Raw genomic sequence first — 111,107 nt, forward strand, 5'->3', positions numbered from 1 at the left:
TGATGGGGCGCAACCAAAACCCCAACATGATTATCGGTCACAGCAACGTGCGTTCCACACAGATCGATATGGACAACATGGAAGCCATGGCCAAATCGGTGCCGGGCGTGGAAAACGCACGAATCACACTGAGCGGCGGAAATGCATATGTTACGTTGGATTTGATCCCCAACGTCACGGCAGCGCAGGCCCGGTCCATCGAACAGCAGGTGATCGCCGCCCTGCGTAAAAAAGTGCCGCGCTACGATTTTCACATCACCTCAAACGACGGGTACCATCGCTGATTCCCCGCCCGATGCTTTTGTCAGGCTGGACTGATGCCAGCCCTGCCTGCCAGCACCGGCTGCGGGGTACAGCCGCATGGCGATCCTCCTCCCCGTCACTCGCTGTTCGGCTCGGTCGGGCTTGTTTGCCGCACTGTTTGAAAACCAAGCTTCTTCGATGCAATCGCTTGTCTTAAGTCCAAAGGCTCGGCCATGCCGGGCCTGTTTGCCTGCTTGTGCCGTTTTGACTTTTTCCACATCTCCCTCTATAATTTATCTGTTATAGTCGACAGTATTTTAACGGTGGGGTGAAATGCAGTGTTCGAGCGCTTATCTGCGGTTGAAGAGCGTTATGAAGAAGTGACCAATCTCCTATGTGACCCCGACGTCATCAACGATACGAAACGACTGCGCGAACTGTCCAAGGAGCAGGCTTCTTTGGAAGAGACAGTGGTCGTCTACCGTGAATATAAATCGGTCGTAAGCCAGCTTGAGGATGCCAAGGCGATGCTGGAGGAAAAGCTGGACGACGAGATGCGCGAAATGGTAAAGATGGAAATTTCCGACCTGAGCAAGCGCAAGGAACAGCTTGAGGGCCGTTTGAAAATTCTGCTGCTGCCGAAAGATCCCAACGACGAGAAGAACGTCATCATGGAAATCCGCGGCGCGGCAGGTGGCGACGAAGCTGCGCTGTTTGCAGCCGATTTGTTCCGCATGTACACCCGCTACGCCGAGCGGCACGGCTTCAAGGTGGAAGTGCTGGAAGCCAACCCGACGGACATCGGCGGCTACAAGGAAATTGTCTTTTCCGTCAGCGGGCGCGGTGCGTACAGCAAGCTGAAATTTGAAAGCGGCGCACACCGTGTGCAGCGCATTCCGGCCACGGAGTCGGGCGGACGGATTCACACCTCCACGTCGACGGTCCTCGTGCTGCCGGAAGCGGAAGAAGTGGAAGTAGAGCTGAACGAAAAAGACATCCGCATCGATACGTTCTGTTCCAGCGGCGCCGGCGGGCAGAGCGTCAACACCACGAAGTCGGCCGTGCGGGTGACCCACATTCCGACCGGCATCGTGGTTTCCTGTCAGGATGAAAAGTCGCAGAACTCCAACAAGGAAAAGGCGCTGCGCGTACTGCGCGCCCGCCTGCTGGACTATTATCAGCAGCAGCAGATGGCGGAGCAGGACGCCACCCGCAAAAGCCTGGTGGGGACAGGCGACCGCAGCGAGCGGATTCGCACCTACAACTTTCCGCAGAGCCGCGTCACCGATCACCGCATCGGTCTGACGCTGCACCGTCTGGAAGCGATTCTGGAAGGCGAATTGGACGAAGTCATCGACAACCTGATCATGCACGAGCAGACGGAGCTGTTGAAGAGTCATGCAAGCACAGCGTGAATGGCCGGATGTGACGACAGTACGGGAAGCCCTGGCACGGGCTTCTTCCTTTTTACGCGAGGCGGGCGTGGCCGATCCGCCGTTTGAAGCGGAACTGCTGCTCCGTCACTGCCTTGGGTGGGACCGGACCCGCTATTTGATTTCCTTGGGCGAACCGATGCCCGCTGACGCCCTGGCGTGCCTGATCGACCTGTGTCAGCGCCGGGCACGTCGCGAACCGATCCAGTACATGATCGGCACTCAGGAGTTTTACGGCCGTCCCTTTCGCGTCCGTCCCGGCGTGCTGATTCCCCGGCCGGAGACGGAGATTCTGGTGGAACAGGTGCTGCGGCACGCAGCTGTCATCTGGCCGTCGGAGCAGCCGCTCGTCGTCGCAGACATCGGCACGGGCAGCGGAGCCATCTGTGTCACGCTGGCCTGCGAACGGCCGCATTGGCAGGTGAGCACGGTAGATCTCTCGCCGGACGCCACCGTGATCGCGCGCGAAAACGCGGAACAGTTGGGCGCACGCGTCCGCTTTTTGCGGGGAGACCTCACCCAACCGCTGGTGGAGGAAGGTCTGCAGGTGGACATTCTGGTCTCCAACCCGCCGTATATTCCGAGTGCCGTGGTCGACACGCTGGACGCAGAAGTGCGAGCGTACGAACCCCGGCTGGCGTTGGATGGAGGGGCGGACGGACTGGACTGCTACCGCCGCCTGTGCGAGGCGCTGCCTGCGGTGCTGAAACGGCCGGGGCTGGTCGCGTTTGAAGTGGGCATTCATCAGTCCCGTGACGTTGCCGGTCTGATGAAGGAAAGCGGCGTGATCGACGAGGTGGAGATCATCCCCGATCTGGCGGGGATCGAGCGGGTCGTCGTCGGGCGTGCGGGGACACCCTCCTCTCAGCGCTGAAGAAGCGTGGTCGTGTGCGCAGCACGATCGTTTGCCGTACGTCACGCAGACGTCTTGAACCGCTGTGTTTATCGCGGAAGCTCCGCATACGTTACGCTAGAGTCGGATCGTTTTGCCAGAGTCGCATACGTTTCGCTAGAATCGCGTAATGTTTTTGCGAGAGTGCGTATGTTTTCGCTGGATTCCGTCCATACTGGTTGCTAGAAAAAGAGATTCGCAGCAACTGTATGAGAAAGGGAGTAGGATAAACATGAAGCGGTTCTGGTTGGCGGCATTCTGTGTGTTGATGTTAATGATGAGCTGGGAGGGACAGCTTACGGCGGCCAATGTGCTTGACAACGGGCCGATCCCTCAAGAGTCGATCCGGCTGCGGATTATCGCCAACAGTGATTCCTTGCAGGATCAATGGCTGAAACGGGAAGTGCGTGACGCGATCGTCGCACGGATGAACGAGTGGGTCACGGAGATCCGCTCTTACGAGGAAGCCCGCCAGGTGGTGGCTGCCCGGCTGCCGGAATTGCAGCAGCTTGTGGACCAGACGATCCGGGAGCGGGGGTTTTCCTACCCGGCCGAGGTTGATTTCGGTCGTGTTCCGTTCCCGACCAAATTGTACGGGACGTATGTGTACCCCGCCGGGGACTATGAGGCGCTGCGCGTCCGCATTGGCGAAGCCAAGGGGCAAAATTGGTGGTGTGTCCTGTTTCCGCCGCTTTGCTTTATCGACATGTCCAACGGCGACGCGGTCCAGGCGGCGTCCGTCGAGCCCGATACCGAGTCTGAGCCGTCAGGCCAAGACGACGGACAAATGGAGGCGGCAGCGCAGCAGACGCTGCCGGCCGTGATGGCTGACGTTGATTCCGAATGGGAAGCATTCGCGGAACGGCGCCTGGCTCACCTGGAAGCCCGCTGGTTGGGCGACGTGGAAATGGCAGCAGATCAACCGCCTGCCGAGCGAGAGGGCAATCCGTACAAAGCTGCCGATCGCGACGCGAAGCAGGAGCAGCAGCCAGCCGGCAAAAACCCGCAGGGAACAGACGTCAAGGAGACGACGGCTGTTCAGCCGAATATGGAAGTACGCTTCTTCTTCTGGGAAAAACTGACCGCCTTCTTCTCCTGATTTTCAAGATAACGACACCCGGTTACGCCGTGGTGTCGTTTTGCATATCGCTTGGGAACGTTCTGAAAAAAGTGAAACTTATTCACAAGTTACCCACAGCCTGTTGAAAACTTGTATCATCACCTCTATACTAAAGGCACGAATTGTTGTGAAACGAGCATACGGAAAGGATATTCGCCAAGATGGAAGAGCATCGGGAAACAAAGCTATGGACTGTGAATAACACTGTGGATAACGCTGTGGAAAATTGGCAGGGTTGTCCACAGATTGTGGATGCCGCCCAACTGCTCCGCGACGGGGAGGTCGTCGCCTTTCCCACGGAAACCGTGTACGGGTTGGGGGCAAATGCATTGTCGGACGACGCTGTGGAAAAAATATTTTTGGCAAAAGGCAGACCTGCCGACAATCCACTGATTGTCCATGTAGCCGACGAAGCACAACTGCAAACGGTTGCCGAAGCGGTGTCGGATAAGGCCCGCCGGCTGATGGAGGCGTTTTGGCCCGGACCGTTGACGCTGATCCTTCCCAAGACGGACCGGGTGGCCTCGTTGGTGACGGCCGGGCTGAACACGGTCGGCGTGCGGATGCCGGACCATCCCGCTGCGCTGGCGCTCATCCGCCAGGCTGGTGTGCCGGTGGCCGCGCCCAGCGCCAATCGCTCGGGCCGCCCCAGCCCCACGACGGCTGCCCACGTCCTGACTGACCTGGACGGCCGCATCGCCGGCGTGCTGGACGGCGGTCCCACTGGTGTCGGGGTGGAATCGACGGTCATCGACGTGACGGTGGAGCCGCCGATCATCCTGCGGCCGGGAGGCGTCACCCGCGAGCAGTTGGAAGCAGTGATCGGCCCCGTGGAGCTGGACCCCGCCTTCTCCGCCGGTTCGGCGGAAACTCCGCGCTCGCCCGGCATGAAGTATGCCCACTACGCTCCAGAGGGCGAGATGTGGCTCGTCGAAGGTGAGGAGCCGCGCGTCCGGGAAAAAATGAACGGCATGCTTGCCGAGGCCAAACGCCGCGGACTGCGCACCGGGGTGCTGGCCAGTGCGGAGACGGCATCGTATTGGCAGGCACATCCCGAAGCCGATGTCGTGCTCTCCGTCGGGTCGCGGGCGGAACCGGGTGAAGTGGCGCAGCGCCTGTACGCGGTGCTGCGGCAGTTCGACGAGCGACAGGTGCAGTTTATCGTCGGGGAAACATTTCCCCGCTCCGGTCTGGGAATGGCGGTCATGAACCGTCTGGAAAAGGCAGCAGGCGGACGCATTCTGTCCGTGTGAATGTCTAAACGCCCTCTTGTCCGCATATGGTGAAGAGACAGGAGGGGGAGCGGTGTGGACCTGACCATATTTCATTGGGGACAATTTTTAACCCTGCTGGTGATTGCCTTTGCCCTGAGCATGGACGCGTTTTCACTGGGAGTGGGCGTGGGGATGGTGGGCATGCGCCTCAGAGAAATCATCAAAGTCAGCATCACCATCGGGTTGTTTCACGTAGCCATGCCCTTCGTGGGGATTGCCATCGGGGTGTACTTGTCCGGGCTGGTCGGGGATATTGCAGTGTTTATCGGCGGTGCGGTACTGATGGTCATCGGTGCGAATATGCTGTGGAACGGGTTCGTGCAGAGCGAGGAAAAGAGCATCCTGTGCACGAAAGGACTGGGACTGTTGCTGTTTGCCGTCAGCGTCAGCCTGGACGCGATGACGGTCGGCTTTTCCTTTGGCTTGATAGAGGTAAACAAACTGCTGGCGGTCACCCTGTTTGGCATCATGGGCGGTGTGATGGCCTACTGCGGCCTGATGATCGGACAAAGGGTGGGAGGATGGCTGGGCGAGTACAGCGAAGTATTAGGTGGACTGATTTTGCTGGGATTTGGTCTGAAATTCATGCTGTGACACTGCTGGCTGACGGCAGCGGCAAAACGGGCCCGAAATATTTGAAAGATCGCTTGCTTGGAAGATGGTTCTGACAGCAGCTTCGCCGGAAAGGGGGAGAGACACGTGAAGCGCATCTTGTTCGTCTGTACGGGAAACACCTGCCGCAGCCCGATGGCAGAGGCGCTGTTTAAAGCGAAGGCAACGGACGGCCAGTGGGAAGTCCGTTCGGCGGGAGTGGCCGCGTTCGACGGTCAGCCTGCTTCCCTGCACGCCATGCAGGTGCTGGCGGAACGGGGTATCGATCACGATCATCAGGCACGTCGGCTGAACGACGACTTGGTCGCCTGGGCCGATCTGATCCTGACCATGACGCAGGGCCACAAGACGATGATCCAGAGCATGTTTCCCGGTGCAGCAGAAAAAGTGTTCACACTGCGGGAATATGTCGGCGTGGAAGGGATGAGCGACATCGCCGACCCGTTTGGCGGTACGGTGGAGGACTACCGGCGCTGCGCAGAGGAAATCGAAGAGTCGCTGGACTACCTGATTAACAAATTCACAGGCTGACGTTGCGGCGCATATCGTGAAGAGATGAGGTGCTGGCAGTCGGCCAGGGCCTGCTTTTGTATAATATGGCGAACATTTTTTTGCAACTCACTTAAAAATGTTCACTTTTTACATTGCGGATTCTGATGTATAATGGCAGAAGATCACGACACAAGCGAGGGATGGCAGGATGAAAGTGGCGATTGGCGCCGATCACGGCGGGTACAACCTGAAGGAGGAGATCAAGAGGCTGTTGACCTCGATGAACATTTCCTTTGAAGACTTCGGCTGCACCTGCAATGATTCGGTCGATTATCCCGACTACGCATTGCCGGTGGCGGAAAAAGTGGCGGCAGGGGAGTTTGACCGCGGCATCCTGGTATGCGGGACAGGCATTGGCATGTCAATCGCAGCCAACAAGGTGCCCGGCATCCGCTGCGCACTGGTGCACGACACGTTTTCCGCGCGGGCGACCCGCGAACACAACGACTCCAACGTACTGGCCTTGGGCGAACGGGTGATTGGTCCGGGGCTGGCGCTGGACATCGTGAAAATCTGGCTGGAGACGGAGTTCCAGGGAGGGCGTCACGCGCGCCGCGTGGAAAAAATTGCAGCGATTGAAGCCAAACATGCGGGAGTGAAGTAAGGTGGACATGCTCGCAATCGAACGGCAGGTGAGCGCGCTCGTCTCTGAAGTGGCAGAGTTGGCCGAGCTGCGGCCGGGGCAGATTCTCGTCATCGGCTGCAGCACCAGTGAGGTGCTGGGCAAGCAGATCGGCAAAGCGGGCAGCCGGGAGGTGGCGGCCGCCATTTACCGGGGGATTGCCGCCGTTCAGGAACAACGCGGTTTTGCGCTGGCTTTTCAATGTTGTGAACATTTGAACAGGGCGCTGGTCGTGGAGCGAGAGACACAGGAACGTTACGGTCTGGATGAAGTGACGGTCGTCCCCGTGCCGCAGGCGGGCGGTTCAATGGCCGCACACGCATACGCCCACATGGCCGATCCCGTCGTGGTGGAGCACGTTCGCGCACATGCCGGCATCGACATTGGCGACACGCTCATCGGGATGCACCTAAGGCACGTCGCCGTCCCCATTCGCCCCTCCTGCCGGACAGTGGGGGACGCACATGTCACCGCAGCGCGGACGCGTCCCAAGCTGATCGGCGGAGCCCGGGCGGTCTACGACCGAACACCGTCGTCGGAGAGTTGTACCTAGGTCGGACAAGCGGTATTCCTACCAAGATCCCTGAGTGTAAAGAGGAGGAGACAAGCATGCTAGAGTTTTTGCGCAAGCAGGATCCGCAGGTGGCGGAAGCAATTCGACTGGAACTGGGCAGGCAGCGCGACAAGATTGAACTGATCGCGTCTGAAAACTTTGTCAGCCGCGCCGTTATGGAAGCGATGGGCACGGTTCTGACCAACAAGTACGCGGAAGGCTACCCGGGCCGCCGCTACTACGGCGGCTGCGAGTATGTGGACGTCGCCGAAAACATCGCCCGTGACCGCGTCAAGGAGCTGTTCGGGGCGGAGCACGCCAACGTGCAGCCTCACTCCGGGGCTCAGGCCAACATGGCGGTCTACTTTGCCGTACTGAAGCCTGGTGACACCGTGCTCGGCATGAACCTCTCCCACGGCGGACACCTGACGCACGGCAGCCCGGTCAACTTCTCCGGCACGCTGTACAACTTTGTGGAGTATGGTGTGGACAAGGATACCCACCGGATCAACTACGACGATGTGCGTGCAAAAGCTCTGGAGCACAAGCCGAAGCTGATCGTCGCTGGCGCCAGCGCGTACCCGCGCACGATCGACTTTGCCAAGTTCCGCGAAATTGCCGACGAAGTCGGTGCGTATTTCATGGTGGACATGGCCCATATCGCCGGTCTCGTGGCGGCGGGACTCCACCCCAATCCGGTGCCGCATGCGCACTTTGTCACCTCCACCACCCACAAAACCCTGCGCGGTCCCCGCGGCGGCCTGATTCTCTGCAAGGAAGAGTTCGCCAAGGCGATCGACAAGTCGGTTTTCCCGGGCGTGCAAGGCGGTCCGCTGATGCACGTGATCGCAGCCAAGGCGGTCGCGTTCGGCGAAGCGCTGCAGCCTGAATTCAAGACGTACGCGCAGCAGATCGTCAACAACGCTCAGGCATTTGCCGAAGCGCTGAAAGCTGAAGGGCTGACGCTGGTTTCCGGCGGCACCGACAACCACCTGGTGCTGGTAGACGTGCGCAACCTCGGCTTGACCGGAAAAGTGGCGGAGCACCTGCTGGACGAAGTGAACATCACCACCAACAAAAACACGATTCCGTACGATCCGGAAAGCCCGTTTGTCACCAGCGGCATCCGCATGGGTACCCCGGCAGTGACCAGCCGCGGCTTTGACGAAGAAGCGATGAAAGAAGTGGCAGCCATCATCGCCCTGACCTTGAAAAACCCGGAAGACGCAGCCAAACACGAAGAAGCTCGCCAACGCGTAGCGGCGCTGTGCCAACGCTTCCCGATGTATGAAGGCCTGACAATTTAATTTCAGAACGTGCATGCTGTGGCAAACAGACCCCGTGAATAACTCCGGGGTCTCAGCATGTAGACAAAGTCCGTGGCGCATGGGTGATCGGGCCCGCTCGCTCTCTTGACGCCCGGCAAAGAAGTGAATGATGTCCGCTCCAAAACGCGACGCGGGCAGGGGGCAAACATCTGGGTGTTTCGACGAAGTGAGACTTGTGCCCCCTGTTTTTCCCCGCGTCTTTCGTTTTTCCGCTGAGCAGGTCGTCAAAGGAGCTCGCTTGGCCCATCCCTCCATGCGATGTACGTTGTCTTCAGCTTCGGTTGATGAATGTGCAGGCCTTCCGGCCTGGAAATTATGGAAATCGATTTCTGAGGACGTTTACTAAATAAACAGTTTGTCTTCAATTTAAGACCCCGTGAATAACTCCGGGGTCTGTTTTTTGTTTGTAAAACACGATGTATGGTTTGATTTTTATGCATATTGTTCCGGACATAATCGAATTCGGCACTCGCCTTTGTTGGAAATCATGTGAAAAAATGTTAGGATATGCTTGTGTTTTTACAAATGAGGTTTGCTCGTAATCTAATCAACACGGGGGAATTCCCAATGAATAATCATCGGAAATTTGATATTGCTGAAAGCCATGTTAGTGAGCTGAGAGAATTTTTCTTGGAAAAATACAAGGAATAGACAAACGGTAAATGTGGTGCCCCGTGTAAGCAACAAGGAAGGGCCATCATATAAAAAAAGCCCCCACTCAGGCAGGGAAAGAGAAAAAAGTACGAAGATTGGGCAAATTGACGGCGCCTCTCTCCTTCGCTATGATGGAAAAGATGCATTGATACGGAAACGGAGGAACATGCATGAGCCGCGTATACGTATTTGACCACCCGCTGATCCAGCACAAGCTGACCTATATCCGTGACAAAAACACGGGAACCAAGGAATTTCGTGAACTGGTAGACGAAGTGGCAACCTTGATGGGGTACGAGATTACCCGCGACATGCCTTTGGAGGAGACGACCATCGAAACACCGGTGGCGACCTGTAAAGCGCGCGTCATTTCCGGCAAAAAGGTGGGACTGGTGCCGATTTTGCGGGCCGGTCTGGGCATGGTGGACGGTTTGCTGAAGCTGATTCCCGCTGCCAAGGTGGGCCACGTCGGCCTGTACCGCGACCCGGAGACGCTGCAGCCGGTGGAATACTACGTGAAACTTCCGTCCGACATTGCCGAACGTGAACTGATCGTCATCGACCCGATGCTCGCAACCGGGGGTTCTGCGGCAGCGGCCATTACCGCCTTGAAAAAGCGCGGGGCCAAAAACATGAAGCTGATGTGTCTGATCGCCGCGCCGGAAGGCATCAAGATGGTGCAGGACGAGCATCCGGACGTGGACATCTACGTCGCCGCCATCGACGAGTACCTGAACGACCACGGCTATATTGTGCCGGGCCTGGGCGACGCCGGCGACCGTCTGTTTGGGACGAAGTAGGAGAGGAAGTCCGATGAAAAAGCTGAAAGTGATGACTGTGTTTGGGACGCGGCCGGAAGCCATCAAGATGGCGCCGCTCGTGCACGAATTGAACAGGCACGAAGACCAGATCGAGTCGATTGTTTGCGTGACCGCCCAGCACCGTCAGATGCTGGACCAGGTATTGGACATCTTTGACATCCGACCGGACATTGATTTGAACATCATGAAAGACCGGCAGACGCTGGTGCAGATTACCACCCGCGCCCTGGACGAACTGGATGGCGTGATGAAGGAAGTAAAGCCGGACATCGTTCTGGTGCACGGCGACACGACCACCACCTTTGTCGCCAGCCTGGCGGCGTTTTACAACCAGGTGGCGATTGGACACGTGGAAGCGGGCCTGCGCACATGGGACAAGTACTCCCCCTTCCCGGAGGAGATGAACCGGCAGCTCACCGGCGTGATGGCCGACCTGCACTTTGCCCCGACCGAGGGTGCGGCAGAAAACCTGCGGCGTGAAAACAAGCCGGAAGAGGCGATCTACATCACCGGCAACACCGCCATTGACGCGCTGAAAACAACCGTCCGCAGCGATTACACCCATCCCGTGTTGGAACGCGTGGCCGGCCGGAAAATGGTGCTGATGACCGCTCACCGGCGGGAAAACCTGGGTGAGCCGATGCGGCGGATTTTCCGCGCGGTCCGACGGCTGGTCGACGAACATGACGACATCGCCGTCGTATATCCGGTGCACCTCAACCCGGCTGTGCAGGAAGTGGCGCAGGACGTGCTGGGCGGACACGAGCGCATTCACCTGATCGAACCGCTCGACGCCTTTGACTTCCACAACTTTGCCCGCCGTGCCCACCTGATTCTGACAGACTCCGGCGGCGTCCAGGAAGAAGCGCCGTCGCTGGGTGTGCCGGTGCTGGTGCTGCGCGACACCACGGAGCGGCCGGAAGGAATCGCAGCCGGCACGCTCAAGCTGGCCGGCACCGACGAGGATCAGGTGTTCTTCATGGCCGATCAGCTGCTGCGCGATGCCGACGCGTACGACGCCATGGCCCGCGCTGCCAATCCGTACGGAGACGGGGAGGCTTCCCGCCGGATCGTCGAGGCGATTTTGCACCATTTCGGACGCAGAGCGGAGCGGCCGGAACCGTTCCGTCCCGGCTTGTAATTCCGGGCTCTGTTCAACGAGGAGGCGTTGGTAAAACGCCTCCTTTTTGCTGCCCGTAAAACGGCGGTGCAAACGGTCCCCGATGGTCGGTATTTCCAGCAAAGAAAGTGCCTCAAACCATGAAACTATCACCTTGCTCGTGCGTCTATTATGTTGCTGAGACAGTATGAAACAAGAGATATAGGAGAGGAGTTACCAACATGAGAGGGCGGAAGGTTGTCTCGCTTCTCACGGCTGCTGCGGTAGCGTGGGGAGCTTTTGTTCCGTTTGCGCCGGTTGCGGTCCAAGTGGCGCAGGCGAGAGCGGAAACAAGCCCCTTGCAGATGATGTGGGAGACCCCGATCGGGGAAGGGACTATGTTGCAGAAATACACGAAGTCGTTCGGAGGTCAGCAGATCACCATCATGGTGACCAAGGTGGACCTGAACAATCCCTACGTGGAGGTCAAGCCGGTCTACGGCACCAACGGCAAGCTGACCGAGCGGCAGACGGTTACCCAGATGGCTCGGGAGACCGGTGCTGTTGCCGCCATCAACGCCGACTTTTTCAACATGACCAAACGGGGTGCGCCGTTTGGCATCGTCATGAAGGACAAGCAGTTGATCTCGTCGATGGGGCACATCTCCTACTGGTACAGTCTGGGGATTACCAGCGACAAAAACGCGGCTATCGAAAAGTTCGGTTTTACCGGAAAAGTGACGGCACAAAACGGCAATTCGTTTCCGCTGCAGGGACTCAACAAGGAAGAATACAATCCCAGCGAAGGACGGAAAAGTCACGAGAACCAGTTGAACCTGTATACGCCGGCGTTCGGCAAGACCAGTCTCGGAGCGATTGCCGGCTACAAGGACGTCGTCGAAGTGCTGTTTGTGGACAACGTGGCCAAGGAAGTGCGCATCAACCAACCCGGCTTTTACATACCGTACAACGGCTACGTGCTGTGGGGACACGGCGCGGCTGCCAACTTCCTGAAGCAAAACTTCCCGGTGGGGTCAAGGGCGACTGTCGAGTACCAGACGACGCCGCTCAATCAGGACTGGGTGCAGGCGGTGGGCGGAAACGTGCTGCTGGTCGATCAGGGCAAAGCGCTGTCCTCGTTCCCGGCCGACAAATCGATTCTCTCGATCAACGCCCGCACCGCTGTCGGCGTCTCCCGCGACGGCAAGACGCTGTACATGGTGACCGTGGACGCGAGCAAAGGCGTCTATCTGGATGAATTGGCCAAAATCATGGCCGAACTGGGGTCCTGGCGGGCGGTGAACTTCGATGGCGGCGGTTCGACCACGATGGCCGTGCGCATGTTGGGCGAAACGCACGCCAGCCTGGCCAACCAGCCAAAAGACGGCGCGGAACGGCGGGTTCCGACCGGACTGGCCGTGTACAACACGGCGCCGCCGGGAGAACTGGCAGGTTTCCGGATCTTCGGCCCGACAGAAATGCTGATCGGTCAAACGGCGGAGTTTACGACCAAGGCGTACGACTCGCACTACCAGCCGTACGCAGTCAACCCGTCCACCATCGTCTGGGAGGCCGGGGACGCGGGCACGTTTAACGGACAGTACTTCACCCCGACCCGTTCGGGACAGGTATCGGTTACGGCGCGTGTGGGCAGCGTGGCCTCGAGCAGTGCGGTGCACGTCATTTCCGGCAGCGAGGTGCAGCAGATCGTCGTCTCGCCCAATCCGATCACCATCGCGCCCGGACAGACGCTTACCCTGGACGTGAAGATCAAGACGAAAAAGGGACAGCTGATCCAGGCGACCCCGCTCAGCGTCCAGACCAGCGTCAATTCGGCAGCGGCGACGGTCAACGACAAGCTGCAGCTCGTCGCGGGACAGGAACCGGGCAGCGGGACGCTGACCGTAACCTACGATGGCGTCACCACCAGTGTGCCGTTCGTCGTCGGGCAGTTTGAACAGCCGTGGCTTACCTTTGACAATCAAACAGGCATGCACCATGCGGCCGTGCCGGCTTCGATCAACAACAGCGGATCGTTTACCGCGGTATCCGATCCGGTCTTCCGCACCCGCAAGGCAGCCAAGCTGCTCTACAACTTCTCCGGTGCGCCGGCGACCGACCTGCGCATCGCCTACGGCCGCGTTGCATCCCAGCCGGTGACCATACCGGGCAAACCGATCGGCCTGGGTCTGTGGGTGTATGGAGACAACAGCAAGCACTGGCTGCGTGCAGAGGTCATCGACGCCAACGGCAAGACCGTCTACGTCGATTTGGCCCAGTCAATCGACTGGAGCGGATGGAAGCAGGTCAAGGGGTACTTCCCGGCCAACGCAGCTTACCCGCTGAAGCTGAAGAGCATCTACGTCGTCGATCGCCCCGATGACGGCAACCGTCACGACCAAGGAACGCTGTACTTTGACGAGGTCTCCCTGCTCCTGCCGAGCACGGCCGGCAATCAGCCGACCGGCAGAGACATCGTGCCGGAGACGCCGGGCACCCTTTCCCTGGGCGCTGAACTGGACCTCGGCTATTCGTTCGTGCGCACGGCGTCTTTCCTGCAGTCGGCTTCGATCAAGGTCAATTCGATCGTGCAGCAGCAGCTCCCCGGTTACGTGCCGGCCGACTACTCGTTTACCATCAAGCCGGGCGCTCTGAAGGAAGGTCAAGAGGACCAAATCTCCACGTCGCCGGTGACGTTGACGCTGACGCCGAAACAGTGGCTGCCTGGCAAAGGCGTGGGCCTGCTGTACGTAAACGAGGCAAACAAGACGTTTGACCAGATCCCTGGCGCCGTCAATGCAAAGGGGCAGTGGGTGTACGAAGTGAACGCCTACGGCACGTACATCCCGTACTACATGGACGGCGGCGGCGTCGCCTTCACGGACATCGCCAACCACCCGGCCAAGGCGGAAATCACCTACATGGCACAAAGGGGCCTGGTGAAGGGATTGACGGAAACCACGTTTGGCCCCGAAGTCCCGCTGACCCGCGCCCAGTATGTCACACTGCTGGCTCGGACGTTCGAATGGGAGCTGCCGTCCTCGCCGAAGCTTGGCTTCAAGGACAAAATCCCGGCGTACGCACAAGGGGCGGTGCAGGTGGCGGTCTCCAAAGGGCTGGTCAAAGGGTATCCGGACAATACCTTCCGTCCTGATCAACCGGTGACCCGGGCGGAAGCGGCTGTGATCCTCGACCGCGTGCTGAAACAAAAGGGGACGACGTCCAAGGCGATCACCGACAAGCAGGCATGGCCCGCCTGGGCTGCCTCGTCGATTACCAACATCGTCGGGCTGGGGCTGATCGACCCGATCGGCAGCAGGTATGAGCCGAACAAGGCGACCACCCGTGCAGTTTGCGTCGTGGCGCTGTACCGGATTTTGCAGAAAAAATAATTGATCGGAATGTCGACGAAAGACCGAGTTCTTCCCGAGGGAAGACTCGGTCTTTTGTTCTGTTTTTGGCCGGGTCTTCAAAAATCCTTTGCAGAAATTTGTTAACTAAAATACAATTTTGGTTGACAAATTGCTTTCCAAATATTGTGCCGAAGGAGGGGACCCGGTTGTCACATCCACATACCTACGAAGAATTGGCACGAAAAAACAAACAGTACCTCTGGCATCCCTTCACGCAAATGAAGGACTACGTGGCGGAAGATCCGCTGATCATCGCGCGGGGCGAGGGGATCAAGCTGATTGACGTAAACGGCAAGGCCTATTACGACGGGTTTTCGTCCGTCTGGCTGAACGTTCACGGCCACAACGTGCCGGAGCTGAACCGGGCGATTGTCGAGCAGTTGGAGCAGGTGGCGCACTCCACCCTGCTGGGCATGGCCAATGTACCGTCCATTCTGCTGGCGGAGCAGCTTGTCGGCATTGCGCCCGACGGCTTGACCAAGGTGTTCTACTCCGACAGCGGAGCGACCGCCGTGGAGATCGCCTTGAAAATGGCGTTTCAGTACTGGCAGAACATTGGCGTCACCGGCAAGCGTTCCTTTATTACCATGAACAACGCCTACCACGGGGATACGATCGGCGCCGTCAGCGTCGGGGCGATTCCGCTGTACCACGAGGTGTACCGGCCGCTGCTCTTTTCCTCGTATACGATCCCGTACCCCTATCCATATCGTCACGAGGGAGAGCGGTCCGCCGTCGAAGAGACGCTTGCCAGTCTGGAGCGGCTGCTTATTGAGAAGGCGGACGAGATCGCCGCGCTGATCGTGGAGCCGATCGTCCAGGGGGCGGGCGGGATGATCATCATGCCCGACGGCTGCCTGAAGCAGATAGCCGATATGGCCCGGGCGTATGACGTGCTGCTGATCGCCGACGAAGTGGCTACCGGTTTTGGCCGCACCGGCAGGATGTTCGCCTGCGAGCACGAAGGCGTGACGCCGGACATCATGGCGGTGGCGAAAGGGATTACCGGCGGCTATTTGCCGGTAGCCGCGACGCTGACAACGGACCGGGTATACGACGCCTTTTACGCCGACTACGAGGAGCAGAAGACGTTTTTCCACGGTCATTCCTACACCGGCAATCCGCTCGGCTGCGCCGTCGCCCTGGCCAACTTGCGTCTGCTTAAAGAGCGGCGGATCGTCGAGGGAGTGGCGGAAAAATCGCGCCGTCTGGCGAAGCTGCTGGCGCCGCTGGCCGATTTTGACCACGTGGGAGAGGTGCGGCAAAAAGGCTTTATGGTCGGCATCGAACTGGTGCGGGACAAGCAGACCAAAGAGCCGTATCACTGGGATGAGCGGATCGGCGTCCGGGTCTGCCGACGGGCGCGGGAAAACGGGCTGCTGACCCGGCCGCTGGGCAACGTCGTCGTGCTGATTCCGCCGCTGGTCAGCACGGAGGACGAACTGGCGGAGATGGTGGGCATTCTGGCGGAAGCGATCGAGGACGTAACCGCGTCAGCCGCGGTCAAAGGAGCGTGACACGGATGGGAGACGAGTGCTTCGCCGGCTTGTTCGTCGCCGGCACCGACACCGGGGTGGGGAAAACAGTCGTGACGGGCGGACTGGCCGCTGCCCTGCGCGAGGACGGCCTGAATCTGGGGGTCTGGAAGCCGGTCCAATCGGGGGGAGAAACGGAAGAAGAGCGGGATTCGTACCGCCTGCGCACGCTTTCGGGTGTAGCCGACGCCTGCGAGGAGATCGCCCCGTTTTCCTTTGCCGCGCCGCTGACCCCGCTGCTTGCCGCCGAGGCGGAGGGCGTCAGCCTTTCCCTGGAGACGATCATCGCGTCCGGCCGGCCGCTCAAGCGCCGGCACGATGCGCTGCTGGTGGAAGGAGCGGGCGGATTGGCGGTTCCATTGACCGCAAGCGAGCTGATGATTGATCTGGCCGCCCGCCTCGGCATGCCGCTGCTGCTCGTGGGGCGCGCCGGTCTGGGGACGATCAACCACACCCTGCTGTCGGTGGAGTACGCCAGGCAGCGGGGCATCACGGTAGCGGGGGTCATCCTGAACGGCAGCCGTGCGGACAATGGCGACCAAAGCGTGGAAAGCAACGTGGTGATGATTGAACGGTTCGGCGATGTGCCCGTGCTCGGGCAAATACCCTGGTTGGAAGGGAACATGACCCGTGCCGGTGTGATCGAAGCGATACGCCGCCATGCCGATCTGGAGCGCATCCGCGGCTGGGTGGAAAAAAGCATGCTGCAAAAAGGAGAGGATTGCCGATGAATCGAGTGGAGACGGCCGTAAACTGGACGGAATACGCGGAAAAAGCGCTGGCCGGGGAGGGACTGACGCGGGAGGAGGCGCTGTCCGTGCTGCGGGCGGACGACGATGACATCCTGCCGCTCATGCACGCCGCTTTTCGCGTTCGAAAGCGCTACTACGGGAAAAAGGTAAAGCTGAACATGATCATCAACGCCAAGAGCGGGCTGTGTCCCGAAGACTGCGGCTACTGTTCGCAGTCGATCGTCTCCAGCGCGCCGATCCAAAAGTACACGCTGTTGAACAAGGAGACCCTCCTGGCAGGAGCGCGTGAGGCGCTGAACCGCAAGGCCGGCACCTACTGCATCGTCGCCTCCGGACGGGGCCCCACGGACAAGGAGCTGGAGCAGGTGATCGAGGCGGTCAGGGAGATTCGCGCCACCATGCCGCTGAAAATCTGTGCGTGTCTCGGCCTGTTGAGTGAGGAGCAAGCGGCCCGGCTGGCGGAGGCGGGCGTCCACCGCTACAACCACAACCTGAATACCAGCCGCGCCAACTACAGCAACATCACGTCGACCCATACCTACGATCAGCGCGTGGAAACGGTGGAAACCGTGAAGCAGTCGGGGATGTCCCCCTGCTCCGGGGTGATCATCGGCATGGGAGAAAGCGATGAGGAGGTCGTCGAGATGGCGTATGCGCTGCGCGAACTGGACGCCGATTCCATCCCGGTCAATTTCCTCAACGCGATTCCCGGCACACCGCTGGAAGGATACGGGCGGACGCCGGCCCTGCGTGCGCTCAAAGTGCTGGCGCTGTTCCGGTTTGTCTGTCCGACCAAGGAAATCCGCGTCGCAGGCGGGCGCGAGGTCAACCTGCGGACCCTGCAGCCGCTGGCCCTGTACGCGGCCAACTCCATTTTCGTCGGCGATTACCTGACCACGCCCGGCCAGGAGGTTGCGACCGACCATCAGATGATAGAAGATCTCGGCTTCGAGATTGAGCGCTGCGCGCTGCAGGAGTGAGGCGGATGAACGGAACCGTCTATTGCGACTGGATGGAAGCGGAGCTGGACGCGCTCCGGCAGCAGTCCCTGCACAGGTGCCTGCGCATTGTGGACGACCGCGGCGAGGAAGGGGGCAAATGGCTGACAGTTGGCGGCAGGAGGCTGTTTAACCTCTCCTCCAACGACTATCTGGGCCTGGCGGGCGATCCCCGGATCGCCGATGCTGCCCGTCAGGCGGCGGAACAATGGGGAGCGGGAGCAGCCGCCTCCCGGTTGATTTGCGGCAATCACCGCTGGTATGCCGATCTGGAAGAACGTCTGGCCGAATGGAAGCAGCGGGAAGCGGCGCTGGTCTTCGCCAATGGCTACATGGCCAATCTGGGGGTAATCGCCGCGCTGGTCGGGCGGGCGGACGCCGTGTTCAGCGACCGGCTGAACCACGCCAGCATTGTCGACGGCATCATTCTCAGCCGCGCCCGCCACTACCGCTACCGCCACAACGATCCGGAACACCTGGAGCACCTGTTGAAAAAGCACGCCGGACACCGCCGCGCCCTGATCGTCACCGATGCCGTCTTTTCCATGGACGGAGATGCGGCGCCGCTAAGTGAACTGGTGGAGCTCAAAGCGCGCTGCGGCGCGATGCTGATGGTGGACGAGGCGCATGCCGGCGGCGTGAGAGGCAGCAGGGGGCAGGGGCTGTGTCACGAACTGGGACTGCACGAGCAGGTGGATGTGATCATGGGCACCTTCAGCAAGGCGTTTGGCGTGTACGGCGCCTACGTCTGCGCCGACCGCGTGCTGATCGACTACCTGGTCACGAAGACGCGCCCGCTGATCTACTCCACCGCGCTGCCGCCGATGGTGGTGGCTGCCGTCCGCAAAGCGCTGGAAGTGGTGCAGGAGGAAGGCTGGCGCCGCACCCGGCTCAGGGAAAACAGCGCCTGGTTTCGCCGGCGGCTGCGGGCGTGCGGTTTTGCGATCGGAGAGGGCGACTCGCCGATCATCCCGTGGATCGTCGGCGACAACAGGCAGGCGCTCCGGTTGAGTCAACGTCTGGAGGAGCGGGGGATCGCCGCCGTCGCCATCCGCCCCCCGACCGTACCGGAAGGCACTGCCCGCATTCGTTTTTCTCTAATGGCGACGCATACGCGTGAGGAATTGGAGGAGGTTATTCGGCAGATGCAGTTGGCGGCGGGAGCAGGAGAGGTGGAGACGGGATGAAGGCGGCGATGCTGTGGTTGAACGGGTGGGGGATGTCCGACGAGGTGTGGTGCAGCATGCAGAGCCAGTTTCCGGAGTGTGCGCACACCGTCCCTGACCTGTCCGTGGCGGACCAGCCTGAAGCGTTTTACGAGATCGCCCGTCAGGCGGCATTATCGACTGCTTCCCTGCCGCTGATCGCGGTCGGCTGGTCGCTGGGCGGGATGCTGGCACAGCGGCTGGCAGCTGAGGGGTTGGCCGCAGGGCTGGTCTTGATCGGCACGACGGCCCGGTTTGTGCGTCCCCGCGAGGAGCGGCGGCTCGGCTGGCTGGACGCGCAGGTGCGGCGGATGGAGCGGGCGCTGTACGCGGATCGGACGGGCGTGATGCGGACGTTTTGGCAATCGATGTTTACGGCAGAGGAGCGGCAGCAGGCCGATTCGTCCGTCTCTGTATGCGACGCATGGCCCCTGTCGGCACTCGCGGCCGGATTGTCTTACATGCGGGAGGAAGACCTCCGTCCGCATCTCGGAAGCATCACCTGCCCTACGCTGGTGATTCACGGGACGGCCGACGGGATCTGCCCGTTTTCGGCAGGGGAGGAATTGGCCGCGAGCATACCGGCGGCCCGGCTGGAGGCAATCGTCGGGGGAGGTCACGCGCTGCCGCTCGTCCATTGTAATGCTGTAGCGGACGCAATCAAAAGGATGGTGGAACACAGTGTGGAAAGCAGCAGTCAGCAGACGGTTCAGTGAAAAGGCCGACACCTATGACCGGTACGCCCTGGTGCAGCGGGAGATGGCGGCGGAACTGGCGGCAGCGCTGGAGGCTGAGATGCCGCTGACGAACGAGGTTCGCCGGGTGGTGGAAGTAGGCTGCGGTACGGGCGGTTTGACCAGCCTGCTCCGCGATCGCTGCGGCAGTGCGGAGTACCTGGCGCTGGACATCGCGCCGGGCATGCTGGAAGCGGCGCGGCGGCGCCTTGGCCCGACCGGGCGGACGTGCCGGTTTGTGCTGGCCGACGTCGAGGAGTGGATCTGGAAGCAGGCGGAGCAGTGGGCCGATCTGATCGTCTCCAGCGCCTGTTTTCAATGGCTGCGGCAGCCGGAGAGGACGGCGGAGGGACTGTATCGGCTGCTGCGGCCGGGTGGCTCGCTGCTATTTGCCACCTTTGGGCCGCGGACGTTTTGGGAACTGCACGACTCGTTTTCATCGGCCTACCGCAACCTCCGGCGGGAGCCGCAGCGGCACGGGCTGTCATTTTGCACGCCGGACGAATGGCGGGCGATGCTGGATCGGGCCGGTTTTGCCGGCGTGCGGATACGTACCCGGGAGGTGCGGCTCCACTATCCGGACGTGCGTTCGTTTTTGCACGCGGTCAAGGGAATCGGCGCCAGCACCGGTCCGGCGTCGGACAGCGCCGGGTTGGGGCAGCGGCGGTTGCTGACGGAAATGATGGAGGCGTACCGGAGCCGTTTTGGCGGAGCGGAGGGCATTCCCGTCACGTACGAACTTGTCTATGTGGCGGCCGAACGGCAGGAGGGAAGGGAAAAATCGGTTGGTCCCAACCGGCAGGATATTTTGCGAAAAAAGGGAATTGTATGATGAAGACCTTCATGCTGTTTTCCAAGGAGTGATCCAGATGAGTCAGAAAGAGGTAGTGATTGTCAGCGCAGTGCGCACGGCCATCGGCAGTTTTCAGGGCTCGCTGTCCGGTGTCAGCGCGCCGCAGTTGGGAGCTGTCGTGCTGGAGGCGGCTTTGCAGCGGGCAGGCGTTGCGAAGGAAGCAGTGGACGAAGTAATCATGGGCAACGTGCTGCAGGCTGGACTGGGACAAAATCCGGCGCGCCAGGCGGCGATCCGCGCAGGACTGCCGCAGGAGACGCCGTCAATGACGATCAACAAGGTATGCGGCTCAGGATTGAAAGCGCTTCACCTGGCTACCCAGGCGATTCTCTGCGGCGATGCAGACGTGGTGCTGGCCGGTGGCATGGAGAACATGAGCCAGGCACCCTACCTGCTGGAAGGGGCCCGCAACGGCTACCGCATGGGCGACCAGAAAGTCGTCGACTCGATGATCCGCGACGGCTTGTGGTGTGCGTTCAACGATTATCACATGGGCATCACGGCGGAAAATCTTTGTGTCGAGTACGGGATTAGCCGGGAAGAGCAGGATGAGTTTGCCGCCTGGAGTCAGGAAAAGGCGCAGCGCGCCCTGGCAGAGGGGCGTTTTCGCGACGAGATCGTGCCCGTGCCGATTCCGCAGAAAAAGGGAGACCCGGTCCTGTTTGAGGTGGATGAATTTCCTCGCGCCGGCGTGACGGTGGAATCGCTCGGCAAGCTGCGGCCGGCATTCAAAAAGGACGGAACGGTGACCGCGGGCAACGCGTCGGGTATCAACGACGGAGCGGCCGCCCTGTTGGTCATGTCCGGCGAAAAGGCGGCCGAGCTGGGTGTCAAGCCGCTGGCCCGGATCGTCGCCAACGCCAGCGCCGGTGTCAACCCGGGCATCATGGGCATCGGACCAGTACCGGCGACGCAGCGGGTGCTGAAAAAGGCAGGTCTCTCACTGGACGAGATCGATTTGATCGAGGCCAACGAGGCGTTCGCCGTCCAGTCGCTGGCAGTCGGAAAGGCGCTGGGCATCCCGCGCGACAAACTGAACGTAAACGGCGGTGCAATCGCCCTCGGACACCCGATCGGCGCCAGCGGAGCGCGCGTGCTGGTCACGCTGATTCACGAATTGCACAAGCGTTCAGGGGTAAAATATGGATTGGCGACGCTGTGCATCGGAGGCGGACAAGGAGTGGCCACAGTCGTCGAGAAACTGTAAGCGGACAGGCTACAGTTTCATGCGCAAGGAGACGTACAACTTGTCGGTTTTTGTAAGAAATGGTTCGCCATTTTCAAATGTGAACGCTTTGTGTACAGAATAAACCGCACGTTGACAAAGGGAATAAATCTTCGTTAATATGGATGAGGGCAAAGGGGCACTTGACACCTGCCCTCTCCTTGTGTATGAAAGGGGGCGGTCCAGTGCCGAAAATTGATAATCCGTGGCGGGCCATCACGCTGGTCAGCCTGATCGGTGTCGATCTGGCCGTCTGCGTTATCGCAGGCGTCTATCTGGGCAGGTACGTCGACAACCTGCTCGCCACCAAACCGTGGTTTATGATGATCGGATTGCTCGCCGGATTGGGTATAGGCGTGTACAGTGTCTACCGCATAGTCCGCGGTTACCTGTAGGGAGATTGAACATGCATACGTTTACTTCGGCTATGCGAGCGGCTTTCCGCTATGCTTTTGTTTGTATGGCCCTGGTTGTGATACTCTGGGCCCTGTTGCCTCAGCATCGATTGTTTTTGCAAAGCCTCCTGCTCGGTATGGGCGGGAGTGTCCTCAGCGGCACGCTGCTGGTCAGCAAAACCTGGCGGATCGGCCAGATGGCTGTCGATCCGAATGTGCGGCCGAAAGGAACTGGCATGCTGCAGCGCCTTCTCGTGGCCGGATTTGCCGTCTTTATGACAATCCGCTTTCCCCATCTGTTTGTGCTTTCCGGCGTGCTGATCGGCCTTTTCCTCTTTCAAGTTCTAGGCTTCTTTTTTGTTTATCGCTCCTTCAAATAGATTGGATTGACAAGCATTTTTTCGTTCTGATTTGCTGGTGCAACAGATTCGCGCGGAAGAAAGGGGTGAAATACATGCATTACTCTCTGCGATTCGAATGGTTGGGCATGGTGTTTGACATCTCGACCATCATTGCGATTGTGGTAACAGCCTTGATTGTGCTGTTCTTCTGCATCGGGATGACCCGCAACCTCACCTCTGGCGTTCCCGGAGGCAGGCAAAACGTGATGGAGTGGATTGTCGACTTCGTCACCGGTATCACCAAAAGCTACATCGAGCCGAAAAAGGCAGCCGGTTTTGTCTCGCTGGCGCTGACGCTGTTCCTCTACATCTTCATCGGGAACCAGTTGGGCCTTCTGTTCAACGTGAACACGGCGATTCACAACAATCCTGAGAAGAACCAGTATGTGAGCGATACCGTCAAAGACATGCTGACGGTCGCTACGACGGAAGAAGCCAAAAAGGAAAAGCTGGCGAAGCTGGAAGAGGAGATCAACGATCCTCACGGCCACGGCGCCTCCATCGGCTGGTGGAAATCGCCGACCGCCACTCCGAGCGTAACCTTTGCGCTGGCATTGGTGGTTCTTCTGTACGCCCACTACCTGGGGATGAAGAAAAGCTTTGGCGGCTGGCTCAAGCACACGTTCCTGAACCCGATTCACATCCTCGAAGAGTTCATCATCAAGCCGCTGACGCTTCCGTTGCGTCTATTCGGTAACATCTTCGCGGGCGAGGTTCTCATTGCGTTCCTGCTTGGCGTGGGGATCTTCGGCAGCATTCCGCTGTTCCTGTGGCTGGGCTACTCCGTATTCGTCGGCTCGGTCCAAGCCTTTATCTTCACCACGCTGGCGATGGTATACATTTCCCAACAAGTGAATGACCAACATTAATTCGCAGTAGATGTTTATTTTTCACAACACTAAGGAGGTATTTTTACAATGGAAGGTTTGGCTCTTGCAATCGGTATCGTATTTGGTCTGGCTGCTCTGGGTGCAGCGATCGGCAACTCCCTGGTAATTTCTCGTACAATTGAAGGCGTCGCTCGCCAACCGGAAGCACGCGGTAGCCTGATGGGTCTGATGTTCCTCGGTCTCGGTCTCGTCGAGGCGGTTCCGATTATCGCGGTTGCGATTGGTTTCATCCTCTTCGGTCGTCTGTAAGCGAGCGAACAATCGAAACGATAGGCGGGGGCTTGACCTTCGCCTCTATTTTGGTCAGTGGACGGTGTACACGTTTCCATTGACACCGGTGTCGGCTGAGTGTGGCGTCCCGTACGGCGCACCGCCGACACTCGCACATCTTGTGCGTAACATAGTGGCTTGCCTCGCCTGGTGCGCGGCGATGCCACGTTATTCTTGCGGAAACAAACGGCTGTACCCGTAGAGATACATTCTCCTGTGTGCAAGGAAGGAGTGAAACGAATGCTCGACTTTGGTGCCGTAGCCCTCGAATGGGGCTCGCTTTTAACCCAAGCTATCGTATTCCTGCTGCTGCTGCTGGCGGTTCGCAAGTTTGCCATGGGCCCGATCGTGGCAGTGATGGAAAAGCGTCGTCAGCATATTGAAAACGAAATCACCACGGCTGAGCGCAGCCGCAAAGAAGCGGAAGCACTGCTGGCCGAACAGCGCCGCGTGCTGGACGAAGCTCGCCTCGAAGCCAAATCGATCATCGACCGCGCGACGAAGCAAGCGTCCGATGAAGCAGCCAAAATCGTGGCTGACGCCCAAGCTGCTGCTGAACGCATGAAAGCGGACGCAAGCGCGGAACTGGCGCGTGAAGTGGAGAAAGCGAAGGCAGAACTGCGCGACCAAATGACCGGTCTGTCCGTACTGCTCGCATCCAAGATCATTGAGAAAGAACTGGATGAAGCGACGCAAAAAGCGACGATTGACAAATTCCTCGCTCAAGTGGGAGATCGCCTATGAGCGGCGCGGTAAGCAAGCGCTACGCTCGCGCGTTGTTTGAAGTAGCCAGCGAGCGTGGGAAGCTCGACCAGATTGAAGCGGATCTGAAAGCGGTCGTGGAAGCGATTGAACAGAACGCCGATCTGAGCAAGATTCTGCTCCACCCGCACATCGCGCGTGCGGCGAAAAAATCCCTGGCCGACGACCTGTTCAAACGCCATGTGAGCGAAGAAACGCACAACTTCCTCAATGTCCTGATCGACAACGGACGCGAGGGACAACTGTTGGAGGTCTACCGCTCCTTTGTGCGGATGGCCAACGAAGCCCGCGGCATCGCCGAAGCGACCGTGACCAGTGCCAAGCCGCTCAGTGACGAAGAACAGGCGGAGCTGGCGGAAAAGCTCGGACAAAAGCTGAACAAGAAGCTGCGCGTGCAAACCGTCGTGGACCCGTCCATTCTGGGCGGCATCGTCATCAAGATCGGCGACCGTCTGTACGACGGCAGCATCAAGACAAAACTGGAACACTTCGCGCATCAGCAATAAGATCGTTTGGATGAATGGGGTGAATATATAGTGAGTGCAATCAGACCAGAAGAAATTAGCTCCCTCATCAAAGAGCGGATTGCTAATTTTACATCTGAAATCGAAGTTGTGGACGTAGGCACGGTCATTCAGATCGGTGACGGTATCGCTCGCGTTCACGGTTTGGAAAAAGCCATGGCGGGGGAACTGCTCGAGTTCCAAAACGGCGTCATGGGTATGGTACTCAACTTGGAAGAAGACAACGTGGGTGTCGTTATTCTCGGTCCGTTCCGCGACATTAAAGAAGGCGACACGGTAAAACGCACCGGCCGCATCATGGAGGTGCCGGTGGGCGAAGCGCTGCTCGGCCGTGTGGTAAACCCGCTCGGTCAACCGCTCGACGGACTGGGCCCGATCAACACGACGGAATTCCGTCCGGTTGAAAGCCCGGCTCCTGGTGTTATGGCGCGTAAATCCGTTCACGAGCCGCTGCAAACCGGTATCAAGGCAATCGACGCGATGATTCCGATCGGTCGCGGTCAGCGCGAGCTGATCATCGGTGACCGTCAAACCGGTAAAACGGCTGTGGCGCTGGACACCATCATCAACCAAAAAGGCCAAAACATGATTTGTATCTACGTGGCAATCGGCCAAAAGCAATCGACCGTTGCCAACATCGTGGAAACCCTGCGCAAGCACGGTGCCCTGGAGTACACCATCGTGGTGTCCGCGACGGCGTCCGACCCGGCTCCGCTCCTGTTCCTGGCTCCGTACGCAGGCGTGTCCATGGGTGAATACTTCATGTACAAAGGACAGCACGTCCTCTGCGTGTACGACGACCTGTCCAAGCAAGCAGCGGCATACCGCGAAATGTCCCTCCTGCTCCGTCGTCCTCCGGGCCGCGAAGCGTATCCGGGTGACGTCTTCTACCTGCACTCCCGTCTGCTGGAGCGTGCTGCGAAGCTCTCCGACGAAATGGGTGCCGGTTCCCTGACTGCACTGCCGTTCATCGAAACGCAAGCGGGTGACATTTCCGCGTACATTCCGACCAACGTAATCTCCATCACCGACGGTCAGATCTTCCTGGAGACCGACCTGTTCAACTCCGGTCAACGCCCTGCGGTTAACACGGGTCTTTCCGTATCCCGCGTAGGTGGTGCGGCGCAAATCAAGGCAATGAAAAAAGTTGCCGGTCCGCTCAAGCTGGAGCTGGCCCAATACCGCGAGCTGGCAGCGTTTGCGCAGTTCGGTTCCGACCTGGACAAGGCGACGCAAGCCCGTCTGACCCGCGGTCAGCGCCTGATGGAAGTCATGAAGCAAAACCAATTCGATCCGATGCCGGTGGAGAAGCAGGTTGCCATCATCTACGCCGCAACCAAAGGCTATCTCGACGATATTCCGGTAGAGGATGTGCGCCGTTTCGAGAAGGAATTCCTCTCCTACCTCGATTCCAACAAGCCGCAACTGCTCGAACACATTCGCACGACCAAAGAGCTTCCGGATGAAAAAGACCTGAACGCAGCGATCGAAGAGTTCAAAAAAGGCTTTTCGGTTAGCCGCTAAGCGGATATAGATTGACATCTGTTGCATGCCGGCCGACTGCGGTTCGGCATGCACCCCCAAGGTGGTGAAAAGAGAGTGGCTAAAGGAATTCGCGAAATTCGAAGCCGTATCAAGAGCTTTAAGAATACGCGCCAAATCACCAAGGCGATGAAGATGATGGCGGCAGCGAGACTTCGCCGCGCCCAGGAGAGAGCGGAAGCGGCACGTCCGTATGCTCACAAGATCCGGGAGGTTATTGCCAGCATCGCGAGCGGCACGACTGCGGTAAAACATCCGATGCTGGAATCCCGGCCGGTGAAAAAGACCGGGTACATCGTCATCACCTCGGACCGCGGCATGGCTGGCGGCTATAACGGAAACGTCATTCGGAAAGTGCTCCAGGCCATCAAGGAGAAGCACAAGTCGCAGGACGAATACGCCATCTTTGTGCTGGGGCGCAAAGGGCGCGATTTTTTCCGCAAGCGCAACTACCCGATTATTGATGAGGTCGTGGGACTGCCCGGCAACCCGACGTTTGCCGACATCAAGAAAATCGCCAGCGCGGCGGTTCAGATGTTTGCCGACGAAAAAATCGACGAGCTGTACCTTTGCTACAATGAATTCCGCAGTGCCATTTCGCAGGTGCCGACGATTACCCGTCTGCTCCCGCTGAACGCTGTGGAGAGCGGTGAACAGCGCCAGATGAACTACGAATACGAACCGTCCGCTGAAGAAGTGCTGTCGGTGCTGCTGCCGAAATATGCAGAAACGCTCGTGTACAGCGCGCTCCTGGATGCAAAGGCGTCTGAGGAAGGAGCCCGCATGACCGCGATGGGCAACGCAACGGACAATGCAACCGCCATGATCGACAAGCTGACACTGGAGTACAACCGTGCCCGTCAGGCAGCCATTACCCAAGAGATCTCCGAAATTGTCGCAGGTGCGAATGCGCAAGCGTAATGGCTAGGTAAACGCCCAAATCAGTTTCACAGGAGGGAAGAAGTAAGATGGCGAAAGGACGCGTGGTTCAGGTAATGGGTCCCGTTGTAGACATCGAGTTTGAACGCGGACACCTGCCTGCCATTTACAATGCGATCAAGATTCAACATAAAGCGCAAAACGCGGGGGAGCGCGACATTGATTTGACCGTTGAGGTTGCGGTTCACCTGGGCGACAATCGCGTACGTACCGTTGCGATGGCATCCACCGACGGTCTGGTGCGCGGCATGGAAGCGATTGACACAGGTGCTCCGATCTCCGTACCGGTTGGTCAGGTAACCCTGGGCCGTGTATTCAACGTGCTGGGTGAACCGATCGACCTGAAGGAACTGGGCGAAGTGGAGCGCCGCGACCCGATCCACCGCAAAGCGCCGGAGTTTGTAGAACAAGCAACGACCGTAGAAATTCTCGAAACCGGTATTAAGGTAATCGACCTGCTCGCGCCGTACATCAAGGGTGGTAAAATCGGTCTGTTCGGCGGTGCGGGCGTAGGAAAAACCGTTACCATCCAAGAGCTGATCAACAACATCGCACAAGAGCACGGCGGTATCTCCGTATTCGCCGGCGTAGGCGAGCGCACGCGTGAAGGTAACGACCTGTATCACGAGATGAAAGACGCAGGCGTTCTGCCGAAAACCGCGATGGTGTTCGGTCAGATGAACGAACCGCCGGGTGCGCGTCTGCGCGTGGCGCTGACCGGTCTGACCATGGCGGAGTACTTCCGTGACGAAGAGGGCCGCGACGTACTCTTGTTCATCGACAACATCTTCCGCTTTACCCAAGCGGGTTCCGAGGTATCCGCGCTGCTGGGACGCATGCCGTCTGCGGTAGGTTATCAGCCGACGCTGGCAACCGAGATGGGTCAGCTGCAAGAGCGCATTACCTCTACGAAAAAAGGTTCCGTAACGTCCATCCAAGCGATCTACGTACCGGCGGACGACTACACCGACCCGGCTCCGGCTACGACCTTCGCACACTTGGACGCTACCACCAACCTGGAGCGTTCTATCGCCGAGCTGGGTATCTTCCCTGCGGTTGACCCGCTCGCATCCACATCCCGTGCGCTGTCCCCGGACATCGTCGGACAAGAGCACTACGAAGTGGCGCGTGGCGTGCAAAAAATCCTGCAGCGCTACAAAGAGCTCCAGGACATCATCGCGATCCTGGGTATGGACGAGCTGAGCGACGAAGACAAGCTGATCGTAGCTCGTGCACGCCGCATTCAGCGCTTCCTGTCCCAACCGTTCCACGTGGCCGAGCAGTTTACCGGCTTCCCGGGCAAATACGTCCCGCTCAAGGAAACGGTCCGCAGCTTCAAAGAAATCCTGGAAGGCAAGCACGACGATCTGCCTGAGGCGGCATTCCTCTACGTAGGTACGATTGAGGAAGCGGTTGAGAAAGCGAAGACCATGGCGTAAGACACCCTGGAAAGGGGAGACCAGTAAGTGAGCAAGATGACAGTGGAAGTCGTAACTCCTGAACGGGTTGTCTACAGCGGCGAAGCCAGCATGGTCATTGCCCGAGGCGTGCAGGGGGATCTCGGTATTTTGCCGAACCACATGCCGCTGGTAACCCCGCTGAAAATAGCGCCTGTTCGGATCAAGACGGAAGGCGAGAAAGAGATTCGCATGGCCGTAAGCGGCGGGTTCATGGAAGTTCGCGGCGACAAGGTGACGATTCTGGCCGAGACGGCAGAACTTCCGGAGGACATTGACGTGGAACGCGCCAAGGCGGCAAAAGAACGCGCCGAAAAGCGTTTGATTGACAAGCATCCGGACCTCGACATTCGCCGTGCCGAACGCGCCCTGCAGCGCGCCATGGCTCGTCTCGATGTGACCAACAATCTGTAAGCAAATATCCCCGCGCCACCCGGTTGCGGGGATTTTTCCTGTAGCGGGACGATTTTTTTCCAGTTGGTACTGACCTGCTGTTTCCGTTATAATAAACCTAATGCTCTGTGCCGAGGCGTGCCGTGTGCCCTATAACAGCGAAGGGGGCTGGACGGCACCGGCGATCGGAAAGAAGGAGAGTGTAAGTCATGCAAACGATTCGCGATATTCGCAATAACCAGCAAGGTGTAGTCATTCCCAGCGGATATACGGCTAACGGCTGGTACAACGTGTTGTCTCATGACATGAACGTCCTGTTTCAGGCGTTGTGCTACGTGGTAACCAAATGCGAAAGCAAGGAAGAAATGAAGCAGCAATTGGACAGCTTCAAAGGATTGCAGCATGTGTTTTCCACACTGAATAAGGAAAAATTCAAGTCGGAACAGGACTACAATGCCTATGTGGAGCACGTGGAGAAACACAAGGAGTTCCTGGAGCGCTCCGGTTATCAGTACCCGACCTCCCGGGATGAGGCCATCGAACTGCTGACCAAGTGGGGGCTGGTACTGGACAAGGGCGACGTGTGGGACATCCCCGTACATCCGTTCCCGGACACGGTCGATCTGTTCCAACTGACCGATGCGGAGAAATTTGCCCTGACCCACATCAAGCTGGAGGTATTGGTTCATCCGATCTTCAGCCGTTTGGTGTTGAAACTGCATGAGCACGAGGAAAACACCTTTACCTACACCAAGGCTGAACTGAAAGAGATGCTGAACACCAACGATGCGATGCTGAACGAAGTGCTGATCAAGCTGACGCCGTATATGGAAGAGCCGATTGAAAACATGTTTGAGATTCCGGATGACCAACCGATGACCTTTACGGTTGTATGGGAGCGCATTTACGAGGATTTCCTCGGACAAGAGTTCTCCGCGAATGTTCAATAATAAAGGATATTTGTAATTGGAAAAACTTAGGGACTTTTCTCTAAGTTTTTCCTTTTATTGTCAGAGGAGGGGGCTTTGGTTAGACACTCGTTTGGCGATTTGCTATAATGATGTAGGTATTTTTTTCTAACAGTGTCAGGTTGGATCAGCAGCTTGTCCTGGGGCCGCATGATGCACGAAAAAATACCAGTGTCAATTGTATCGGGATTGCGTTCAAAATTTTTCATATTTTTCACAGAGCGGAGGGAACGTCGGTGAGTGAGGTTTACACCAACAATTACGTGATTGTGGCGATTTTCCTGATCCTTGGGATACTGCTGCCGGTGGCAACCGTGAGCATCATCGGACCACTGCTGCGTCCCAGGAAGCCGACGCCGGAAAAGCAAACCACCTATGAAAGCGGTAACATTCCTGTGGGGGACAGTTGGGTGCGCTTCAACGTCAAGTACTACATTTTCGCCCTGCTGTTTGTCATTTTTGATGTAGAAACCCTCTTTCTCTATCCATGGGCGGTCGCCTATAACCAGTTGGGCCTGTTTGCCCTGATAGAGATGGTGATTTTTATCACGTTGCTGGTGGTTGGTTTGATCTACGCTTGGAGAAAGAAGGTGCTGGAATGGAACTAGATCTCACGAGCATCGCGCCTGAACTGCAGGAAGAACTGAATCGCAACGTCATGTTTACGACGCTGGAAACGCTCAAGGGGTGGGTGAGGAGCAATTCCCTCTGGCCGCTGACGTTCGGGTTGGCCTGCTGTGCCATCGAGATGATGGGTACCGGCGGCTCCCGATTCGACCTTGACCGCTTTGGCGTCATTTTCCGTGCCTCCCCGCGGCAATCCGACGTGATGATCGTGGCTGGCACGGTCACGAAAAAAATGGCGCCGCTCTTGCGCAGATTGTACGACCAAATGCCGGAACCCAAATGGGTCATCGCCATGGGCTCCTGTGCCACGGCCGGCGGGCCGTACGTGAGGTCGTACAGCGTGGTGAAAGGTGTAGACCAGATTGTGCCCGTCGATGTCTACATTCCGGGCTGTCCTCCCAACCCGGCAGCATTGATTTACGGCATAAACAAGCTGCAGGAGAAAATTCGCTACGAGGCGAAGACCGGAAAGCGGGTGACCAGCCAATGAGCGACGAAAAGCGCAAACCGACGCCGGAAGAAAAGGCGAAGGCTGCGGCAGAGGCCCGGGCCAAGGCTGAGGCGTTGCGTAAAGCGAAAGAACAGCAGGCGAAAGGGACAGAGCAATCTGCGGCATCCCCTTCGAATGCACAGGCTGCAGGCGGCGACACGTCTGAAGTCCAGCCAACTGCGGCCAAGCCTGTTTCGGAAATGACACCGGAAGAGAAGGCGAAAGCAAAAGCAGCGGCAGCAGCTGCCGCGGCGGCGAAGGCAAAGGCCGCGCGAGAAGCAGCGGAAGCTGGCGGAGCAGAGTCGGGCGGAGACGCCGACGCGAAGGCAAAAGCGGCAGCGGCGGCCAAGGCTAAAGCAGCGGCAGCAGCTGCCGCGGCGGCGAAGGCAAAGGCCGCGCGAGAAGCAGCGGAAGCTGGCGGAGCAGAGTCGGGCGGAGACGCCGACGCGAAGGCAAAAGCGGCAGCGGCGGCCAAGGCAAAGGCCGGCGGGGCAGCAGGAGCTGACGAGGCAGCCGAAGCGCCCAAACAGCCATCTCCCAATCAGCCGTATTTGGACAAATACGTGACCCGTATTTCCGAAGCGTTTGGTGCGGATGTGCTGGAAGCAGCCTATATCAACGAGCTGTCCAAAGACGTTCCGACGCTGGTGGTGAAAAATGAGCGCTGGCATGATGTGGCCCGGTTTCTGAAAGAAGACGAGGCGCTGGCGTTCGACTACCTGTCCGATTTGCACGGCGTCGATTACGAAGACCGCATGGAAGTCTACTATCATTTCTATTCCTACAAAAATCGGCAGAGCCTGGCGGTAAAGGTCAAAACCAACCGCGAACAACCCAGTGTCTCGTCGGTTATGGACATTTGGCGCGGTGCCGATTGGTGTGAACGGGAAACATTCGACTTGTTGGGTATTTATTTCCCGGGACATACCGAATTGCGTCGAATTTTGCTGCCGGACGAGTGGATCGGCTATCCGCTGAGAAAAGATTACGTGCAGTACGACGAGGAGGTGTAGCAGATGAACCGCGACATCCTATTGACGAATGCCACGACATCTCCTGAGTCGGGTATCCGGACGGAAGAAATGCTCCTCAACGTCGGACCGCAGCACCCCAGTACCCACGGTGTATTGCGTCTGGTCGTCAAAATTGACGGGGAGACCATCAAGGAAGCAACTCCCGTGATAGGTTATCTCCACCGGGGGACGGAAAAGCTGGCGGAAAACCTGACGTACACGCAGATCATTCCCTATACTGACCGGATGGATTACGTCGCTGCCATGACCAACAACTACGTCTTTTGCCACGCCGTCGAGACGATGATGGGCGTGGAAGTGCCGGAGAGGGCGCAATTCCTGCGGCTGATCGCAATGGAACTGAACCGCGTGGCCAGCCACCTGGTATGGTGGGGGACGTACCTGTTGGACCTCGGGGCGATGGGACCGTTCCTGTACGCCTTCCGCGACCGGGAAAGCATCCTGGATTTGTTCAATGAGCTGTGCGGAGCGCGTATGACATTCAACTACATGCGCGTCGGCGGCGTGAAGTGGGATGCGCCGCCAGGCTGGATCGACAAGGTAAAAGAGTTCGTCCAATACATGAAAAAGGAATTGAACAACTACCACAGACTGGTGACCGGCAACGAAATATTCATCAACCGGCTGCGGGGGATCGGCAAGTTTGATCAGAAGACTGCGCTGGATTACTCGCTCTCCGGCGTAATGCTGCGGTCCACCGGGGTGAAGTGGGATTTGCGCAAAGACGAGCCGTACTGCATTTACGACCGTTTCGAGTTTGACGTGCCGACGGCTACCGAAGGCGACTGCCTGGCGCGTTACCATTTGCGGGTGGCGGAGATCGAACAGTCGTTGCGCATTCTTGAGCAGGCGCTCGATCAATTTCCCAGCGAGGGAGAAATCATGGGCAAAGTGCCTCGCGTCATTCGTCCGCCAGCAGGCGAGGCGTTCGTGCGGATCGAGGCGCCGCGCGGGGAGATTGGCTGCTACATCGCCAGCAACGGCAAGGATAAGCCGTGGCGCGTGAAGTTCCGCCGCCCGTCGTTCCACAATCTGCAGATCCTGCCCAAACTGTTGGAGGGCGAAAACATCGCCAACATGGTGGCCGTCCTGGGCAGCATCGACATTGTGCTCGGGGAGGTTGACTGCTGATGAGCGATTTGTTGCAACAAACGCCCTCATGGAGCACCACACTCTGGTTTGCTCTGGCGGCGGTGGCACTGCTGCTCGTCGTGCTGTTTTTCGTCACCTACGCGATCTATTTTGAACGCAAGGTGATCGGCTGGATGCAGCTGCGGATTGGTCCCAACCGCGTCGGTCCTCTCGGTCTGTTGCAGACGGTGGCGGACGTGGCGAAGCTGCTGCTGAAGGAAGATACGAGGCCGCAGCATGCCGACAAGGCACTGTTTACGCTGGCCCCCATTCTGGCGTATGCGCCCGCGTTTGGCGTCCTGGCCGTCATGCCGTTTACGGACAGCATTCGCTTTGCCGATCTGGGCATTGGCCTGCTCTATTACATCGCCTTGTCCGGCATCACCGTTCTGGGCGTGATTACGGCTGGCTGGGCTTCCAACAACAAGTATTCGCTGATCGGCGGATTGCGCTCCGCCGCGCAGATGATCAGCTACGAAGTGCCGCTGGTCATGTCTGTGGTCGGGGTCGTGCTGATGACCGGCAGCATGAACCTGCGGGAGATTGTATTGGCGCAGCAGGATGTGTGGAATATCGTGCCGCAGTTTCTCGGCTTTGCCGTCTTCATCGTGGCGGCACAGGCGGAGCTGAACCGCACGCCGTTCGACCTGCCGGAGGCCGAATCGGAACTGGTGGCCGGCTACCACGTAGAGTACTCCGGGTTCCGCTTTGCCATGTTCATGCTGGCGGAATACGTCTACATGTTCGGCATGGGCGCCCTGGTGACCATCCTGTTTTTGGGCGGCTGGCTGCCGATCCATCCCAGCCTTTCCTTCATTCCAGGTATTGTCTGGTTTGTTCTCAAATTCTTGCTCTACGTCTTTTTCCAGTTCTGGGTACGTGCGACGTTCCCCCGTCTGCGCGTCGACCAGTTGATGTCGTTTGCCTGGAAAGTACTTCTGCCGCTGGCGCTCTTGAACATCCTGCTGACCGCCGTGGTGATTTCCTTCCAGAACGGCATGATCTCCTAGACGCCGAGCCGTATCACGATCTTGACCAGAGGGGTGACACACATGCTAGGACTGGCCAAAGGCCTGGGGTATACATTTAAAAAGCTGACCGAGAAAAAAGTGACCCATTTCTACCCGGACGTGCCTTTTCCGATGCCGCCCCGGTTTCGCGGCATTCAGCACTTCTCGCCGGAACGATGCATCGTCTGCAACCAGTGCGCGCGCATCTGCCCGACGCAGTGCATCCAATTGACGGGCAAGCCTCATCCCGATCCGGAGAAAAAGGGGAAAATCATTGACACCTACGACATTAACTTTGAAATCTGCATCCTGTGCGACCTCTGTACGGAGGTGTGCCCAACGGAAGCGATCGTGATGACCAACAACTTCGAGTTGGCCGTGTACAGCCGGGACGAGTTGTACAAGGACCTGAAGTGGCTGGACGACAACAATACCAACGTCAGGGAGGAGAATTAGTCATGACCGGCGAATTTCTGGCCTTTTTCATCCTCTCCCTTCTGACGATCGGCGGCGCGGTCTTCATGATCAGCTTCACCCGGGTGGTGCACATGGTCATTTCGCTCGGGATCACGTTTATCAGCATCGCTGGCTTGTTCATACTGCTGGACGCCGAGTTCATTGGCGTGGCCCAGGTGCTGGTATACTCGGGCGCCATATCCATCCTGATGCTGTTCGGGATCATGCTCACCAAGCACGACGCTTCCGACGAAGGGACGGGACGATCCTGGAAGAACATCTTCAGCCTGGTGTTTGTCGCTGGCCTGTTCGGCCTGATGTTCTGGGGCATCCAAAAGACCACATGGACGGCGCCGCCGGAGGGGGCCGCGCAGGCAGTCAGCGTCAAGCAGCTTGGCGTGGAGATTTTCACGAAGTATGTCATTCCGTTTGAACTGGCATCCGTTCTGCTGCTGGTGGCGCTGGTGGGCGCGATCATCATGGCGAAAAAGGAGGGGGACAGCGAATGAGTGTAAACATTACCTCCTATTTGCTGGTGGCCCTGATTTTGTTTTGCGTCGGACTGTACGGGGCACTGACCAAGCGAAACGCGGTGGTTGTCCTGCTGTCCATCGAACTGATGCTGAATGCGGTCAACATCAACCTCGTGGCGTTCGCCAAGTACGGGCTGTTCCCGGCCGTGACGGGGCAGATTTTCACCCTGTTCACGATGACGGTGGCGGCAGCCGAAGTGGCGGTGGGACTGGCAATCCTCATCGCGCTGTACCGCAACAAAGTGACCGTCAACGTGGATGAGATGGATTCGATGAAACGCTAGACGAAAAGGAGGACAAAGATGGATACCCTGATGCAATACGCGTGGCTGATTCCTCTGTTTCCGCTTCTTGCTTTCATCGTGATCGTCTCGTTTGGCCGTCAGTTGAAAGAAGGAGCTGCCGCCGTCGGTATCCTGTTGACTGCCGTGTCGTTTGGGTTGGCGGCGCTGACGTTTTGGCAGAGGTTTCAGGAGGGAGCGTCCGATTACGCGTTCTCCCTCGACTGGCTGCAGGTGGGCGACATCGTCATCACCATGGGCTTTGAAGTGAACCAACTGAATGCCATGATGCTGGTGATTGTCACGCTGGTCAGCCTGCTCGTGCAAATCTACTCCAAGGGATACATGCACGGAGACGAGCGCTTCCCCGTGTTTTACCAATACCTGGCCTTGTTCACCTTTTCCATGCTGGGTCTGGTGATCTCGCCAAACCTCTTGCAGGTCTACATCTTCTGGGAACTGGTAGGGGTCTGCTCGTTCCTGTTGGTGGGCTACTACTACTTCAAGCCGGAGGCCAAGGCGGCTGCGAAAAAGGCGTTTATCGTCACGCGGATCGGCGACCTGGGCTTGTTCATCGGCATCTGCCTCCTGTTCTGGTGGACCGGCAGTTTTGAGTTCGCGCAAATTTTTGACAGCATCGCGCTCGGCAAACTGGAGCCGTGGATGATTACGCTGGCGGCGATCCTGATCTTCGTCGGCGCAGTCGGCAAATCCGGCCAGTTCCCGCTGCACACCTGGCTGCCGGACGCGATGGAAGGGCCGACGCCGGTGTCCGCCCTGATTCACGCAGCGACGATGGTGGCGGCCGGCGTGTACCTGGTGGCGGTCACGTATCCGCTGTTTGTCGCGTCTGATATCGCACTTAATGTGGTGGCCTACGTCGGTGGGTTTACGGCCATTTTTGCCGCGTCCATCGGCCTGACGCAGCGCGACATCAAACGTGTGCTCGCCTACTCGACGGTCAGCCAGTTGGGCTACATGATGCTGGCGCTCGGAGTGGCCGGAGCGGCCGGCTATGTGGCGGGGACGTTCCACCTGATGACGCACGCGTTTTTCAAGGCGCTGCTGTTCCTCGCGGCCGGCAGTGTTATCCACGCGGTACATACGCAGGACGTGTTTGAGATGGGCGGCCTGTGGAAAAAGATGCCGGTAACCGCGCTGACGTTCTTGATCGGCTGTCTGGCGATTGCGGGGATTTTCCCGTTTGCCGGCTTCTGGTCCAAAGAGGCGATTCTCAGTGCCGTGTACGAGGCGCACCGCTTTGATCTCTTGTGGCTGGCGATCATCGCCGCGTTCTTCACTGCGTTTTACATGTTCCGGCTGTTCTTCCTGACGTTTGCCGGGGAGCCGCGGGGCAGACATGACGGCCACGAATCGCCGGGGGTCATGACCGGTCCGCTGCTGATCCTGGCCGTGCTGGCGATCGGGGCCGGCTTTGTCAATACGCCGTACGCCCCGTATCTGACGGAATGGTTGCTGTCCGGTGAAACGGGCGAGGTCATTACCGCCGCATTCGGCGAGGGAACGGGCCACGCCGCCGCCTGGCTGCAGGTCGTGGCGCTGTTGGTCTCGCTTTTGGGCATTGTGCTGGCCTATCTGATGTACGGCAAGCGCTACATTCCGGCGGACGCCATCCCGGAAACGATGCCGTGGCTGTATCAATTGTCCTACCGCAAATACTTTATTGACGAACTGTATCACCACGTCATTGTCCGTCCGCTCAACTGGCTCGGACTGCTGCTTGATTTGTTCGACCGGTACGTGGTGGACGGTCTTGTGGCCCTGACCGCGAGCATCACCAGAGGCATCGGCTCGCTGCATGCCCGGGCACAAAACGGCCAGGTGCAGTCGTACGGGGCCGTGGTGCTGTTCGGATTGCTGCTGTTGGTTGTCGCGATCAGCCTGACGGCGCAGGGAGGTGGATTCTTTGGTCAATAGTATCCTGCTGAGTTTGATCGTCTTTTCGCCGCTGCTGGCCATCCTGATCCTGGCGTTCGTCCCGCGTCATCAGGGCGGTGTGATCAAACAGATTGGGGTGCTGGGCACGCTGCTGCCGCTGGCGCTGTCCCTGATGTTGTTCGCCGCCTTCAACTACGAGACGGCGGAGCCGCAATTTGTCGAAAGCGTCAAGTGGATTTCCATCCCGATCGGGTTTGCCCAAGGGGGGGAAATGTTCACGTTTGACCTGGACTATGAGCTGGGAGTGGACGGCGTCTCCATGCCGCTGATCGTTCTCACGGCGATTGTCGGCACGCTTGCTGCTGTCGCCTCCTGGCAGATCAAAAAACGGCTGAAGGAATACTTCATCCTGTTTCACCTGCTGCTGATCGGCATGCTGGGCGTATTCGCCTCGCAAAACCTGTTTCTGTTCTTTATCTTCTTTGAACTGACGCTGGTGCCGACCTTTTTCCTGATCGGCATCTGGGGCTACGGAGAACGCGAACGGGCGGCCAACAAGTTTTTGCTGTACAACGGGATCGGCTCTGCGGTCATGCTGATCGCCTTCATCGTGCTGTTTGTCTTCCTGCAAACGTTGAACATGGAGAAGATCGCGACGATTTTGGCAGCGGCCGACCATCCGGCTGCCGCTGCGATGACGCCGGCGTTCCGCTTCGGCCTGTTTCTCGCCTTGTTCATCGCGTTTGCGGTCAAACTGCCTGTGTTTCCGTTCCACACCTGGATGTTGAAGGTGCACGTGCAGGCGCCGCCGGCGATTGTGATGATCCACTCCGGTATTCTGCTGAAAATGGGGGCATACGGGCTGTTGCGCATGGGCATCGGCTTTTTCCCCGAACAGGCGTATCAGTTTGCCGGGTGGATGGCGGTGCTGGGGCTGATCAACATTTTGTACGGAGCCGTGCTCGCCTTTGTCCAAAAGGACTTGAAAATGGTGCTGGCCTACTCCAGTATCAGCCACATGGGCATCGTCTTGCTGGGATTTGCCGCGATGAACACGATCGGGTTTCAGGGAGCGATGTTCCAGGTAGTCTCTCACGGCTTCATCTCTGCGCTGCTGTTTTTCCTGATCGGCGTGATCTGGGAACGGACGCAAACGTCGATGATCAGCGAACTGGGCGGCCTGGCCAAATCGATGCCGTTTGTGAGCGGCATCCTGCTGGCGGCGGGGATGGCCTCCCTGGGACTGCCGGGCATGTCCGGCTTCATCAGCGAATTCTTCGCCTTCCTGGGTTTGTTCGGCGACATGCCGGTTCACGCCGCAATCGGCACGCTGGGCATCGTGTTGACGGCCGCCTACCTGCTGCGGGCGATCCTGCGCACGACGTTTGGCCCAACGCCGGAGCGGTTGAAGGGGTTGGCCGACGCTCAGCCGATGGAAGTGGTGCCGATGGTGGTGCTGCTCGGCTTCATCATCCTGATCGGGGTCTATCCCGCCGTGCTCGGCAATCCGATGCAGCAGACTCTGAAAACGCTCGTACCCATCGTGACGGGGATAGGAGGGTAATCCATGGACGTAAACACTATCTTCTCGTATGACTGGAGCTACCTTCTGCCCGAATGGATCATTCTCGGCTTTGCCACCGTCCTGACCCTGTTGGATGTGTTTGCCGGAAAACGGTTGAGCAAAACGGTGACAGGCTGGCTGACCCTGGTCGGCGTCGTGCTGGCCGGCGTGTTTGTCTTCGTCAATCTGAACACGCTTGACAAACCCTACAGCTACATGGCAGACATGCTCAGGATTGACGACTACGGCAATGCGTTCAAGCTGCTGTTTTTGGCGGGGGCAGCCTTTACCCTGCTGCTGTCGATTCCCTACATGAAGCAGGGGGAAGTGAAGCACAGCGGCGAATACTACTACCTGCTGCTGACCGGCCTGCTCGGTGCGATGGTGATGGCGTCGTCGGCCGACCTGATCACGCTGTTTGTCGGGCTGGAACTGCTGTCGCTCTCCTCGTACGTGCTGGTCGGACTGCGCAAAACGTCGCTGCATTCCAACGAATCAGCATTCAAGTACGTCGTGTCCGGCGGCATCGCCAGTGCAGTCACGCTGTTCGGGATGTCGTACCTGTACGGTTTGACGGGAACCACCAACATTTACGAGATTTCCTCCCGTCTGGTTCACGCGTCCTTGGCAGGTTACCAGTTCCTCATCTACGCCGCGTTTGCTTTTCTCGCGGTGGGGCTGGCCTTTAAAATTTCCGCTGCGCCCAACCACATGTGGGCACCGGATGTCTACCAAGGAGCGCCAACGCCGGTCACTGCCTTTTTGGCGGTCGTCTCCAAGGCGGCTGGGTTCGCGCTGGTGTTCCGCCTGTTGATGATCGCGTTCTTCCAGGTTCCTGGTGAGGAAGGCCGGTTCTTTTTCCAGGAGGGCAGCCTCTATCTGGCCGTGATGGCGGCAGCGTCGATGATTATCGGGAACACCATGGCGCTGCGCCAGACCAACGTCAAGCGGATGATGGCTTACTCCGGAATCGCTCAGGCGGGGTACCTGCTGGTGCCGTTTGTTCCGCCGACGACCCTGTTCTTTAGTGAAATTGTGTTTTACCTGTTTGCCTACCTGCTCGTCACGTTCGGCGCGTTTGCCGTGATCATGGTCGTCACGCGCGACCAGCAGACCGAAGAATTGAAGGCATTCGCCGGGTTGTACCACCGCTCGCCGCTGCTTGCGGTGGCGATGAGCATCTTCCTGCTGTCGCTGGCAGGGATTCCGATTACTGCCGGGTTCTTCGGCAAGTTCTACCTGTTCATGGGCGCCATCGCGCAGGAAAACTACTGGCTGGCAGCAATCATGATTGCGACCAGTGTGGTATCCTACTACTACTATTTCGGGATCATTCGGCAGATGTACATGCGGTCAGGCACGACCGAAGCGCCGCTGGCGGTGCCAAAGAGCATCGGCGCCCTCGTCCTGGTCCTCGCCGTTGCCACCGTATTCTTCGGTGCGCTTCCGGGTGTCGCCACCGACTATCTGCAGGCCCAGTTCAATCCGTCGTTTAACTTTGGCGACATGCTGCCGCCAGAGTTTCAGTGAAGGACGGGCAAACATCAGGTACAATAAAGGGGACGGCTGTCACGACAGGCCGCCCCTTTTTTTGCACATTCTGTACTTATGGAACAAGGCGGGTTTGCCGATACAGGAGAAGGAGGAAACACCATGCAGCAAGAAATTTACGGAGTTGTCAGCATCATTTTGACTGTGTTTTTCATCGCTTTGAGCTGGTGGGCGCTGCAGGCCATACGCTTCGATCTGTTTCTGAAAAAACCGGACGGCGCGCAGGCCAAGCTGCTGCAGATCCTGCTGTCGCTCGTCATCGGATACGAAGTGGCCCGCTTTTTCCTTGACTATCTGAGCTGGTCGCTGATAATTGGACAAGTATTCTCCTGACCGCATCCACACGCAGGCGATCTGGTTACGCATCGCGGCTAGCGGATGAAGTCTCTCCATGCGCAACTGGTATATCCCTCCAATTTTCCGTGCAAACTAAAAAGTACAAAGAGAAGCGCGTGAAAAGGGAGAGGAAGACGATGGGGAAATGGTCGGGGTGGTGGCTTCTGCTGCTGTTGGCTGCGGCGGTGACGGTTTGGCGGATGCCCGCAGAGGCAAAGCTGGAACGACCGGTAGCGGCGCAGCTGCTCGCCGCAGTGGAAGGCTCCGGAGCAAAAGGTGTATCAATCCAGGTGCGAATGCGCGCCGAATTGGGCCAGGCATCTGGTCCCGCGCAAGTAAAAGCGTTGGCCGAAGCATGGGCACATCGGCTTGACATTCCGGTACCACAAGCCGATCGGACGCGGAAATCCAATCTCCATGTGTACCAAGTCCTGTTTGAACGGCAAGGGGTTCAAGGACAGTTCCAGGTCACAGGGGTCCCTCGGCAGGGGGCCTATGATGTATATCTTGTGCTGTCTCTGACCGGCTCACCTGATACCCTACAATATATAGGGGTGATACAGGACTCTTTCGACAAAGCCCTGACAAAAGCCGACATGATTCCGCAAATTAGCACTTGTGTTCGCGGAATGTACAGTGTTAAACTGAGTGTTGATCAACAGGAGGGTAAAATTTTGGCGATTTTTCGCGCCCTCCACGCGATGGAACTGGAGCGTTTGCGGGACGATACGGTTGTCAGCATCTCCGGGTATACACCGGCATGGAAACCGTTTATCGCGTTAAATGACAAAACGAAGATGAATCTGCAGGTGGCTACTCATCGAGACAGCCAATCTGGAACGTGGATTACCGTAGGTACACCGATAATCACAGCGGAATATTAGCACGCGGAGGGGTACACATTGGATAAAATCATTGTCCGCGGTGGTAAGGCATTGGCCGGGAAGGTCAAGGTTTCCGGCGCCAAGAATGCCGTACTCCCTATTATTGCAGCATCCATTCTGGCAGAATCGGGCACATGCGTCCTTCACGACGTACCCGCTCTGGACGATGTCAGAACCATATGCGACCTCTTGAGATCGTTGGGAATTTCCCTTACATATGATCGTGAAGTGCTGACGATTCAGGCTTCCCGGTTGACGAGTGTGGAAGCCTCCTATGATTTGGTTCGCAAAATGCGTGCGTCCTTCCTGGTGATGGGGCCGCTGCTCGCCCGTCAAGGAAAGGCGCGCGTTGCACTTCCCGGGGGATGTGCGATCGGCACCCGTCCGATCGACCAGCACCTCAAGGGCTTTGAGGCGATGGGCGCCAAAATCGAAATTGGACAAGGCTTCATTGAAGCCAGTGTCGAGGGTCGGCTGAAGGGCGCGAAAATCTACCTGGATATTCCGAGCGTGGGCGCTACGGAAAACATCATGATGGCCGCGGCCCTGGCCGAGGGAACGACCGTGATTGAGAATGCCGCGGAAGAGCCGGAGATTGTGGATCTGGCCAACTTCCTCAACGGCATGGGCGCCAAAATCCGCGGCGCCGGCACCGGATCGATCCGCATCGAAGGCGTGGAATCGCTCAAGGGCTGCACCCACTGTGTCATTCCCGACCGGATCGAAGCCGGAACGTTCATGGTGGCGGCGGCGATTACCGGCGGCGATGTCTTCATCGAAGGCGCAATTTGTGATCACCTGAAATCCGTCACTGCCAAGCTGCGGGAAATGGGAGTGACGGTGGACGAGCAGGAAAACGGCATTCGCGTCCGCCGCAGCGGCCCGATCAAGGCGGTTGACGTTAAAACCTTGCCGTATCCCGGCTTCCCGACAGACATGCAGTCGCAGATGATGGCACTCCTGCTGGTATCGGAAGGCACCAGCATCGTGACGGAAACGGTGTTTGAAAACCGCTTCATGCACGTCGAAGAATTTCGCCGGATGAACGCCAACATCAAGATCGAAGGGCGCAGCGCCATTGTAGAAGGCGGTGTCAAGCTGACCGGCAGCAAGGTCACGGCCACCGACCTGCGGGCTGGAGCAGCTCTGGTGCTGGCCGGCCTGGTGGCGGAAGGCGAGACCGAGGTCTCGGGTCTGCACCACATCGACCGGGGCTACGTCAACTTTACGGAAAAGCTGCGCCAACTGGGCGCCGACGTCGAACGGGTGTCCCCGGAAGCGGAAGTTCGGGAAGCGGCGTCGTCCGAGAAAGTGAAAGTCAGCTTCTCTCCCAACTTTGCTTAATGAATGACTGCAAAAACGAATAGACAAGAGAGACTTCCCTGTGCGGGAAGTCTCTTTTTTTGTGCCATGCAGGCAAATAGGACGTTTCCCGTCTCTCTGACTCTCTCGTTCTAGCTATTGCTGCTTGTACATAGACTGAAATTGTCCAGCACAAATCGGGGAGGAGCTGTCGCATGAAACGTTACCTGATCGTTTGGTTTATCGGTTTGCCGATACTGCTCGTGTTGATGCCTGCCGCACTGGTGACACTGTTTTCTCCCCTGTCAGACGGCGGCACCGACGTGGCAGCCGTCGCACCGCACACTCCGTCGTCAAACCGTCCAAAGATCGAAGTCAAGGTGTACCGCACCAACAAGAAGACAGTGGAGACCGTCCCGCTGGAGACGTATGTCGAAGGCGTAGTCGCGGCGGAAATGCCGGCCGAATTCGAGATCGAGGCGCTCAAGGCGCAGGCCATGGCGGCGCGCACCTACATCGTCAGACGGCTGAGTGAAAAGGCGTTTGGCGACGTTCCGGAAGGGGCGCACGTATTGGATACGGTCAAACACCAGGCGTACCTGGACGAGCAGCAACGCAGGGAGCTGTGGAAGGAGCAGTTTGACTGGAAAAACGGGCGCATTCGGCAGGCGGTGCAGGCGACGGCGGGAGTGGTTCTCACCTATCAGGGGGAACCGATCGACGCCACATTTTTTTCCACCAGCAACGGCTTTACCGAAAACGCCGGCGAGTATTTTGAAAAGCCGGTGCCCTACTTGAAAAGCGTCGCCAGTCCCTGGGACATCCAGTCGCCCAGCTATGAGAAAACACAGGTGATGACCGTGGCCGATCTGGAGCAAAAACTGGGGGTGCGCATCGCGCAGGAGGCGGCTTCCGGGGGCAGCTGGTATCGGATCGTGGAGCGGACCACGGGCAATCGCGTGGGCAAGATCAGCATCGGCGGCAAGGAATTCAGCGGCCGCGAGTTTCGCGAACGGCTGGGGCTCAACTCCTCCGCCTTTACCATGGAACTGCAAGACGGCAAAGTGTACATCACGACCAAAGGGTACGGGCACGGCGTCGGCATGAGTCAGTGGGGCGCCAACGGGATGGCCAAAGCGGGAAAAAACGCGGAGCAGATCGTCAAATACTTTTACCAGGGCATCTCGCTGGAGGACTGCGGCAGCGTCCTGAAAAGCTAGACGGGCCGCTTTGCGCAAATTTTCAAGATTTCCCTCACTCTCAGGTTTATCCGCCAAAAAACTGGCGATACTGAGGGATGAGGTGATGAATACAATGGAAGATCAAAAAAATCAAAATCAACCGATTCCATTTAAAAAGGCTAGCTCCTGGAGAAATATCCTGGGCAAGAAGTGGGCGTTTCCGGCAATCTACATCGGCACCGCAGCAATCATTCTCGCTATTGTGATGTGGTACCAGAGTGGCGTCACCGATACGGAGCCGGGACAAACCGCAAACAACGGCGGCGTAGCAGTCTCGACACCGCAGGACGGCACCGCCATTCCGGCCGATGAATCCAACGGCAAGGACGGCGCGGTACCGGTGGCGGGCAATCCGCAGCAGCTCGCATGGCCGGTCGGCAAAGGCGTGAAGTACGAGCAGGGCATGGGCTTCTTTGACGAACAGGCGTCCAAGGAAGAACAGCAAAAGGCGCTTGTCACGTACAAGGACACCTTTATTCCGCATACCGGGATAGACCTGAAGGCGACCGACGGCAATAGCTTCGATGTCACCGCTGCGTTCGCCGGCAAGGTGACCAAGGTGGAAAACGACCCGCTTGTCGGCTTCAAGGTGGAAATTGAGCACGACGACAAGCTGACCACGGTCTACCAAAGCCTGGAGAACGTTACCGTAAAACCGGGCGACCAGGTCACCCAGGGACAGGTGCTGGGGAAAGCCGGACGCAACGTCTATGAAAAGGACGCCGGCGTTCACCTCCACTTCGAGGTGCATGTGGACGGGGAACCCGTCAATCCAGAGCAGCACCTCGTCAAGCCGGAAGCGGAAAATCAGTAAGTCGACCGCTGACGCAAACGCCCAATCCGGGAGCAAACACAAACACATGCAAAATAACCTGCAGGGACGGGTCTCTGCAGGTTTCTTTTTTTCGCCTTCTTTCATTTTCGCCAAAATAACGTGCGGGCGGCCCGGGTGTACACGCCCTTGAAAAAAGATGCGGAAGTGCCGGCTTGTCAGGCTTGGAAACGTAGAATATGTGTCCGCACCCCCCCATATATTGTAACAGACAATGTTGATACAGGGAGGCGAGTAGCGTGCACGACTACATCAAAGAGCGAACCATAAAGATCGGTCGATACATTGTGGAGACGCGCAATACGGTTCGCATGATCGCCAAAGAGTTCGGTGTTTCCAAAAGCACGGTGCACAAAGACCTGACAGAGCGGCTGCCTGAGATAAATCCGGAATTGGCGAATCAGGTAAAGGAAATTTTGGAGTACCACAAGGCAATCAGACACCTCCGCGGAGGGGAAGCGACCAAGATCAAATACAAACGGAGAAGTAAAAAAGTCCGGGTGGAACAGGAAGAAAGCGTGTAGCAGTACCGGGTTGCGTTGAAAATATTTCCTTCCAGATAGGAAGAATTTCCTTGTCCTCTCACGTGCAACCGCCTATGATAAGTGATAGGAATGAACTGGAACAGGGAGGACTTTCATGTTTAGCAAAGATATCGGAATTGACCTGGGCACGGCCAATGTCTTGATTTTTGCGAAAGGCAAGGGCGTTGTCCTGGATGAACCGTCTGTCGTAGCAATCGAAAATCAGACAAATAAAGTGCTGGCCGTGGGGAACGAGGCGCGCCGCATGGTGGGGCGCACCCCGGGCAACATCGTGGCGATTCGGCCTTTGCGGGACGGCGTGATCGCGGACTTTGAGATCACGGAAGCCATGCTGAAACACTTTTTGGCCAAAATCGGTGGAAAAAGCATGTTTGCTCGCCCGCGCATTTTGATCTGCTGTCCGACCAACATCACCTCGGTGGAGCAGAAAGCCATCCGCGAAGCGGCTGAGCGCAGCGGCGGGGCACGCGAGGTGTTTATCGAGGAAGAGCCGAAAGTGGCGGCGGTTGGAGCGGGCATGGACATCTTTCAACCTTCCGGCAACATGGTGGTGGATATCGGCGGAGGTACGACGGACGTAGCAGTCCTGTCCATGGGGGACATTGTTACGTCTTCCTCCATCAAAGTAGCGGGCGACAAATTTGACCTGGCCATTATGCGGTACATAAAAACCAAATACAAGCTGCTGATCGGGGAGCGTACGGCCGAGGACATCAAGATGCAGATCGGAACGGTTTCCGGCGGGCGCCAGGACGAAATGGACATTCGCGGCAGGGATATGGTGAGCGGGCTACCGCAGACGATTACCATCCGCTCGTACGAAGTCCAGGAAGCCCTGGCCGAGTCGGTTAGTGCGATTGTACAAGCCTCCAAATCCGTTTTGGAACGAACACCTCCGGAGCTTTCTGCCGATATTATTGATAAGGGCGTTTTTCTGACCGGCGGCGGCGCACTGCTGCACGGGATCGACCAACTGCTGGCCGACGAACTGAAGGTGCCTGTGCTGGTGGCGGAAGATCCGATGATGTGCGTGGCCAAAGGGACGGGGATCATGCTGGACTATCTGGACAAGGCGCCCACGTATCGGAAAAAGAAGTTTTTCGGGAGGTAATACCGCGTGATCAGAGGCTTGTATACGGCTGCTGCGGGCATGCTGGCAATGCAGCAGCGTCAGGAAGTGCTGGCCAACAACCTGGCCAACATCAACACACCGGGCTACAAGCAGGACGTAGGCGTCATGCGCGCCTTTCCGGAACAGTTGATCGCGCGCATCCGCGATCAGGAAGGACCAAATATTCAAGGACTGCCCGTCATGAGCGGTCAGCCTGCCGTGATCGGCCGGCTGCATTCCGGCGTCTACATGTCGGAGGCGCTGCCGATTTTCCGCCAGGGCGATATTGCGGAGACGCGCAATCCGTACGATGTCGCATTGTTGGACAACCTGCAGCCGGACCAGGACGGAAATGAGCGTCGGCTGTTTTTTAGCGTGGCCAGACTGGACAACCCCGGACAGGCTGCCCAGCCCGATCAGATCCGCTACACGCGCAACGGCAACTGGAGCGTCAATACAGACGGCTACCTGGTCACGTCGGACGGCTACTACGTGCTGGATAACCAGAACCGGGCCATCCGGGTGAACGATCCGGCCGATCCGGCCAACAGCGCCGGCCAACAGCTGAAGATCGGTGACGACGGCGCCTTGTACCGTGTGGACGAGGCGGGCAATGCTCTCATGCTGCCCGGCGGCAGTGAGCGGCTTGGCCTGAAAGTGGTGACCAATCCGCTGCAGCTCGTGCGGGAGGGTACCAACATCTACCGCTGGGAAGGCGGCGGACAGCCGGAGGATCTGGTGCAGGCCCTGCAGAATGACCGGACGGCGAGAGCGCTGGGCCAATATACCGATCCGGCGGTGGAAGGGCGTTTCGGTTTGAAGCAGGGCTGGCTGGAGCGAGCCAACGTGGACCCTGCCCAGACGATGACCGACATGATGACGGCGCTGCGGGCGTATGAAGCCAATCAGCGCGTGATTACCACAGTGGACGGCACGCTGGAAAAGGCGGCCAATGAAATTGGCCGGGTAAACGGGTAAGATAGGAGGTAGAATGGATGCAGTCACTGAACATCTCGAGCGCGGCACTGCGCAGCGTCCAGCAGGCATTGGACACGACTGCCAATAACCTGGCCAACATCGATACGGTCGGTTTCAAGCGGCGCACGGCGTCGTTTTCCGAACTGCTGTCCGATTCGCTGAACGAACAACCGGCTGCGGACAGGCAGCAGCGTTCGACTCCGCCCGGACTGCGCATCGGCAGCGGGGCGCGGATCGGCTTGACCAAACTGGACATGGCTCCGGGCAGCGCCAGGATCACCGATGTCCCCACCGATTTGATGATCGAGGGAGAAGGGTTTTTTCTGGTAAGCCGGCCTCTCTACGACAACAACGGGACGATGGTGGGCGAATCGTACCGCTTTACGCGAAACGGTGCCTTTCAGGTGCGTTTCGAAGCCAAACTGGGCGCGTATGTCCTGCATAATGCAGCGGGAGACCTGCTGACAGACACAGACGGGGTTCCGATCATGATCAACGGCCCTGTACGCAATCTGCAGGTATCCCCCGAGGGAGTCGTCACCAACGACGGAACCGCGGTGGGACAGATTGGCGTGTGGAAGGTGCTCAACCCCGATCAATTGACACAGGTTGGGGAAAATGAATACGACGCCGAGCTTGCGTCCGGCATGACGCCGTACTCCAAGTATGAGCTGTCTGCCGCCAAGATCCGTCAGGGAGCGCTGGAAGCTTCCAACGTCAATCTGCAGGAAGAGATGTCCCAGTTGGTCAACGTTCAGCGGGCCTACCAGCTCAACGCCCGTGCGATTGCGATTGCCGATCAGATGATGGGTATCGCCAACTCCCTGCGCAGCCGCTAATTCACTCGGAATGTCGGAGGAGACATCAATGGACCAAGGAAAGGGAAAACGTATCCCGCGTGACGGACAGATGGCCCGGGATAGAGAGCAGCGCCGGGGCGGCCAGGCGTGGCCGTTTCGACTGGCCCAAATCCTGTTTATCCCGTTTCTGATGTTTTTCTCGCTGGTCATCGGTCTGGTCATCGGATACAGCGTGCTGGGAGACAAACCGGCTTCCGAAGTGTTTGATCTGAACACCTATAAGCACATGTACGATCTGATTTTTCAGGGCACATGATCACACACTGACATGTGGCAGCAGAAGACGGCCCCAACCGACGCAGGGTGAGGGGCCTCTTCTTATGACTGGAAGTCGGAAAAAGATGTCGCTGCTTGCTCATTCTTCCAGACCTTGTTGCGTCTGCTGTCCTAAGAGTATAATAATGGAGTGGCGAAAACAGGGAGTGACGATCTTCATACGGAGGGATATCCGTGAATCTTCCCAATGCGCTTACCGTCTTTCGCATCGTTCTCATCCCTTTGTACCTATACGTCTTTTTTCAGTCGTTTCCGTACCATGTGGAGATCGCCCTAGGCATCCTCATCCTGGCGGGAATTACCGATATATTGGACGGGTACATTGCGCGGAAGCACAAACTGGTGACCACGTTTGGCATCATGATGGACCCGCTGGCAGACAAGTTGATGATGATGGCAGTGATCGCCTCGTTGTTTCTGACAGAGCGGATCAGTATTTGGGCCGCCCTGTTTTTCTTTGCGCGGGATGCGGGCATGATCATCGCCGCCGGCTTTTTCCATTTTCGCGGGAAAAAGACAGTCCCGGCCAACGCCTTTGGCAAGCTGACAACGGTCTTGTTTTACATCGCTTTTCCGTTGGTCATGTACCGGTACCAGTACGGCGAATTGATTCTCTGGAGCGTGATCGCGTTTTCCTTTGTGACCACAGCCATTTACCTGGTGAAGTTTCGGTTGCTGAACCGCGCGATGTGATGCGAGGCGGATGGAAAAGAGCACTTCCGCCGCATGGAGGAAGTGCCCCTTTATCTTAACCCCGGTCTGACGTCGGAGACGGGGGGGTTGTCTTTATTCTCAGTTTGCGGTATGTTCTTCATACACGGATGCAACGTATAAAGTATGGAAATGGAGCGGTGTTTATGGAATTGCGGACCCCTTTGGACGCAGTTGACATTCAAGCGATCCTTCCCCATCGTTACCCGTTTTTGCTGGTGGACAAGATTGTCGAGCTGGAACCGGGCAAACGGGCCGTGGGGATCAAAAACGTTACAATCAATGAACCGTTTTTCCAAGGCCATTTTCCCGGCTACCCGGTCATGCCCGGTGTGCTGATCGTCGAGGCACTGGCCCAAGTGGGCGGAGTGGCGATGCACACGGAGGAAACCAAAGGAAAACTGGGGCTGTTTGCCGGCATTGACGGCGTCCGGTTCAAGGAGCAGGTAAAACCGGGCGACACACTCGTCCTGGAAGTGGAAATGACGCGCTTGCGCGGCTCCATCGGCAAATGTCACGCGATTGCGAGGGTGAACGACAAGGTCGCGGTCGAGGGCGATCTGATGTTTGCTCTGGTTGACGTGAAGCAGGCACATTCATGAATTTCTTGAATGTGCCTTTCTTTTCGGGTAGAATGGCTAATGTGCAACTTTTTATAGGCGCATAGCGTCTCTACAATGAAGGTGAAACTATTGACCAAACAGGTCGCAACCATATTGGGAGTGCCGTTTTCCACGCGCGGTTTTGCCGGAACGGTCGATGATCTTGTCGAACGCATCGAAAACGGACGCAAAACGCACGTCGTCACCGCCAATCCGGAGATCGTCATGCTGGCGCGGGAAAAGCGTTCGCTGCGCGCCATCCTGGAACAAGCCTACGTCGTTCCCGACGGCATCGGGATCGTGTACGCGGCCAGGTGGACGAAGCAGCCGATCAACGAGCGCGTCACGGGCATCGATTTGCTCGAAGCGTTGATGGCGGCGGCGGACAGGCACCAGTGGAAAGTATATCTGTTGGGGGCGTCCCCGGAAGTGAATCGGCTGGCGGCGGAAAAGCTGGCGGCACGATATCCGGGTGCGCGCATCGTCGGGTATCGGGACGGATATTTTCAACAAGGCGAAGAGCCGGCAATCGTGGAGGAGATTGCGGAAAAAGCGCCCCATCTGCTCTTTGTGGCGATGGGCTCTCCCAAGCAGGACGAGTGGATCGCCAAATATCGCGATCAACTGCAGGCAATCCTGATGATGGGAGTGGGCGGCAGCTTTGACGTCATTGCTGGGAAAGTAAAGCGAGCGCCAAAGCTGTGGCAGCGGCTGCATCTGGAGTGGCTGTACCGGTTGCTTGCTCAGCCGTCGCGCTGGAAGCGGCAGTTGGCCATTCCGCGCTTTGTGTGGACTGTCTTGAAGGAAAAAGGGGAAAACCGCTCCGGAAGGTGCCCGTAGAGAGGAGAAACTGCCGATGTCAACGATGATTTTCGGGTTTCTGACTTCACTGATCGTGGCTTTTGCGGCCACACCCTATGTGAAAAAACTGGCTGAATCCATCGGCGCCGTAGATAAGCCCAACCAGCGCAAGGTGCATACGCGAATCATGCCGCGCATGGGCGGGTTGGCCATCTACGCGGGCTATCTCGTTTCGTTTTTGCTGTTTGTTCCATTTTCCGGTTTCAAGGAAATGTTGGGGATTTTCATCGGCGGAACGATCGTCATGACAGTGGGGATACTGGACGACAAACTGCAGCTATCGCCCAAGTGGAAGCTGTTTGGCCAATTGTTGGCGGCAGCCGTGGTCGTCATTCCGTTTGGCCTGAAAATCGGCATTGTCAACCTGCCGTACGAAGGCAGCATTGACTTTACCAGCGGCTGGCTGCTGTGGCTGGCGGCCCCGATCACGATCATTTGGATCGTCGGTGTCACCAACGCGGTCAACCTGATCGACGGTCTGGACGGGCTGTCCGCCGGCGTATCGGCCATTGCCACTGCCACCATGGCGATCGTGGCGCTGCTCAACGGTCCCGGCTACGAACACGTGGCCATCTACTGTTTCGTGCTGCTGGGGGCCATCCTGGGTTTTCTGTACTTTAATTTCCATCCGGCCCGCATTTTTATGGGGGACACCGGTTCGCTGTTTTTGGGCTTCAACCTGGCGGCGCTGTCCATCATGGGCTTTAAGGAAGCGCTGTTCGTCTCGTTCATCATCCCGATTGTGGTGCTGGGCGTTCCGCTCTGGGATACGTTCTTTGCGATTGTTCGCCGAATCGTGAACAAAAAGCCGATTTCCAGCCCGGACAAAGGGCATCTGCACCACTGTCTGCTGAACATGGGCCTGTCGCATCGGGCCACGGTTCTGACCATCTATACGATCAGCATCTTCTTCGGCACGATGGCGATTGTGCTGACGAAAACGACCAAATGGACAACCATCATCGTGATGGCAGCGCTGCTGTTCGCGATGCATCTCGCCACCGAGGTGGTCGGTCTCGTCGGCCGCCGTCACCGCCCGCTGATCAACGCGGTCCGACGGTTAAAAATCAAGTATACGGAACGGCGAAGCCACTAGTCGGGCAAACCCCTGCTGGATGACCAGCAGGGGTTTTTTCCGCTTTTTAACATAAAGAAGTAAAGCAAAACCGATGATTTTCCGATAAAAGAAAAAGACGAGAATGGCGTCTCTTACGCTCTCGGGCAGGGGACAAAATCCGAGAACAAAAACATGTGGAGAGGTGAAGACCTTGCAAACGACGTATCAGCAATTTCGGCGTTGGCTCGCAGTATGTCTGACGATGCTGCTGCTGGTGACCGGCCTGGTTCCGGCGATGCATGCGTCAGCCGCGGGAACCTGGACGATTACCAACCCGTCGTCCATCGTGGTGGACAGCTCCGAGACTAATGCCTTCGGTACTTTTGCCAATCCGGTTGAGGTCAAGAACAGAACGATTGACGGCATCGTCCTGACCAATACGGCCGCCTCCGGCAACACGGTCGCCGTGGCCGTAGACGGCACGCAGGTAATCTATAATCCTGCCCCTGCCTTTGTCGGACAGACGCTGACGCTCCCGCCGATCACGATTGATCGGAACGGCGCAGTGACCAAAGTGGAAGTATGGTTTGGCTCCGAAAAAGCCACCATGTACTACAAGCTGGAAAAACAGCAGACCGGGGCGACACTGCAGATCGTGCCTCCGTCCGATCTGATCCCGCCGGTCAATCCGAACCAGCCGGGCACCGGGAACAGTGCCAGTGATGCGCTTGTTACCCATTCCGGCAAACTGACCAATCTCAAGATCAAATACTCGGATCCCGGCAATCTGGACCCCAGCCCCGTACTGGAAGTGCAGGTGGACGGGAAAGCGGTTCAGACCATTACGGCTCCGACAGCGAAAAACGACGGCTCTGAGATTCCTGTCGGCACCATCGATCTGAAAAACGGGATCAACGTTATCAAGGTGGTGTCGGTCAACACCGGCTATGAAAGCCTGCAATATTACGATTACCGACCGCAGAACAGCCCGATTGTCCTGATCGATTACCCCAATCAGGGGACAAGCGTCACCAATCCGTTGCTGCATGCGGAAAACAAAATTACGCTGCGCGGGATTTACGGATCGGGTGTGACAGGCGCCAACCTGCGTCTGAAAATTACCACCAACAACGGGCAGACGATTGAGGATCTCAGTTCCACGACGCCGACCCTGAGCGGCACCAACACCTTTACGTTCTGGGACATCCCCCTGAAGCCGGGATTGAACGTCATCTCGTTCTATGAACGGGTGGGAAGCGTCACCAAGGAACACTTTCAATTCTACGTGCAGTACAACAACACGCCCTATATTGACAGCATCAGCGTAAATGACACGCCGCTCACGTCGGCTACCACGCTGATTACGGTGGCATCGACCAACCGTTTGACCCTGAATGTGGACGGTAAGGTGAAGAACGCCGAGAAAGTCATCGTGAAAAACGTGACCACCGGCGACGAAGTGGAGGCGAGGGTCACGTCCGGCGCATTCGCCGCCAACCTGCCGTCGCAGTTGGGTGAAAACCGGCTGGAGTTTACCGTTTACAACGACAACAAGAAAGTGGGCGTCATCAGCCGGACGATCCATGTGGTGTCCCGTTCCCAGGATACCGCCAACCAGTTCTATAACGTGACCATTCAAAAACAGGGAACACCGCCGACACCTGTGACCAATCTGGTGCAGGGCCAGGTGGCAACCCTGCCGGGAACCAACAGTCCCAACAGCGAAGCGTATCAAATCACTGGTACGGCTCTGCTGCAATTTGAAGAGACCGACAAACAAACGATCAAGCAGTTTAAACTGGAGTACAAAAACGAAAAAACCGGGGGAACGTTCTCGGTAGACAACATCTCGCCCTCTTCCCGGACGTACAAGGGCAACGGCTTTACCGAGTATGTCCTCACCGCGCCGATTGCAAGCGGCGGTGCTGATATCGGCATTTTGGATGACGGCGTCACCTACCGGGTAACCTTGAGCTACGAGTACACCACCACCGATCCGACCACGGGCCTGCAGACGGACTCCGGGTTCTTCCAGGTGAACGGGTACGACTACAGGTTTACCTATGTGGACGGTTCCAAACCGCGATTTGTCGAAGCGTACATCGACTCGACCTTGCTGTCCGAGTACACGGTCAACCCGGTGGGGAAATCCACCTTTACGGTAGACCTGAAGACGGTGAACATGGGCGGTACGCAGTCCAATTACACCGTAACGTACAACGGCAGCCCGATTAACTATACGCTCGACGCGCTTTCTGCAACGCAGTTCAGGTTTACCCTGTCCAACCTGCCGGCGGGTACCGGGGATCTGGAGATCAGGTATTCCGACGGCACGACGTCCCTGTCCGTCACGTACAAACTGAACATCCAGATTGCGCCGTATCTGCAGCTGACGTACATTGACGGTTCGGGGCAGGTCCGCAGCTTTGAGAGCGGGTATCAGATCAAGAGTGACGACGACTTCGTTTCGCTGAGCGGGAAGGTGTACAACTACGACCTGACGTCCAGCAACATCGAAGTCAAGCTGAACGGAACGACGCTTACTCCGACAGTGGGGTCCAACAACACCTTTACGATCAGCAAGGCATCCCTGCAGAACAACATCAAGTCCAAAGGCGAACACACGCTGGAAATCACGCTGACCACGCAGCCGTCCGTCAGCTTCACGTACAAGATCCTGTACATCACGTCCAAAGCACCGACGATTGAAGACGTCAAGCTGGAAATCAGCGAAAACGGCAAGGACAACGAACTGGTCAAACAGCCGACAGACACCGCTTACCGGACAGGCGCCAAGTTCCTGAGCCAGTTTACGTTTACGGTAAAAGACGCAGAGCACGTCTACATTGAGAAAAACGGCAGACGCATTGCCGATTTCCGCTACGAAAACGGCGACTGGGAACAAAAGGAAGACAACCAGGATTACAACGACACGCTGAGCCAGATTCCTTCCGGGCTGCGCCGGGAGTTCCAGGAGTACAACTTCGATGCTCAAACGAAGACGTCGTTTAGGGCCAGAATGCGCAGCAGCGACTACGGCGACCTGCTGGAGCAAATTCAGGATGAGATCACCAAAAGCGAGGAGCAGGAGCAAAAACTGGCGCTCTTCCCGCTTACCCTGAAGAAGAACGGCACCACCACCTACACGATCGTGGCCGAGGACGGCAACGGCGCGGTGGTTCGTTACGATGTGAAGATTGACCAGACCACCAACAGCTGGGAAGTCATCTCCCCGGTCAAAGCCAAGGAGAGCGACCCGTACATCATCGTCAATGCCAACAGCGTGCCGATCAAAATCTTTGCGGAAAATGCGACCAAGGTGATGTTCGGCAAAACGGAAGCGAAGGTAACCAACACCACGGAGCGGGATTTCGAGTACAATGAAGACCTGGGCAGACCAGTCCCGAAATCCTACTATGTGTTTACCGCTACCGTTGCGTTGAAAGCGGGCCTGAACAAGATCAAGTACACCGTTTATGTCGGCAACACGTCCTACAACGACGAGATTCAGATTTTCAATGCCAACTCGTCCGTAAACGGTGCCGAGTATCGCGAAGTATTGGGCAAGAAAACGTCGTTCAGCGTCTTTGACAAGAGCCTGGAGCTGAAGTTCCCTTCCGGAACCGTACTGGTGTCGCCGCCCAACAAACGGGAGGGCAAAGAAGTCACCAATCCGACCAAGGACATCTTTGTCGATGTGGAGCTGTACTTCGGCATTGCCGACCGGACGACCGGACAAGTGTCGATTCCGGACGATGACATGAAGTCCAAACTGGCGCTGAATGAAAACTTCAACTACGCCAGCCCGCTCTACTACATTGATGCCGGTGACAAAAACGCGCCGGGCGGACGCGATCCGTACTACACCGACGGGGACGAAATCGATACCTTCAAGGATCGCTACGAAGACAACCTGGTGCCGAGCAAACAAGGCACATTGACGATCAAGTACGATCAGTCGATTGTCAACGCGGCCAACAACATCCTGACCGTGTACTATCACAATGGGGATGAATGGCAAAACCTTGGCGGAGTCGTCAATACCAGCAAGAAGACCATCACGGTGCCGTTTGCCGGATTTGGGTACTACATGGTCATGAAGACCAGAGAGTCGTTTGACGACGTGGTCAATCACGATTTTGCGCGTGACGCGATGGAGACGCTGTACGCCAAAGGGATCATGCCCAACTACAGCGCCATCTCGTTTGGAGCCAACCGTGACATCACGCGCGGCGAGTTTGCCACCATGCTGGTGAAGGCGCTCGACCTGCCGATCAATGACGGTCCGTACGCCGACAGCCGCACGCCGTCTTCGCCGACGTTCAACGACGTGCGTCCGACACGGGACACGTGGGACTACCAGTACAAATACATTGAAACGGCAGCCCGCGCCGGCATCGTTCGCGGCAAGGAGCCGGGCTACTTCCGTCCGGACGATCCGCTGACCCGCGAAGAAGCGGCAATTATGATCGCCCGCGCGCTCAACCTGAAACTGGGCACGCCGGATGCGGCAAAAACGGCCCTGGCCAAGATGTTTACCGACGCCAAGGATGTCGGCTACTATGCGCAGCCTTCCGTACTGGCGGTGGCCAAAGCGAAGATCATGAATGGCGAACCGAACGATCCGACAGCCAAAAAGCCGACGTACCGCTTCCTGCCGAAGTCTTATCTGACCCGCGCAGAGATGGCGGTCATCACCATCCGCGTCATGGTCCAACTGAAAAAACTGCCGAAGCAGTAACAATGAAAGAAGCTGAAGAGGAATTTCCTCTTCAGCTTCTGTTTTTGTCGTCCAGATACTTGTCAAATCTCTCGCGCAGCAGGAACAGCTGCTTTTCCTGTTCCCACACCTTTTTGTCCAAAAAGGTCACGGTTTCGTTGGTTTGTTTGAACGCCGCGTGGAGATCGTGGACGTCCGCCTGCACCTCTTCCAAGCGGGCGTTGGTATGACCGACCATCTGGATGAGAGAGGCCGTCATCTCCTCCACGCTGATTAAGCGGCGCTCGTGTTTGTCCAAGCGCTCCTCGATCCGCTCAAACCGTTTGTCAATCTGTTCAAAACGCTTGTCAATATGTTCAAAACGCTTGTCAATCTGTTCAAAACGTTTGTCAATCTGTTCAAACCGATTGTCAATCTGTTCAAACCGTTTGTCGATCTGCTCAAAACGCTTGTCAATCTGTTCAAAACGTTTGTCAATTTGCTCAAACCGCCTGTCCACGTTCTGAAACCGCTTGTCGATCTCCCGAAACCCCTGCTCCATCCGCTCGGCAACAGCATCCAGCTTGTCAAACAGCTCGTCCAGCGTTTTCCCCACTGCGCTCCCCGCCTTTACGAATTGTTGGTTTCTTGCTTACCTCTCCATCCTAGACAATCTTAGTGCGGGACACAAGTTTTTCGATTCGGGTTATTCGTCTCCGCCAACGGCCTCCACCGGCACTTCCACGTACTCGCGATCCCCCAGCACAATGTCGGCCTGTCCGTTGGTCAAATTGGTCATCTGCTCCACAAAGGCATCCTGTTGGCCATCGGGAATCAGCAGGTGTACAGTAACTTTGTCCGTGTAGTCGGTGGCGGTGACCCGGTGCTGGCCGAGGCGCAGTTCGTTTTCCACCTTGCCCCACCAGTGATAGTCGACGGTAACCGATATCTGCTGGTGCAGGGTGTGGACGACGATGCCCGCAGCCTTTAGCGCTGTGACACAGCCGGCCGTGTAGGCGCGCACCAGTCCGCCCGCACCCAGCTTGATCCCGCCGAAATAACGGGTGACTACGACCACAGTGTCCTTGAGGCCGTTCTTTTTGATGCACTCCAGGATCGGCTTGCCGGCTGTCCCGCTCGGTTCTCCGTCGTCGCTGGAGCGCTGAATCTGGTCGTTTTCGCCGATGACAAAGGCGGAACAGTTGTGCGTTGCGTCCCAGTGCTTCTTTTTAATCATGGCGATGAAGGCGGCAGCCTCTTCTTCCGTTGTGACGCGTTGGGCATATCCGATAAACCGGGAACGCTCGATGACAATTTCGTCTTCACCATACCCGGCGACTGTTTTGTACTGCTGCAGCATGTTACACATCACCTCAAGGGTTAGCATAGCACGTTCCGGTGCGCTGCGCGAATGGTGAAATTTTTTCGCCGCTCATTCGTACTAACACGGGACAGTTTTCATGTGCTAACAGGGAGAGCGGAGGTGTATACATGGTAAAGTATGAACGGTAGGAGGATAAACCTGGAAGTGTGAGATTCTTCGTGTACGAAACATTTAACTGTGATATAGTGAATCTTGGGACAAACCACCAAGTTTCCGTACTGTCGGAACCGACAAAAATGCGAAAAGGAGTGCAGAAACATGAACCTTCCATATTCGCCGAAGAAATGGCTGGCCATCTCGCTGGCTGCGCTTGTCGCCACCTCGATTGGCGCAGGGGCCATGGCCCAGTCTGCCAACGATGGGACCGCATCTCAGGCGACCAATCAGACACAAACCACTCCCTCGAACCAGAACAATCAAGCGGACACAGCCGCTAAACCTGTCGCGCAAGATGCCGCAGAGACACTGACGCTGGAAAAAGCGGTGGAACAGGCGCTGAAGACAAATCCCAAGCTGCAGCAGGCCCGCCTGGACGAAAAGAATGCAAGCGTCAACGCCGAGCTTACATACAGATCGGTAGCGGAGATCCCTTCCGAATTCGTCCGTTCGCTGGACGCCGCCAAGCAAAAATACGTGACCAGCGCGCAGGCGAAAATGACGGAAAAGCTGAACAAGCTGGCGGTACAGGCAACGGAGAACCAAATCAAGCTGGGAGCTCAACAACTGTATTACGCCCTGCTGCATGCACAAGCCGACCTGGATCTGAAGAAACAAAGCCTGGAGCGTGCCCAGACCCAGCTCAAGGTGGCCAAAGCCCATTTTGACGTTGGCACCAAGGCGAAGACGGACATCCTGCAGGCGGAAATGGGCGTAGCCGGTGCGCAGGCAGCGCTGGCGGCGGCGGAAAACAACGTGGAGATTGCCCGCATGAAGCTGAACGAATTCCTCGGGGTGGATTTGGACAAGAAATGGAAGCTGTCCAACGAAAACAAACAGGTGGCCGCCCCGTCGATGACGCTGCAACAGGCACAGGAAAAGGCGCTGCAGCAGCGTATCGAAATCACGCAAAAGCAGGAAGAGTTGAGTCTGGCCGAACTGAATGTGAAGCTGATTGAGGAGTATTCCGCCCTGTCCACGTACCCGGGCAAAATCGCCCGCTACAACGTGGAAAAGGCAAAGCTGGCGATCGAGGAACAAAAGCGCACCGTCTCCCGCGAAGTAGCGGAAGCCTACTACAGCCTGAATGCGGCGAAACTGAGCATCGAATTCCAAAAAAAGGCCAAGGAAGCGGCGGCAGAGAGCTATCGCCTGACCAGCCTGCGCTATGAAAACGGCCTGGCGACCACGCTGGAAGTGATTCAGGCAGCAGAAGCGCTTGCTGATCAGGAGAACCAGTACGAACAGGCCGTGCAAAACTACAACCTGGCTGTCGTAAACTTCGAGACAGCTACAGGAAGGTAACGGAAGAACAGTAAATTTTCTTGGCAATTTGGAAAAAGATTCATGAGTGACAGTCCGTCCCGCCTGTCCTATAATACGAGGTGTGGCGGATGTCACTGCATACATAATACGTGAAAGTAACGGCCACAAAAAAAATTAAAAACTTTTTCGGAGGCACCGCAACTTTTTCAGGTCTGAGGCGTTTAATAGGATGTCACACGAAAAACGGGGAATTGTGTAAAAAAGATTCACGAAATCTAGCAACTGTGTTACACTAGGGATTGCCGCGTTTACACAATACTGAAAATACTAGAGATTTATGTGAGCAAGAATGTCAATGCAGTCCTGCGAAAGGAGGTGACACGCGCTTGCAGGATTCGGGCTTTAAAAAGAGAGATAGATCGAAAACAAATATTCCCCAAGAACAATTTGTTTATACCAGAGGAGGAGAACCCAAGGTTATGAAAAAGGTTGTTAACAGCGTACTGGCAAGTGCACTTGCACTTACTGTAGCACCGATGGCATTCGCTGCCGAGGAGACCACCAACACCGAAGCTCCTAAAATGGATACCGAACTGCAGAAAGTAGTAGGACGTCTGGCAGCACTGAACCTGGTTTCCGGTTATGGCAACGGCGAATACGGTGTGGATCGTCCGATCAACCGTGCCGAGTTCGCTACCCTGATGGTTCGTCTGAAAAACATGTCGGAAGGTGCAAAACTGGCACAATACCAGTCCATCTTCACTGACGTAAAACCGAGCGACTGGTTCTCTGGCTATGTTAACGTAGCTTCCGGTCAAGAAATCGTAAAAGGTTACCCGGACAAAACCTTCCGTCCTGGCAACAACGTTACTTACGCAGAAGCTGTAACCATGATCGTTCGCGTTCTGGGTTACGAGCCGGCTGTTAAAGGCGTATGGCCGAACAACATGATCGCAGAAGCTGCGAAGCTGAACATTGCGAAAAACATCGCAGCTCCGAACAACGCGGCTACTCGCGGCGACATCTTCAGAATGATGGACAACGCGCTCCGCGTAAAACTGATGGAGCAAGTTGAGTTCGGTACTGACATTCGTTTTGAAGTAAAAGACGAAACCCTGCTGACCAAGTACCTGGACGTTGACGTATACGACATGGAGTGGGCTCGCGACAGCAAAGGCGAACTGCCGATCGTATCCAACGTACCGGTTATCGGTCTGGGTTCCCTGAAAGCCAACGAAATCATCCTGAGCGGCAAAGACGCCGGCATGGGCTCCAAAGGCACCACGTTCAAAGTGGCTGACGGCATCAACCCGAACGAGTTCGCTGGTCAACACGTACAAGTGTGGATCAAGGACGACAAGGAAAACACCGTTGTATGGATGGAAGGTTCCGAGGACGAAGACGTGGTTATGGACCGTCTGGGCACCTTCTACCTGAACGACAAGTCCAAGTTCAAAGTGGATGACATCAGCAAAACTTCCGATCTGAACGATCTGGAAATCGAACTGGACGGCAGCGGCAAAACCTATCGTTTCACCGAAGATACCAAAGTTACGTTCAACTTCCAACCGTACGACAGCAACGTAAAAGGTATCAAGGAAATCATTAAGGCGAACGAGAATTACACCTTCTCCGCCAAAGTTGTTCTGGATAAAGACAACAAAATCAGCTACATCCACGTAATCGACGACCAAAGCCTGAACCAAAACAAAGAAGGTTACAAATACGGTTCCGAAGTTATCAAGAAAATCGACGCTGACAAGAAACGCATCGAGAACCTGGATGGCGGCAACTTCAACGCGCTGAAAGACCTGGAAGAAGGCGTAGACTTCCTGGTATTCCGCGACAACAAACCGGCGAAGCTGGCCGACCTGAAAGAAATGGACGTGTACAGCGTTTACTACGCAAACGGCAACAAGAAAAAACTGCTGGTATTCGCGAACAGCACCGTAGTTGAAGGTAAAGTGGAACGCGTAATTGTACGCAACGACGGCGACAACCGTCTGGAAATCGACGGCAAAACCTATCGTTTCCGTACGGGCTCCACTTACTCCGACAACGCCAACAAAGATGTAGAAGAACTGAACTCCAGCAACTGGGATCTGGTTCGCGACCTGCGTGGCGAAGAAGTTAAACTGTACCTGGATGCATCTGGCCGTATCCGCCACATCGAAACCAAGGACAGCGTAGACGATCGCCGCTTCAAAGCAATCGTGACCCGCAAAGCCGAGTACAACAAAGGTAAATACGAATTCGGCATCATCAACGAAAACGGCAAAGAGCTGGATATCACGATCGATGCGGAAGACGTTTACAAAGCAGATGGCGAGTCGTACGAAGATGATCCGGATCAAATCGAAGAGGACTTCGTACCGAGCAAGACCGACATCATGCTGCTGGAAGTAACGCTGGATTCCAAAGGCGAAGCAGAGAAAGTTAAAGTTCTCCCGATCAAGCTGAAACAGCTGAAAGACAAAGCTTGGAATGACGCGGCTGACGAAGATGATGAAACCATCAAGGATGAAGACGGTCTCTACACCGTTACTTCCGACACGGCCATCTTCGACATGACTGACAATATCACCACCGGCAGACGTCCCGAGCTGAAAAACCCGGGTGTAGTGAAGTTCTCTGACATCGCTGACAAAAACGGTCTGGATGTATACTATGCCGTAGATGAAGAAGAAGAAGAAGTAGACGCAATCTTCGTTGTTGCTGGTAAAGGCCTGGGCAGCAAAACGATGTACGGTCTGGTTACCCAAATGGGCGGCCGCAGCGACAACGACGAGATCGAGGTTATTACCAAAGACGGCGAAACCGGCAAGGTAACGACCAAAACCTTCAAACTGGACGACGATCTCGAAGAGCTGCTGGATAATAACATCAACCGCGGTGACTTCATCGCATTCCGCCTGAACTCCAGCGACGAAGTTATCGTGAAGGATGTTGTCGAAGTAGTTGACAGTGCTCAAGACATTGATGGCGCTGACTTCTTCGGCGATGGCAATTACAAACCGGCAACTGACAAAGAACTGGAAAAAGCAGATCTGCATGCTCTGACGGTTGCTCGCGTTGACAAGAAAGATGGCAGCAACAAGTTCTACTTCGATTATGCCGAAGGTAAGAGAGCTACGTTCACGCTGAACTCCAAAACTGCCTTCATCAACGCGTATGACATGGAAGAAGGCGACGGTGTCGACGTAGGCGACTACGTAATCCTCGTAGAAACCGACGACGATGGTAACATTTGGGACTACGTCATCAAAGTATCTTCCGAAGATGATGCGAAGAGAGACTACGATGACGATGAGCTCGAAGATTACCTGACCAACTTCTTCAAACAATTCGCTGGCGGCAAAGTTGACCCCGAGGATCCGAAAGATCCGGTAGATCCGGTAGACCTGCTTGACGAAGAATCTGTAGAAGTGGTTGTAACAGATGTACTCCCTGGCGTCCTGTCTTCGTACAAAGTTTCCGGTACTGCTGCACCAGGCGCAACTGTGAAGGTGAAAGTTGGTACTCGTGAAGGCCAGGCAACTGCAGACGACAACGGTGACTTCGAAGTAACCGTTCTGGGCAAAGTGGGCGAGACTGAAGTAGTTATCACCTCGACCAAAGACGGTAAATCCGAAGAGTACACCCATAAAATCTCCAAGTAAGTCGGGTCTACTCATCTAGGTTTGATTGAGGGCATGGAATGAACAGGGGCAGAGGGAATCCCCTCTGCTCCCTGATTCAATGCCTCGTAATCGTAACAGATGCTCAGTTAATAAGGAGAAACACATACATCACGATTGCCAGCCTAGAAGTGTCTCTCCATCTATGATAAACAGATAAACAGACAGAAAAGACAAAATTCCTATCTAGATCTGGAGGGGTAGTACGTGAACAAAAAGCTTGTGCTTTCTGTACTCTCGACAGCTGTTGTAGCAAGCATGGCTGCTTCCGCTATGGCGAAGCCGGACGCTGGCTTTTACGTTGGCGGCCAAGTAGATAAATACTATAACATCGATGCTTTCTTTAATCACTTTGACGAGGCGCTTGACGAAATTGTGGATAATCTGGACAGCACCACCTATGTTGACGCTGATGGTAATGCTGCTTCGTTCCAGGACATCCTGACGGCAAACGGCGATCTGAGCAAAGTGATGAAACCGGCTAGTCTGGATCACTTTGAAAAGAATCCGTACGCTATCGTAGACGGTGAAGGTACCTGGAATCCTGAAAACGATCCGGACCTGCTGCCGGTAGATAGTGGCGAGCTGAAAGTTGAGAGCGTAAGTGCTATTAACTCTACTCAGCTGCAAGTGAAATTTACAAAAGCTGTGGATGAAGATACTGTCATCACTAGTGGTAACCTCAACACTACAAATATTGAGATTGCAGCATTGGCTGGGGCACAATCGGTAACAGATGATAATGCAACTGCTGAGTTGGTAGATGGTAAAACTCTGATTATTACCACTGCACAAAATGATTTCTTCAAAGGTTCTTACACTATTACAGTTAAAGCTGGAGTAAAGGACGCTGACGGTAACGCAATTGAACCGTTCTCCAAAGCTTTCACTGTAAATGAAGAAGTAAAACCAACAATTGCAAGTGCAGTTGCTAAGACAGCGGGTTCCGAAGCGGGTTCCGTTGATATCATTTTCAGTGAGCCAGTTCAAGCTGGTTCTGTAATTAAAATTGATGGGGTTCAAGAGGGTGTGACTTCTTACGGTCTTAAAACAACCGTAACGCCTTCTACTCCTCTCGATGCTTCTAAGTCTCACACTATTGAAGTTGTAAATCTTAAAGATGGTGCAGGAAACACTACAGCAATTGCTACTAAAACCTTCACAATTGAAGTAGATGCCAATGCACCTCAAGTTGCGAGTGTAGAAGCAAAAGGGGATAAAGCAATTCTTGTTAAATTTAACAAGAAAGTAAAAGTGGCATCCCTGAGCGGATTGGTTAATGCGATTGATGCAAACTCCTTTGCTGCCATTAGTCTTGGTGCTGCTGTAGCCGCTACTCCTGGCGCTACAACAGTAGATGATCAGGTTATCATTCCTGTAACGCAAACTCTCTATTCCAGCGCAACCACAAGAACATTGAATGTAATGTTCTCTGCTGGTATTGAAGACGAACTTGGCAATAAATCGCCTGCAGTATCTAAAACTGTTACTCTCTCCAAGGATACTGTCGCACCAGCAATTACTGGCCTGACCTTTACTAAGAACAGCGCTGGTGATGTGACATCTGTAACTGTCAACTTCAGTGAGGGACTTGCTGCAATGACAGCGAATGATGTCGCAACGGCTGCTGGTAAAGTTCGAGTTATCGCTCCGGATGGTACAGACGTAACCAGCTCCTTTATCGACGCTACAGTTGCTAATCAAACTGCTGTAGCTGACTATGCTACGAGTGTTAAATTGGCAGTTGGTACTGGAGCTCAAAACGCTAACTTGCAACCTGGTGCATACACCTTTATTATCCAAAGTGGCTTTGCAAAAGATAAGAGTGAAACTGGCAACGTATCTGGTGCGTTCACTACCACTTTGGACTTTGGTAAGACAGCACCGGGTGGTTCTTTCACAATTGATCCAGCAACTGCGATTTCCTCTAGCAATGACAATACCAACACAATAACAATTAACTTCGGTCAAGCAGTTAAAGGTGGTACCGGCGCTGCTTCTGCTACTAACCCGGCTAACTACTCCATCAATGGTAAAGCTTTGCCGGATGGTACAGTAATTACGCTGGACAGCAACAAAGAAATTGCAACCATTGAGATCCCGAAAGAGACCTACGCTACTACAGATACTGCTGCAATCTTTACGATTGCAAACGTGCAAAATGCAGCTGGAGTAACAATTACACCTGTTACTCACACCCTGCAAATTACTGATAACAAAGAACCAGTTCTTGACAGCGCTGTTCTTAATAACGATGGAACAATCACAATTGGTTTCAGCGAAGAACTGAGTGTTGACGTAGATCCTGCTGATCTGGTTGTAAAAGTTAATGACCAAGTAGTTGTTGATACTGAAACAACAGTTACTAAGGGTGTAGGCTCCGACGCAGGTAAGTATGTAGTTACCGTTAAGCAACAATTCGATGACTTGGGCGATACTGATGATACTAATGACGTATTGTTCATCGACCTTAACGGAAACGGTTCCTACGACTCTGGTGAAATCGTACTGAAAACAGGTGCAGCTAATGGTGCTGTATCGACAGCTGATGACACTGCTGTTAACCTGAAGACCCTGACAGCAATTACTAAGGTAGTAGTTGGAACAATCGCATCTGGAACTCCTACGGGTGCTGATGCTGCGGGTAATACATTGAAGCTTGACGTTGTAAAAACTGTTAAGTAGTTAAAATTAAAAGTGCCCCCATGCATGTATTGTGCATGGGGGCACTCTCTTACTAAACTTTAAAGAAAGATTCCATTCATGAACTTTTACCCCCCATACCTCTCCAAAAACTCCTCAACTGCCTTATTCACCACATCCTTTACTGTATAGCCTGTATTATTCACGAATCCCGTTAACCGTTCCGATAGCTGCGCCTGGATCTGCACGGTCTTGGTCACCGCCGGTCCTCTGTACCGTTTCATATGTAGCGGCTGCGGCCGGTCTGTGACCATGTTTAACAGCTTGTCCTTGTTTCGTAGGATCTCCTGCAATCCTTGCACGAGTTCTGGCGGTAAGATGGGGCCTGGTGTTGTAGTGGAACTTTGCCCTGTCTGATCCGGAAACGCGACGACGTTGCTTTCGTCATTTCCTTGCAAGGAATTGCTGGTTTCTGTAAAGATATTTCCATTTTCAAGTTGCTGTTCATTGCCGGCTTGTAAATCATTGCTTGCCGGCAAGGTCTGGCTATCCATTACACTTTTTTGCAAATTGCTTGTAGATGGGTCAAAAAGTAAGGCGGTTTCGGCTACATTATCGGATTGTTCGCGCTTCGCCAAAGGATCGGGGATGTAGTTTTTGATCGTCCAATCCCAGCGGTAGCCATGCCGGCGCATATATCCGCTGACACCGCCTTTTCCTTTGTATCCGAGTAAATCGGCAATCTCTTCCGCTGAATGTCCTTCTCGAAACAATTCGATGATCACTTCCACGCGTTCATTGGATTCCATAGAGGTCCCTCCTCATGCTACGATAATTTCTCAAGCGCTTCCCGCAGATGTTCCGGGGTGGTGTGGGTGTAGATCGAGGTTGCACGTGGCGAAGCATGGCCGAGCAACTTCCCGATCCGCAGCAAGTCCACGCCGTGATCTTTGTATAGGGACGTGGCAAACGAATGTCGCAAGACATGAGGCGTCACGTTTTTGGTAATCCCGGCTTCTTCGGCGATCTTATGAATGGTCAGGCGAATATATCCGGGAGTCATTTTTGTCCCCATCTTCTTGGTGACAAAGAAGTAAGGGGAGCTGACCTTTGGCCGCGCATTCTCCAGATAATCTTGAAGAATCGGTGCCAGTTCCGGATGCAGCGGAATGATTGTGAAGATCAGCGATAAAATCCCCAATAGAATCGGTTGAAAATTCCCCATTTTCATCGCAGACTCTCTCCTTGGAGGAGAGAGAAATTATGGTAAAGAATGGGGAGTTTTACATGATTCACGAGATGAGGAAACGTGGCATGAGTATTACTCGGATCGCGCAGGAAATGGGGAGGGATCGAAAAACCATTCGTAAGTGGCTAAACAAGAAGGAACCTGAATCCTATCAGCGAAAGGTCACTCGTCTCGGCAAGCTGGATCCGTTCAAGGATTACGTTCGCCGCCGAATGGAGGAAGGTTGCCTGAATGCGAGAGTTATCCTGGAAGAAATCAAGGCAAAAGGGTATACCGGTGGGATTACCACTCTGCGAGTCTTCATGAAACCGTTCCGGCCCACCGTCATCAGCAAAACCACCGTCCGATTTGAAACAGATCCCGGATACCAAGCCCAAGTCGATTGGGGACGGTTTACGGTGGACTGGCACGGCAAACCAAAACGGCTCTATGCGTTTGTCATGGTCCTCAGCTATTCTCGCATGATGTATCTGGAGTTCACTGAAGATGAGAAGTTGGATACGCTCATCAGTTGTCACCATCGGGCTTTTGAGTATTTTGGAGGGGGTACGGAGGTGATGCTGTACGACAACATGAAGACCGTTGTGAAAGACAGAGATGAACAGGGCCATCCCGTCTGGAATGAGCGTTTTTCCCGATTTGCCAGCCACCACGGCTTCCTTCTTACGAGCTGCCGGCCCTATCGCGCTCGCACTAAAGGAAAGGTCGAAAACGGAATTGGCTATGTTCGCAAGAACTTTTGGCCGCGAGTTCGGGAATTCAAGGGAGTAGACGATCTGAATCGTCAAGCTCGTGAGTGGCTAAATCAAGTGGCCAACGTGAGGATTCATGGAACCACGCACGTCAGGCCGGTTGACCGCTGGCATGAGGAAAAGCTGAAACCCATGAACCCAACGCCGTTTGCGGTCGTCGACCGTCATGCTCGGAAGGTATCAGCCGACTGCCTGGTATCGTTTGAGGCCAACCGTTACTCCGTTCCCTTCCGTTTTATGGGGCAAATCGTGCATGTCCAGGACGACAAGAACGGACGCATCCGGATTTACAGTGGAGACACACTCATCGCTGAACATCCCAAGGCCGTCCAAAAAGGGCAGCTGGTCATCAACAAAAAGCACTTCGAAGGACTGCGCCCAACCGGTCAACATCGAGTTCCTGCCCCAATGCCCAAACTTGTTGACCGACCAGCCCCTGAAGTGCTGGAACGAAACTTATCCGTGTATGAACAATTCCTCGACGAGGCGGTGAGGCTCCAATGATTGGGCTGCAAGAACGTCTTGAGGATGCCTTCCACCAATTCGGATGGACTCGCATTCCCGAGGTGCTTCACCACCACGCCGAAGAAGCTTCCAAACACAATATATCGTATCTGGAATTTCTGGACAAGCTGCTGCAGGAGGAGTTGGCGGCAAAATGGGATCGGTATATCCGGACCCGGACACGTCTAGCCAACTTGCCCTTTCACAAGACCCTGGATCAATTCGACTTTCGTTTCCAACCATCCATCGATGAACGGCGAATCCGGGATCTGGCGACCCTTCGGTTTATCGAGCACCAGGAGAATCTCATTTTCCTCGGCCCGCCCGGTGTGGGGAAAACACATTTGGCCGTTGCACTGGCTTTGGAGGCGATTAAGCAGCGGTATACGGTGTATTTTACAACCGCCCATGATCTCGTGCAAACGCTTCAGCAGGCCGATCAGAACCATACGATCAAACAAAAAATTCGCATGTACACCAAGCCGCGTCTGTTGATCATCGATGAGATCGGCTATCGCAAGATGGACGAACCGGCAGCCCATTTCTTCTTCCAAATCATCTCCGAACGATACGAGACCGGCTCTATCATCCTGACTTCCAACAAGTCGTATGGTTCATGGGGAGAAATCTTTGGAGACTCTATACTGGCCACAGCCATCCTGGATCGTTTGCTGCATCATTCCACCACAATCAATATCAAGGGGGAAAGTTACCGCATCAAAGAAAAGAAAAAGGCGGGTTTCTTCCGACCAGAAGGGCATGAAGAACACCCAAAGGAGTAGTCCTTGTTTCCGCCCCCTAAGGGGCGTATAAAATAACTCTTACTGGGGAATTTTCGATTGATTTTTTTGAGGAGCTTTCTTTTGATCTTGACATGATTCGGTATTTGTCTCCCTTTCCATGCCATACGGTGATCGACGCTTCCTCAAAGTTGACATCCTCAATCTTGAGGTTGGTCAATTCGGAAATGCGCAGGCCGGTATATCGAAGGGTCTGGATGATGGTGTAGATTCGTTTCCCTTTGTCTTTGTCTTGATTAATGACGGACAAAAGCCTTTCGATTTCTTCTTTGGTCAGGTATTTGGGAATGCTCTCCGGCTTCTTGGGGGCCTGGAGACGGTTGCTCGGGTTTTTCTGAATGTATTCCTCCCGTTCGAGGAAACGGAAGAAGGAGCGAAACGTCGCGATCATCCGAATGATGCTGTTGGTCTTGTAGTTTTTCTCCTCGGATAAGTAGCGAAGAAACGTGCGTAAATGATGCGTTTCGATTTCATCGACAAAGGGTTCTACCTTCCATTGGGAAAGGTAGTAGCGATGGAATTGAGATAAATCCTTCTCGTATCCTTTTATGGTTTCACCGCTGCGATTCACCTCCACTTTCAAGTATGTAAGAAACTCCTGAATGGCTTCGAATAAGGCGATCATGCGGACTCTCCTTTCCCCCAAGTTTTGTTTGATTCTCAGCTGGTTAGCTGGTGTCATGAACACACCAATGACTCACGATATTCGCCTCCCTAAAACACAAACATATGTTCTGTTTGTGGGTTAAAAAGAAAAACCATGTCGTGCTTTGGTTTGTTCGTGGAGCCATATCTCGATGATTTTGGGTGGACAGCCGGTGACGGCTGCTGCTTGCTCAATCGTCATTCCATCTTCAAAATTCAGTTCATCCAGGAGCAAGGATGCGGAAAAGAGGTGAGCCTCTTTTTCCTGGACGCTCAGACGTTTCCAATTGAGACGGTGGCTGTCCACTTGAAACGTAAATCGTTCCCCTTCGTGTCGAAGTACCCCATGAGCCAGTTCATGTGCAATGATGAATGGACGTCGAAGGGAGGGGACATTGGTATTGATGAAGATGACCCCTCGACGACCGATCGGAACAAACATACCTGAGATTCGTTCGGGTAATGTCGGTGAGTAGATGACGTGATAGCCACGTGCGATTGCTAGTTCATAAGGGCTGTGTGTCTTGTAATATCGGACCAATCGTTGAACGATTGTCTGGATGGACTGGATCACAAGCAACTACTCCTCGCTGGGTGTGTTTTTCCTCCTCTGTCCCGCGCGAATCTTGTTGCTTTTCTTGATGAGGTCGTACGCCATACGGACATGAGCAGTGATAATTTCTTGTTCCTCCGGAGATAGTTCCACTCCATCGTATCGGAGAGGTTGGTTTTCCAGAAGTTCTTTTAAATCTGGTTTATCGGTGGGATAAGACTTGGTGCCGTATCCTTTGGGATCGTCGGTGTAACCCAATAAGTAGTCCCTCGTAACCCCTAATACTTCGGCACATTTATCTAAAGTTTGTTGGCCTGGCAATTTGGCAAGGGAGTTGTCCCATTTTTCGATCGTACTTGGTTGCAAACCGATGAGTTTTGCAAAGTCAGGTATTGATATACCGAGTTTTTCGCGTTGTTGATTTACTCGAAAGACAAAGCTTTCAATAGTTTGTTTGGAACCAGTGCTTACGTCATCTTTACCTAATAGCCAGTCAATACTCACATCGAAAAAATCGGCTATTTTTTGAGTGGTAGCAAAATCTGGTTCTCTTTTTCCTATCTCGTACATAGAAAGTGTACCTCGGGTGATGCCGAGCTGATCGGCTAGCTGTTGCTGCGTTAGTTTTGCGGCTTTCCGTAACGAGACGAGCCTTTTAGCGAACATGTTTTTCACCTCATATATAACACACTGCCCTTATTATATGCAACAATTAGTTGCATTTATATAAAAGCATCAATAAGTTGCAAAATGTCTTGACAGCCACATAATGTTGCATTTACATTTGGAATAGCAACAAAAGGCGGCATAAGGGGGTGTGCGAAAGATGCGAGCCAAGTTGATTGAGTTACGAAAACAAGCAAAACACACGCAAGAATCACTTGCAGAGGTATTAGGAGTGTCACGCCAATATATTGGCATGTTGGAATCGGGAGCAAGAACCCCAACGTTAAAATTAGCCAAAAAAATTGCCGACTATTTTCAGGTTGACATAGGCGACATTTTTTTTGATGGAAAATGCAACGTAACGTTGCAAAAACCTAACAAAGAAACAATGGGACTCTCTCGTTTAAATGAGACAGCTTAGGGGATTGAGCTTTCCAACGGAACGATGCGATACCTTCACGCAAGCAACGAAGGTGCAACGCATATACGAGGTCAGTTACTGACCAGACAACCGTTCAAGCGCTGATTCAACCTTAAACACTCGGCGATTCAGCACCTGGATTTCAGAATCGCGCTCATCAAGTTTATCGGAGATTGTTTGAAGTATGGCTTTGATGTCGTCTGGTTGACTTGATTCGATACGGTGAATGGACTGCTCGATGGAGTCTAAACGCGAGAGAGCTTGTTCCTTGAAGTCCTCCATGTCTTTTTTGAAATCCATAAGGGTGGTGAGGATAAGATCGAGCTTATCGTTCATTTCGATCAGTCCTTTCCAGTATGGTTTGAAGCAAATCATTAAGCTTTTTCCGTTCCTCCGGGGTTAACTTCTTGGCTGTCTCGATCAGTTGCAGGAGGTCGGGAGGGAGTCCCTCTGACGGATCGCTTAGAAGTTGCACCACGCTCATTCCAAGAGCGGAGCAAATACGATCAAGCACATCCAAAGTAGGGTTCTTTTTTCCTGCCTCGATGTCGCTGACATACGACTGTGAAATACCTGCAAGCTTTGCTAACTGGTTCTTGCTTAGGCCATGTGATTCCCTAGCCAACCTGACTCTTTCAGAAATAACCATAATTCAGCACCTCGGAATACAGCCTTATCTCTATAGCGATTGTATCATAAAAATTTTTACTCAAAATAATCGCTATAGCGTTGACAACATAAAACTATAGCGATAATATAAAGGCAACTGGAGGTGATGGAAGTGCTGAAAATTAGGAAACTCAGAACTGCAAAAGAATGGTCGCAGATGGAGTTGTCAAGACGTTCTGGAGTTTCTCAATCATTTATCAACGATCTTGAGGCAGGTAACAAACAGCCAACGATCACAACACTTCGCAAATTAGCCGACGCCCTCGGCGTCAGCGTCGCCGATCTGCTTGACGAAGAACAACAATCCGCATGAAAGGAGGTCCCGAATGAACGAACCCAAAAAGTTGCCGGGAAACTTGGATCGCTTTCTTCACGAAGCGCTGCAAGGCAATGTCCCGAAACTGATGGTACCGCAGTCCACAAATCTAACCGGGCTATTCAAACGCTCGATTAACCCGTCCAAACGCCCGAAAGGTACCGGGAAAAAGTAGAGTGCCAACCCCAGTAAAGGAGGTGGATCTTATGAACCAAAATGAGCAAACGCTGCTCCGTATCACTGAGACTGCACAATCAGTTTTTACTTGGATACAAGACAAGTGTGAGAACGGAGCCTCCGACGAAGAACTGAAGGTCTTGCCGGAGGTAATAAAGGGTGCTGCTGAACTTGGAAAGTTAATTCACCATTTGATGGAAGATGGATTCTTAAGGTAACAGACCCTATTCATCAAAAGTGGTGCTACTTTTTCCCAAACACATCAGCTACTATCGTGCTTTTTGATTCAGTAAATGCTTTTTGGATTTTGTAGTAGTTCTCCAAGTAAATACGAGCATAATCTTCAGGGGTACTATAGTCAGCTAGTTTTACAGAGTTTTTCATATACAAAATTGTGAGGTCATGAATAATTTCATGATTTTTCTCACTCATTTTATCACCAACCTCCATATCTCATATAAAGTCTCATGGCATCGGTCAACACTGGAACCGGTGGACAACTCCAATAAAAGAGGTGAAAGCATGGAACTGACCGAGCAACGCATCCGCGAGATTGTGCGGGAAGAAATCCAGGTTGCTATGGAAGAGAGAGCCGCCAACGACGCGACGGCTGATAAACTTGCTGAAGCAATGATCAAGCGGATAAACCAACACATTGAAGAGTCATTCGCTTGATTTTTGCCAATCATGGTAAGCCTCTAAAGCTTTTAAAGTGTATTCCATGTTGATCTTAAACACTGCGGAACTAAGGGCTAGAACCATTTTATTTGTACTAACCTTGCCGCTCTCATCAGCTAGCTCCTTCAGTTCCTTGTGAATCGTCTCCTTTGCAGATTCAATGAATTCAGCTGCATACATTGATTGGAAGTAAGATTTAAAGGATTCGAAATCGCTTTTCACTTACAACCCCCCTTCCGTATCCCATCTCAGAAGAACGCCACTCGCCAAAGTTCACGTTCTTCCGACAAACAGATTCGACGGAGTGGGTGGAAAGTCCTACCAACGAAAAAAGGAGGTGAACCCAATGGCTGAACAGGTTATCGCTTTCCTGGAACTGGAAAGTGTTCTGACGGCGCACATCAATGACTTGAGAGCAAAGGGAGCCGATCCGGTCATCCTGCTTGACGAAACGACCGAGCCGACTTATGGCGTTTGCTCCCGAACGGTGCTGGTTGTGAACGGTCCTGAGTTAACAAGTTTTACTGAACTTTGGATTGAGGACTACGGACCGTTAGGTATGGTGACCAAAGGAAGCATCACTGCCCGCGCAGCTCGGCTGTTCGTGGACTACCTGGATAAAAAGAGATTCCCTCAGCAAGCCGAGGGAGAGTGTGGAAGATGAGCACAATATCATCGTACCTTGAAAACCATGTAGAAAAGAGGGGAACAGATGGGGAACAGTAACGAACCAATCTCGCTGTATTCACGGTCGCGGATACATGACATCTGCGAGTACGCGTTTCGCCACCAAAGAACAGGCGAACAGTTGACGTACGAAACGCTCGGAAAGAAGATCGGCCGGTCGGCCAGGTGGGTGTCAGATGTGATTAACGGTCGGACCACTCCGATGCGGGAGGACGCCGAGGACTTCGTTCAAGCTTGCGGCAACCATTACGCAATTCGGATGCTCAAGCACTTGTACGGCGATGCTCCGCCGCCAACTGATCCACGTCTGATGGGTAGCCTGACGGTCTCACTCAATAATCTGATCAAACAGTGTCGGGACGTGATCAAAGAAGCGGAAGCCGTGATCGAGTGGGAGCGAACCCGGCGCCCGTGGCAGCCGATAACGCAAGACGATGAACGGATATTGATGCATCTCGGCAAGCAGATCGAGGACCTTTTCCAAGCTGGAGACGACGTTCATATCTTGATGGACGAGAGATATGGCATCGACCCGGTGATACATCAGCATAACTGGCTTGCAGAAGCTCGGGCCTTGGAAATCGTCGTCAGTGATCCGCGCGAGTTGATGCGCCGGGAGAGGCAGGAAGCGTTGATGATGGGAGGGACAAGCCGATGTTGAAGGACTGGAACCGACTGGCGCAGGAAGCTCACGAAAAGCACTTTGTCCACGATGCAGCAGCAGCGTCCAAGTACCCGGGCGGGCGCAGGGCATTAAAAGAGTACCGCAATCGTTTGATCCTGAACCGACAATACCTTGAAGCGAGGGGGGAGAAAGAGGCATGAAGGACCTGACGACAGCAGCAGGAGTGATCGAACTGGTTTGCGACGCGGACCGACCCCTTGGTCGAAATGTGATCACGATCGGGGAAATGGTCGAGCTTCATCTGAAGGCAGAAAAAGAAAAAAGCGCCTAAGAGATAGACGCTTCAAAAATATTGGTCACTGGTAGCGTACCACAGCTTCATAAAGGAGGACAAGCCCATGAAACCTCTTTCTTCTCAAATCGCTGACCTTCAGCGGGAGTTGGAAAACCTCGAAGAAATGCGCCGCGAAGCAGACGACAAATGGCGCGCGGTGGATGTGGAGTACGTCAAACTGAAACGTCTGCGCGAGGAGCTGTACGCTCACAAGCGCGATCTCGCTTACGAAATTGAGTGGCGGGCCCGAGAGCTCGCCGCGCTGCAGGAGGCGATACGGAATGCCCGAGCAACTGCTTGATTTCCCGCAATACGTCGAGCGAACCGAACCGATCAGGCAACGGCTGCTGCATCCAATCGCGTTCGACGATGACCGCGACGACCTGGAATGGACGGTCCGGGACGTGATCGAGGAACTGGAGTACCTGGTGGACATGAAAGCCACCATGGCGCCAGAGGAGTTCGTTGACGGGGTAAGAGAACAGGCCAGACGCCTTTTGAAATAACGCGGGCTTCGGCCTGCGTGGGGGCATCGACTATAAGACCAAAAATCTGTCAGCCAGTTGTCCCATGGGTCGATGCTTCCACGGAGGTCGAACCTCCCAGGGCGGTGGCGGAAAGGGTAGACGCATGAGTCATACCTCAACAGTTGCGCGGAAACCTATAGACCGCAATAGCGGGTTACCAGGAAAACGAGACTAGTCAACTGTTTGCAGGGTTCGATTCCCTGCCCGCCCTGCAGCTACTACATACGAGGTCAAAACGGGGGCGGCCATCGGAGCCGCAACGGCTGCCGGTGTAGGTTGGGCCGGCGGCGGCCTCGTGACTAACGAGAGGAGGGGTAAGATGGCTGATGTTAAGCATGGTGGTTGCGCGGATTGCCAAAGCAAGGAGCAACAGATCCTCACGAGTGTAGATCCGCAGAGACCTGGACAAATGACGGGAATAGCTGTCTGCGGCAAATGCTTGCCTAAGTACAAAAAGTAAAAGACCCTGCGTGGCAGCGCAGAGTCTCGGTCGATAATGCACGATTGGGAATCACTTCAATCGTAGCTTATCGGCCCTCATAAATCAAGAGGAGGGATACCATGGCAGTTGCCATCGCATCAACGAAAGACATGGACCGTGAGATTTGGCTGAAACTCCGTACCAAAGGCATCGGCGGCAGCGATGCTGCAGCAATCGCCGGCCTGAGCAAATGGAAGTCACCTGTTCAGGTGTGGCTTGAAAAAACGGGACAAGCTCCTTTGGAAGAAGCGCAAAGCGAGGCGGCCTACTGGGGAACAAAACAAGAAGCCCTCGTCGCTGAAGAGTTCAGTCTACGAACCGGCTTGAAAGTAAGACGTTGCAATCAAATCCTGCAGCATCCGGATTATCCGTTCATGATTGCCAATGTCGACCGGCTTATCGTAGGGCAAAAAGCCGGCCTGGAGTGTAAGACGGCCAGCGAATACCTCAAGGCGGAATGGGAAGGCGAAGAAGTGCCGGCGCCGTACCTCCTCCAGTGCCAGCACTATATGGCGGTAACCGGGTACGATGCCTGGTGGATCGCGGTGCTGATTGGCGGCAACAAGTTCGTGTACAAGAAGATCGAGCGCGACGACGAGCTGATCCAGCAGATCATCCAGATTGAATCTGACTTCTGGAACAATCACGTCGTACCGCAGGTGCCGCCAGAGATGGATGGCTCGGCAGCTTCCACGGAACTACTGAACAAGATGTATCCCGTTGGCAATAACAACGAGGTTCACTTACCGTCAGAGGCCGATCAACTTATTGCTGAGTTGGAAGAGGCGAAGGCACACCAAAAGGCAGCGGACGAACGTGTAAGCGAGTTGGAAAACAAGCTGAAAGCCCTGCTAGGTGAGAACGAAATCGGCGTTGCCAAAAATCACATTGTCACGTGGAAGACAGTCACGTCCGAGCGAGTGGATAGCAAAAGACTGGCGAAGGAGCGGCCCGACATCTACAAGCAGTATCTCAAATCATCCGTCTCCCGTCGGTTTGGAATCAAGCCTACGGCATAGGAGGGAAAGACATGGCGACAAACGCAAGCCTGAAAAACCAGCTACAAAATAGCACGAGTAAAACACCATCACCAACCGCTGCGATCAAGTCGATTTTGGATTCACCAAGTATCAAAAAGCGCTTTGAAGAGATCCTGGATAAGCGTGCACCTCAGTTCATGAGCAGCATTGTGAATCTCTATGCGTCCGATGGGTACCTGCAGAAGTGTGAACCGATGAGTGTCATTTCGTCGGCAATGGTAGCCGCAACATTGGACCTACCCATCGATAAAAACCTTGGCTACGCCTGGGTGGTGCCGTACAAAGACAAATCGGGACGGCAGATCGCACAGTTTCAGTTGGGGTACAAGGGCTACATCCAATTGGCTCTCCGAACGGCCAAGTACAAGGCGATCAATGTGCTTGAAGTGCACCAGGGCGAACTGCAGAAGTGGAATCCACTTACAGAAGAATTGATCATCGATTTTGAAAAGAAAAAGTCGGATTCCATTATTGGCTACGCCGGCTACTTCGAATTGATCAACGGATTCCGCAAGACGGTGTACTGGACGAAAGAACAGATTGAAGCACATCGGAAGAAGTTTTCAAAGAGTGATTTCGGTTGGAAAAACGATTACGACGCGATGGCAAAGAAGACCGTCATCCGCAACATGCTTTCCAAGTGGGGCATTCTCTCCATTGAGATGCAGCAAGCATATAACGAAGAATCCGAGCCACAAGAGAATGTAGCCGCTGAAACGAATCCCGTCGTGATCGACACGGATTTCCAGGTTATCGATGACGAACCGGGGCCAGATTCTGAAACAAACGAACCATCAGAAGAAAGCCAGGTAGATCATCAAGCATCGGCAGAATTTGATCCTGCTGAGATTGACTCATTGTTTGGATCGAGATGAACGAACGGACGCAATGGTTTCCACTCCCGGATTTGTACCAGACATTCACTAATGCCGAAACTCTCAAGCGTTATGCAGTCGCATATATGTCCAGTCGGTATCCGGGGTGGAAGCCCCTCAAGATCAAAAACTACAGGGTTTTGGCTGAAAGGCGAGGTGAAAACGGTTGAACTACATTCAGGAGATCAACGCCTTCTACGATTGGCTCGAAACAAACCCAATACCTGATTCAGCGATTGTTTTATGGCATGCCTTGATGCACATAAACAACAAGGCTGGATGGGTACCAGAGTTTGCGGTAGCCATATCGACCCTATCTGTAAAAACAGGGTTAAAGAAGGATGCGGTCAACAGGGCACGCCATCGCCTTCAACAAGCCGGGAGAATTGAGTTTAGAAGCAGGTCAGGCCAACAATCAGCCGTGTACAGAATCATTCCGTTTGCGTCTGAAAAAACGACACAAAGTGCGTCACAAACCGCATCACAAACATACGAGATAGACCATTGCGTCGGTTTAAGCGACACAAACCGCATCACAAACCGAGAACAAACCGCGACACAAAGTGCGTCACAAACCGCATCCATTATTAAACTAAACGAAACTAAACAAAACGAAACAAAAGAATCTGCTGCTGTAACCGGTGACGACCCATTCACCTTTTATCAAAACAACTTCGGGGTCATGAGTCCTTTCATTGTCCAGGACATGACACAGTGGTGCGAGGAGATGGGAGATCAGCTCGTCGTAGAAGCGATGAAAAGAGCATTGGTACAAAATCAAACAAGATGGTCGTATGTAACTTCTATCCTCAAGGACTGGCTGAACAAGGGATATAAGACCCTGGAAGCCGTGGAAGCAGAGAAAGTAGCCATTAAACGCCGGCGAGAGGAAAGAACGGCGAGGAGAGTTACGCCTCTTGAGGACAAGCTTCCGGCCTCAGTGCAATGGCAGCAGCGCCAGGGTGATCGGATCGAAACGGGGACCCCTATGGGCGTTAAGGATGACCCTGAGTTAAGTGGTCTATTGTCGAAACTGCGAGCCAAACAACAAACAGCGGGAGGGTGACAAACATGCAAGCACTTCAAAACGTTTTCAGTTTTCAGGATAAGCAGGTACGAGTTGTTCTGCGGGATGGTGAACCTTGGTTCGTGGCCCGTGATGTGTGCGAGGTACTGGATCACAGCGATACCAGTACGGCAATCCGTCGGCTGGATGACGATGAGAAGCTGACCCAAACAATGTTTGTATCAGGTCAAAACAGGGAGGTATGGCTGGTTAACGAGCCGGGCCTGTACTCACTCATCTTGACCAGCCGCAAACCAGAGGCAAAAGCCTTCAAGCGCTGGATTACTCACGAGGTTATACCGGCGATCCGGAAGACCGGAGCATACGCTGTCGATCAAAGCAAAGTAGTCCCCCTCAGCGAACGCCAGGCGCTGATACAATCTCTCAAGCTGACGGCAGAATTGGCGGAGGAGATGGAGGAGGTTAAATCTATCACCCAAACCCACAGCCAAAAGCTGATGGAGCTGGAGCAGAAGGTCGAAGAACAAATCACTATCGACCACGGAGAGCAGCGCATTCTGCAGCAGGCAGTTGCCCGCCGGGTCTACGAGGTGGAGAGCGATCCGCAGCGGCGCCGCGAATTGTTCCGCCAACTGTATCGGGAGATTAAAGATCGTTGGGGAGTGCCCAGCTATCGGGACGTACGCCGGTCCGAGCTGCAGCAGGTACTTCGCTACGTAGAAGCCTGGATGCCAAGACGGACGGCGTAGGAGGAGGAGCGATCATGAAGCAGCCAAAACGCCCGACACGGGCCCAGAAGAAAGTAATCGAGCAACACAAGCTGAATCCAAGCAACTGGTTTGTTGAGAGGGACACTCCTGCAGAGATAGTCATCGTTCACCGGCAAACAGGCTCGGTGCGAGTGTTTCAGAAAGGAGCGTAGAGCGTGAGGTACACGATGGCGGAACAGGAGACCGTACTGGTCTATAACCGCGAGACTGACGTATGGACGGCATACTCTAACGTTCCGAAGCATATCCGGCGGTTGGCGTCTATCGTCGATATTCAACCGGTAGAGACCGGGGAGGACGGCTAGGTCGTGGCTGTACGGGCGGAATTGACCGAGAAACAGATTCGCTTCGCGGCGCCGCGGCAATTGACCGATGAACAACGCCAGGCACTACGGGAACGAGCGCAGCGAATGCGGTTAAAACGAGGAACAGGAGAAGGAGGGCCGGCAGAAGATCATGAGGATGAAAGTTAGCCAAGCCAACCGCGGCCAAGCCTTTGAGGACCTGCTGAACTTCACGAATCTTCAGTACGAGAAAGCCGGAATTGCGTTGATACACAAGCGGCCGACGCCTATGAAGCCATTGACGCCGGCAGGGCTTCCACTTCCTTGCGACGTTCGAGAAGAAGTCAACGGTCGATTACGACGGTGTTTACCGCGGCCGGGCCATCTACTTCGAGGCGAAGAGCACCAGGGAGGAAACCCGGTTTCCGTTGGACAACATCGAGCCGCACCAGATCGAGCATTTGGAGAAAGCCGAGAAACAAGGGGCAGTCTGCTTCTTTCTGATCGAGTTTGCCAAGTCGCATGAAGTGTTTTTCGTGCCGTTTGCGACCGTTCGGCACTACCTGCTGCATGCGAAGAACGGCGGGCGGAAGAGTATCCCGCGGGAGGACTTCGACTACTACGCCTACGCCGTGGAGAAAACCAAACGGGCAGCCCTGGACTATCTGGTCCACGTGGACAAGCTGATCGGCGAAGGCGCGGCATAAAAGCTTCAGGGAGAGTGTGGAAGATGAGCAACGCACAATCAAAGCGCAAACCAACGCCGTTCCCATTCATTCGGACGGAAGTCTATAAGTGGATTCGGCAAAACAGCACGGCTGCTGGAGTGAACAATTACAAAGTCGGCGGCGGACGGCCGGCGTGGAACGGGAGTAAGTGATGTGATAGGTGAATCAGCTACTGAGGATACAGCCGGCTGGCCTGACCGAACAACTCATAAACGTGGCGGAACTGCCTGATGGGGAGATTGGGGAACACAAAAGCTACTTCGCCGGGGTTCAACTCCAGCTGGTCATCCTGCTCAAGGACAAACGGAATCTCCAGAGCGGCTAGGGCTTCGCGCAGGTAGCTGACTTCCTGCCAGGGGACCGCGTAATAGAACGACTTTTCCATGCGATCACGCTCCTTCTGGAAGCGTAACACAACCAGTTGGGACAAAAAAGGATGGAGGTTAACGATGCGGACTACTTTTACATCGCTGCACCTGTTTTGCGGTATTGGAGGCGGTGCCCTTGGCTTCCAGCAGGCTCGGGAAGAGTGGCGGGGCGTCGTCGGGCGTATTGAAACGCTGGCTGGAATCGACTGCGACCCGGAGGCGTGCGCAGATTTCGAGCGGATCACTGGTGCGCCGGCGGTGCAGATGGATCTGTTCAGTCGCCAGCAGTACATCGATTTTCACGGTCAAGAGCCGCCGGCGGAATGGAGGGAGGCGACCCCTGACGACATCTGGAAAGCTACGGGCGGGCAGGCTCCGGACATCGTTTTCACCAGCCCGCCATGCAAAGGCTTCTCCGGTTTGCTTCCGGAGAAGTCAGCGAAAACGAAGAAGTATCAAGCCCTTAACCAGTTGACAGTCAGGGGGATGCAACTCTGCCTGGAAGCATTTCAAGACGATCTGCCGGCGCTGTTCCTCCTGGAGAACGTACCCCGAATCAAGACGCGCGGGGACCGACTGCTGAAAGAAATCAAGCGGCTGCTGACAAAATACGGGTATGTATTTCAGGACGAAAGCCATGACTGCGGCGAAATCGGCGGGCTGGCCCAGCACCGAAAACGATACCTTCTCATCGCCCGAAACCCCCAGAAACTTCCGAATTTCGTCTACAAGCCGCCTGTCCGCCGCGTTCGGGCAATCGGCGAAGTGCTGGGACCTCTACCGTTGCCGGATGATCCGGCCGGCGGCAAAATGCACCGGCTGCCGCGGCTGCAGTGGAAAACCTGGGTGCGCCTGGCGCTTATCCCGGCCGGCGGTGACTGGCAGGACCTGGAAAAGATCGAATGGGAGAATTACCGGATCCAGTACGAACCGCGCAAAGGAGCAATGGCGGTCGGTGAGTGGGATCAGCCAAGCGGTGCGGTGACCGGTGCTGCAGGATTCGGGCGAAGCAACGGGACACAGGCAGTTGCGGACCCGCGCCTGACGCTGGAAAACATGTTTCCGAGCGGGTACGGCGTCCAGGAATGGGACAAGCCGGCTCAGACCATCCGGGCTGCCGGCAGGATCATGAATGCCCCGGTGTCGATCGCGGATCCACGAACCGGGTTCAAAGAAGGGACGCACGGGGCGATCTACCGGGTACTCAGATTCGATGAACCCGCGAACACGGTGACCGGTGCAGCCCGGCCAAACAACGGAGCTCCATGCATCGCTGACCCGAGATTGGGAGTAGCGAAGGGATATACGAACAAACGGCAGGTGCTTGACTGGGAGGGCCCGGCCAGCACAGTGACAGGAACGCCAGATATTCAGTCAGGTGCTCAAAGCATAGCCGACCCCCGCCTCGGCTGCGCGCCGCGATCCGGTACGTTAGGTGTACAACGTTGGGACGAGCCTGCAAAGACCGTGATCGGCAGCGGTGACATCCACGCCGGCGCCGCGGCGGTCGCCGATCCGCGGATTCCCGACGATTCCGAACGTGGCGTATGGGTGATCATCGCGGAGGACGGCACCTGGCACCGGCCGCTGACGACATACGAGCTGGCCATGCTGCAGGGGTTCCCTACACACCTGACCGACGGTACACCGTTCGAACTGGTCGGCAACAACGACGCTAAATGGCGGGAACGGATCGGGAACGCTGTTCCTCCAGCAACCGCCCAGGCCATCGCAGAGACAATGCTGCGTTCACTGCTGGCGGCACAGGACGGAACATGGCTGATGGCTGCAGAGGAAATTTGGGTTGCTCCTCATGGTGGGAATGAAGATGTAATGAACGTCGTGCATTGAGTGGTGACGACCATGTTTCGGACAATTTACGTTGCTGGCGTGAACCGCAAGCACCTGGCGGCCGCCGCCGATCCTATACCTTACTGGTTGCTATCTGTCACTCTGCTCCGAAAGTACCCCGCCTGGCTCGCCGGGTACCTGCCACGCCGGCGGGTAATTTGGGACCCGGGCACATTCAGCGAGGATGCTGTCGCCTACCACCGGTATCGGTCTTACCTTGACAGATACGCACGAAGCCAGGACGAATACCTGCAGTATGACGAGATCGGCGATCCAGAGGCGACAGCGTGGTATTTGCAGGACATGAGGCGGCGCGGATATGATCCGATCCCCGTCCTTCAGCCAGGTGGAGACGTTCAACTCCTGCAGGAGAAAAGGGTGGCGATCGGCGGAACGGTGCCTATGACGGCAGAGCAGCGGCGGGCGTATCTTGACCACCTGTTCTATGACCATGAAGTTCGGGCTAGTGTACACATTCTCGGAATGTGGAGGCCGGAGTGGTTCGAACCATACGCGCAGGCCGTGAGCGGCGACAGCACAACTTGGATTCCGCGCAGCGAGTACAACCGGCGGAAATCGATCGAGGAGTGGCTGCAGGGGTACGGAGAACAGTGGATTCCGTTTAAACCACGAACGGAGTTACAAATGCGGATGGTAATTTAACACAATGCTCATCATGTAAAAAGACAAAAGGCCACCCAAAGTCTAGGGTAGCCTTCTTGAAAATCTTTATACATGGGCAGGTTCGGGTGTTTGCAGATGAAGTGGTGGAGGAACTAACCATCCCTTCTCTTTGTTAATACGTAACAGTCGGGCTCCGTATGTTGCTTTCGACATATGGAATTGACCAAACATCATCCCAATATCTTCACGAATTGACTGTCCCATAATTTGGCTGCATGATACTAATCCAGCAGCAATATCTAAAGATACACGAGCTGCAATTTCTGGATCATTGAACCTTGCACCAACAGGGATGCTTTCTAAAGTTGCTGTTGGACGTTCTGGTGGAGAGGGTGGTAAACCAATTCCGTTGATTTTAAGTAAATTTTCAATTTGCTCGATTTCCTGCTTCATATTTTGCGTTAAGTCTTCAAGAAATGTTCTTAAATCCTTGTCGCCAGTGTGGTTAATGAATGTTTGATAACCTGCCAACAATCCTTTGGTTACGGTAAGGTAACTCCAAACGCCAAAGACTTCACCGTAATGCATTGGCTCGTTTTGTGGATTTCCGCTTAAAATTCCCATAACCGTCCTCCCAGCATTGATTAGAGTTGTAAGATCCATATGGGTTCTCCTTACTTTAAAGATTTAACCCGAATTTATCTTTTACAGGGAGCTCGAGATTTATTATGGGAATTTTATACAAGTTTCAATTTGTTAAATGGGGGGATGGATTAAGTAAAAAAGTTGAACAACCAAATAATAATCCGAATTGTAACTGCTATAAGTGCCCATATAAGCAACTTTATCCACCAAGGTCTTTTTTGTTGTTGCTGCTGTGCTTGATTGTCGAGTTGCTTTTTTTTCAGTAATAGTGGCAACTGTGAAGCGACGATTGCAACAATACCTGAAAATATCCAAAACCGCATAGTTTTCTTGGTTTCATTAGCCCCCATGTTATTTCGACCTCCTAACACTGTATAGTGTTCCCAAATTGGAGGGATTGCATAGGGGAGCAAGTCTAAGGTGTTTAACAAGATGTGTAACGTGAAAACTTGCTCACGAGATGATAAAACTAACCATCACCCCCACAGCGAAACTAAAAAGGGATGCCACCCAATACTCAAATTTGTAAGGGGAGTCGGAAATCAACCACTTTGTTCCCAGTAACGGTAGACATAAATACCCTACAGCTATCAAAACTCCAAGGGCACGATATTCAAATGCAGGTGGATGGAGAGGTGGACCAAATAATCCGATTCCAAAGAAAAGTACACCAGATATTTGTAATACGAGATACGCTGGGACACCAATCACAAAATTAAGAAGAAAAATAATGACAACAGGAACCTTTGTCAAATCGATTCACCCACCTGATTACGCATGATTGATTTAGTTTGACATCAAAGGTGACTAGACCTCTAATTTTACAAAATAGTTACTCAGATAAGGGAGGAAAGAACCATGAAATACTTTGAAATCCATTCTCCATATTACGCCTTGGTGAAAGCGGAAACGGTAGAGAAGGCGATTGAAATCTATGTGGAGCAAGTAGCCGATGACGACGGCACTTTGCGCGAAGAGATCAAGGAAGTGGATCGGGATTACGCGCTTATCCAGTTTGCCAGAAGCGAGTCGGAGGACGGAGACTTTATGCCGGTTCCCGAGACTTTGGACAAGTTCCACAGAGAGAAGAGCGAAGTGCTTCTGATTGACTCTGGGCTGTTGTAAGGGCGATATAGGGAGCGGCCGTCTGCGGCTGCTCCTGGATCACAAAAGTTCAGGGAGGCAAGACCGATATGAGACTGACCGAAAAACAAAAGGCCGTACTGCTGGCACTGACCAATGGGTGGCAGACGCCGGCGCAGATCGCAAGCAAGATAGGATACCACACGGCATCATACGTCAATCTGCCACTAAAGGTATTGATTCGCGAGGGGTTGGCTGAGAAGAAACCTGATGTGCGGGGGCAGTACCGGCTGACTCCATTCGGAGCGTATACCAAGGACAAGGCAACACACGAAACTAAACGGTAATTAAAGAAAAACGGAGGGATAATGATGGATTTCAAGTTGTTCAAGGTTAACGACGATTACCCGGAGTACATCATTGCTAGGACGGCAGATGAAGCATTGGCGGATCACAATGAACGTGGCGGAGCTGATTATGCCGTAACGATGGACGAAGTTGAGGAGGTTTCACTTGATGAAATTGGTAATTTCGAACAAGTGAATGGCAGTTACAAGCGAATGACATTTCGAGAGTTCATCTCGGAAACGCTCGGATCCGATTTCACATACACGAAACCACTATGCATTTGCTGGAACGACTGATTTAACACAACATTACCTGTGACAAAAGGAGGGATCGGGATGAATAAGACACAGGTAAAGAAGGGTGATATTGTTCACCACAAGAAAGATGATGTACTCAAGTACGGGGAAGTCGTGAAGATTTCCAAGACAGGTCGCGCGTTTGTTCAGTGGCCTGTTGGGCCGAAATTGCCGTTTGGTCACTTGGCATACTATCCGGTTGATTCACTGATAGTTGTCAGCCAAAACGATTGACTTAACACAGTATTTCGGGAGTAAAGGGGAGGATAAAGCATGCACTACAAAACAGAATTCACGCACGGCAAAACGACTTACCACTTGGACTACGCCGTCGGCGACACGGTGGAGTGGGCAAGGGGAGCATCCGGCATAACAAAGAGCAAGCAGGGAAAAGTGGTGGCCATCGTCATGCCGGGAGAAAATGCGGTTTGGAAAATGCCGCTTGGAACGGTTCCTAGCCAACTGAAAGGGCAGCGGCGCGCGTTAATTCCTCGGGCGCTGGTTGAAGTGCCGCGGGGAGGCCAATCGGCCAAATGCGACTATTACACGCCGCATGTGAACTGGCCGCGTCTGGCGAGGGATGAACCTTAAAATTACTTTTTTGATCTGTAGAACAAGAGAATCGCAAAAACCACACCAAAAAAGAGAACGACGGAAAGTGACTTGTTATCCGCGTCAAGGAGACTATATTCAGGCATATGTTACCTCCATAGAAAAATAGCCCCCTGCTGGGAGCCATGGAAAAGCCGTCCTAGAAAATTATACCACGGGCAATCCGCGAGGGGGAATGGAAGATGAGCACACGAGCCAAGGAACTAAAAATCGATATACAAACAATGACGATCACGGTCCCAGTGGGAAAAGAGCCGGCCATGATCCTGGTGGATCCGAAACAAGGAAAAGCCAAGTTCGTACCACTGGTGCCACACGGCGAAACCGTGGTAAAATCAAGTCAGGGAAAGATTGCCAAGGTGGATTACCGGGAAAGTGAGTTGTTCTAGACATAGGGGGAAGGCCGGTGGAAATAGTAGCGGTAATCTTTTATGTAATCTGGCTTGCGTTAACCGCTTTTATTGCATTAAAACCACGAGCCTTCTGGAAAACATTTGGTGGTTGGAAGGCAACTAGGAATCCTTCGCCAGTATACTTTTTGTTCATCAGAGTTTTTGGAATCCTGGCCTTTTCAAGTACACTGTTGTATTTTCTCGCTCAAATTAACTGAATCGTTGCCTGATACCGAGATACGGGAGGGCGTCAGAACTATCACCCAATATGGGTGTGTTCTGGCGTCCTCTTTTATTTTGCCGGAAAAAGAAGGACAAGCCGTGGCAAAGGTCAGGGACATTTTGGAGTACAAGCAGAGGAAAGAGAAAGAGCCGATCAGTTTTGCTGAGCACCTGGAGCGTGCAAGGGAACGGCTGCAGCAACAGCCGCCGCGGGCACGCGGGAAGCCGGCAGATGTGTTGACGTTCGACGAGGTGCGGCGCCTAATGGGGGACGTCGGGCCGCGACGGTTCCTCAAAGATCGAGGTAACAGACGCAAATAGACGCATTGGGGAGGGGTTCTCATGCAGGATTTGCTGAAGGAGTACAAAGAGACCAGGAAGGCGCTGGAATGCATTCAGCGTCGTCTGAAAGAGCACGACGATACGGATAGAATTGTTCGTCTTGAAGAAGCTCAAAAGAAGACAGGGAAGGCAAAAACCACATCGAATGGAGACGAAAATAAAAGCGAGCGTCAGATCATCGGCGAGATGATCAGCGACGTCGAGTATGTGATTGAGTGGCTGGAGACTGGCCGGCGTCCGGGGAACCGACGGGGAATTGAGCGGCGCGCTGCTAATCAGCGGGTACGGCTTATGGACCCGATCCGGATGCAAGCGTTCGTCGCTCGCAGCACGGCCGGCAGTCCGGCGAACTTGACGGAGTGGGAAAGGCAGCAGATTGAGGACGCGCTGTGCGTCCTGAGCGAGAGGGAACGGGAGTGCTATGTATTGGCGCACGGCGAATGCTTCTCCTACGAGGATATTGCCAATTTACTCGGGATCAGCAAAAGCAGCGTGGCGACGCATATCAAACGCGCGCAGGCGAAAATATCTGAGCGACTGATGAACAGCTTATTCCTAGTGGGATAAGCTGTTTTTGTCGATATAAGGGGTGGAGGGTGATCTTATGGCATTAGATTTAAGTGCAAATGCGCCGTGGATAACGACTGCGGCGGTTAAGTTGGGGGTATTTGCAGTAGGGATTGCTGTTGCCCTGGCGTTGGTAAACACGCTGACGCCAAGGTGGATGCGGGGGATTTTGAGCGCCGCCGTCATGTTGGGAGGAATCTACCTGTTTTCTAAGTGGCTGAGTTGAAAAAGCACTATTTTTGTCACACGAAAGCCACTTATAAGTGAAAGGAGCTTTTTCTTTCACGAGAACCCCTTCCTCAACGATGCAGTGGCGGAATAGGTAGACGCAAGAGGGTGCATGTGACGGCTCGGGTAGGATGTGTCCCGCCTATGACACCGATGAACAAATGTCTGCAAGGTGCAAATCCTTGCCTGCATCGAAAAAAACAAAAAGCCATTCGGAAACCAAGACGCTAATACTTTGCGACGCGGTTAACCGGTTGGCTTTTGTTTTGGAGGGAGAATCAATGCCGAAATATCGAAAGAAGCCTGTTGTAGCTCTTGTATGATGAACAAATTTTGAAAACAAATATAGAGGGATGATAAGTTTGGACTTATCATCCCAGTTAGTTTACTGTGAGTTCGGCTTTGTTGGTGGACGATCTGGAATCCTTTCAAAGTTTTCGTTGATAATTCTTGGTGCTGGCGGCTTCGGTTCCGGTTTCTGCGAGGCACTTGAAGTTGGGGAAGAACTCGGCCTTTGGTTGTTATCTCCCATCTTTTGCTCACCTCCTCTCACTGAAAAATTTGATTCAGTTTGGTTAACGATTTCGACTTTCGTCGGTTTTTTCAAATTGTCTTCTTTCCCAGCAAAGTACAAAAAGCCCATAACAGCACCAATGACCACGGAGATGATGAAGAAGTACCCGGCCCGCCATAGAAACTGTAACTTTCGTTCATTTTCAATCATGTTAGAGGATGTGTTATCTCTATATAGACCTTCTAAATAAATCCGCACTTTTTGATGGACTAATTGAACCCTTTCTGATTCTGGAACATTATCAAAATAATCCATCAAATCTTTTGAGTATTTATCGATTTCAGAAGGCAAAGGGAGATAACTATATTTATAACCCAAATATGCCCTCATGAGAAAATAAGTCGTAACAGTTAACGAACAAAAGTAAAGAGTCAAAGAAATGTGAAATAAGCAAGTCCAATTACCTAAGCTGACTTCATCTTGAGTATCAAGACAATATAATCCTGCACCAATTAAGATTGGCAGGACCCCAATCGGAAGACTTATCCGCCCGTTAATGGTCTCTCTACGCTCATGTTCGAAGTAATACATCTCCTTAAAAAGGTCGTGGTTGTCATGGTTGTCCATTTAAAAAACCTCCTATGAATCACTTGTAACATTTTACCTATTACAAAAAAACTAGACAAGAGAAATCATCGTGGAGGCTTCTTGCCACGACACATGAGCCATACGGCATCCAGCGGGGGGGATCGTTCACGCCGAGTGCGAGCCTCTTTTCCCCATGTCCGCAGCGGGTGTGGGCTGGCTCGCGACCGAGGCCCCTGCCGAAGGAAGTGGGGAGTTGAAATCATCTGTCGATTGTATAATATTGGTACAGGAGGTGGGCAAGGTATGTGGGCGTGGTCTATCAATCTGATTGGTTTGATTTTTGCTTTTGTTGGTGCTCTTTTACTATTTATTGGCTCTCCAAGAGATACTTCTGAAAATATTACACTCTCGACGTATTCTCCATGGAGTGGAAAAGGGCAAGTTGCTGAGGGGAGAAAAGAGACCAGAGTTAGACTTTCAAGAATTGGTTTCGCGTTTGTAACCTTTGGTTTTCTGCTTCAGTTGATCTCAGCAATGTTACAGTTTCCTCGTTAGGTTCTTAGCACCCATGTGGTGCTTTTTTTCATGGAGGTGGGTGACGTGTAGTGCGCCAATTCATTGACCCGGAAACGGGGGAGGTATTCTACGAGGAACAAATCCTCCGGCGCCCGGATGAGATCGTCAAAGTGTTTCGGCCTGCCGGCCGCAACGCAAAATTCGTGAAGATCAAAGCCAGCCAGAAGGCCAAGAGACGGCTCAGAAAGCTGTCACTTGCCGAGGCTGGTTTTTTGTTGAAGATCGCGCCATACGCCAGTGAAGGAACCAATCTTCTGCTGGGGGACAACGAGCGCGGTCAGAAAACGCGTGACGCATATGATCAAGGAACCGGCCCAGATTGCTATAATCTACAAGGAAAATGTAGGAATTTGAAGAATCACGTCGAATTAATGAAATAAGTAACTTTATTAAGGAGATTTTTAGGATGAAAGATTTATTGGAGAGGCTCATAGATTTTAGAGATAAACGTGACTGGAAGAAATATCATACCCCTAAAGATCTAGCGATTTCAATTTCTTTAGAGGCTAATGAATTACTAGAGAATTTTCAATGGAAGAGCAGCGAAGAAGCTGTTGAAGCAAATTTCGAGAATATCAAGGACGAGTTGGCAGATGTTGTTATTTACGCTTTACTAATGTCGGATGTATTAGGGATTGAACTTGAGGAAGCAATTAGGAACAAGATTAGGAAAAACGAGATAAAGTATCCAGTCAGTAAAGCTTTTGGATCTAACAAAAAATATGATGAGTTGTAGGTGTGACTTATGAACAACGTGATTCTCCAACCCGCTGCTAATGGCGATGCCAAGCAACACTACATTGATACAATCGTAAACCCAGTCGAGCTTAGTCGTATAGCTAGATATTTAGAAGACGAACATGTACAAAAACTAAAAGAAATATATCCGGATCAAGCGATACCAACTTGGGGAGTCACGCCAGGAACGACCAATGGGAACATACCAAAATGGAATAGAATTCAGACCGGCGACATTACTTTGTTTTCAGGGAACGGGGGAATCTTCTCCTCGGCTATAACGACGTACAAAGTACGTAGTAAGGAATTAGCTCTTGATCTTTGGGGCACAGATCCTAAGGGACAAACCTGGGAATACGTATATTTTCTAGACGAAGTAAAGCAACAAAGAATTTCCTACCTTGATTTCAACCGGGTTGTTGGTTATAAAGATAACTTTATCATCCAAGGTTTTAGTATTTTGGATCAGGAAAAAAGCATCAGAGTAATTGAAGCCTTTGATCTTCAAAGTGATACTCACTTTCCAGAGATTCCATTTGAAGAATACGAAAAAGCAATAAAGGACTTTGACCCTAACAAGCCACTTGATGCTCAGGGTAAAGTGATGATAAGGACCGAGCAAAGCTTTCTTAGAAAGGTTTTGTTTGGGAACAAAAAAATTGCTACCTGTGGCATTTGTGGTCACGAGTATCCTACAAGTTTTTTAGTAGCAGCACATATCAAGAAAAGATCTAAATGTACGCCAGAAGAAAAACTTGATTTTAGAAATATTGTTATGCCAATGTGTAAGTTTGGATGTGACGATCTATATGAGAAAGGTTACATTACTGTATTTGAAGGCAAAATCATTACAAATAATAAAAAGATCGTTTCACCATCTCTAAAGAACTATTTAGATCAGTTAAAAGGTAAAGAGTGCTCTTTTTGGAACGAGAACAGAATGAAATACTTCGAATGGCATTATAATTATCATTTGTTTGAATGAACATTTTATGCACCCTAAGGGAAATTACCCTACGGGTGCTTTCCTTTTACAAAACAAACTCAATTGGGTGGTGGTGATGATGTAGTGGCGAGAGCACGCAGTCCAGACCGAGACAAAGCATTTGAGATGTGGCGAGACAGCGGCGGAACGATGAAGTTAAAGGACATCGCCGATGCTTTGGGGCTGTCGGATACACAGATTCGTAAGTGGAAGAATCAAGACAAATGGGACTATCAATTGAAAGGTAACGTTACCATTCCGAAAAGTAACGTTACCAAACGTCGGCCCGGAGCACCGAAAGGAAATAAGAACGCCGTGGGAAATTCAGGCGGAGCTGCACCGAAGGGGAACAGCAACGCCGTCACCCACGGCTTTTTTCGTCGCATCTTTCCAGACGATGAAGAGACACATGCGATTATCGGAGAGATCGGCGTGAAGAGTCCACTGGACATCCTCTGGGAGAACATCGTCATTCAGTACACGGCGATCGCTAGGGCGCAGAAGATTATGTTCGTTCGTAACCAGCAAGACGAGACGCGTGTGCTGAAAAAGCAAAAACGACAGCTTGACAGCGAGAAGGTCGGTAAAGGAGAAAACCAAAGAGTTGAGACATTCGAAACTTATGTCGAGGAAGAGTGGGAAATTCAACACGCCTGGGACAAGCATGCAATCTTCCTGCAAGCACAATCTCGAGCGATGGCGACGCTGCAGGGGCTTATCAAGCGGTATGAGGAGATGCTTGTGACCGCACTGGCGACTGAGGAACAGCGTCTGCGCATTGAGAAGCTGAAGCTGGAGATTGGGAAGCTGCAGTCCGGGGATGATGACCAGCAAAGTGAGGTTATAGTCCGGAGATGGTCGCAATGAAAACAATCTATGTTGATCCATTTGAAGGATGGAAACCACACCGTAAACAAATCGAGGTTATGCAATGCGATGTTAGAAACATCGTCATGAACTGTGGCCGGCGCGGAGGCAAAACCAATGTGGGCGCCCGGAAGTTTTTTGACAACATCCTGGCCGACATTGAGAAGGGGAAGGGGCTACCGTACAAACCGCCACGAAATCTCAAGGTTATGAAGAAACCAAAGCCGCGGTTGGAATATTGGTGCGTGTCGCCGACCTACGCCATGTCCGAGATCCAACAGGAGGAACTGGCTTCTGTCATCCCTGAAGAGATGATTGAGAGTTGGGATGCCTCCAAGAATCGAATCTGGCTGAAAGGCTGGGTGTTGATTCAATTCAAATCGGCGGACAACCCGAAGACTCTTGTAGGTAAGGGATTAGACGGTGTTTGGCTGGATGAGGCTTCGAAGATGAAGCCGGAAACATGGAGCGGTTATCTCGCCTACGCGCTGGCTGATAAAGGTGGTTGGTCGATTTGGACGACCACTCCAGAGGGCATGAACTGGTTCTACCACGACATCGTACTCAACGGCCAATATACTCCAGCAGGCGGTCAACCGGATGAATATCGTTACGACCCCGAATGGCGGAATTTCTACTGGACCAGCAAAGACAATCCACTGCCGGAGTTGCAAAAGAACATTCAGCGTATGATTGAAACTATGCCAAAGCGTTACGTCGACCGGGAGATTTTCGCCCGGTTCGATGTGTTTTTCGGGCAGGTTTACGAGGAGTTTGACCGTTCCATCCACGTGGTGCCGCGCGACCTGTGTGAGCAAAAGTTCCGCAACGGTCATTTCGTTCATGTGGAGGCGGGAAAGGACTGGGGCTTCACCAATCCCGGCGTTACCCTGGTTGGTGCTATGACATCAAACGGGGAACTGTGGATCGTGGATGCGATCTACAAGCCGCAAATGGAGATTCTCATTCCAGGGGACCCGAACTGCTGGGTGGCCCAGGACAAGGAACTGATGAAGAAGTGGAAAATCCGGCTGTTTTGGTGCGATGAAGAGGACCCAAGTAACATCAAGACATACCAGACGAACGGGTTGCCGGCCAGGCCGGCCAAGAAGCATCTGAAACAGGGGATTCGCGCCGTATCAACGCTGTTCACGGTCAAGTCCGACAATGGGCGGCCGAACATATTTATTAGCGACCACTTGAAAGACGTGATTCAAGAGCTGACAAACTACCGGTACCCGGAAGATGTTGCCGGCGACAAAGCAGAGATTCCGCTCAAGGAAAACGATCACGCGATGGACGCTCTGCGTTATTTGGTGTGGAACAGCAAGACCTTCCACCAACTGTTGATCGCAAGGTTTAAGGTCATCCCGTGGAAAATCGCTGACAAAGCAGCCTAAGAAAAACGGAGAAATCCGGAGAAAACAGGAGATCGTGTTTTTGACCCGAAAATGTCGTTTTGTCTCTCGGTGGTGGACATTTTGGCCCATGGCAAAAAGGCATAATCGCCGAAAACGGCCGAATTTGGCTGAAAATCGGGATTGGAAAGCAAGTTAACATAATACAAGTTATCGGGACCCGAAAAAGGGGGTGAAAAAAGTGCAGACCATGCTGTTGGAGGAGTTTTATCAACGGAACAAGGAACTGAATTCCTGGCGCTGGGTGTTGGACCTCATCAAAAAGCACCAAACCCGTGATTATACCGTCATGCGGCGTTACGTCGACGGCGATCAGGATATCCTGCGGAAGCCAGAGGAAAAGGGAAAACCCAACAACAAGATCGTGTTGAACTTCGCTCGGAAAATCATTGATTTCGGGACGTCGTACATCGTCAGCAACCCGATCCGCTACACGGCCAACGAAGACGGAGAAGAGATTGACGAATACATTAAGAAGCTGCAGGCAGTCTTGGTCGACAACGACGAGGAAAGCCTGACCTACGACATCGTGGAGGACGGATCAATCGACGGTGAGGTTTTCGAGTATTACTACTTTGACGAAGACGGCCAGATTTGCATGGCGGAGTTTACGGCTGACGAATGTATCGCGGTGTACGACACCACGGTAAAGGTCAAGCTGATCGCGGTCATTCGGTACTACTACCTGGCTGACGTCGATCGGAACCAGAAGAAGCTCATCGTCGAAGTGTACGACGAAAACGAGATTACCTATCTCCGGCAAGAAGGGGAAGGCCTTGTCTTGGATACGAGTAGGGAGCAAAATCCCGTCGCTCATAACGTCACCGTTCTTATGAAGGACCAGGATGGGAAGCTGCAGCAGAAACCCGTCGTTCCCTGGACGCACTTCGTAAATCGGCGCCGGAAACACCAACAGTATCGGGACGACGGCATGATCGAGGGGATGGGCGATCTCGGCGATTTAAAGCACCTCATGGACGCCATCAATAAGGCCGTGAGTGGCAAGGTCGACGTCCAGGAGTATTTCAAAAACCCGAAGGTCATTTTTGAAGACTTGGACCTGGACGAGCTATTGCTCTATGACCAGGAAGGCAACCTGATCACGGATGTGGAGAAGAAAAAGCAGTATCTCGCTAAGCAGTGGTCTACTTCGCAGATTCTCGTCGGGAAAAAGGCAGTTCCCGTTACATGGGACCTACAAGACCAGCACGAGGAAAACACCATCAACCGCCTGATTGAATCGCTTCTGGATCAATCGGGAACGCCTCATCTTCGACCTGACCAGGTGGGGACGGCGCCATCCGGAATCGCGCTCAAGATCATTTTCTACCACGCCGACATCAAGGCTGGCATCAAGATGCGAAACTACGGGCGCGGGCTGCGAAACCGTATCCGTATCCTGACAGGCATGCTCAACGCGAAGTACCGCAAGCAGTGGGATTATCAAGCCATAGATATTAAGTTCAGCAAAAACATGCCGGTCAATCTGGTCGAAATGGTCGATATTGTCACCAAGCTCGTTGGCCAGTTGTCGCATGAGGAACGCTTGGCACTGCTGCCATTCGTTGATGACCCGAAAGCCTCCCGCGATAAGCTGTTGGCTGAACAGGACGAAGAGGCGCAGCGCAGAATGGCGTTGCTTGACCCATACGCGCTTGAAACAGCCGAGGAGGACATGCAGGTTGAAGAGGGCGGAAGCGATCCGCCGGGTGATGCCGCATGAGTAGGGAAGAACGCTACCAAGAGGAACTGGAACAGCGGATCATGAAACACGGAAAGAAACTCCGAGGGCTTTTCAACCGGTCAAATGCCCGCATCCTTGCCGAGATCAACGACCTGTACGCACGCTTTGCCGAAAGCGGCGAAGAGCTGGTTTCGCTGATCTACAATGCTTCTCGGCTTGATTTGATCCTGGGGAGCATCCGCACCATTCTGAAAGAGTTGGGGCAAGAAGAAGAGCAAGAGTTGCGGCAGGCGTGGGCAGACGAATTTAAGCGAAGCATTCTCCATCACCTGTATTTTATTGAGCAAGACTTTCAAGTCGGTGTCACCATCCCCCAAATCAATCCGGGGATGATTCTGGCGAACGTCGAAAGGCCGTGGGAAGGCCGGCATTTTTCCAAACGGATTCGAATGCGCACGGACCTGCTGGCTGCTGCGATGGAAGACGTGATTACGCAGGCTGCCGTACAGGGGTGGGGAGTGTCCAGAACAGCGAAAGAGATCACACTTCGCACATCCGAGAGCTGGTCCAGTGCTCTGCGGCTGGCACGTACGGAACTGAACCGAGCGGCAGCGCAAGGGCAGACGACGGCTTACCAGGCGAACGCGGACATCATCGGCGAGAAAGAGTTTTGCGCAACGTTGGACAAAAGGACCTCATCCCAGTGTAGAAAAGCAGACGGGAAACGGTACCCTCTCGACTACGACACCCCGGAGAATCCGGGGCGCGAAGGAGAGCGCATCCCCAATCATCCGAATTGTCGTTCGTACTGGCGGCCAGTGATCAAGTCGAAAGTGCTGGAGCGATTGGAGCGCGAGCGCTCTTATCGGATCGGTAGGGAAGAGCGCGGCTACACGCCGGCGCGCACATATGAGGAGTGGGCGAAGGAGAAAGGGATAATGTTTTAGCCTACCTTTGAGGATTTGAACTTCTTGAAAAGGCGTATAGCTGTGAAGAGTAAACCGTAAATTCCTATTCCTACAAGTAGATGAAAGAGAATGTTTGTTTCAAAGTCAGGTCTAATAATGACACCAAAGGCAACTTCATTTTGTAGATAGTTTACTTCTTCATAAGCATCAGTGATATCAGGTACGTAGAAATGAGTCAGGAACAAACCAGTAAGGATAGGAAGAAGAAAATAATAAAGGAGGTTTACTGAGACGGAAAAGATTATGGCTCTTGTAAGATGACGTATCAAACGTGGTCCCTCCATTCTTAACCCAACACTTTTGTAAATTTTACTAAAACTTTTAATCAAAGAAAACCGAACTGTCGGTTTTTTTATTTTGGCTGGGAAAGGAGGCGAGGTCGATGTGATCAAGATTCAGGCTCGTATGAAAAGTGGGGAGATGCAAATACACGCAGACGGGCACGCGGGATATGCCGAGCACGGCAAGGACATCGTCTGCGCGGCCATCTCCACGATCATGCAAACCGCGCTGCTGGGCATTCAGGCGGTCGCGGAGCAGTATCCCAATCACGTATCGTTAGAAATCATTTCTGAGGAGGGAGAAAACAGTCATGAAGAAGTTTAACCGGATCAATCGGATTAAAATGCAACTGTTTAACGATGGCGGCGGTGCTGCTGCAGGAGGAGGTGAAGGTGCAAATGGAGGCGGTCAGGCCGGGAGCGGTGGAAATGGTGGCGCCGCCGGAGCTGCTGGTGCCAATGGAGCAGGCGGTCAGGCAAATGGCGGAGGCGATAAAGGCGGGGAGAGCAATAAGCCGGCAGTGTCGTTCGCTTCACAGCAAGAATACGAGTCGGCCCTGCAGGGTGCCGTGAGCGATTTCCTGAAAGGTCTGGGCATTGAAAAGGCCGACGAGCTGAAAGCGATTGTCGATTCGCACAAGCAGCGCCAGGAGGCGGAGAAGACTGCTGAGCAAAAGCTTGCCGAACGGGAATCCGAATTGAAGACGGCTAACACCACGATTCAATCCCTTCGCGTGGAAAATGCCTTTATCGTAGAAGCGATTAAGCAGGGGATTGACCCGGACAAGCTGTCCGATGCGATCCGCCTGGCCGATCTGGCAAAGGTAGAGGTAACGGACGGGGGCAAAATCAAGAACATCGACAAGCATGTTTCCGAACTGATCACGGCAAAGCCTTGGTTGAAGAGCGATGGGGTCCCGCGCGGCAACACGCCCGCCGCAAAACCGCCGGCCAACCAAAAGTCTACGATTCCGAATATCTCAGACCTGCGTAAATTGCAGCGTATCTAAAGGAGGAACGAACACATGTTGAAGAATGCAATGAAGGTAATGGTACAGACTGCGGCAGCAGCTTTTCCGTTTGATCTACAAAGATTTAACGGAGAAGGAGCCACACTTAGCACCGAGTTGACGGGTTTGATTCCCGAGGAGACAGCATCGGAAATTGTGAAAGACGTGGTTCGAGGCTCCGCGATCATGAAACTTGCCGATCTTGAGCCGATGACCTCCGCAACCAAAAAGATTCCCGTGTTGCTGGATGGCCCTGGCGCTTACTGGGTAGGTGAAGGCGAGCGGATCAAGACGTCGAAAGCCACCTGGGCACAGGTAACGCTTAATGCGAAGAAATTGGCCGTCATCGTCCCAATGTCGAAGGAAGCTCTCACTCGTCCAAGTATCGATGTCTTCGAAGAACTCAAACCATATATTGCCGAGGCCTTCTACACCAAGCTGGATGCGGCCGCGTTCATCGGTACCGAGTCGCCGTTCGCAACGAACATCCTGACTGCTGCCGTCAACTCCGGCAATACTTTCACCCGCGGATCTGTGGCCGGTCAAAATCTGGCCGATGACGTGAACAGTGTCATGGCCTTGATCGAAGCGAACGATCAAGAGCCGCGTGCCTTTGCTGCTCACTTCGGTCTGAAATCTTCTCTGCGCGGCTTGAAAAACAGTCAGGGCGATCCGCTTTACCTGACGTCTGTTCGGGATGGCGTTGCCGAAGATTCCCTGTACTCCTTGCCGATCGAATACTGCCGCAACGGCGCCTGGGATAAAACCAAGGCCGATCTGATTGCCGGCGACTTCAAAAAGGCCAAGGTCGGCATCCTGCAGCAAATCGAATACGAAATCCTGAAAGAGGCTACCCTGCACACGATTTCCGCTGCGGACGGGAAGCCTCTTTCTCTTGCTGAGCAGGACATGGTAGCACTGAAAGCGACTTTCCAAGTGGCATTCCTGGTCGTCAAGGAAAACGCGTTCGGCGTACTCCGCCCGGCCGGCTATACCCCGTAAGGCACGTAATCAATTTGAGGGGAGGTTAACCATATGAAACCCAATGACATTCTGGTGATCAGCAAGGGAAAAGAAAAACTGAAAGTGTCACGGAAAGCGTTTGAGGTCATCTACTCCCAACATGGCTACAAGGTGGAGGATGACCCTGCGGGCGACGTGGCTGCACAAGAGCCGGTGAAACCGGATGGCGATTCTGACAAGTAGTGATCTGATCGGGTTTTACCCCGAGTTCAGCACGTGGGATGCCACAGGTCTGAGCGCGATTGTTCTCCGCGCGAATGTGTTTGTCGAGGGACAGGTGACGATTCCCGATCCTGTCCCTGACGAATTGAAACTGGCCGCCGCGATGATCGCCAAGGACATGGCACAGGACAGACGGGTGACCAGCGTCAAGCAGGGGGACTATCAGGAGTCCATCACCTACGTCAACAACGATCCCAAGGTTGAGGAGATTCTGAACAAATACCGCAAGAACAGGGGGCAAAAGATGTGGATGATCTGACCGAATACAAACGGCTTCTGTGCCACTCTTTTACCCTTTTGGATATGCAGGGGGATGTTGACACCTTCACCGGGGGAAAAACCCGCCCAGAATGGCTCCCTGTGTCCCAGAACGTTCCCTGCAGGGTATCTGGCTCCCCCGGTCGCATACAGCAGCTCACAGGGCGTCAGGCGACGTCTCAGGACTTCCTGATGCATACCCTTCACCCCGGACTGAAGCCGGGTATGCGCGTCCAGATCGAACAGCCCGAGTTTGCCGGAAATCTGTATGAAGTTGGCCTTCCGTATCCCGTGTATGGTTCGGCCGGCTTGCATCACTATGAGGTTGTCATCAGTCTCATTGACACCACTACCGGAGAGGAGCCTGAAATCTGATGGCCCGCGTCAATAAAAAGGACTTAGAACGCCAGTACCGGCACCTGAAAAAGCAAGCCAAAAGAGAAGTGCAGGCTGCTATGGACCGCGTTGCCCGGAAAGCTGGCTTTCAGGTTCTCAGGGGAGCACAGGACCGGGCGCCAGTCCGGGATGGTGTACTGCGACAGTCGCTCACGATCGGCAACAGAGATAACATTTTCGACCTGGTCTTACGGGGAACGAAAGCAGAAATCACCGTTGGCACCGCCTTGGAGTACGCCCGGTACGTGGAAGAAGGGTTTACCCAACGAAAAGGGCAGTTCGTACCTGGTTACTGGGACGATGAGAAATTTGTTTATGTCCCTGGGCATCCCGCCGGCATGGTGTTGAAAGGCCGACGGATCCCTGGAGTCCACTATCTGGCACGATCGGAAGCAGAGGTAGAGTCGATCATGGACGAACTGGTGAAAGAAGAACTGGACGAGCTGGCGAGGAGGTTGTTCCCGGATGGGCGATGATGTTCTCTCCGTACGCCACTGGCTTTACGCGTTGACCGGCATCCAGACGGAAAGCCTCCGTGTTCCCAAGGATTTTACTCGCCCCATGTGGTTTGTGGAGGAGCCTTTGCGCATCCCGGAGCCGAGGCGGCCGGACGTCTACCGGGAAAAAGGGACGATGAGCCTTACCCTGTTGGCCGAAAACGCGGAGCAGCTAAAACAGATGGCCTTCCTGGTACGGCAAGACCTTGCTGATAAACGATGGATTCTGCCGCTATACAACTCGGACCGCGTACAAATCGGGTACATGCGAGAGTGCCGCTTAACGTTTAGCAAGCCAGACGGCTTTGACCAGTCTATAGAACTCAAGTATCTGGTTGACCTGCCTTACACGCCGGTGGTGTACGACCCGTTGGAGGTCATTCATACACGGTTTGACCCGACATTGAAGAAAGGAGGGGGACGAAATGGCCCGTAAACAAGGAACTGACAACGATGTCGGTCAGCAAGAAGTAAAGTACGCGAAGGACCAGATCATGAAGGTGGCACAGCAAAAGTTCGGCTTGAACCGAACGGAAGCGATTGCCGCCTTTTTTGATGCTCCCGCCGAGATGACGGTCGCGGAGGCGGAGACATTCGTGAAAAAGTTCAAGGCAAGGACGGTGAAATAGATGGCCGGCAAGTATCAGCCAGGAGAGGAGAAAGTCCTGTCCGGTGCTTATTCCTTTTTGAAATCGTTTATCGAGGAACAGACCACACCGGGCTTACGCGGGAAGCTTGCCCTGCCGATTGTTGCTGATTGGGGGCCAATCGGCGAGTTTGTGACGGTACGCAATAAGACATCTGCCGAGAAGAAATTTGGGAAGGTGGAGGACTTCGATCTGATATGGGCAGCCGATCCACAGCCCACCGAAGTGCTGCTGTATCGTGTCGCCGGGAACAGCGCAGCGGCCGCGAGTGCTATCTTGAAAAGCGGCGCGACCGACGTTCTCAAAGTCGAAGCAAAGTATAAAGGTGAGCTTGGTAACCACCTCAAGGTCGTCGTCCAACCCAACCTTCTCGACGGAACAAAAGTCGATGTGCTGATTTACAAGGACGCCGAATTGGTTGAGAGCCAAACGGGCGGGACCAACGACGATCTGGTCGCTGCCTTCGCAAACAGCGAGTATGTCGTCCTTACCAAACTGACTGACACGCTGCCGGACCCAACCGCGGGCACAAATCTGACAGGCGGTGACAGTGGTAAAAGCGTGGAGGCGACCAAATATACCGCGTACCAGAATGCTCTCGCCACTCAAAAAGGGAAATTTGGTGTGTTCACCCTGGGGATTGCGGACCCCGCTCTGAACGCTGCCGCCCAGGATTGGACAGATCAACAGGTGGCTCTCGGCAACTATATCCGATTTGTCTACGGCGGGGATTCGACGCGGGACCAGAATAAGGCTGCAATGATCCAGTCCAGCAAGGACGCCAACAACATGGCGGTCGTGAACTGCGGCAGCGGCTTTAAGTGGAAAGGGAAGACATACCCGAGCGCAAAGCTGGCTGTGTATATCGCGTCCCTGATGGCAGCGATGCCTCTCAACTACACGATGGCGCTGTACATCACGCCATTTGATGCCCTGACTGTAGAGTGGGATCAGGATACCGACCTGATCGAACTCGTTCAAGCTGGTGTTCTCATGCTGAACATGGACAACGGGAAGGTCATAATCCAAGAGCCTGTGAACACACTGACTACACCGGGGCCGGACCAATCCAAAGAGTTCGGAAAAATCCGGGTGGCCGACACCATGTTCACCATCCTGCACGCCGAGGAAGAGGCTGCAAAAGAATGGGTACGACAGCAACCGAACAGCAATAGTCCTGCGCGCAGAGCGGCCTTCTGCCAGATGATGAAAGAAACGGTGTTTAAACCGCTGGCAGCGATCGAAGTCATTGCGGCCGACTATGAATACATCGAAGACCCCGAGTATCACGGGGCGGACCCGATCTACACGCCGGCGCGTAACGCGGGGCACTTCATCGCGGGATTCCGTCACCAGGACGCGCTTGAAAAAATCTACACCTACAACAAGGCAAAGTGAGGTGACGCCAAATGAACAAGGATGCTCAAACCTACTCTGGCACCCACGGGCATTTCTACGACCAGAACGGTAACGAATTGACGGAATGCATCGGTTTTGAATTGACCGAGGAGTTTGACAAAGCGGAAAGCAAGCGTGCGGGCAAACTGCGGAAAGGCCATCGTGTTGTGTCTTCCTCCGTAAGTATGACCGCCACATTTGAACGGACAGCAAATGTCCAAAAACTAATCCAAGAGCTTGCCAACAGCCCCGAAAAGAAGGTGAACTTTATCGGGGAGTTGGACGATCCTGTGGCGGGAAGATACCGGGTGGCTGTAAAAGGCTTTTCACCGGATTCCTTGGCACTCGCGAAATGGGAACATGGCGCGATTGACGAGGATACTTCACTTGAAGGAACAGTCGATGATTACGAATTCATTTAAAACAGGGGATGACCCCATAGGAGGTAACGGGTATGAGCGAATTTCTCACGATGGAAGAGTTTCTTGGCATGAACACCCAAGTGGATGAGAAGGGAGAATGGGAGTGGAAGCGAAACGACGTGAAGCTCCCGATTCGCTCCGTCCCTGGGGATGTGTACTATAAGGCTCGGAAGGCTGCACTGAAGATTTCTGTCACCGGCAAGAAGAGCAAAGCGGAACGGAAGGTAGAATTCGATGACCTCCGGTTTAAATCGGAGATCATCATTGCGGGTATCGATACCGATCGGACAAACTTCCACATCGACTCGCAGCAAGTCCTGGCGAAGTTCGGGAAGATCGCTGCCGTTGATGTCGTGCCTTGCATCTTCCGACCAAATGAAATCGATTCGTTGTATGAAGCGATTGCAGCCATCAGTGACTTTGCGGACGATGAGGAAGCCGAGGAAGAGGTAAAAAACTCATAAAAGAGAGCCCGGAGCTGGCTCTCTATTCTTACATCTGGCAAGAAAAAAACCGGCTTCCCTCGGAAATTTTACGCCTGCCTGAGCGTGAGAAACAATTTGTCCTGATCTCCACGGCTATGGAAATTCAACGCAAAGCTGAGCAGGAAAAGAAAATGGAACGGCTCAAAGGCCGACGTGTCAGAGGAAGGAGGAGATAGGGAATGGCTTTAACCACAACGCTGGCGTTCCAAGAGAAGATGACCAAGCAGATCTCCTCCCTTCTGAAACACCTTGGCGACGTGCTGGACGTCTTCGATGACGTAGAGGACGCGGCCACCGAAGTTGAGGATGCGTTGGACAGCATCGATCATGCTTCCATTACCCAACTAGATCATGCGATGGACGATGCCTATCGCCAGGCGACGAAGCTTGCCCGCGAGATTGCCGAGGTTGATGATAAAGCTGAAGCGGTAGATGCACAACATGTTGGCCGGTTGGAAAAGGCGCTGCGTGCTGCCGCAAAAGCCGGTGATGAGGCCGCAGAATCGCTGGAGTACGTTGACAAAGCCGCCGGGCACATGGAGGAAATTGCTGGCCTGACTGCTGCCGGTGGAGCGGTGGTGACAGCCGGCTTGTCAGCCGCGGCAGTATCGGCGTACGAAATGGATCATTCCCTCGATATGCTGCAGGCGCGCGTGGGGGCAACGGATGCCGAAATGGTATCCATGTCAGACTCCGTGAAACAACTGTTTACGTCCGGTTTGGTAGAGGCGCCGCAAGAGGCAGCGGAATCATTCGGGCGGTTTAAGCACCTGTTAGAAGGCACCGACGATGAGATTCGCAAGGTTACAGAAGGCGCAATCGCTTTGGAAAAGATTTCGCTCGGCGATCTCGATCAGGACAGTATTGCAAAAGCGCTGGACATGATGCAAACCCAGTGGGGGACCGGGCCAGTAAAAGGTCTCGACATGATCACGGCTGCCTATCAGCGAGTCGGGGATAAAGCGGACGACCTGCTTGATACGATTTGGGAATACTCCCCGCAATTCAAAGAGGCCGGGATCAGCGCCGAGAAAATGATGGGCATGTTTGTGGCCGGCACCGAGGCGGGCGCGTTCAACTTTGACAAGCTGGGCGATGCATTTAAGGAGTCCTTTGGTATTCGGCTGAACAAGGCTCTCGATGAGAATGCCCTTGGTGCTCTCGAAGAAATCTTCGGGGAAGAGAACCTGTTCAAGATGCTTGACCAGATTAAGGCCGGCGGCAAGGAAGCCGAGAAAGCGATCATCGCGATTACGACCGGAATTGCCTCGATCAAGGATCAGAAGGTACAGGACGATGTGTTATCCAAAGTGTTCGGCACCCAGTACGAAGATCTTGGCCGGGACGCGGTCATGGCCATGCTGAACGCTAAACCCCTTGAGGATTTTGCCGGGAAGACGGAAGAGATTGTGGGGAAGGTGTCCAATGAATGGCAGGCCATGACCAACGAGATGCAGCTTGCGTTTGAACCGGTTGGGGATGCTGTTCTTGACGTAGCCAAACCGATCGTTGGCTTCATCGCGGACATTGCCAAAGGAATCGGGGAGTTTGCCAAAGAGCATCCGTTAATCACAAAAGTTGCTGTTTCCTTTCTGATGTTGTTCGCGGCTCTCGCTCTTTTAATTACGCCCCTGGTGTTTTTGGCAGGGATTTGGACGCCGGTAACGGTCGGTTTCTCTGCGATGAGCGCTGCCATGAGTGGATTTGGTCTTGCTTCTCTCAGTGCGTTATGGCCTATTCTACTTGTCATTGCAGGGATTATCGCCTTGATTGCTACGGCATGGTGGCTGTACGAAAACTGGGATATGGTCAGCTCGTATCTGGTTGCCGCCTGGGAGTGGGTCAAAGGGGTAGCGCAGTCAGTATGGGATGGACTGACAGCCTATTTTAACATGGTGGCTGAACTGTGGAAGGGACTCTTTACTGCGTTCACTCAATTCATTACCGGGGATTGGTCCGGGGCGTGGGAAACGATAAAAGCCACCTTCCAAAACGCTTTTACGACCATCGATGGCTGGTTTGGCGGATGGATCAGCGGCCTATTCGAAAGCGGGCAGAAAATCATCACCACGATTGTGGATGGCATTTTGTCCGTCAAAGACAAGATTGCAGACGCACTCTCCAGTGTGTTTGAATGGGCCGATCAATTCCTGCCTCACTCAGACGCGGACCTGGGGCCGTTCTCCCGACTAACCGACAGCGGTATGGCCATTCCCGAAACGATGGCAATCGGGGTGGAGGCTGCAGGGGATTCCCTGGTTACGGCTATGGACAGTGCCTTCAGCCAAGTGCCAAGCTATACTCCTTCCCTTGCCAATTCCGGAATCGCTCAAGCAGCAGTTGGTGGGTCTGGTTCAAATTCAACGTACGTAGATTTCCGACCAACCATTCAGGTCACCTTGCAGACCAACAGTGTAAATGGCAAAGAGGAGATGGAAAGTTTGGCCGAGCAGTTGGCCGATACTATTGCCGAAAAGGTACTCCACGTATTAGCTGGGACTGGAACGACTGTTCTTGAATAAAGAGGTAACGACTTCCTTTGCTGATGCCGCTATCTGTTTCGGGATATCAATTCAGCGGTGCTGTTCATATGGCATTCTAAGACCAAATGACGCTCTTCACACGAGGAGCGTCTTCTCCATCAATCACTTTTATTTAATTTTGTTTTTCATTCAAATGTGGTATGATAGAGTCAACAGATGCATATAGTAAAAAGGCTACAGATGCGGTAACATCTGCAGCCTTGTACAATAGCCCGCCTCAAGGCGTCGGCTCGTTTTCCGAATAGTAGACCTCCTGGCCTACCAAGCTCAAGGGAGGTCTACTTCTTTTTTGGGTCAAAGCAACGACAATCGCCACGACGAGACTCAGCAGGCCGACGATGAAGCCGCCAAACTGAATCATCAGGCTCATTGTTTCGTGCGTTATTGCCATACTCTCACCTCCCCCCGTTTCCGACGTGGGAGATGAGCCGACCACCCTTGAGGAGCCGATTCTATTGTACATGGAAGATTATAACATGGGCACATCCGTCATGGGTGTGCTTTTTTCATTGGGGGCTGGTGAGATGAAATCCAAACACCTTGAATTCTGGCTGACCTGGAACAATAACGCTGAAAAGCTTCGACTGCCCGTTTTGCCGCCAAAGGTATCGGTCAAAATAGGGCACCAATACACGGACATCGATCTGGTGGCGATCGGAGAGGCAACCATCATCGGCGATCCGGAGTTGGACGAATACTCATTCTCCACCGTCTGGCCGGAACGGTTTGACCCGGGGATATGCGATTATGACGGCTTTCCCTCACCTGAAGAATTCGTGGCAACGATCAAGCGGTGGAAAAACACAGGGTACCCAATCCGGTTCACAGTCACCGGCAGTTCCATTAACTCGCCGGTCACTATTCGTGACTTCTCATATGAATGGGACGGCTTCGATGTGGAATTCAGCTTGACGTTAAAAGAGTATCGCTTCGTGACCTTAGAAAGCACCAACGTCAATATTCAGTTCCAAACGACAGGCAAAGGAACACGGCCAGATACACGAATGGCGAAAGTTTCATCCACTAAGAAAAAAGACAGCGACAGCAAGGAAAGCTTGGTTGATAAGTATCTCTCCCGGGGAAAACCCAAGCTCAAATGAGCCTGGTAGAAAGTGAGGTGTCCACCATGCAGCCCAGGTATCACTATGAAATTCGCATCCAGAAGCCCGGAAAACAGGCGTTCCGTCTCCCGTTTTCTGAAGCGACGTGGTCAGGCAGCAGGCAGGAAGCGAAACGAACGCTCGCTGTGAAGACAAACAAAGGGCGGGACAGGTTCTGGCCGGATGTCAATGTGGAAGAAGGTGACCTGATGGAGCTGATCTCCTATATCAGTGGCTCTCCCCGGTCACTGTTTACGGGAATGATCGTGGATCTGGGCAAGTCCTCCAAGGGAGATATCAACCCGGTTGCCTACGATTTCGGGTACTACCTGCTGAATAATGATGTGCTCGTAGTTTCGACTGGTGAAGCGGCAGACAGGCTCCTGACACGAATTTTTCAGCAGCACGGCATCCCAATCGGCGGTATCGGACGAATCCCTTCTGTTGAAAAGCAAGTCATCCGCGGGAAGAGCGTCTGGGATGCGGTGGTGGACATCTTAAACCAGGTCTATCGGTCGACCGGCATTCGTTACTGGTGCTGGATTGAGGAAGGCAAAGTGTTTGTTGGCACGCAGCGTGGCCAAACGAAGCAGTGGAAAATTCAGCAGGGCAGCAACCTTCTGGAGGCAACTCGGAAACGATCGATTACTGAGATGCGGACAGTCGTGAGGGTGATCGGCAGCGATAACGACTCGAGCGCCATCCTCTATGAAGAAACGGACCAAGCCAAAGCCAAACGATACGGTCGAATGGTGAAGGTGGTGGAAGTCCAGGACAAACAGAAAGGCAGTGCTGTCGCACTCGGCAAGCAGGAATTGCAAAATCTTAGCAAGGTAAAGGACGAGGCGTCTGTTACTTCCTTGGGGATAGACGATGTGATTGCCGGGACCAGAATCGAGGTCTTTGAGGTAATCACGGGACTTAAGGGCGTTTATACCGTTTGGGGAGACAGCCATACCATTCGGCCGGGCTACCATGAGATGAAATTACAGCTGCAGATGGAGGTGAGCGGCGCATGAACGGTTTTCAAAAGTTGGCTCTTGTGTTGGGTGGCTCGCAGAAGAAAGGAATGGAAGGGCAGCAAAAGGAAGTACGGCTGGAATTGGCCACCGTCATCACGCCGCCGCCTGATCTTTCGATTTTGGTCGATGGTTTGACAATACCGTTCGGGAAGGACTTTCTCATGATTTGTGAGGGCATGACACGGCACGAAAGGGTTGTAACCATCGAGCATACGGAAGGGAAGGAAAGAGACCTGGGTGATAAAACAGCTAAGGATTTGGTGAGTGGTGACGGGCTGTACTTCGATGTCAATGACGAACGGCAGGACCCTCACAACCAGATTTCGTCCTTCACCTATGAAAATGTCCAATTGCGCTTTGAAGACGTCCTGAAGCAGGGCGACCGCGTGCTTGTTGCGTCAGTCGGATCGCTATACATTATCATGGATAGGGTGAGAAGGCCATGAGTATTTTCCCCGCGGTATTTGAACTAACAACACAGGTTCAGGAAGCCGAGACTGATCAAACGGTTACGTCTCTGCGGACATACGCCTTTGACTTTGAACAGGGGGAGTTCATTCATCAGCCCAACGGAAAACCGGTGATCTTGGATGGAGTTGAAGCTGTCCAACAAAACAGCCAAAAGGCGCTGAACACCGATCGATACACGTTTCCCATTTATACATCCGTGTACGGGAACGAATTGAAGGAGCTTATCAGAGGGGACGGTACCCGCGAGTGGAAGCAAGCCGAGGCAAAGCGCCTTGTCCGGGAAGCTGTTGAATTCCTGCCCGGCGTTGATCGCTGCGAGAATTTTACGTTTGAATGGATCGGTGCCGCATTGAAAATCAGCTTTCTCTTGATCACAGACGAGGACGCCATCCCGCAGGAGGTGATCGTCGAATGATTCAAATCCCCACGGAAGAAGAGATTTTTAACAGGCTTGTCAGCAGGTATCTCACGGTCGCTGGCCCCATGAATGTTGACGAGGGCAGCATCCCCTATGATTTTCTCAAGCCTACATCCATGGAGCTTGCGGAAGCGTATCGATTCATTTTGGCGCTGTATTACGCCCTGTGGGTGGAATATGCGGAGGGGGAGAATCTTGACCTCGCCGTAAGCACGCAAGGCATCACGAGGAAACTGGCAACAAAGGCGAAGCTGCCGACCCCGCAATTGAAGCTGACAGGGATTCCAGGCGACATGATTCCTGCAGGATCCCGTTTTATGACAGAGGGAATTGCCCCTCTGTTTTTTGTTATCCCCGAAGACGTAAGGCTGGACGGTTCGGGTGTTGGATTCGGGTCGTTACAAGCCGAAGAAGCAGGCCAGAAAGGAAACCTGAAAGCAGGAACCAAGTTGCTGCCGGTACAAACGATCAACGGGTTGCAATCGGTTGAACTGCTGGCGGATTTAGAAGGCGGGGCAGACAATGAATCGGATAAAGACCTTCGAAACCGGTATTGGCAAAAGGTACGCAGACGGGCTACATCAGGGAATGCTGCTCACTATGTAGAGTGGGCCTTGGAGGTTCCGGGTGTTACTGCTGCAAGGGTCTTCGAGAATTTGGACGGCCCCAATACCGTTCGGGTTGTGTTGCTCGGCCAGAACGGATTGCCGCCAGACCCTACGATTGTGGCAGCGGCCCGGGCACATATCCTTTCCCAGCGACCGCTTGGGCCCGGTGACGATGGCATCTTCGTGGTCGCCGCCACGCCGAAAACATTTGATTTTTACTCACTGGTCAAACTGGCAAAGAATTTTGTGATTGCCGACGTCACCGAGGCGTATAAGGCGGCGCTGGCCGCATACCTATCGGACCTTTTGGAATCTACCGATGCAGAAGAAACAACAAGACGAATCGTTTGGACCAAAGCTGGAGCGCTGTTGCACGGAGTTAAGGGCGTGGAGGATTACAGCGGATTGACGATCAATGGGGAGGCGGCAAATGCCACGTTTGGCCCTGATGAAGTGCCGGTAATCGGTACGGTTACTCTTGAGGTGATGGCATGAGTCAACGGCTTATTAACCTGGTCCCTCCCTATTATCGAAAGTCTAAAATCGCCAATGGCATATTTGGCGCCGTCGAAGGCGAAACCGACCAGCTTGTTGACTTTGCTCTGGACGTGATTAAACAGGGCAATCCGATCCTCGCAACATGGGGACTGTCTGAGTGGGAAACGCAGTTGAAACTTCCGCCGCTCCCGGAAGGAACACCAATTGAAGCCCGGCGAGCGCGGGTTCTAGCGCGGCATAACATTCCTCCGCTGATCACGCCCGAGGAAATGGAGAAAATCGCAGGAGAATTTACCCGAACCAAGCGTGCAACTGTGGTGGAATACGGGCGTGAAAAGCGCTTTGAGGTTGTCGTTGAAATTGACGACCTCCTTGATTATGAAAGGCTAGTTGAGACGGTATATGAAATGCGGCCCAAGCATTTGAGCTTTTCGGTTTTGGCCAGAACGAAACCGGAGTCAATAATTGTCTCGGCTTCCGCTCGCGCTTTCGAGGTTGAATATCCCATCTGCGGTATGTTCTACACTGAGGACGACTTGGAGGGCCGCATCTTCCGCGAAGCTGTGGCTGTAGCCGAATCTGCACGCACCCACACGGTGGACTACCCGCTGACCAATACGTTCTACTC

At 54.2% G+C, this 111,107-nt stretch carries 135 protein-coding genes and 1 pseudogene (2 of these 136 only partly in view); 119 read left to right on the forward strand and 17 right to left on the reverse strand.

All coding sequences use genetic code 11. The features are described 5' to 3' along the window. The 57 genes from Q7F15_RS01025 to Q7F15_RS01305 all read left to right on the forward strand — a co-directional run. On the forward strand, positions 1–284 hold the 3' portion of the coding sequence (locus Q7F15_RS01025; protein WP_171564065.1) for a sporulation protein. It extends 214 nt beyond the left edge of the window; 284 of the gene's 498 nt are visible here — the last part of the coding sequence; its start codon lies beyond the left edge, outside the window; the stop codon is at positions 282–284. A 297-nt stretch (positions 285–581) separates the two neighbouring features. Continuing rightward, positions 582–1,658, forward strand: a complete 1,077-nt coding sequence (gene prfA / locus Q7F15_RS01030; protein WP_171564066.1) for a peptide chain release factor 1 — start codon at positions 582–584, stop codon at positions 1,656–1,658. Further along, positions 1,642–2,550, forward strand: coding sequence for a peptide chain release factor N(5)-glutamine methyltransferase (prmC, locus tag Q7F15_RS01035; protein WP_304414912.1), 909 nt, complete (start codon positions 1,642–1,644; stop codon positions 2,548–2,550). The genes prfA and prmC overlap by 17 nt, the downstream gene beginning before the upstream one ends. A 250-nt stretch (positions 2,551–2,800) precedes the next feature. Continuing rightward, positions 2,801–3,667: a stage II sporulation protein R gene (spoIIR, locus tag Q7F15_RS01040; protein WP_171564070.1), complete on the forward strand. Its 867-nt coding sequence runs from the start codon at positions 2,801–2,803 to the stop codon at positions 3,665–3,667. Positions 3,668–3,849: 182 nt separating this feature from the next. Beyond that, positions 3,850–4,941 (forward strand): L-threonylcarbamoyladenylate synthase, encoded by a 1,092-nt coding sequence (locus Q7F15_RS01045; protein WP_171564072.1) that lies wholly within the window; start codon positions 3,850–3,852, stop codon positions 4,939–4,941. Positions 4,942–4,995: 54 nt separating this feature from the next. Then, on the forward strand, positions 4,996–5,556 hold the full coding sequence (locus Q7F15_RS01050) for a manganese efflux pump MntP (RefSeq protein WP_171564073.1): 561 nt from the start codon (positions 4,996–4,998) through the stop codon (positions 5,554–5,556). 105 nt (positions 5,557–5,661) lie between these two features. Further along, positions 5,662–6,105 carry a low molecular weight protein arginine phosphatase gene (locus Q7F15_RS01055; protein ID WP_171564075.1) on the forward strand — a complete coding sequence of 148 codons (444 nt, stop codon included), beginning with the start codon at positions 5,662–5,664 and terminating at the stop codon, positions 6,103–6,105. Positions 6,106–6,274: 169 nt separating this feature from the next. Beyond that, positions 6,275–6,730 carry a ribose 5-phosphate isomerase B gene (gene rpiB, locus Q7F15_RS01060; protein ID WP_171564077.1) on the forward strand — a complete coding sequence of 152 codons (456 nt, stop codon included), beginning with the start codon at positions 6,275–6,277 and terminating at the stop codon, positions 6,728–6,730. A gap of 1 nt (position 6,731) precedes the next feature. Further along, positions 6,732–7,301, forward strand: a complete 570-nt coding sequence (locus tag Q7F15_RS01065; protein WP_171564079.1) for a TIGR01440 family protein — start codon at positions 6,732–6,734, stop codon at positions 7,299–7,301. A gap of 56 nt (positions 7,302–7,357) precedes the next feature. Further along, positions 7,358–8,608 carry a serine hydroxymethyltransferase gene (gene glyA / locus Q7F15_RS01070; RefSeq protein WP_171564080.1) on the forward strand — a complete coding sequence of 417 codons (1,251 nt, stop codon included), beginning with the start codon at positions 7,358–7,360 and terminating at the stop codon, positions 8,606–8,608. Between the two features lie 845 nt (positions 8,609–9,453). Further along, positions 9,454–10,083: a uracil phosphoribosyltransferase gene (upp, locus tag Q7F15_RS01075; RefSeq protein WP_171564081.1), complete on the forward strand. Its 630-nt coding sequence runs from the start codon at positions 9,454–9,456 to the stop codon at positions 10,081–10,083. Positions 10,084–10,096: 13 nt separating this feature from the next. Next, positions 10,097–11,245 carry a non-hydrolyzing UDP-N-acetylglucosamine 2-epimerase gene (gene wecB, locus Q7F15_RS01080; RefSeq protein ID WP_304414913.1) on the forward strand — a complete coding sequence of 383 codons (1,149 nt, stop codon included), beginning with the start codon at positions 10,097–10,099 and terminating at the stop codon, positions 11,243–11,245. A 200-nt stretch (positions 11,246–11,445) separates the two neighbouring features. Next, entirely contained in the window at positions 11,446–14,595 is a 3,150-nt protein-coding gene (locus tag Q7F15_RS01085; RefSeq protein WP_304414914.1) for a phosphodiester glycosidase family protein, read from the forward strand. A 146-nt stretch (positions 14,596–14,741) separates the two neighbouring features. Further along, complete coding sequence (bioA, locus tag Q7F15_RS01090) at positions 14,742–16,133, forward strand: adenosylmethionine--8-amino-7-oxononanoate transaminase (protein WP_376717859.1); 1,392 nt, start codon at positions 14,742–14,744, stop codon at positions 16,131–16,133. 5 nt (positions 16,134–16,138) lie between these two features. Next, positions 16,139–16,882: a dethiobiotin synthase gene (bioD, locus tag Q7F15_RS01095; protein ID WP_304414915.1), complete on the forward strand. Its 744-nt coding sequence runs from the start codon at positions 16,139–16,141 to the stop codon at positions 16,880–16,882. Continuing rightward, positions 16,879–17,883, forward strand: coding sequence for a biotin synthase BioB (gene bioB / locus Q7F15_RS01100; protein WP_304414916.1), 1,005 nt, complete (start codon positions 16,879–16,881; stop codon positions 17,881–17,883). Before bioD ends, bioB begins: the two co-directional genes overlap by 4 nt. A 5-nt stretch (positions 17,884–17,888) precedes the next feature. Next, positions 17,889–19,088, forward strand: a complete 1,200-nt coding sequence (gene bioF / locus Q7F15_RS01105; RefSeq protein WP_171564087.1) for an 8-amino-7-oxononanoate synthase — start codon at positions 17,889–17,891, stop codon at positions 19,086–19,088. Continuing rightward, positions 19,085–19,822 (forward strand): alpha/beta fold hydrolase, encoded by a 738-nt coding sequence (locus tag Q7F15_RS01110; protein ID WP_212132564.1) that lies wholly within the window; start codon positions 19,085–19,087, stop codon positions 19,820–19,822. Before bioF ends, Q7F15_RS01110 begins: the two co-directional genes overlap by 4 nt. After that, on the forward strand, positions 19,788–20,672 hold the full coding sequence (bioC, locus tag Q7F15_RS01115; protein ID WP_171564091.1) for a malonyl-ACP O-methyltransferase BioC: 885 nt from the start codon (positions 19,788–19,790) through the stop codon (positions 20,670–20,672). Before Q7F15_RS01110 ends, bioC begins: the two co-directional genes overlap by 35 nt. Before the next feature lie 37 nt (positions 20,673–20,709). Next, positions 20,710–21,900, forward strand: a complete 1,191-nt coding sequence (locus Q7F15_RS01120) for an acetyl-CoA C-acetyltransferase (protein WP_171564093.1) — start codon at positions 20,710–20,712, stop codon at positions 21,898–21,900. A 203-nt stretch (positions 21,901–22,103) separates the two neighbouring features. Further along, complete coding sequence (locus tag Q7F15_RS01125; RefSeq protein ID WP_230077507.1) at positions 22,104–22,313, forward strand: AtpZ/AtpI family protein; 210 nt, start codon at positions 22,104–22,106, stop codon at positions 22,311–22,313. Positions 22,314–22,324: 11 nt separating this feature from the next. Continuing rightward, positions 22,325–22,693: an ATP synthase subunit I gene (locus tag Q7F15_RS01130; protein WP_171564094.1), complete on the forward strand. Its 369-nt coding sequence runs from the start codon at positions 22,325–22,327 to the stop codon at positions 22,691–22,693. A 74-nt stretch (positions 22,694–22,767) separates the two neighbouring features. Further along, entirely contained in the window at positions 22,768–23,583 is an 816-nt protein-coding gene (gene atpB / locus Q7F15_RS01135; RefSeq protein WP_304414917.1) for a F0F1 ATP synthase subunit A, read from the forward strand. A 48-nt stretch (positions 23,584–23,631) separates the two neighbouring features. Then, on the forward strand, positions 23,632–23,853 hold the full coding sequence (gene atpE, locus Q7F15_RS01140) for a F0F1 ATP synthase subunit C (protein WP_015893623.1): 222 nt from the start codon (positions 23,632–23,634) through the stop codon (positions 23,851–23,853). Positions 23,854–24,114: 261 nt separating this feature from the next. Beyond that, positions 24,115–24,618 carry a F0F1 ATP synthase subunit B gene (gene atpF, locus Q7F15_RS01145; protein WP_171564097.1) on the forward strand — a complete coding sequence of 168 codons (504 nt, stop codon included), beginning with the start codon at positions 24,115–24,117 and terminating at the stop codon, positions 24,616–24,618. Beyond that, on the forward strand, positions 24,615–25,142 hold the full coding sequence (locus Q7F15_RS01150) for a F0F1 ATP synthase subunit delta (RefSeq protein WP_171564099.1): 528 nt from the start codon (positions 24,615–24,617) through the stop codon (positions 25,140–25,142). Before atpF ends, Q7F15_RS01150 begins: the two co-directional genes overlap by 4 nt. A 30-nt stretch (positions 25,143–25,172) precedes the next feature. After that, positions 25,173–26,684 carry a F0F1 ATP synthase subunit alpha gene (gene atpA / locus Q7F15_RS01155; protein ID WP_171564100.1) on the forward strand — a complete coding sequence of 504 codons (1,512 nt, stop codon included), beginning with the start codon at positions 25,173–25,175 and terminating at the stop codon, positions 26,682–26,684. 75 nt (positions 26,685–26,759) lie between these two features. Further along, positions 26,760–27,623: an ATP synthase F1 subunit gamma gene (gene atpG, locus Q7F15_RS01160; protein ID WP_171564102.1), complete on the forward strand. Its 864-nt coding sequence runs from the start codon at positions 26,760–26,762 to the stop codon at positions 27,621–27,623. Positions 27,624–27,670: 47 nt separating this feature from the next. After that, positions 27,671–29,080, forward strand: coding sequence for a F0F1 ATP synthase subunit beta (gene atpD / locus Q7F15_RS01165; RefSeq protein WP_029100366.1), 1,410 nt, complete (start codon positions 27,671–27,673; stop codon positions 29,078–29,080). Positions 29,081–29,107: 27 nt separating this feature from the next. Beyond that, entirely contained in the window at positions 29,108–29,512 is a 405-nt protein-coding gene (locus tag Q7F15_RS01170; protein ID WP_065067430.1) for a F0F1 ATP synthase subunit epsilon, read from the forward strand. A gap of 188 nt (positions 29,513–29,700) precedes the next feature. Further along, complete coding sequence (locus Q7F15_RS01175) at positions 29,701–30,441, forward strand: DUF6042 family protein (protein WP_171564103.1); 741 nt, start codon at positions 29,701–29,703, stop codon at positions 30,439–30,441. Between the two features lie 254 nt (positions 30,442–30,695). Continuing rightward, positions 30,696–31,067: an NADH-quinone oxidoreductase subunit A gene (locus Q7F15_RS01180; RefSeq protein WP_171564105.1), complete on the forward strand. Its 372-nt coding sequence runs from the start codon at positions 30,696–30,698 to the stop codon at positions 31,065–31,067. Then, on the forward strand, positions 31,058–31,576 hold the full coding sequence (locus tag Q7F15_RS01185) for a NuoB/complex I 20 kDa subunit family protein (RefSeq protein WP_171564107.1): 519 nt from the start codon (positions 31,058–31,060) through the stop codon (positions 31,574–31,576). The genes Q7F15_RS01180 and Q7F15_RS01185 overlap by 10 nt, the downstream gene beginning before the upstream one ends. Continuing rightward, positions 31,573–32,589 (forward strand): NADH-quinone oxidoreductase subunit C, encoded by a 1,017-nt coding sequence (locus Q7F15_RS01190; RefSeq protein ID WP_304414918.1) that lies wholly within the window; start codon positions 31,573–31,575, stop codon positions 32,587–32,589. The genes Q7F15_RS01185 and Q7F15_RS01190 overlap by 4 nt, the downstream gene beginning before the upstream one ends. A 3-nt stretch (positions 32,590–32,592) precedes the next feature. Continuing rightward, positions 32,593–33,741 (forward strand): NADH-quinone oxidoreductase subunit D, encoded by a 1,149-nt coding sequence (locus Q7F15_RS01195; RefSeq protein ID WP_171564110.1) that lies wholly within the window; start codon positions 32,593–32,595, stop codon positions 33,739–33,741. Continuing rightward, entirely contained in the window at positions 33,738–34,751 is a 1,014-nt protein-coding gene (gene nuoH, locus Q7F15_RS01200; protein WP_171564203.1) for an NADH-quinone oxidoreductase subunit NuoH, read from the forward strand. Before Q7F15_RS01195 ends, nuoH begins: the two co-directional genes overlap by 4 nt. Before the next feature lie 42 nt (positions 34,752–34,793). Then, positions 34,794–35,207: an NADH-quinone oxidoreductase subunit NuoI gene (gene nuoI / locus Q7F15_RS01205; protein ID WP_171564111.1), complete on the forward strand. Its 414-nt coding sequence runs from the start codon at positions 34,794–34,796 to the stop codon at positions 35,205–35,207. Positions 35,208–35,209: 2 nt separating this feature from the next. Then, on the forward strand, positions 35,210–35,716 hold the full coding sequence (locus Q7F15_RS01210) for an NADH-quinone oxidoreductase subunit J (RefSeq protein ID WP_171564113.1): 507 nt from the start codon (positions 35,210–35,212) through the stop codon (positions 35,714–35,716). Beyond that, the gene (gene nuoK / locus Q7F15_RS01215) at positions 35,713–36,024 is read left to right on the forward strand and encodes an NADH-quinone oxidoreductase subunit NuoK (protein ID WP_171564115.1); all 312 of its coding nucleotides are present in this window, start codon (positions 35,713–35,715) and stop codon (positions 36,022–36,024) included. The genes Q7F15_RS01210 and nuoK overlap by 4 nt, the downstream gene beginning before the upstream one ends. Positions 36,025–36,042: 18 nt before the next feature. Then, a complete protein-coding gene (gene nuoL / locus Q7F15_RS01220) occupies positions 36,043–37,959 on the forward strand; it encodes an NADH-quinone oxidoreductase subunit L (RefSeq protein WP_171564116.1) in 1,917 nt (638 codons plus the stop codon). After that, the gene (locus tag Q7F15_RS01225) at positions 37,949–39,484 is read left to right on the forward strand and encodes a complex I subunit 4 family protein (protein ID WP_171564119.1); all 1,536 of its coding nucleotides are present in this window, start codon (positions 37,949–37,951) and stop codon (positions 39,482–39,484) included. The genes nuoL and Q7F15_RS01225 overlap by 11 nt, the downstream gene beginning before the upstream one ends. 3 nt (positions 39,485–39,487) lie before the next feature. Continuing rightward, positions 39,488–41,014 (forward strand): NADH-quinone oxidoreductase subunit NuoN, encoded by a 1,527-nt coding sequence (gene nuoN, locus Q7F15_RS01230; RefSeq protein ID WP_171564120.1) that lies wholly within the window; start codon positions 39,488–39,490, stop codon positions 41,012–41,014. A 123-nt stretch (positions 41,015–41,137) separates the two neighbouring features. Then, positions 41,138–41,368: a DUF1146 family protein gene (locus Q7F15_RS01235; RefSeq protein WP_171564121.1), complete on the forward strand. Its 231-nt coding sequence runs from the start codon at positions 41,138–41,140 to the stop codon at positions 41,366–41,368. A 140-nt stretch (positions 41,369–41,508) separates the two neighbouring features. Further along, entirely contained in the window at positions 41,509–42,255 is a 747-nt protein-coding gene (locus tag Q7F15_RS01240; RefSeq protein WP_171564122.1) for a YwmB family TATA-box binding protein, read from the forward strand. Positions 42,256–42,273: 18 nt separating this feature from the next. Beyond that, complete coding sequence (murA, locus tag Q7F15_RS01245) at positions 42,274–43,599, forward strand: UDP-N-acetylglucosamine 1-carboxyvinyltransferase (protein ID WP_171564124.1); 1,326 nt, start codon at positions 42,274–42,276, stop codon at positions 43,597–43,599. A 173-nt stretch (positions 43,600–43,772) separates the two neighbouring features. Continuing rightward, complete coding sequence (gene spoIID / locus Q7F15_RS01250; protein WP_304414919.1) at positions 43,773–44,777, forward strand: stage II sporulation protein D; 1,005 nt, start codon at positions 43,773–43,775, stop codon at positions 44,775–44,777. Positions 44,778–44,871: 94 nt separating this feature from the next. Beyond that, positions 44,872–45,612, forward strand: a complete 741-nt coding sequence (locus tag Q7F15_RS01255; protein WP_304414920.1) for a M23 family metallopeptidase — start codon at positions 44,872–44,874, stop codon at positions 45,610–45,612. A 257-nt stretch (positions 45,613–45,869) separates the two neighbouring features. After that, positions 45,870–46,154, forward strand: a complete 285-nt coding sequence (gene spoIIID, locus Q7F15_RS01260) for a sporulation transcriptional regulator SpoIIID (RefSeq protein ID WP_003388385.1) — start codon at positions 45,870–45,872, stop codon at positions 46,152–46,154. A 115-nt stretch (positions 46,155–46,269) separates the two neighbouring features. Further along, complete coding sequence (locus Q7F15_RS01265) at positions 46,270–47,286, forward strand: rod shape-determining protein (RefSeq protein ID WP_171564130.1); 1,017 nt, start codon at positions 46,270–46,272, stop codon at positions 47,284–47,286. Between the two features lie 6 nt (positions 47,287–47,292). Beyond that, entirely contained in the window at positions 47,293–48,264 is a 972-nt protein-coding gene (locus tag Q7F15_RS01270) for a flagellar hook-basal body protein (RefSeq protein ID WP_304414921.1), read from the forward strand. Between the two features lie 17 nt (positions 48,265–48,281). Beyond that, positions 48,282–49,103, forward strand: a complete 822-nt coding sequence (locus tag Q7F15_RS01275; protein WP_171564134.1) for a flagellar hook-basal body protein — start codon at positions 48,282–48,284, stop codon at positions 49,101–49,103. A 28-nt stretch (positions 49,104–49,131) separates the two neighbouring features. Further along, complete coding sequence (locus tag Q7F15_RS01280; RefSeq protein WP_171564135.1) at positions 49,132–49,380, forward strand: DNA-directed RNA polymerase subunit beta; 249 nt, start codon at positions 49,132–49,134, stop codon at positions 49,378–49,380. 194 nt (positions 49,381–49,574) lie between these two features. Beyond that, positions 49,575–50,093 (forward strand): CDP-alcohol phosphatidyltransferase family protein, encoded by a 519-nt coding sequence (locus Q7F15_RS01285; RefSeq protein ID WP_171564136.1) that lies wholly within the window; start codon positions 49,575–49,577, stop codon positions 50,091–50,093. Positions 50,094–50,257: 164 nt separating this feature from the next. Beyond that, positions 50,258–50,713 (forward strand): 3-hydroxyacyl-ACP dehydratase FabZ, encoded by a 456-nt coding sequence (gene fabZ, locus Q7F15_RS01290; RefSeq protein ID WP_171564137.1) that lies wholly within the window; start codon positions 50,258–50,260, stop codon positions 50,711–50,713. A gap of 90 nt (positions 50,714–50,803) precedes the next feature. Next, positions 50,804–51,553, forward strand: a complete 750-nt coding sequence (locus Q7F15_RS01295; RefSeq protein WP_230077500.1) for a WecB/TagA/CpsF family glycosyltransferase — start codon at positions 50,804–50,806, stop codon at positions 51,551–51,553. A gap of 16 nt (positions 51,554–51,569) precedes the next feature. Then, entirely contained in the window at positions 51,570–52,670 is a 1,101-nt protein-coding gene (locus Q7F15_RS01300) for a glycosyltransferase family 4 protein (RefSeq protein ID WP_171564139.1), read from the forward strand. 163 nt (positions 52,671–52,833) lie between these two features. Further along, positions 52,834–57,372 carry an S-layer homology domain-containing protein gene (locus tag Q7F15_RS01305; protein ID WP_368509246.1) on the forward strand — a complete coding sequence of 1,513 codons (4,539 nt, stop codon included), beginning with the start codon at positions 52,834–52,836 and terminating at the stop codon, positions 57,370–57,372. Positions 57,373–57,403: 31 nt separating this feature from the next. Here Q7F15_RS01305 and Q7F15_RS01310 read toward each other — a convergent pair whose 3' ends face one another. Further along, positions 57,404–57,946, reverse strand: coding sequence for a hypothetical protein (locus Q7F15_RS01310; protein WP_304414923.1), 543 nt, complete (start codon positions 57,944–57,946; stop codon positions 57,404–57,406). A 90-nt stretch (positions 57,947–58,036) separates the two neighbouring features. Continuing rightward, positions 58,037–58,690, reverse strand: coding sequence for a YigZ family protein (locus tag Q7F15_RS01315; protein WP_171564144.1), 654 nt, complete (start codon positions 58,688–58,690; stop codon positions 58,037–58,039). Positions 58,691–58,972: 282 nt separating this feature from the next. Between Q7F15_RS01315 and Q7F15_RS01320 the strand changes: the two genes are divergently transcribed. The 3 genes from Q7F15_RS01320 (at position 58,973) to Q7F15_RS01330 (ending at position 66,498) form a co-directional block, all read left to right on the forward strand. Continuing rightward, complete coding sequence (locus tag Q7F15_RS01320; RefSeq protein ID WP_212132553.1) at positions 58,973–60,175, forward strand: TolC family protein; 1,203 nt, start codon at positions 58,973–58,975, stop codon at positions 60,173–60,175. Positions 60,176–60,615: 440 nt separating this feature from the next. Continuing rightward, positions 60,616–63,795 carry an S-layer homology domain-containing protein gene (locus tag Q7F15_RS01325; RefSeq protein ID WP_304414924.1) on the forward strand — a complete coding sequence of 1,060 codons (3,180 nt, stop codon included), beginning with the start codon at positions 60,616–60,618 and terminating at the stop codon, positions 63,793–63,795. 225 nt (positions 63,796–64,020) lie between these two features. After that, positions 64,021–66,498, forward strand: coding sequence for an Ig-like domain-containing protein (locus Q7F15_RS01330; RefSeq protein ID WP_304414925.1), 2,478 nt, complete (start codon positions 64,021–64,023; stop codon positions 66,496–66,498). Between the two features lie 86 nt (positions 66,499–66,584). Here Q7F15_RS01330 and Q7F15_RS01335 read toward each other — a convergent pair whose 3' ends face one another. Together Q7F15_RS01335 and Q7F15_RS01340 are read right to left on the reverse strand one after the other, a co-directional pair. Continuing rightward, the gene (locus Q7F15_RS01335) at positions 66,585–67,265 is read right to left on the reverse strand and encodes a helix-turn-helix domain-containing protein (protein WP_304414926.1); all 681 of its coding nucleotides are present in this window, start codon (positions 67,263–67,265) and stop codon (positions 66,585–66,587) included. Between the two features lie 17 nt (positions 67,266–67,282). Continuing rightward, complete coding sequence (locus Q7F15_RS01340) at positions 67,283–67,687, reverse strand: tyrosine-type recombinase/integrase (protein ID WP_304414927.1); 405 nt, start codon at positions 67,685–67,687, stop codon at positions 67,283–67,285. A 56-nt stretch (positions 67,688–67,743) separates the two neighbouring features. Between Q7F15_RS01340 and istA the strand changes: the two genes are divergently transcribed. Then, a complete protein-coding gene (gene istA, locus Q7F15_RS01345) occupies positions 67,744–68,961 on the forward strand; it encodes an IS21 family transposase (RefSeq protein ID WP_230077399.1) in 1,218 nt (405 codons plus the stop codon). Further along, positions 68,958–69,743 (forward strand): IS21-like element helper ATPase IstB, encoded by a 786-nt coding sequence (istB, locus tag Q7F15_RS01350; RefSeq protein WP_029099487.1) that lies wholly within the window; start codon positions 68,958–68,960, stop codon positions 69,741–69,743. The genes istA and istB overlap by 4 nt, the downstream gene beginning before the upstream one ends. 16 nt (positions 69,744–69,759) lie before the next feature. Here the strand turns inward: istB and Q7F15_RS01355 are convergent, their stop codons facing one another. The 3 genes from Q7F15_RS01355 to Q7F15_RS01365 all read right to left on the reverse strand — a co-directional run bounded on the left by Q7F15_RS01355 (position 69,760) and on the right by Q7F15_RS01365 (position 71,625). Then, the gene (locus tag Q7F15_RS01355; protein WP_368509247.1) at positions 69,760–70,443 is read right to left on the reverse strand and encodes a tyrosine-type recombinase/integrase; all 684 of its coding nucleotides are present in this window, start codon (positions 70,441–70,443) and stop codon (positions 69,760–69,762) included. 63 nt (positions 70,444–70,506) lie between these two features. Then, positions 70,507–70,980 (reverse strand): ImmA/IrrE family metallo-endopeptidase, encoded by a 474-nt coding sequence (locus Q7F15_RS01360; RefSeq protein ID WP_304414928.1) that lies wholly within the window; start codon positions 70,978–70,980, stop codon positions 70,507–70,509. 6 nt (positions 70,981–70,986) lie between these two features. After that, a complete protein-coding gene (locus Q7F15_RS01365) occupies positions 70,987–71,625 on the reverse strand; it encodes a helix-turn-helix domain-containing protein (RefSeq protein WP_304414929.1) in 639 nt (212 codons plus the stop codon). 160 nt (positions 71,626–71,785) lie between these two features. On the opposite strand from Q7F15_RS01365, the gene Q7F15_RS01370 reads away from it, so the two are divergent. Continuing rightward, entirely contained in the window at positions 71,786–72,046 is a 261-nt protein-coding gene (locus Q7F15_RS01370; protein WP_304414930.1) for a helix-turn-helix transcriptional regulator, read from the forward strand. A 75-nt stretch (positions 72,047–72,121) separates the two neighbouring features. Here Q7F15_RS01370 and Q7F15_RS01375 read toward each other — a convergent pair whose 3' ends face one another. Continuing rightward, entirely contained in the window at positions 72,122–72,382 is a 261-nt protein-coding gene (locus Q7F15_RS01375) for a hypothetical protein (RefSeq protein WP_304414931.1), read from the reverse strand. After that, positions 72,372–72,695 carry a helix-turn-helix domain-containing protein gene (locus Q7F15_RS01380; protein WP_304414932.1) on the reverse strand — a complete coding sequence of 108 codons (324 nt, stop codon included), beginning with the start codon at positions 72,693–72,695 and terminating at the stop codon, positions 72,372–72,374. Before Q7F15_RS01380 ends, Q7F15_RS01375 begins: the two co-directional genes overlap by 11 nt. 132 nt (positions 72,696–72,827) lie before the next feature. On the opposite strand from Q7F15_RS01380, the gene Q7F15_RS01385 reads away from it, so the two are divergent. From Q7F15_RS01385 to Q7F15_RS01395, 3 genes are read left to right on the forward strand one after another with little or no spacing between them, the layout of a single operon-like run. After that, positions 72,828–73,028: a helix-turn-helix domain-containing protein gene (locus Q7F15_RS01385; RefSeq protein WP_304414933.1), complete on the forward strand. Its 201-nt coding sequence runs from the start codon at positions 72,828–72,830 to the stop codon at positions 73,026–73,028. A 13-nt stretch (positions 73,029–73,041) separates the two neighbouring features. Further along, positions 73,042–73,206 (forward strand): hypothetical protein, encoded by a 165-nt coding sequence (locus tag Q7F15_RS01390; protein ID WP_160297156.1) that lies wholly within the window; start codon positions 73,042–73,044, stop codon positions 73,204–73,206. 31 nt (positions 73,207–73,237) lie between these two features. Next, complete coding sequence (locus Q7F15_RS01395; protein WP_304414934.1) at positions 73,238–73,426, forward strand: head-tail connector protein; 189 nt, start codon at positions 73,238–73,240, stop codon at positions 73,424–73,426. A gap of 25 nt (positions 73,427–73,451) precedes the next feature. On the opposite strand, the gene Q7F15_RS01400 is transcribed toward Q7F15_RS01395, so the two are convergent. Continuing rightward, positions 73,452–73,640 (reverse strand): hypothetical protein, encoded by a 189-nt coding sequence (locus Q7F15_RS01400; protein ID WP_304414935.1) that lies wholly within the window; start codon positions 73,638–73,640, stop codon positions 73,452–73,454. Between the two features lie 90 nt (positions 73,641–73,730). Here Q7F15_RS01400 and Q7F15_RS01405 point away from each other — a divergent pair, with 90 nt between their 5' ends. Beyond that, the gene (locus Q7F15_RS01405) at positions 73,731–73,883 is read left to right on the forward strand and encodes a hypothetical protein (RefSeq protein WP_304414936.1); all 153 of its coding nucleotides are present in this window, start codon (positions 73,731–73,733) and stop codon (positions 73,881–73,883) included. Here Q7F15_RS01405 and Q7F15_RS01410 read toward each other — a convergent pair. After that, on the reverse strand, positions 73,872–74,108 hold the full coding sequence (locus tag Q7F15_RS01410; protein ID WP_304414937.1) for a hypothetical protein: 237 nt from the start codon (positions 74,106–74,108) through the stop codon (positions 73,872–73,874). The genes Q7F15_RS01405 and Q7F15_RS01410 overlap by 12 nt on opposite strands. A 124-nt stretch (positions 74,109–74,232) precedes the next feature. Between Q7F15_RS01410 and Q7F15_RS01415 the strand changes: the two genes are divergently transcribed. From Q7F15_RS01415 to Q7F15_RS20525, 13 genes and pseudogenes are all read left to right on the forward strand, one after another. Continuing rightward, on the forward strand, positions 74,233–74,550 hold the full coding sequence (locus Q7F15_RS01415; protein ID WP_304414938.1) for a hypothetical protein: 318 nt from the start codon (positions 74,233–74,235) through the stop codon (positions 74,548–74,550). A gap of 48 nt (positions 74,551–74,598) precedes the next feature. Then, positions 74,599–75,234, forward strand: coding sequence for a helix-turn-helix domain-containing protein (locus Q7F15_RS01420; RefSeq protein WP_304414939.1), 636 nt, complete (start codon positions 74,599–74,601; stop codon positions 75,232–75,234). Beyond that, positions 75,228–75,398 carry a hypothetical protein gene (locus tag Q7F15_RS01425; RefSeq protein WP_304414940.1) on the forward strand — a complete coding sequence of 57 codons (171 nt, stop codon included), beginning with the start codon at positions 75,228–75,230 and terminating at the stop codon, positions 75,396–75,398. Before Q7F15_RS01420 ends, Q7F15_RS01425 begins: the two co-directional genes overlap by 7 nt. Then, the gene (locus Q7F15_RS01430) at positions 75,395–75,529 is read left to right on the forward strand and encodes a hypothetical protein (RefSeq protein WP_255433421.1); all 135 of its coding nucleotides are present in this window, start codon (positions 75,395–75,397) and stop codon (positions 75,527–75,529) included. The genes Q7F15_RS01425 and Q7F15_RS01430 overlap by 4 nt, the downstream gene beginning before the upstream one ends. A 67-nt stretch (positions 75,530–75,596) precedes the next feature. After that, entirely contained in the window at positions 75,597–75,833 is a 237-nt protein-coding gene (locus tag Q7F15_RS01435; RefSeq protein WP_304414941.1) for a hypothetical protein, read from the forward strand. Then, a complete protein-coding gene (locus Q7F15_RS01440) occupies positions 75,814–76,038 on the forward strand; it encodes a hypothetical protein (protein WP_304414942.1) in 225 nt (74 codons plus the stop codon). The genes Q7F15_RS01435 and Q7F15_RS01440 overlap by 20 nt, the downstream gene beginning before the upstream one ends. Before the next feature lie 582 nt (positions 76,039–76,620). Next, positions 76,621–77,559 carry a YqaJ viral recombinase family nuclease gene (locus tag Q7F15_RS01445; protein ID WP_304414943.1) on the forward strand — a complete coding sequence of 313 codons (939 nt, stop codon included), beginning with the start codon at positions 76,621–76,623 and terminating at the stop codon, positions 77,557–77,559. Positions 77,560–77,570: 11 nt separating this feature from the next. Further along, complete coding sequence (locus Q7F15_RS01450) at positions 77,571–78,455, forward strand: recombinase RecT (protein ID WP_304414944.1); 885 nt, start codon at positions 77,571–77,573, stop codon at positions 78,453–78,455. 166 nt (positions 78,456–78,621) lie between these two features. Beyond that, positions 78,622–79,521 carry a DnaD domain protein gene (locus Q7F15_RS01455; RefSeq protein ID WP_052660193.1) on the forward strand — a complete coding sequence of 300 codons (900 nt, stop codon included), beginning with the start codon at positions 78,622–78,624 and terminating at the stop codon, positions 79,519–79,521. Between the two features lie 5 nt (positions 79,522–79,526). After that, on the forward strand, positions 79,527–80,231 hold the full coding sequence (locus tag Q7F15_RS01460; protein ID WP_304414945.1) for a BRO family protein: 705 nt from the start codon (positions 79,527–79,529) through the stop codon (positions 80,229–80,231). A gap of 14 nt (positions 80,232–80,245) precedes the next feature. After that, a complete protein-coding gene (locus tag Q7F15_RS01465; RefSeq protein ID WP_304414946.1) occupies positions 80,246–80,404 on the forward strand; it encodes a DUF6906 family protein in 159 nt (52 codons plus the stop codon). A 310-nt stretch (positions 80,405–80,714) separates the two neighbouring features. Continuing rightward, positions 80,715–80,789: pseudogene (locus tag Q7F15_RS20520) on the forward strand (Holliday junction resolvase RecU); the annotation flags it as partial. 130 nt (positions 80,790–80,919) lie between these two features. Next, a complete protein-coding gene (locus Q7F15_RS20525; RefSeq protein WP_368509258.1) occupies positions 80,920–81,243 on the forward strand; it encodes a Holliday junction resolvase RecU in 324 nt (107 codons plus the stop codon). Positions 81,244–81,433: 190 nt separating this feature from the next. On the opposite strand, the gene Q7F15_RS01475 is transcribed toward Q7F15_RS20525, so the two are convergent. Beyond that, the gene (locus Q7F15_RS01475; RefSeq protein WP_304414947.1) at positions 81,434–81,649 is read right to left on the reverse strand and encodes a hypothetical protein; all 216 of its coding nucleotides are present in this window, start codon (positions 81,647–81,649) and stop codon (positions 81,434–81,436) included. Positions 81,650–81,713: 64 nt separating this feature from the next. Between Q7F15_RS01475 and Q7F15_RS01480 the strand changes: the two genes are divergently transcribed. Next, on the forward strand, positions 81,714–83,483 hold the full coding sequence (locus Q7F15_RS01480; RefSeq protein ID WP_304414948.1) for a DNA cytosine methyltransferase: 1,770 nt from the start codon (positions 81,714–81,716) through the stop codon (positions 83,481–83,483). A gap of 12 nt (positions 83,484–83,495) precedes the next feature. Then, positions 83,496–84,146: a hypothetical protein gene (locus tag Q7F15_RS01485; RefSeq protein ID WP_304414949.1), complete on the forward strand. Its 651-nt coding sequence runs from the start codon at positions 83,496–83,498 to the stop codon at positions 84,144–84,146. A 66-nt stretch (positions 84,147–84,212) separates the two neighbouring features. Here Q7F15_RS01485 and Q7F15_RS01490 read toward each other — a convergent pair whose 3' ends face one another. Beyond that, the gene (locus Q7F15_RS01490) at positions 84,213–84,731 is read right to left on the reverse strand and encodes a DUF3231 family protein (protein WP_438286236.1); all 519 of its coding nucleotides are present in this window, start codon (positions 84,729–84,731) and stop codon (positions 84,213–84,215) included. A gap of 149 nt (positions 84,732–84,880) precedes the next feature. After that, a complete protein-coding gene (locus Q7F15_RS01495) occupies positions 84,881–85,102 on the reverse strand; it encodes a hypothetical protein (protein WP_304414950.1) in 222 nt (73 codons plus the stop codon). 508 nt (positions 85,103–85,610) lie between these two features. Here Q7F15_RS01495 and Q7F15_RS01500 point away from each other — a divergent pair. The 10 genes from Q7F15_RS01500 to Q7F15_RS01545 all read left to right on the forward strand — a co-directional run bounded on the left by Q7F15_RS01500 (position 85,611) and on the right by Q7F15_RS01545 (position 88,840). Beyond that, positions 85,611–85,877, forward strand: a complete 267-nt coding sequence (locus Q7F15_RS01500; RefSeq protein WP_304414951.1) for a YosH family protein — start codon at positions 85,611–85,613, stop codon at positions 85,875–85,877. 68 nt (positions 85,878–85,945) lie between these two features. Further along, entirely contained in the window at positions 85,946–86,182 is a 237-nt protein-coding gene (locus Q7F15_RS01505; protein WP_304414952.1) for a hypothetical protein, read from the forward strand. 24 nt (positions 86,183–86,206) lie between these two features. Continuing rightward, a complete protein-coding gene (locus tag Q7F15_RS01510) occupies positions 86,207–86,479 on the forward strand; it encodes a hypothetical protein (RefSeq protein WP_304414953.1) in 273 nt (90 codons plus the stop codon). A gap of 39 nt (positions 86,480–86,518) precedes the next feature. After that, positions 86,519–86,713 carry a hypothetical protein gene (locus Q7F15_RS01515; protein WP_304414954.1) on the forward strand — a complete coding sequence of 65 codons (195 nt, stop codon included), beginning with the start codon at positions 86,519–86,521 and terminating at the stop codon, positions 86,711–86,713. Positions 86,714–86,752: 39 nt separating this feature from the next. Next, positions 86,753–87,070: a hypothetical protein gene (locus tag Q7F15_RS01520; protein WP_304414955.1), complete on the forward strand. Its 318-nt coding sequence runs from the start codon at positions 86,753–86,755 to the stop codon at positions 87,068–87,070. 203 nt (positions 87,071–87,273) lie between these two features. Further along, positions 87,274–87,480, forward strand: coding sequence for an XtrA/YqaO family protein (locus tag Q7F15_RS01525; RefSeq protein WP_035295986.1), 207 nt, complete (start codon positions 87,274–87,276; stop codon positions 87,478–87,480). 17 nt (positions 87,481–87,497) lie between these two features. Further along, on the forward strand, positions 87,498–87,701 hold the full coding sequence (locus tag Q7F15_RS01530) for a DUF6199 family natural product biosynthesis protein (protein WP_152523432.1): 204 nt from the start codon (positions 87,498–87,500) through the stop codon (positions 87,699–87,701). A gap of 103 nt (positions 87,702–87,804) precedes the next feature. Beyond that, positions 87,805–88,026 carry a hypothetical protein gene (locus Q7F15_RS01535; RefSeq protein WP_304414956.1) on the forward strand — a complete coding sequence of 74 codons (222 nt, stop codon included), beginning with the start codon at positions 87,805–87,807 and terminating at the stop codon, positions 88,024–88,026. Between the two features lie 21 nt (positions 88,027–88,047). After that, positions 88,048–88,614 carry a sigma-70 family RNA polymerase sigma factor gene (locus Q7F15_RS01540; protein ID WP_304414957.1) on the forward strand — a complete coding sequence of 189 codons (567 nt, stop codon included), beginning with the start codon at positions 88,048–88,050 and terminating at the stop codon, positions 88,612–88,614. 37 nt (positions 88,615–88,651) lie between these two features. Continuing rightward, the gene (locus tag Q7F15_RS01545; RefSeq protein WP_304414958.1) at positions 88,652–88,840 is read left to right on the forward strand and encodes a hypothetical protein; all 189 of its coding nucleotides are present in this window, start codon (positions 88,652–88,654) and stop codon (positions 88,838–88,840) included. A 387-nt stretch (positions 88,841–89,227) separates the two neighbouring features. On the opposite strand, the gene Q7F15_RS01550 is transcribed toward Q7F15_RS01545, so the two are convergent. Then, complete coding sequence (locus Q7F15_RS01550; protein WP_304414959.1) at positions 89,228–89,983, reverse strand: hypothetical protein; 756 nt, start codon at positions 89,981–89,983, stop codon at positions 89,228–89,230. Between the two features lie 264 nt (positions 89,984–90,247). Here Q7F15_RS01550 and Q7F15_RS01555 point away from each other — a divergent pair, with 264 nt between their 5' ends. From Q7F15_RS01555 to Q7F15_RS01590, 8 genes are all read left to right on the forward strand, one after another. Continuing rightward, positions 90,248–90,499: a hypothetical protein gene (locus tag Q7F15_RS01555; RefSeq protein ID WP_304414960.1), complete on the forward strand. Its 252-nt coding sequence runs from the start codon at positions 90,248–90,250 to the stop codon at positions 90,497–90,499. A gap of 50 nt (positions 90,500–90,549) precedes the next feature. Next, complete coding sequence (locus Q7F15_RS01560) at positions 90,550–90,900, forward strand: hypothetical protein (protein WP_304414961.1); 351 nt, start codon at positions 90,550–90,552, stop codon at positions 90,898–90,900. Positions 90,901–90,926: 26 nt separating this feature from the next. Beyond that, on the forward strand, positions 90,927–91,256 hold the full coding sequence (locus Q7F15_RS01565; RefSeq protein WP_304414962.1) for a nucleotide pyrophosphohydrolase: 330 nt from the start codon (positions 90,927–90,929) through the stop codon (positions 91,254–91,256). A gap of 9 nt (positions 91,257–91,265) precedes the next feature. Next, positions 91,266–92,243, forward strand: coding sequence for an HNH endonuclease (locus Q7F15_RS01570; protein WP_304414963.1), 978 nt, complete (start codon positions 91,266–91,268; stop codon positions 92,241–92,243). Positions 92,244–92,327: 84 nt separating this feature from the next. Next, positions 92,328–93,110, forward strand: coding sequence for a phage terminase small subunit (gene terS / locus Q7F15_RS01575; RefSeq protein WP_304414964.1), 783 nt, complete (start codon positions 92,328–92,330; stop codon positions 93,108–93,110). Then, complete coding sequence (locus Q7F15_RS01580) at positions 93,107–94,510, forward strand: terminase large subunit domain-containing protein (protein WP_304414965.1); 1,404 nt, start codon at positions 93,107–93,109, stop codon at positions 94,508–94,510. Before terS ends, Q7F15_RS01580 begins: the two co-directional genes overlap by 4 nt. Positions 94,511–94,718: 208 nt before the next feature. Next, positions 94,719–96,251: a phage portal protein gene (locus Q7F15_RS01585; RefSeq protein WP_304415510.1), complete on the forward strand. Its 1,533-nt coding sequence runs from the start codon at positions 94,719–94,721 to the stop codon at positions 96,249–96,251. Continuing rightward, positions 96,248–97,159, forward strand: coding sequence for a minor capsid protein (locus Q7F15_RS01590; RefSeq protein ID WP_304414966.1), 912 nt, complete (start codon positions 96,248–96,250; stop codon positions 97,157–97,159). The genes Q7F15_RS01585 and Q7F15_RS01590 overlap by 4 nt, the downstream gene beginning before the upstream one ends. Here the strand turns inward: Q7F15_RS01590 and Q7F15_RS01595 are convergent. Next, the gene (locus Q7F15_RS01595) at positions 97,156–97,464 is read right to left on the reverse strand and encodes a hypothetical protein (RefSeq protein ID WP_304415511.1); all 309 of its coding nucleotides are present in this window, start codon (positions 97,462–97,464) and stop codon (positions 97,156–97,158) included. The genes Q7F15_RS01590 and Q7F15_RS01595 overlap by 4 nt on opposite strands. Positions 97,465–97,564: 100 nt before the next feature. Here Q7F15_RS01595 and Q7F15_RS01600 point away from each other — a divergent pair, with 100 nt between their 5' ends. The 13 genes from Q7F15_RS01600 to Q7F15_RS01660 all read left to right on the forward strand — a co-directional run bounded on the left by Q7F15_RS01600 (position 97,565) and on the right by Q7F15_RS01660 (position 106,341). Beyond that, positions 97,565–97,786: a ribosomal-processing cysteine protease Prp gene (locus tag Q7F15_RS01600; RefSeq protein ID WP_044898973.1), complete on the forward strand. Its 222-nt coding sequence runs from the start codon at positions 97,565–97,567 to the stop codon at positions 97,784–97,786. Continuing rightward, positions 97,773–98,471 carry a hypothetical protein gene (locus tag Q7F15_RS01605; RefSeq protein WP_304414967.1) on the forward strand — a complete coding sequence of 233 codons (699 nt, stop codon included), beginning with the start codon at positions 97,773–97,775 and terminating at the stop codon, positions 98,469–98,471. The genes Q7F15_RS01600 and Q7F15_RS01605 overlap by 14 nt, the downstream gene beginning before the upstream one ends. Positions 98,472–98,486: 15 nt before the next feature. Next, entirely contained in the window at positions 98,487–99,473 is a 987-nt protein-coding gene (locus Q7F15_RS01610) for a phage major capsid protein (RefSeq protein WP_304414968.1), read from the forward strand. A gap of 33 nt (positions 99,474–99,506) precedes the next feature. Then, positions 99,507–99,677, forward strand: coding sequence for a hypothetical protein (locus tag Q7F15_RS01615; protein WP_304414969.1), 171 nt, complete (start codon positions 99,507–99,509; stop codon positions 99,675–99,677). Next, positions 99,658–99,975, forward strand: a complete 318-nt coding sequence (locus Q7F15_RS01620) for a head-tail connector protein (RefSeq protein ID WP_304414970.1) — start codon at positions 99,658–99,660, stop codon at positions 99,973–99,975. The genes Q7F15_RS01615 and Q7F15_RS01620 overlap by 20 nt, the downstream gene beginning before the upstream one ends. Next, positions 99,963–100,349, forward strand: a complete 387-nt coding sequence (locus tag Q7F15_RS01625; RefSeq protein WP_304414971.1) for a hypothetical protein — start codon at positions 99,963–99,965, stop codon at positions 100,347–100,349. The genes Q7F15_RS01620 and Q7F15_RS01625 overlap by 13 nt, the downstream gene beginning before the upstream one ends. Continuing rightward, positions 100,349–100,846: an HK97 gp10 family phage protein gene (locus tag Q7F15_RS01630; RefSeq protein WP_304414972.1), complete on the forward strand. Its 498-nt coding sequence runs from the start codon at positions 100,349–100,351 to the stop codon at positions 100,844–100,846. Before Q7F15_RS01625 ends, Q7F15_RS01630 begins: the two co-directional genes overlap by 1 nt. Then, entirely contained in the window at positions 100,836–101,303 is a 468-nt protein-coding gene (locus Q7F15_RS01635; protein WP_304414973.1) for a hypothetical protein, read from the forward strand. Before Q7F15_RS01630 ends, Q7F15_RS01635 begins: the two co-directional genes overlap by 11 nt. Beyond that, positions 101,293–101,496: a YqzN/YkzM domain-containing protein gene (locus tag Q7F15_RS01640; RefSeq protein ID WP_304414974.1), complete on the forward strand. Its 204-nt coding sequence runs from the start codon at positions 101,293–101,295 to the stop codon at positions 101,494–101,496. Before Q7F15_RS01635 ends, Q7F15_RS01640 begins: the two co-directional genes overlap by 11 nt. Continuing rightward, positions 101,497–102,912 carry a phage tail sheath N-terminal beta-sandwich domain-containing protein gene (locus tag Q7F15_RS01645; protein ID WP_304414975.1) on the forward strand — a complete coding sequence of 472 codons (1,416 nt, stop codon included), beginning with the start codon at positions 101,497–101,499 and terminating at the stop codon, positions 102,910–102,912. A gap of 11 nt (positions 102,913–102,923) precedes the next feature. Next, positions 102,924–103,334, forward strand: coding sequence for a phage tail tube protein (locus Q7F15_RS01650; RefSeq protein ID WP_304414976.1), 411 nt, complete (start codon positions 102,924–102,926; stop codon positions 103,332–103,334). A gap of 32 nt (positions 103,335–103,366) precedes the next feature. After that, entirely contained in the window at positions 103,367–103,798 is a 432-nt protein-coding gene (locus Q7F15_RS01655) for a phage tail assembly chaperone (RefSeq protein WP_304414977.1), read from the forward strand. Positions 103,799–103,998: 200 nt separating this feature from the next. Further along, a complete protein-coding gene (locus tag Q7F15_RS01660; RefSeq protein WP_304414978.1) occupies positions 103,999–106,341 on the forward strand; it encodes a phage tail tape measure protein in 2,343 nt (780 codons plus the stop codon). Positions 106,342–106,579: 238 nt separating this feature from the next. On the opposite strand, the gene Q7F15_RS01665 is transcribed toward Q7F15_RS01660, so the two are convergent. After that, positions 106,580–106,753: a putative holin-like toxin gene (locus tag Q7F15_RS01665; RefSeq protein WP_304414979.1), complete on the reverse strand. Its 174-nt coding sequence runs from the start codon at positions 106,751–106,753 to the stop codon at positions 106,580–106,582. An 85-nt stretch (positions 106,754–106,838) separates the two neighbouring features. Here Q7F15_RS01665 and Q7F15_RS01670 point away from each other — a divergent pair, with 85 nt between their 5' ends. The 6 genes in view from Q7F15_RS01670 to Q7F15_RS01695 are tightly spaced (each overlapping or abutting the next) and all read left to right on the forward strand, a layout consistent with a single transcriptional unit that may run on beyond the window. Continuing rightward, positions 106,839–107,462, forward strand: coding sequence for a cupin domain-containing protein (locus Q7F15_RS01670; protein ID WP_304414980.1), 624 nt, complete (start codon positions 106,839–106,841; stop codon positions 107,460–107,462). Next, the gene (locus Q7F15_RS01675; RefSeq protein WP_304414981.1) at positions 107,459–108,481 is read left to right on the forward strand and encodes an XkdQ/YqbQ family protein; all 1,023 of its coding nucleotides are present in this window, start codon (positions 107,459–107,461) and stop codon (positions 108,479–108,481) included. Before Q7F15_RS01670 ends, Q7F15_RS01675 begins: the two co-directional genes overlap by 4 nt. Next, positions 108,478–108,930 (forward strand): DUF2577 family protein, encoded by a 453-nt coding sequence (locus tag Q7F15_RS01680; RefSeq protein ID WP_304414982.1) that lies wholly within the window; start codon positions 108,478–108,480, stop codon positions 108,928–108,930. The genes Q7F15_RS01675 and Q7F15_RS01680 overlap by 4 nt, the downstream gene beginning before the upstream one ends. Then, positions 108,927–109,370, forward strand: coding sequence for a DUF2634 domain-containing protein (locus Q7F15_RS01685; protein ID WP_304414983.1), 444 nt, complete (start codon positions 108,927–108,929; stop codon positions 109,368–109,370). The genes Q7F15_RS01680 and Q7F15_RS01685 overlap by 4 nt, the downstream gene beginning before the upstream one ends. After that, the gene (locus Q7F15_RS01690; RefSeq protein WP_304414984.1) at positions 109,367–110,476 is read left to right on the forward strand and encodes a baseplate J/gp47 family protein; all 1,110 of its coding nucleotides are present in this window, start codon (positions 109,367–109,369) and stop codon (positions 110,474–110,476) included. The genes Q7F15_RS01685 and Q7F15_RS01690 overlap by 4 nt, the downstream gene beginning before the upstream one ends. Continuing rightward, on the forward strand, positions 110,473–111,107 hold the 5' portion of the coding sequence (locus Q7F15_RS01695) for a putative phage tail protein (protein WP_304414985.1). The gene runs 13 nt beyond the window's last position; 635 of the gene's 648 nt are visible here — the first part of the coding sequence; the start codon lies at positions 110,473–110,475; the stop codon falls past the right edge of the window. Before Q7F15_RS01690 ends, Q7F15_RS01695 begins: the two co-directional genes overlap by 4 nt.

This window comes from Brevibacillus aydinogluensis (genome assembly GCF_961514395.1).
Classification (GTDB): domain Bacteria; phylum Bacillota; class Bacilli; order Brevibacillales; family Brevibacillaceae; genus Brevibacillus; species Brevibacillus aydinogluensis.

Coding starts and splice junctions, on each gene's coding strand:
- prmC (WP_304414912.1), top strand. CDS start 1,642: ATGCAAGCACAGCGTGAATGGCCGGATGTGACGACAGTACGGGAAGCC.
- spoIIR (WP_171564070.1), top strand. CDS start 2,801: ATGAAGCGGTTCTGGTTGGCGGCATTCTGTGTGTTGATGTTAATGATG.
- Q7F15_RS01045 (WP_171564072.1), top strand. CDS start 3,850: ATGGAAGAGCATCGGGAAACAAAGCTATGGACTGTGAATAACACTGTG.
- rpiB (WP_171564077.1), top strand. CDS start 6,275: ATGAAAGTGGCGATTGGCGCCGATCACGGCGGGTACAACCTGAAGGAG.
- glyA (WP_171564080.1), top strand. CDS start 7,358: ATGCTAGAGTTTTTGCGCAAGCAGGATCCGCAGGTGGCGGAAGCAATT.
- upp (WP_171564081.1), top strand. CDS start 9,454: ATGAGCCGCGTATACGTATTTGACCACCCGCTGATCCAGCACAAGCTG.
- wecB (WP_304414913.1), top strand. CDS start 10,097: ATGAAAAAGCTGAAAGTGATGACTGTGTTTGGGACGCGGCCGGAAGCC.
- Q7F15_RS01085 (WP_304414914.1), top strand. CDS start 11,446: ATGAGAGGGCGGAAGGTTGTCTCGCTTCTCACGGCTGCTGCGGTAGCG.
- bioD (WP_304414915.1), top strand. CDS start 16,139: ATGGGAGACGAGTGCTTCGCCGGCTTGTTCGTCGCCGGCACCGACACC.
- bioB (WP_304414916.1), top strand. CDS start 16,879: ATGAATCGAGTGGAGACGGCCGTAAACTGGACGGAATACGCGGAAAAA.
- bioF (WP_171564087.1), top strand. CDS start 17,889: ATGAACGGAACCGTCTATTGCGACTGGATGGAAGCGGAGCTGGACGCG.
- Q7F15_RS01110 (WP_212132564.1), top strand. CDS start 19,085: ATGAAGGCGGCGATGCTGTGGTTGAACGGGTGGGGGATGTCCGACGAG.
- Q7F15_RS01120 (WP_171564093.1), top strand. CDS start 20,710: ATGAGTCAGAAAGAGGTAGTGATTGTCAGCGCAGTGCGCACGGCCATC.
- Q7F15_RS01130 (WP_171564094.1), top strand. CDS start 22,325: ATGCATACGTTTACTTCGGCTATGCGAGCGGCTTTCCGCTATGCTTTT.
- atpB (WP_304414917.1), top strand. CDS start 22,768: ATGCATTACTCTCTGCGATTCGAATGGTTGGGCATGGTGTTTGACATC.
- atpE (WP_015893623.1), top strand. CDS start 23,632: ATGGAAGGTTTGGCTCTTGCAATCGGTATCGTATTTGGTCTGGCTGCT.
- atpF (WP_171564097.1), top strand. CDS start 24,115: ATGCTCGACTTTGGTGCCGTAGCCCTCGAATGGGGCTCGCTTTTAACC.
- Q7F15_RS01150 (WP_171564099.1), top strand. CDS start 24,615: ATGAGCGGCGCGGTAAGCAAGCGCTACGCTCGCGCGTTGTTTGAAGTA.
- atpD (WP_029100366.1), top strand. CDS start 27,671: ATGGCGAAAGGACGCGTGGTTCAGGTAATGGGTCCCGTTGTAGACATC.
- Q7F15_RS01175 (WP_171564103.1), top strand. CDS start 29,701: ATGCAAACGATTCGCGATATTCGCAATAACCAGCAAGGTGTAGTCATT.
- Q7F15_RS01185 (WP_171564107.1), top strand. CDS start 31,058: ATGGAACTAGATCTCACGAGCATCGCGCCTGAACTGCAGGAAGAACTG.
- Q7F15_RS01190 (WP_304414918.1), top strand. CDS start 31,573: ATGAGCGACGAAAAGCGCAAACCGACGCCGGAAGAAAAGGCGAAGGCT.
- Q7F15_RS01195 (WP_171564110.1), top strand. CDS start 32,593: ATGAACCGCGACATCCTATTGACGAATGCCACGACATCTCCTGAGTCG.
- nuoI (WP_171564111.1), top strand. CDS start 34,794: ATGCTAGGACTGGCCAAAGGCCTGGGGTATACATTTAAAAAGCTGACC.
- Q7F15_RS01210 (WP_171564113.1), top strand. CDS start 35,210: ATGACCGGCGAATTTCTGGCCTTTTTCATCCTCTCCCTTCTGACGATC.
- nuoK (WP_171564115.1), top strand. CDS start 35,713: ATGAGTGTAAACATTACCTCCTATTTGCTGGTGGCCCTGATTTTGTTT.
- nuoL (WP_171564116.1), top strand. CDS start 36,043: ATGGATACCCTGATGCAATACGCGTGGCTGATTCCTCTGTTTCCGCTT.
- nuoN (WP_171564120.1), top strand. CDS start 39,488: ATGGACGTAAACACTATCTTCTCGTATGACTGGAGCTACCTTCTGCCC.
- Q7F15_RS01235 (WP_171564121.1), top strand. CDS start 41,138: ATGCAGCAAGAAATTTACGGAGTTGTCAGCATCATTTTGACTGTGTTT.
- Q7F15_RS01240 (WP_171564122.1), top strand. CDS start 41,509: ATGGGGAAATGGTCGGGGTGGTGGCTTCTGCTGCTGTTGGCTGCGGCG.
- spoIID (WP_304414919.1), top strand. CDS start 43,773: ATGAAACGTTACCTGATCGTTTGGTTTATCGGTTTGCCGATACTGCTC.
- Q7F15_RS01255 (WP_304414920.1), top strand. CDS start 44,872: ATGGAAGATCAAAAAAATCAAAATCAACCGATTCCATTTAAAAAGGCT.
- Q7F15_RS01265 (WP_171564130.1), top strand. CDS start 46,270: ATGTTTAGCAAAGATATCGGAATTGACCTGGGCACGGCCAATGTCTTG.
- Q7F15_RS01275 (WP_171564134.1), top strand. CDS start 48,282: ATGCAGTCACTGAACATCTCGAGCGCGGCACTGCGCAGCGTCCAGCAG.
- Q7F15_RS01280 (WP_171564135.1), top strand. CDS start 49,132: ATGGACCAAGGAAAGGGAAAACGTATCCCGCGTGACGGACAGATGGCC.
- fabZ (WP_171564137.1), top strand. CDS start 50,258: ATGGAATTGCGGACCCCTTTGGACGCAGTTGACATTCAAGCGATCCTT.
- Q7F15_RS01300 (WP_171564139.1), top strand. CDS start 51,570: ATGTCAACGATGATTTTCGGGTTTCTGACTTCACTGATCGTGGCTTTT.
- Q7F15_RS01315 (WP_171564144.1), bottom strand. CDS start 58,690: ATGCTGCAGCAGTACAAAACAGTCGCCGGGTATGGTGAAGACGAAATT.
- Q7F15_RS01320 (WP_212132553.1), top strand. CDS start 58,973: ATGAACCTTCCATATTCGCCGAAGAAATGGCTGGCCATCTCGCTGGCT.
- Q7F15_RS01325 (WP_304414924.1), top strand. CDS start 60,616: ATGAAAAAGGTTGTTAACAGCGTACTGGCAAGTGCACTTGCACTTACT.
- Q7F15_RS01335 (WP_304414926.1), bottom strand. CDS start 67,265: ATGGAATCCAATGAACGCGTGGAAGTGATCATCGAATTGTTTCGAGAA.
- Q7F15_RS01340 (WP_304414927.1), bottom strand. CDS start 67,687: ATGAAAATGGGGAATTTTCAACCGATTCTATTGGGGATTTTATCGCTG.
- istA (WP_230077399.1), top strand. CDS start 67,744: ATGATTCACGAGATGAGGAAACGTGGCATGAGTATTACTCGGATCGCG.
- istB (WP_029099487.1), top strand. CDS start 68,958: ATGATTGGGCTGCAAGAACGTCTTGAGGATGCCTTCCACCAATTCGGA.
- Q7F15_RS01355 (WP_368509247.1), bottom strand. CDS start 70,443: ATGACACCAGCTAACCAGCTGAGAATCAAACAAAACTTGGGGGAAAGG.
- Q7F15_RS01365 (WP_304414929.1), bottom strand. CDS start 71,625: ATGTTCGCTAAAAGGCTCGTCTCGTTACGGAAAGCCGCAAAACTAACG.
- Q7F15_RS01370 (WP_304414930.1), top strand. CDS start 71,786: ATGCGAGCCAAGTTGATTGAGTTACGAAAACAAGCAAAACACACGCAA.
- Q7F15_RS01375 (WP_304414931.1), bottom strand. CDS start 72,382: ATGAACGATAAGCTCGATCTTATCCTCACCACCCTTATGGATTTCAAA.
- Q7F15_RS01380 (WP_304414932.1), bottom strand. CDS start 72,695: ATGGTTATTTCTGAAAGAGTCAGGTTGGCTAGGGAATCACATGGCCTA.
- Q7F15_RS01390 (WP_160297156.1), top strand. CDS start 73,042: ATGAACGAACCCAAAAAGTTGCCGGGAAACTTGGATCGCTTTCTTCAC.
- Q7F15_RS01395 (WP_304414934.1), top strand. CDS start 73,238: ATGAACCAAAATGAGCAAACGCTGCTCCGTATCACTGAGACTGCACAA.
- Q7F15_RS01400 (WP_304414935.1), bottom strand. CDS start 73,640: ATGAGTGAGAAAAATCATGAAATTATTCATGACCTCACAATTTTGTAT.
- Q7F15_RS01405 (WP_304414936.1), top strand. CDS start 73,731: ATGGAACTGACCGAGCAACGCATCCGCGAGATTGTGCGGGAAGAAATC.
- Q7F15_RS01415 (WP_304414938.1), top strand. CDS start 74,233: ATGGCTGAACAGGTTATCGCTTTCCTGGAACTGGAAAGTGTTCTGACG.
- Q7F15_RS01420 (WP_304414939.1), top strand. CDS start 74,599: ATGGGGAACAGTAACGAACCAATCTCGCTGTATTCACGGTCGCGGATA.
- Q7F15_RS01425 (WP_304414940.1), top strand. CDS start 75,228: ATGTTGAAGGACTGGAACCGACTGGCGCAGGAAGCTCACGAAAAGCAC.
- Q7F15_RS01430 (WP_255433421.1), top strand. CDS start 75,395: ATGAAGGACCTGACGACAGCAGCAGGAGTGATCGAACTGGTTTGCGAC.
- Q7F15_RS01435 (WP_304414941.1), top strand. CDS start 75,597: ATGAAACCTCTTTCTTCTCAAATCGCTGACCTTCAGCGGGAGTTGGAA.
- Q7F15_RS01440 (WP_304414942.1), top strand. CDS start 75,814: ATGCCCGAGCAACTGCTTGATTTCCCGCAATACGTCGAGCGAACCGAA.
- Q7F15_RS01445 (WP_304414943.1), top strand. CDS start 76,621: ATGGCAGTTGCCATCGCATCAACGAAAGACATGGACCGTGAGATTTGG.
- Q7F15_RS01450 (WP_304414944.1), top strand. CDS start 77,571: ATGGCGACAAACGCAAGCCTGAAAAACCAGCTACAAAATAGCACGAGT.
- Q7F15_RS01460 (WP_304414945.1), top strand. CDS start 79,527: ATGCAAGCACTTCAAAACGTTTTCAGTTTTCAGGATAAGCAGGTACGA.
- Q7F15_RS01465 (WP_304414946.1), top strand. CDS start 80,246: ATGAAGCAGCCAAAACGCCCGACACGGGCCCAGAAGAAAGTAATCGAG.
- Q7F15_RS01475 (WP_304414947.1), bottom strand. CDS start 81,649: ATGGAAAAGTCGTTCTATTACGCGGTCCCCTGGCAGGAAGTCAGCTAC.
- Q7F15_RS01480 (WP_304414948.1), top strand. CDS start 81,714: ATGCGGACTACTTTTACATCGCTGCACCTGTTTTGCGGTATTGGAGGC.
- Q7F15_RS01485 (WP_304414949.1), top strand. CDS start 83,496: ATGTTTCGGACAATTTACGTTGCTGGCGTGAACCGCAAGCACCTGGCG.
- Q7F15_RS01490 (WP_438286236.1), bottom strand. CDS start 84,731: ATGGGAATTTTAAGCGGAAATCCACAAAACGAGCCAATGCATTACGGT.
- Q7F15_RS01495 (WP_304414950.1), bottom strand. CDS start 85,102: ATGGGGGCTAATGAAACCAAGAAAACTATGCGGTTTTGGATATTTTCA.
- Q7F15_RS01500 (WP_304414951.1), top strand. CDS start 85,611: ATGAAATACTTTGAAATCCATTCTCCATATTACGCCTTGGTGAAAGCG.
- Q7F15_RS01505 (WP_304414952.1), top strand. CDS start 85,946: ATGAGACTGACCGAAAAACAAAAGGCCGTACTGCTGGCACTGACCAAT.
- Q7F15_RS01510 (WP_304414953.1), top strand. CDS start 86,207: ATGGATTTCAAGTTGTTCAAGGTTAACGACGATTACCCGGAGTACATC.
- Q7F15_RS01515 (WP_304414954.1), top strand. CDS start 86,519: ATGAATAAGACACAGGTAAAGAAGGGTGATATTGTTCACCACAAGAAA.
- Q7F15_RS01520 (WP_304414955.1), top strand. CDS start 86,753: ATGCACTACAAAACAGAATTCACGCACGGCAAAACGACTTACCACTTG.
- Q7F15_RS01525 (WP_035295986.1), top strand. CDS start 87,274: ATGAGCACACGAGCCAAGGAACTAAAAATCGATATACAAACAATGACG.
- Q7F15_RS01540 (WP_304414957.1), top strand. CDS start 88,048: ATGCAGGATTTGCTGAAGGAGTACAAAGAGACCAGGAAGGCGCTGGAA.
- Q7F15_RS01545 (WP_304414958.1), top strand. CDS start 88,652: ATGGCATTAGATTTAAGTGCAAATGCGCCGTGGATAACGACTGCGGCG.
- Q7F15_RS01550 (WP_304414959.1), bottom strand. CDS start 89,983: ATGGACAACCATGACAACCACGACCTTTTTAAGGAGATGTATTACTTC.
- Q7F15_RS01555 (WP_304414960.1), top strand. CDS start 90,248: ATGTGGGCGTGGTCTATCAATCTGATTGGTTTGATTTTTGCTTTTGTT.
- Q7F15_RS01565 (WP_304414962.1), top strand. CDS start 90,927: ATGAAAGATTTATTGGAGAGGCTCATAGATTTTAGAGATAAACGTGAC.
- Q7F15_RS01570 (WP_304414963.1), top strand. CDS start 91,266: ATGAACAACGTGATTCTCCAACCCGCTGCTAATGGCGATGCCAAGCAA.
- Q7F15_RS01580 (WP_304414965.1), top strand. CDS start 93,107: ATGAAAACAATCTATGTTGATCCATTTGAAGGATGGAAACCACACCGT.
- Q7F15_RS01585 (WP_304415510.1), top strand. CDS start 94,719: ATGCTGTTGGAGGAGTTTTATCAACGGAACAAGGAACTGAATTCCTGG.
- Q7F15_RS01590 (WP_304414966.1), top strand. CDS start 96,248: ATGAGTAGGGAAGAACGCTACCAAGAGGAACTGGAACAGCGGATCATG.
- Q7F15_RS01595 (WP_304415511.1), bottom strand. CDS start 97,464: ATGGAGGGACCACGTTTGATACGTCATCTTACAAGAGCCATAATCTTT.
- Q7F15_RS01605 (WP_304414967.1), top strand. CDS start 97,773: ATGAAGAAGTTTAACCGGATCAATCGGATTAAAATGCAACTGTTTAAC.
- Q7F15_RS01610 (WP_304414968.1), top strand. CDS start 98,487: ATGTTGAAGAATGCAATGAAGGTAATGGTACAGACTGCGGCAGCAGCT.
- Q7F15_RS01615 (WP_304414969.1), top strand. CDS start 99,507: ATGAAACCCAATGACATTCTGGTGATCAGCAAGGGAAAAGAAAAACTG.
- Q7F15_RS01620 (WP_304414970.1), top strand. CDS start 99,658: ATGGCGATTCTGACAAGTAGTGATCTGATCGGGTTTTACCCCGAGTTC.
- Q7F15_RS01630 (WP_304414972.1), top strand. CDS start 100,349: ATGGCCCGCGTCAATAAAAAGGACTTAGAACGCCAGTACCGGCACCTG.
- Q7F15_RS01635 (WP_304414973.1), top strand. CDS start 100,836: ATGGGCGATGATGTTCTCTCCGTACGCCACTGGCTTTACGCGTTGACC.
- Q7F15_RS01640 (WP_304414974.1), top strand. CDS start 101,293: ATGGCCCGTAAACAAGGAACTGACAACGATGTCGGTCAGCAAGAAGTA.
- Q7F15_RS01645 (WP_304414975.1), top strand. CDS start 101,497: ATGGCCGGCAAGTATCAGCCAGGAGAGGAGAAAGTCCTGTCCGGTGCT.
- Q7F15_RS01650 (WP_304414976.1), top strand. CDS start 102,924: ATGAACAAGGATGCTCAAACCTACTCTGGCACCCACGGGCATTTCTAC.
- Q7F15_RS01655 (WP_304414977.1), top strand. CDS start 103,367: ATGAGCGAATTTCTCACGATGGAAGAGTTTCTTGGCATGAACACCCAA.
- Q7F15_RS01660 (WP_304414978.1), top strand. CDS start 103,999: ATGGCTTTAACCACAACGCTGGCGTTCCAAGAGAAGATGACCAAGCAG.
- Q7F15_RS01665 (WP_304414979.1), bottom strand. CDS start 106,753: ATGGCAATAACGCACGAAACAATGAGCCTGATGATTCAGTTTGGCGGC.
- Q7F15_RS01670 (WP_304414980.1), top strand. CDS start 106,839: ATGGGCACATCCGTCATGGGTGTGCTTTTTTCATTGGGGGCTGGTGAG.
- Q7F15_RS01675 (WP_304414981.1), top strand. CDS start 107,459: ATGAGCCTGGTAGAAAGTGAGGTGTCCACCATGCAGCCCAGGTATCAC.
- Q7F15_RS01680 (WP_304414982.1), top strand. CDS start 108,478: ATGAACGGTTTTCAAAAGTTGGCTCTTGTGTTGGGTGGCTCGCAGAAG.
- Q7F15_RS01685 (WP_304414983.1), top strand. CDS start 108,927: ATGAGTATTTTCCCCGCGGTATTTGAACTAACAACACAGGTTCAGGAA.
- Q7F15_RS01690 (WP_304414984.1), top strand. CDS start 109,367: ATGATTCAAATCCCCACGGAAGAAGAGATTTTTAACAGGCTTGTCAGC.